The organism is Bacillus sp. BML-BC051 (assembly GCF_019656175.1).
GTDB classification, from domain to species: domain Bacteria; phylum Bacillota; class Bacilli; order Bacillales; family Bacillaceae_G; genus Bacillus_A; species Bacillus_A mobilis.
The window spans coordinates 1-100,902 of record NZ_BPLI01000051.1; the positions used below are offsets into that span (position 1 = coordinate 1).

115 protein-coding genes, 1 pseudogene and 1 riboswitch are annotated in these 100,902 nt (G+C 36.8%); of the genes and pseudogenes, 76 read left to right on the top strand and 40 right to left on the bottom strand.

The annotated features are described in order from the left end of the window. The coding region (locus tag K5S59_RS20055; protein ID WP_220784084.1) for an LPXTG cell wall anchor domain-containing protein at positions 1-336 on the top strand (336 nt) is incomplete at its 5' end. A 30-nt stretch (positions 337-366) separates the two neighbouring features. On the opposite strand, the gene K5S59_RS20060 is transcribed toward K5S59_RS20055, so the two are convergent. Continuing rightward, entirely contained in the window at positions 367-1,125 is a 759-nt protein-coding gene (locus tag K5S59_RS20060; RefSeq protein ID WP_000939467.1) for a TrmB family transcriptional regulator, read from the bottom strand. Positions 1,126-1,313: 188 nt separating this feature from the next. Between K5S59_RS20060 and K5S59_RS20065 the strand changes: the two genes are divergently transcribed. The 4 genes from K5S59_RS20065 to K5S59_RS20080 all read left to right on the top strand — a co-directional run bounded on the left by K5S59_RS20065 (position 1,314) and on the right by K5S59_RS20080 (position 5,217). Then, complete coding sequence (locus K5S59_RS20065; RefSeq protein ID WP_033656234.1) at positions 1,314-3,314, top strand: methyl-accepting chemotaxis protein; 2,001 nt, start codon at positions 1,314-1,316, stop codon at positions 3,312-3,314. Between the two features lie 78 nt (positions 3,315-3,392). Beyond that, the gene (locus K5S59_RS20070; RefSeq protein ID WP_001018860.1) at positions 3,393-3,695 is read left to right on the top strand and encodes an MTH1187 family thiamine-binding protein; all 303 of its coding nucleotides are present in this window, start codon (positions 3,393-3,395) and stop codon (positions 3,693-3,695) included. Positions 3,696-3,743: 48 nt separating this feature from the next. Then, on the top strand, positions 3,744-3,989 hold the full coding sequence (locus K5S59_RS20075; protein WP_001290586.1) for a YusU family protein: 246 nt from the start codon (positions 3,744-3,746) through the stop codon (positions 3,987-3,989). A 310-nt stretch (positions 3,990-4,299) separates the two neighbouring features. Then, positions 4,300-5,217, top strand: coding sequence for a proline dehydrogenase family protein (locus K5S59_RS20080; RefSeq protein ID WP_000436767.1), 918 nt, complete (start codon positions 4,300-4,302; stop codon positions 5,215-5,217). Between the two features lie 22 nt (positions 5,218-5,239). Here K5S59_RS20080 and K5S59_RS20085 read toward each other — a convergent pair whose 3' ends face one another. Both K5S59_RS20085 and K5S59_RS20090 read right to left on the bottom strand, forming a co-directional pair. Continuing rightward, positions 5,240-6,079 (bottom strand): D-alanyl-D-alanine carboxypeptidase family protein, encoded by an 840-nt coding sequence (locus K5S59_RS20085; RefSeq protein ID WP_000831469.1) that lies wholly within the window; start codon positions 6,077-6,079, stop codon positions 5,240-5,242. Between the two features lie 97 nt (positions 6,080-6,176). Continuing rightward, on the bottom strand, positions 6,177-6,323 hold the full coding sequence (locus K5S59_RS20090) for a YuzL family protein (RefSeq protein WP_001096344.1): 147 nt from the start codon (positions 6,321-6,323) through the stop codon (positions 6,177-6,179). Positions 6,324-6,560: 237 nt separating this feature from the next. Here K5S59_RS20090 and K5S59_RS20095 point away from each other — a divergent pair, with 237 nt between their 5' ends. The 9 genes from K5S59_RS20095 (at position 6,561) to K5S59_RS20135 (ending at position 16,520) form a co-directional block, all read left to right on the top strand. Beyond that, the gene (locus K5S59_RS20095) at positions 6,561-8,942 is read left to right on the top strand and encodes a 3-hydroxyacyl-CoA dehydrogenase/enoyl-CoA hydratase family protein (RefSeq protein ID WP_098257774.1); all 2,382 of its coding nucleotides are present in this window, start codon (positions 6,561-6,563) and stop codon (positions 8,940-8,942) included. Between the two features lie 21 nt (positions 8,943-8,963). Then, a complete protein-coding gene (locus K5S59_RS20100; RefSeq protein ID WP_001206340.1) occupies positions 8,964-10,136 on the top strand; it encodes an acetyl-CoA C-acetyltransferase in 1,173 nt (390 codons plus the stop codon). 383 nt (positions 10,137-10,519) lie between these two features. Beyond that, on the top strand, positions 10,520-12,304 hold the full coding sequence (locus K5S59_RS20105; RefSeq protein ID WP_000416298.1) for an acyl-CoA dehydrogenase family protein: 1,785 nt from the start codon (positions 10,520-10,522) through the stop codon (positions 12,302-12,304). A 138-nt stretch (positions 12,305-12,442) separates the two neighbouring features. Beyond that, on the top strand, positions 12,443-13,165 hold the full coding sequence (locus K5S59_RS20110) for an MBL fold metallo-hydrolase (RefSeq protein ID WP_001242346.1): 723 nt from the start codon (positions 12,443-12,445) through the stop codon (positions 13,163-13,165). Positions 13,166-13,168: 3 nt separating this feature from the next. Continuing rightward, positions 13,169-13,726 (top strand): TetR/AcrR family transcriptional regulator, encoded by a 558-nt coding sequence (locus K5S59_RS20115; RefSeq protein ID WP_000074947.1) that lies wholly within the window; start codon positions 13,169-13,171, stop codon positions 13,724-13,726. Between the two features lie 115 nt (positions 13,727-13,841). Further along, on the top strand, positions 13,842-14,027 hold the full coding sequence (locus tag K5S59_RS20120; protein ID WP_001180555.1) for a hypothetical protein: 186 nt from the start codon (positions 13,842-13,844) through the stop codon (positions 14,025-14,027). Positions 14,028-14,040: 13 nt separating this feature from the next. Then, positions 14,041-14,289, top strand: a complete 249-nt coding sequence (locus K5S59_RS20125; protein ID WP_001002985.1) for a spore coat protein — start codon at positions 14,041-14,043, stop codon at positions 14,287-14,289. A 244-nt stretch (positions 14,290-14,533) separates the two neighbouring features. Continuing rightward, complete coding sequence (locus tag K5S59_RS20130; RefSeq protein ID WP_002073437.1) at positions 14,534-15,484, top strand: L-lactate dehydrogenase; 951 nt, start codon at positions 14,534-14,536, stop codon at positions 15,482-15,484. 22 nt (positions 15,485-15,506) lie between these two features. After that, complete coding sequence (locus tag K5S59_RS20135) at positions 15,507-16,520, top strand: PTS sugar transporter subunit IIC (protein WP_000666176.1); 1,014 nt, start codon at positions 15,507-15,509, stop codon at positions 16,518-16,520. Positions 16,521-16,586: 66 nt separating this feature from the next. On the opposite strand, the gene K5S59_RS20140 is transcribed toward K5S59_RS20135, so the two are convergent. After that, positions 16,587-17,234, bottom strand: a complete 648-nt coding sequence (locus tag K5S59_RS20140) for a phosphatase PAP2 family protein (protein ID WP_000713781.1) — start codon at positions 17,232-17,234, stop codon at positions 16,587-16,589. A 143-nt stretch (positions 17,235-17,377) separates the two neighbouring features. Here K5S59_RS20140 and K5S59_RS20145 point away from each other — a divergent pair, with 143 nt between their 5' ends. The 19 genes from K5S59_RS20145 to yunB all read left to right on the top strand — a co-directional run bounded on the left by K5S59_RS20145 (position 17,378) and on the right by yunB (position 33,711). Continuing rightward, positions 17,378-17,905, top strand: coding sequence for a hypothetical protein (locus tag K5S59_RS20145; protein ID WP_000826878.1), 528 nt, complete (start codon positions 17,378-17,380; stop codon positions 17,903-17,905). Between the two features lie 242 nt (positions 17,906-18,147). Continuing rightward, the gene (locus tag K5S59_RS20150; protein WP_000475833.1) at positions 18,148-18,390 is read left to right on the top strand and encodes a DUF3937 family protein; all 243 of its coding nucleotides are present in this window, start codon (positions 18,148-18,150) and stop codon (positions 18,388-18,390) included. Between the two features lie 658 nt (positions 18,391-19,048). Next, on the top strand, positions 19,049-19,414 hold the full coding sequence (locus K5S59_RS20155; RefSeq protein WP_000218969.1) for an arsenate reductase family protein: 366 nt from the start codon (positions 19,049-19,051) through the stop codon (positions 19,412-19,414). A gap of 41 nt (positions 19,415-19,455) precedes the next feature. Beyond that, positions 19,456-19,839 carry a glycine cleavage system protein GcvH gene (gene gcvH, locus K5S59_RS20160; protein WP_000026896.1) on the top strand — a complete coding sequence of 128 codons (384 nt, stop codon included), beginning with the start codon at positions 19,456-19,458 and terminating at the stop codon, positions 19,837-19,839. A 256-nt stretch (positions 19,840-20,095) separates the two neighbouring features. Continuing rightward, positions 20,096-20,440, top strand: coding sequence for a toprim domain-containing protein (locus K5S59_RS20165; RefSeq protein WP_000640866.1), 345 nt, complete (start codon positions 20,096-20,098; stop codon positions 20,438-20,440). A 3-nt stretch (positions 20,441-20,443) separates the two neighbouring features. After that, entirely contained in the window at positions 20,444-20,752 is a 309-nt protein-coding gene (locus tag K5S59_RS20170; protein WP_002008881.1) for a thioredoxin family protein, read from the top strand. A 154-nt stretch (positions 20,753-20,906) separates the two neighbouring features. Next, positions 20,907-21,251, top strand: coding sequence for a hypothetical protein (locus K5S59_RS20175; RefSeq protein ID WP_000781217.1), 345 nt, complete (start codon positions 20,907-20,909; stop codon positions 21,249-21,251). Positions 21,252-21,376: 125 nt separating this feature from the next. Next, positions 21,377-21,484: riboswitch (SAM riboswitch) on the top strand. Positions 21,485-21,663: 179 nt separating this feature from the next. Beyond that, positions 21,664-22,689 (top strand): methionine ABC transporter ATP-binding protein, encoded by a 1,026-nt coding sequence (locus K5S59_RS20180; protein ID WP_120450974.1) that lies wholly within the window; start codon positions 21,664-21,666, stop codon positions 22,687-22,689. After that, the gene (locus K5S59_RS20185; RefSeq protein ID WP_000359546.1) at positions 22,682-23,347 is read left to right on the top strand and encodes a methionine ABC transporter permease; all 666 of its coding nucleotides are present in this window, start codon (positions 22,682-22,684) and stop codon (positions 23,345-23,347) included. The genes K5S59_RS20180 and K5S59_RS20185 overlap by 8 nt, the downstream gene beginning before the upstream one ends. Before the next feature lie 23 nt (positions 23,348-23,370). Next, entirely contained in the window at positions 23,371-24,183 is an 813-nt protein-coding gene (metQ, locus tag K5S59_RS20190) for a methionine ABC transporter substrate-binding lipoprotein MetQ (RefSeq protein ID WP_000735101.1), read from the top strand. Between the two features lie 71 nt (positions 24,184-24,254). After that, complete coding sequence (gene metQ / locus K5S59_RS20195; RefSeq protein ID WP_000722402.1) at positions 24,255-25,061, top strand: methionine ABC transporter substrate-binding lipoprotein MetQ; 807 nt, start codon at positions 24,255-24,257, stop codon at positions 25,059-25,061. A gap of 238 nt (positions 25,062-25,299) precedes the next feature. Beyond that, a complete protein-coding gene (gene sufC / locus K5S59_RS20200; protein WP_000929162.1) occupies positions 25,300-26,085 on the top strand; it encodes a Fe-S cluster assembly ATPase SufC in 786 nt (261 codons plus the stop codon). A gap of 15 nt (positions 26,086-26,100) precedes the next feature. Beyond that, positions 26,101-27,393 (top strand): Fe-S cluster assembly protein SufD, encoded by a 1,293-nt coding sequence (gene sufD, locus K5S59_RS20205; protein ID WP_000152177.1) that lies wholly within the window; start codon positions 26,101-26,103, stop codon positions 27,391-27,393. Then, positions 27,393-28,613: a cysteine desulfurase SufS gene (gene sufS / locus K5S59_RS20210; RefSeq protein ID WP_001020767.1), complete on the top strand. Its 1,221-nt coding sequence runs from the start codon at positions 27,393-27,395 to the stop codon at positions 28,611-28,613. Before sufD ends, sufS begins: the two co-directional genes overlap by 1 nt. Next, positions 28,603-29,034 carry a Fe-S cluster assembly sulfur transfer protein SufU gene (gene sufU / locus K5S59_RS20215; RefSeq protein ID WP_000009521.1) on the top strand — a complete coding sequence of 144 codons (432 nt, stop codon included), beginning with the start codon at positions 28,603-28,605 and terminating at the stop codon, positions 29,032-29,034. Before sufS ends, sufU begins: the two co-directional genes overlap by 11 nt. Before the next feature lie 48 nt (positions 29,035-29,082). Continuing rightward, the gene (gene sufB, locus K5S59_RS20220) at positions 29,083-30,480 is read left to right on the top strand and encodes a Fe-S cluster assembly protein SufB (protein ID WP_001118824.1); all 1,398 of its coding nucleotides are present in this window, start codon (positions 29,083-29,085) and stop codon (positions 30,478-30,480) included. A 685-nt stretch (positions 30,481-31,165) separates the two neighbouring features. Then, the gene (locus K5S59_RS20225; protein WP_080000203.1) at positions 31,166-32,557 is read left to right on the top strand and encodes a bifunctional metallophosphatase/5'-nucleotidase; all 1,392 of its coding nucleotides are present in this window, start codon (positions 31,166-31,168) and stop codon (positions 32,555-32,557) included. Between the two features lie 65 nt (positions 32,558-32,622). Further along, a complete protein-coding gene (locus K5S59_RS20230; protein ID WP_000248463.1) occupies positions 32,623-32,925 on the top strand; it encodes a YunC family protein in 303 nt (100 codons plus the stop codon). A gap of 54 nt (positions 32,926-32,979) precedes the next feature. Then, positions 32,980-33,711 (top strand): sporulation protein YunB, encoded by a 732-nt coding sequence (gene yunB / locus K5S59_RS20235; protein ID WP_000021813.1) that lies wholly within the window; start codon positions 32,980-32,982, stop codon positions 33,709-33,711. Positions 33,712-33,747: 36 nt separating this feature from the next. Here yunB and K5S59_RS20240 read toward each other — a convergent pair whose 3' ends face one another. Continuing rightward, positions 33,748-34,731 carry a M23 family metallopeptidase gene (locus K5S59_RS20240; protein WP_000944676.1) on the bottom strand — a complete coding sequence of 328 codons (984 nt, stop codon included), beginning with the start codon at positions 34,729-34,731 and terminating at the stop codon, positions 33,748-33,750. 189 nt (positions 34,732-34,920) lie between these two features. Here K5S59_RS20240 and lipA point away from each other — a divergent pair, with 189 nt between their 5' ends. Continuing rightward, complete coding sequence (lipA, locus tag K5S59_RS20245) at positions 34,921-35,817, top strand: lipoyl synthase (protein ID WP_000166375.1); 897 nt, start codon at positions 34,921-34,923, stop codon at positions 35,815-35,817. 17 nt (positions 35,818-35,834) lie between these two features. Here the strand turns inward: lipA and K5S59_RS20250 are convergent, their stop codons facing one another. Both K5S59_RS20250 and K5S59_RS20255 read right to left on the bottom strand, forming a co-directional pair. Beyond that, positions 35,835-36,317 (bottom strand): YbaK/EbsC family protein, encoded by a 483-nt coding sequence (locus tag K5S59_RS20250; protein WP_000272728.1) that lies wholly within the window; start codon positions 36,315-36,317, stop codon positions 35,835-35,837. Between the two features lie 74 nt (positions 36,318-36,391). Beyond that, positions 36,392-36,946, bottom strand: coding sequence for a histidine phosphatase family protein (locus K5S59_RS20255; protein WP_000734021.1), 555 nt, complete (start codon positions 36,944-36,946; stop codon positions 36,392-36,394). 140 nt (positions 36,947-37,086) lie between these two features. Here K5S59_RS20255 and K5S59_RS20260 point away from each other — a divergent pair, with 140 nt between their 5' ends. Beyond that, complete coding sequence (locus K5S59_RS20260; RefSeq protein WP_000738556.1) at positions 37,087-37,530, top strand: hypothetical protein; 444 nt, start codon at positions 37,087-37,089, stop codon at positions 37,528-37,530. A gap of 23 nt (positions 37,531-37,553) precedes the next feature. Here K5S59_RS20260 and K5S59_RS20265 read toward each other — a convergent pair whose 3' ends face one another. Continuing rightward, positions 37,554-38,369, bottom strand: coding sequence for a YhfC family intramembrane metalloprotease (locus K5S59_RS20265; protein WP_002073448.1), 816 nt, complete (start codon positions 38,367-38,369; stop codon positions 37,554-37,556). Positions 38,370-38,468: 99 nt separating this feature from the next. On the opposite strand from K5S59_RS20265, the gene K5S59_RS20270 reads away from it, so the two are divergent. Continuing rightward, positions 38,469-39,200: a MerR family transcriptional regulator gene (locus K5S59_RS20270; protein ID WP_000178113.1), complete on the top strand. Its 732-nt coding sequence runs from the start codon at positions 38,469-38,471 to the stop codon at positions 39,198-39,200. Positions 39,201-39,237: 37 nt separating this feature from the next. On the opposite strand, the gene K5S59_RS20275 is transcribed toward K5S59_RS20270, so the two are convergent. After that, the gene (locus K5S59_RS20275) at positions 39,238-39,816 is read right to left on the bottom strand and encodes a YhcN/YlaJ family sporulation lipoprotein (protein WP_000744136.1); all 579 of its coding nucleotides are present in this window, start codon (positions 39,814-39,816) and stop codon (positions 39,238-39,240) included. A 115-nt stretch (positions 39,817-39,931) separates the two neighbouring features. Here K5S59_RS20275 and K5S59_RS20280 point away from each other — a divergent pair, with 115 nt between their 5' ends. Next, entirely contained in the window at positions 39,932-40,243 is a 312-nt protein-coding gene (locus tag K5S59_RS20280) for a YutD family protein (protein ID WP_002073449.1), read from the top strand. A 45-nt stretch (positions 40,244-40,288) separates the two neighbouring features. On the opposite strand, the gene K5S59_RS20285 is transcribed toward K5S59_RS20280, so the two are convergent. The 3 genes from K5S59_RS20285 to glpX all read right to left on the bottom strand — a co-directional run bounded on the left by K5S59_RS20285 (position 40,289) and on the right by glpX (position 42,413). Next, positions 40,289-40,786, bottom strand: coding sequence for a hypothetical protein (locus K5S59_RS20285; RefSeq protein WP_001174581.1), 498 nt, complete (start codon positions 40,784-40,786; stop codon positions 40,289-40,291). 372 nt (positions 40,787-41,158) lie between these two features. Beyond that, positions 41,159-41,425 carry a DUF3055 domain-containing protein gene (locus K5S59_RS20290; protein WP_000392615.1) on the bottom strand — a complete coding sequence of 89 codons (267 nt, stop codon included), beginning with the start codon at positions 41,423-41,425 and terminating at the stop codon, positions 41,159-41,161. A gap of 16 nt (positions 41,426-41,441) precedes the next feature. Further along, complete coding sequence (glpX, locus tag K5S59_RS20295; protein WP_000439090.1) at positions 41,442-42,413, bottom strand: class II fructose-bisphosphatase; 972 nt, start codon at positions 42,411-42,413, stop codon at positions 41,442-41,444. Between the two features lie 147 nt (positions 42,414-42,560). On the opposite strand from glpX, the gene K5S59_RS20300 reads away from it, so the two are divergent. From K5S59_RS20300 to K5S59_RS20315, 4 genes are all read left to right on the top strand, one after another. Further along, complete coding sequence (locus K5S59_RS20300; RefSeq protein WP_000274001.1) at positions 42,561-43,001, top strand: DUF86 domain-containing protein; 441 nt, start codon at positions 42,561-42,563, stop codon at positions 42,999-43,001. Between the two features lie 85 nt (positions 43,002-43,086). Continuing rightward, the gene (locus tag K5S59_RS20305; protein ID WP_000503348.1) at positions 43,087-43,719 is read left to right on the top strand and encodes a helix-turn-helix transcriptional regulator; all 633 of its coding nucleotides are present in this window, start codon (positions 43,087-43,089) and stop codon (positions 43,717-43,719) included. A 108-nt stretch (positions 43,720-43,827) separates the two neighbouring features. Beyond that, on the top strand, positions 43,828-44,592 hold the full coding sequence (locus K5S59_RS20310) for a TIGR01457 family HAD-type hydrolase (RefSeq protein ID WP_000276470.1): 765 nt from the start codon (positions 43,828-43,830) through the stop codon (positions 44,590-44,592). 115 nt (positions 44,593-44,707) lie between these two features. Continuing rightward, positions 44,708-45,238 (top strand): hypothetical protein, encoded by a 531-nt coding sequence (locus K5S59_RS20315; RefSeq protein ID WP_000289905.1) that lies wholly within the window; start codon positions 44,708-44,710, stop codon positions 45,236-45,238. A 33-nt stretch (positions 45,239-45,271) separates the two neighbouring features. Here the strand turns inward: K5S59_RS20315 and K5S59_RS20320 are convergent, their stop codons facing one another. Beyond that, positions 45,272-45,853, bottom strand: a complete 582-nt coding sequence (locus K5S59_RS20320; RefSeq protein WP_000683405.1) for an NAD(P)H-dependent oxidoreductase — start codon at positions 45,851-45,853, stop codon at positions 45,272-45,274. A gap of 197 nt (positions 45,854-46,050) precedes the next feature. On the opposite strand from K5S59_RS20320, the gene K5S59_RS20325 reads away from it, so the two are divergent. The 3 genes from K5S59_RS20325 (at position 46,051) to K5S59_RS20335 (ending at position 50,378) form a co-directional block, all read left to right on the top strand. Continuing rightward, positions 46,051-46,839 (top strand): ABC transporter ATP-binding protein, encoded by a 789-nt coding sequence (locus K5S59_RS20325; protein ID WP_098068396.1) that lies wholly within the window; start codon positions 46,051-46,053, stop codon positions 46,837-46,839. Continuing rightward, on the top strand, positions 46,823-49,396 hold the full coding sequence (locus K5S59_RS20330; protein ID WP_212981855.1) for an FtsX-like permease family protein: 2,574 nt from the start codon (positions 46,823-46,825) through the stop codon (positions 49,394-49,396). Before K5S59_RS20325 ends, K5S59_RS20330 begins: the two co-directional genes overlap by 17 nt. A gap of 502 nt (positions 49,397-49,898) precedes the next feature. Next, positions 49,899-50,378 carry a GNAT family N-acetyltransferase gene (locus K5S59_RS20335; RefSeq protein ID WP_001020822.1) on the top strand — a complete coding sequence of 160 codons (480 nt, stop codon included), beginning with the start codon at positions 49,899-49,901 and terminating at the stop codon, positions 50,376-50,378. Positions 50,379-50,454: 76 nt separating this feature from the next. On the opposite strand, the gene K5S59_RS20340 is transcribed toward K5S59_RS20335, so the two are convergent. Beyond that, positions 50,455-50,946 carry a phosphatidylglycerophosphatase A family protein gene (locus K5S59_RS20340; RefSeq protein ID WP_000665100.1) on the bottom strand — a complete coding sequence of 164 codons (492 nt, stop codon included), beginning with the start codon at positions 50,944-50,946 and terminating at the stop codon, positions 50,455-50,457. Between the two features lie 120 nt (positions 50,947-51,066). Here K5S59_RS20340 and yutH point away from each other — a divergent pair, with 120 nt between their 5' ends. After that, complete coding sequence (yutH, locus tag K5S59_RS20345) at positions 51,067-52,068, top strand: spore coat putative kinase YutH (RefSeq protein ID WP_000581261.1); 1,002 nt, start codon at positions 51,067-51,069, stop codon at positions 52,066-52,068. Between the two features lie 60 nt (positions 52,069-52,128). On the opposite strand, the gene K5S59_RS20350 is transcribed toward yutH, so the two are convergent. Next, positions 52,129-52,344 (bottom strand): hypothetical protein, encoded by a 216-nt coding sequence (locus tag K5S59_RS20350; RefSeq protein WP_001125489.1) that lies wholly within the window; start codon positions 52,342-52,344, stop codon positions 52,129-52,131. A 315-nt stretch (positions 52,345-52,659) separates the two neighbouring features. After that, positions 52,660-52,896, bottom strand: coding sequence for a NifU family protein (locus K5S59_RS20355; protein ID WP_000431158.1), 237 nt, complete (start codon positions 52,894-52,896; stop codon positions 52,660-52,662). Positions 52,897-53,102: 206 nt separating this feature from the next. Here K5S59_RS20355 and K5S59_RS20360 point away from each other — a divergent pair, with 206 nt between their 5' ends. The 5 genes and pseudogenes from K5S59_RS20360 (at position 53,103) to phnA (ending at position 56,672) form a co-directional block, all read left to right on the top strand. Next, entirely contained in the window at positions 53,103-53,411 is a 309-nt protein-coding gene (locus K5S59_RS20360; protein WP_000248590.1) for a YuzD family protein, read from the top strand. Continuing rightward, on the top strand, positions 53,380-54,258 hold the full coding sequence (locus K5S59_RS20365) for a nucleotidyltransferase domain-containing protein (RefSeq protein ID WP_000494424.1): 879 nt from the start codon (positions 53,380-53,382) through the stop codon (positions 54,256-54,258). The genes K5S59_RS20360 and K5S59_RS20365 overlap by 32 nt, the downstream gene beginning before the upstream one ends. A 97-nt stretch (positions 54,259-54,355) precedes the next feature. Beyond that, positions 54,356-55,033 (top strand): CPBP family intramembrane glutamic endopeptidase, encoded by a 678-nt coding sequence (locus tag K5S59_RS20370; protein ID WP_098257804.1) that lies wholly within the window; start codon positions 54,356-54,358, stop codon positions 55,031-55,033. A gap of 313 nt (positions 55,034-55,346) precedes the next feature. Next, positions 55,347-56,095: pseudogene (locus K5S59_RS20375) on the top strand (DUF2628 domain-containing protein). A 235-nt stretch (positions 56,096-56,330) separates the two neighbouring features. Continuing rightward, on the top strand, positions 56,331-56,672 hold the full coding sequence (gene phnA / locus K5S59_RS20380; RefSeq protein ID WP_000212738.1) for an alkylphosphonate utilization operon protein PhnA: 342 nt from the start codon (positions 56,331-56,333) through the stop codon (positions 56,670-56,672). A gap of 113 nt (positions 56,673-56,785) precedes the next feature. On the opposite strand, the gene K5S59_RS20385 is transcribed toward phnA, so the two are convergent. The 4 genes from K5S59_RS20385 to K5S59_RS20400 form a co-directional block, all read right to left on the bottom strand. Beyond that, complete coding sequence (locus K5S59_RS20385) at positions 56,786-57,583, bottom strand: ABC transporter permease (RefSeq protein WP_098257803.1); 798 nt, start codon at positions 57,581-57,583, stop codon at positions 56,786-56,788. Beyond that, a complete protein-coding gene (locus K5S59_RS20390; RefSeq protein ID WP_098257802.1) occupies positions 57,567-58,226 on the bottom strand; it encodes an ABC transporter ATP-binding protein in 660 nt (219 codons plus the stop codon). Before K5S59_RS20390 ends, K5S59_RS20385 begins: the two co-directional genes overlap by 17 nt. 54 nt (positions 58,227-58,280) lie before the next feature. Beyond that, positions 58,281-58,454 carry an aspartyl-phosphate phosphatase Spo0E family protein gene (locus K5S59_RS20395; protein ID WP_001054620.1) on the bottom strand — a complete coding sequence of 58 codons (174 nt, stop codon included), beginning with the start codon at positions 58,452-58,454 and terminating at the stop codon, positions 58,281-58,283. Between the two features lie 230 nt (positions 58,455-58,684). Continuing rightward, positions 58,685-59,755 (bottom strand): NAD(P)/FAD-dependent oxidoreductase, encoded by a 1,071-nt coding sequence (locus K5S59_RS20400; RefSeq protein ID WP_000682069.1) that lies wholly within the window; start codon positions 59,753-59,755, stop codon positions 58,685-58,687. Between the two features lie 500 nt (positions 59,756-60,255). Between K5S59_RS20400 and K5S59_RS20405 the strand changes: the two genes are divergently transcribed. From K5S59_RS20405 to K5S59_RS20415, 3 genes are all read left to right on the top strand, one after another. Further along, the gene (locus K5S59_RS20405) at positions 60,256-60,495 is read left to right on the top strand and encodes a YuzB family protein (protein WP_000595024.1); all 240 of its coding nucleotides are present in this window, start codon (positions 60,256-60,258) and stop codon (positions 60,493-60,495) included. Between the two features lie 244 nt (positions 60,496-60,739). Then, positions 60,740-61,606 (top strand): diaminopimelate epimerase, encoded by an 867-nt coding sequence (dapF, locus tag K5S59_RS20410; RefSeq protein ID WP_000077403.1) that lies wholly within the window; start codon positions 60,740-60,742, stop codon positions 61,604-61,606. 41 nt (positions 61,607-61,647) lie between these two features. Continuing rightward, the gene (locus K5S59_RS20415) at positions 61,648-62,001 is read left to right on the top strand and encodes a HesB/IscA family protein (protein ID WP_000573830.1); all 354 of its coding nucleotides are present in this window, start codon (positions 61,648-61,650) and stop codon (positions 61,999-62,001) included. Between the two features lie 144 nt (positions 62,002-62,145). Here the strand turns inward: K5S59_RS20415 and K5S59_RS20420 are convergent, their stop codons facing one another. After that, positions 62,146-62,709, bottom strand: coding sequence for a GNAT family N-acetyltransferase (locus K5S59_RS20420; protein WP_098872582.1), 564 nt, complete (start codon positions 62,707-62,709; stop codon positions 62,146-62,148). Positions 62,710-62,931: 222 nt separating this feature from the next. Here K5S59_RS20420 and K5S59_RS20425 point away from each other — a divergent pair, with 222 nt between their 5' ends. The 3 genes from K5S59_RS20425 (at position 62,932) to K5S59_RS20435 (ending at position 64,357) form a co-directional block, all read left to right on the top strand. After that, positions 62,932-63,273 carry a hypothetical protein gene (locus K5S59_RS20425; protein WP_001224263.1) on the top strand — a complete coding sequence of 114 codons (342 nt, stop codon included), beginning with the start codon at positions 62,932-62,934 and terminating at the stop codon, positions 63,271-63,273. Beyond that, a complete protein-coding gene (locus K5S59_RS20430; RefSeq protein WP_033656414.1) occupies positions 63,260-63,898 on the top strand; it encodes an O-methyltransferase in 639 nt (212 codons plus the stop codon). Before K5S59_RS20425 ends, K5S59_RS20430 begins: the two co-directional genes overlap by 14 nt. Before the next feature lie 105 nt (positions 63,899-64,003). Next, positions 64,004-64,357: a YxeA family protein gene (locus tag K5S59_RS20435; protein ID WP_000833154.1), complete on the top strand. Its 354-nt coding sequence runs from the start codon at positions 64,004-64,006 to the stop codon at positions 64,355-64,357. A gap of 27 nt (positions 64,358-64,384) precedes the next feature. Here the strand turns inward: K5S59_RS20435 and K5S59_RS20440 are convergent, their stop codons facing one another. Beyond that, a complete protein-coding gene (locus K5S59_RS20440; protein WP_000635507.1) occupies positions 64,385-64,846 on the bottom strand; it encodes a 2-thiouracil desulfurase family protein in 462 nt (153 codons plus the stop codon). 79 nt (positions 64,847-64,925) lie between these two features. Between K5S59_RS20440 and K5S59_RS20445 the strand changes: the two genes are divergently transcribed. Next, positions 64,926-65,807: a helix-turn-helix domain-containing protein gene (locus tag K5S59_RS20445; protein ID WP_000535275.1), complete on the top strand. Its 882-nt coding sequence runs from the start codon at positions 64,926-64,928 to the stop codon at positions 65,805-65,807. 434 nt (positions 65,808-66,241) lie between these two features. On the opposite strand, the gene K5S59_RS20450 is transcribed toward K5S59_RS20445, so the two are convergent. Continuing rightward, positions 66,242-67,429: an MFS transporter gene (locus K5S59_RS20450; RefSeq protein ID WP_002073419.1), complete on the bottom strand. Its 1,188-nt coding sequence runs from the start codon at positions 67,427-67,429 to the stop codon at positions 66,242-66,244. 91 nt (positions 67,430-67,520) lie between these two features. On the opposite strand from K5S59_RS20450, the gene K5S59_RS20455 reads away from it, so the two are divergent. Beyond that, entirely contained in the window at positions 67,521-68,390 is an 870-nt protein-coding gene (locus tag K5S59_RS20455; protein ID WP_220784085.1) for a LysR family transcriptional regulator, read from the top strand. A gap of 584 nt (positions 68,391-68,974) precedes the next feature. Here the strand turns inward: K5S59_RS20455 and K5S59_RS20460 are convergent. The 3 genes from K5S59_RS20460 to K5S59_RS20470 form a co-directional block, all read right to left on the bottom strand. Further along, complete coding sequence (locus K5S59_RS20460) at positions 68,975-70,222, bottom strand: MFS transporter (RefSeq protein WP_000391918.1); 1,248 nt, start codon at positions 70,220-70,222, stop codon at positions 68,975-68,977. A gap of 175 nt (positions 70,223-70,397) precedes the next feature. Beyond that, positions 70,398-70,877, bottom strand: a complete 480-nt coding sequence (locus tag K5S59_RS20465) for a GyrI-like domain-containing protein (RefSeq protein ID WP_000606659.1) — start codon at positions 70,875-70,877, stop codon at positions 70,398-70,400. 123 nt (positions 70,878-71,000) lie between these two features. Further along, a complete protein-coding gene (locus K5S59_RS20470; RefSeq protein WP_000829779.1) occupies positions 71,001-71,990 on the bottom strand; it encodes an NAD(P)/FAD-dependent oxidoreductase in 990 nt (329 codons plus the stop codon). A gap of 462 nt (positions 71,991-72,452) precedes the next feature. Between K5S59_RS20470 and K5S59_RS20475 the strand changes: the two genes are divergently transcribed. The 5 genes from K5S59_RS20475 to pepA all read left to right on the top strand — a co-directional run bounded on the left by K5S59_RS20475 (position 72,453) and on the right by pepA (position 76,949). Continuing rightward, positions 72,453-73,661, top strand: coding sequence for an NAD(P)/FAD-dependent oxidoreductase (locus K5S59_RS20475; RefSeq protein WP_120450971.1), 1,209 nt, complete (start codon positions 72,453-72,455; stop codon positions 73,659-73,661). Positions 73,662-73,785: 124 nt separating this feature from the next. After that, complete coding sequence (locus K5S59_RS20480) at positions 73,786-74,292, top strand: NUDIX hydrolase (RefSeq protein WP_098237994.1); 507 nt, start codon at positions 73,786-73,788, stop codon at positions 74,290-74,292. Further along, positions 74,289-74,606: a YuiB family protein gene (locus tag K5S59_RS20485; protein WP_000027006.1), complete on the top strand. Its 318-nt coding sequence runs from the start codon at positions 74,289-74,291 to the stop codon at positions 74,604-74,606. Before K5S59_RS20480 ends, K5S59_RS20485 begins: the two co-directional genes overlap by 4 nt. Before the next feature lie 86 nt (positions 74,607-74,692). Continuing rightward, positions 74,693-75,319, top strand: coding sequence for a 3D domain-containing protein (locus K5S59_RS20490; RefSeq protein WP_033656415.1), 627 nt, complete (start codon positions 74,693-74,695; stop codon positions 75,317-75,319). 145 nt (positions 75,320-75,464) lie between these two features. After that, a complete protein-coding gene (gene pepA, locus K5S59_RS20495; RefSeq protein ID WP_000487977.1) occupies positions 75,465-76,949 on the top strand; it encodes a cytosol aminopeptidase in 1,485 nt (494 codons plus the stop codon). A gap of 92 nt (positions 76,950-77,041) precedes the next feature. Here the strand turns inward: pepA and cdaS are convergent, their stop codons facing one another. Further along, positions 77,042-77,647 carry a sporulation-specific diadenylate cyclase CdaS gene (gene cdaS, locus K5S59_RS20500; protein WP_001158733.1) on the bottom strand — a complete coding sequence of 202 codons (606 nt, stop codon included), beginning with the start codon at positions 77,645-77,647 and terminating at the stop codon, positions 77,042-77,044. Positions 77,648-77,790: 143 nt separating this feature from the next. Between cdaS and K5S59_RS20505 the strand changes: the two genes are divergently transcribed. Together K5S59_RS20505 and galU are read left to right on the top strand one after the other, a co-directional pair. Further along, the gene (locus K5S59_RS20505; RefSeq protein ID WP_001104195.1) at positions 77,791-79,515 is read left to right on the top strand and encodes a phospho-sugar mutase; all 1,725 of its coding nucleotides are present in this window, start codon (positions 77,791-77,793) and stop codon (positions 79,513-79,515) included. Positions 79,516-79,623: 108 nt separating this feature from the next. Next, on the top strand, positions 79,624-80,511 hold the full coding sequence (gene galU / locus K5S59_RS20510) for a UTP--glucose-1-phosphate uridylyltransferase GalU (protein WP_002073425.1): 888 nt from the start codon (positions 79,624-79,626) through the stop codon (positions 80,509-80,511). A 104-nt stretch (positions 80,512-80,615) separates the two neighbouring features. Here the strand turns inward: galU and K5S59_RS20515 are convergent, their stop codons facing one another. The 3 genes from K5S59_RS20515 to K5S59_RS20525 all read right to left on the bottom strand — a co-directional run bounded on the left by K5S59_RS20515 (position 80,616) and on the right by K5S59_RS20525 (position 82,987). Beyond that, positions 80,616-81,452 (bottom strand): hypothetical protein, encoded by an 837-nt coding sequence (locus tag K5S59_RS20515; RefSeq protein ID WP_098257796.1) that lies wholly within the window; start codon positions 81,450-81,452, stop codon positions 80,616-80,618. A gap of 147 nt (positions 81,453-81,599) precedes the next feature. Beyond that, complete coding sequence (locus K5S59_RS20520; RefSeq protein WP_098257795.1) at positions 81,600-82,193, bottom strand: biotin transporter BioY; 594 nt, start codon at positions 82,191-82,193, stop codon at positions 81,600-81,602. A gap of 50 nt (positions 82,194-82,243) precedes the next feature. Beyond that, a complete protein-coding gene (locus tag K5S59_RS20525) occupies positions 82,244-82,987 on the bottom strand; it encodes a DUF3298 and DUF4163 domain-containing protein (RefSeq protein ID WP_098257794.1) in 744 nt (247 codons plus the stop codon). A 95-nt stretch (positions 82,988-83,082) separates the two neighbouring features. Here K5S59_RS20525 and K5S59_RS20530 point away from each other — a divergent pair, with 95 nt between their 5' ends. Continuing rightward, positions 83,083-83,466 carry a hotdog fold thioesterase gene (locus K5S59_RS20530; protein WP_001140606.1) on the top strand — a complete coding sequence of 128 codons (384 nt, stop codon included), beginning with the start codon at positions 83,083-83,085 and terminating at the stop codon, positions 83,464-83,466. A 39-nt stretch (positions 83,467-83,505) separates the two neighbouring features. Here K5S59_RS20530 and K5S59_RS20535 read toward each other — a convergent pair whose 3' ends face one another. Beyond that, positions 83,506-84,882: a glycine--tRNA ligase gene (locus K5S59_RS20535; protein WP_000287155.1), complete on the bottom strand. Its 1,377-nt coding sequence runs from the start codon at positions 84,880-84,882 to the stop codon at positions 83,506-83,508. A 346-nt stretch (positions 84,883-85,228) separates the two neighbouring features. Next, positions 85,229-85,942, bottom strand: a complete 714-nt coding sequence (locus K5S59_RS20540) for a DNA alkylation repair protein (protein WP_000553338.1) — start codon at positions 85,940-85,942, stop codon at positions 85,229-85,231. A gap of 118 nt (positions 85,943-86,060) precedes the next feature. Between K5S59_RS20540 and K5S59_RS20545 the strand changes: the two genes are divergently transcribed. Continuing rightward, the gene (locus K5S59_RS20545) at positions 86,061-86,528 is read left to right on the top strand and encodes a hypothetical protein (protein ID WP_000390067.1); all 468 of its coding nucleotides are present in this window, start codon (positions 86,061-86,063) and stop codon (positions 86,526-86,528) included. A 110-nt stretch (positions 86,529-86,638) separates the two neighbouring features. On the opposite strand, the gene K5S59_RS20550 is transcribed toward K5S59_RS20545, so the two are convergent. Continuing rightward, positions 86,639-87,964 carry an ArsB/NhaD family transporter gene (locus K5S59_RS20550; protein WP_000545214.1) on the bottom strand — a complete coding sequence of 442 codons (1,326 nt, stop codon included), beginning with the start codon at positions 87,962-87,964 and terminating at the stop codon, positions 86,639-86,641. 289 nt (positions 87,965-88,253) lie between these two features. On the opposite strand from K5S59_RS20550, the gene kapD reads away from it, so the two are divergent. Continuing rightward, positions 88,254-88,877, top strand: a complete 624-nt coding sequence (kapD, locus tag K5S59_RS20555) for a 3'-5' exonuclease KapD (RefSeq protein WP_000344364.1) — start codon at positions 88,254-88,256, stop codon at positions 88,875-88,877. Positions 88,878-88,918: 41 nt separating this feature from the next. Here the strand turns inward: kapD and kapB are convergent, their stop codons facing one another. Continuing rightward, a complete protein-coding gene (gene kapB / locus K5S59_RS20560) occupies positions 88,919-89,302 on the bottom strand; it encodes a kinase-associated lipoprotein KapB (protein WP_120450970.1) in 384 nt (127 codons plus the stop codon). A gap of 164 nt (positions 89,303-89,466) precedes the next feature. On the opposite strand from kapB, the gene K5S59_RS20565 reads away from it, so the two are divergent. After that, positions 89,467-89,643 carry a hypothetical protein gene (locus K5S59_RS20565; RefSeq protein ID WP_000982763.1) on the top strand — a complete coding sequence of 59 codons (177 nt, stop codon included), beginning with the start codon at positions 89,467-89,469 and terminating at the stop codon, positions 89,641-89,643. Between the two features lie 68 nt (positions 89,644-89,711). Next, positions 89,712-90,251, top strand: coding sequence for a superoxide dismutase [Cu-Zn] (gene sodC, locus K5S59_RS20570; protein WP_000746527.1), 540 nt, complete (start codon positions 89,712-89,714; stop codon positions 90,249-90,251). Positions 90,252-90,321: 70 nt separating this feature from the next. Here sodC and K5S59_RS20575 read toward each other — a convergent pair whose 3' ends face one another. After that, the gene (locus tag K5S59_RS20575; protein WP_071725014.1) at positions 90,322-91,476 is read right to left on the bottom strand and encodes a MalY/PatB family protein; all 1,155 of its coding nucleotides are present in this window, start codon (positions 91,474-91,476) and stop codon (positions 90,322-90,324) included. Between the two features lie 117 nt (positions 91,477-91,593). On the opposite strand from K5S59_RS20575, the gene K5S59_RS20580 reads away from it, so the two are divergent. Beyond that, on the top strand, positions 91,594-91,845 hold the full coding sequence (locus K5S59_RS20580) for a YugE family protein (RefSeq protein ID WP_000537644.1): 252 nt from the start codon (positions 91,594-91,596) through the stop codon (positions 91,843-91,845). A 30-nt stretch (positions 91,846-91,875) separates the two neighbouring features. Here the strand turns inward: K5S59_RS20580 and K5S59_RS20585 are convergent, their stop codons facing one another. After that, positions 91,876-92,715: an alpha/beta fold hydrolase gene (locus K5S59_RS20585; RefSeq protein WP_001015206.1), complete on the bottom strand. Its 840-nt coding sequence runs from the start codon at positions 92,713-92,715 to the stop codon at positions 91,876-91,878. A 109-nt stretch (positions 92,716-92,824) separates the two neighbouring features. Further along, positions 92,825-93,829: a 2-hydroxyacid dehydrogenase gene (locus K5S59_RS20590; protein WP_098257793.1), complete on the bottom strand. Its 1,005-nt coding sequence runs from the start codon at positions 93,827-93,829 to the stop codon at positions 92,825-92,827. Positions 93,830-94,083: 254 nt separating this feature from the next. Here K5S59_RS20590 and K5S59_RS20595 point away from each other — a divergent pair, with 254 nt between their 5' ends. The 3 genes from K5S59_RS20595 (at position 94,084) to yugI (ending at position 96,365) form a co-directional block, all read left to right on the top strand. Next, positions 94,084-94,581, top strand: a complete 498-nt coding sequence (locus tag K5S59_RS20595) for an Lrp/AsnC family transcriptional regulator (RefSeq protein ID WP_000255701.1) — start codon at positions 94,084-94,086, stop codon at positions 94,579-94,581. Continuing rightward, entirely contained in the window at positions 94,578-95,768 is a 1,191-nt protein-coding gene (locus tag K5S59_RS20600) for an aminotransferase (protein WP_000808519.1), read from the top strand. Before K5S59_RS20595 ends, K5S59_RS20600 begins: the two co-directional genes overlap by 4 nt. A gap of 252 nt (positions 95,769-96,020) precedes the next feature. Then, positions 96,021-96,365: a S1 domain-containing post-transcriptional regulator GSP13 gene (gene yugI, locus K5S59_RS20605; protein ID WP_000003765.1), complete on the top strand. Its 345-nt coding sequence runs from the start codon at positions 96,021-96,023 to the stop codon at positions 96,363-96,365. Between the two features lie 112 nt (positions 96,366-96,477). Here the strand turns inward: yugI and K5S59_RS20610 are convergent, their stop codons facing one another. After that, positions 96,478-96,711 (bottom strand): DUF378 domain-containing protein, encoded by a 234-nt coding sequence (locus K5S59_RS20610; protein WP_000105787.1) that lies wholly within the window; start codon positions 96,709-96,711, stop codon positions 96,478-96,480. Between the two features lie 275 nt (positions 96,712-96,986). On the opposite strand from K5S59_RS20610, the gene K5S59_RS20615 reads away from it, so the two are divergent. Together K5S59_RS20615 and K5S59_RS20620 are read left to right on the top strand one after the other, a co-directional pair. Beyond that, positions 96,987-98,339, top strand: a complete 1,353-nt coding sequence (locus tag K5S59_RS20615) for a glucose-6-phosphate isomerase (protein WP_000103655.1) — start codon at positions 96,987-96,989, stop codon at positions 98,337-98,339. 107 nt (positions 98,340-98,446) lie between these two features. Further along, on the top strand, positions 98,447-98,860 hold the full coding sequence (locus K5S59_RS20620; RefSeq protein WP_000612338.1) for a YugN-like family protein: 414 nt from the start codon (positions 98,447-98,449) through the stop codon (positions 98,858-98,860). Here K5S59_RS20620 and K5S59_RS20625 read toward each other — a convergent pair. Together K5S59_RS20625 and K5S59_RS20630 are read right to left on the bottom strand one after the other, a co-directional pair. Next, positions 98,847-99,842 carry a potassium channel family protein gene (locus tag K5S59_RS20625; protein WP_000842333.1) on the bottom strand — a complete coding sequence of 332 codons (996 nt, stop codon included), beginning with the start codon at positions 99,840-99,842 and terminating at the stop codon, positions 98,847-98,849. The two genes, K5S59_RS20620 and K5S59_RS20625, sit on opposite strands and share 14 nt — an antisense overlap. 94 nt (positions 99,843-99,936) lie before the next feature. Then, a complete protein-coding gene (locus tag K5S59_RS20630) occupies positions 99,937-100,617 on the bottom strand; it encodes an MgtC/SapB family protein (protein WP_000386675.1) in 681 nt (226 codons plus the stop codon). Positions 100,618-100,902: the final 285 nt, after the last annotated feature.

Below are 100,902 nucleotides of genomic sequence, written 5' to 3' on the forward strand. Positions count from 1 at the left end.
TATAAAGAAACAATAGCACCAAATGGATATGTAATAAATGAAGAGACATTCGCATTTGAAATAAAAGAGGATGGAGAAATTATTAAGCATATTGTGAAAAATAAGAAAGAAGAAAAGGCATCGCTTCCTTCTAAGCCAAATAAGCCAACACCGAATGGAGAAGTGAAACCTTCCACTGATGTGAAGCCAATGCAACAACCTAATACTCATAATGAAGTGCGTTTACCAGCTACTGGCGGCGTCGGCAATGTATTTACCGCTTTATTCGTTTTAGGAATTGGTTTTATTATTGCGGGTGCTTATGTGTTAAGGATGAAAAATAGAAAAGAAATGTAGAAAAAAACGCCTTGTAATAGAGGCGTTTTTTTAGTATCTCAATTTCCTCAACAAACTCTTAATTTCCTCATCTTGCATGAAGAGATCAAGATGCTTCTCTGTAATTTTTGCAAGTGCAACGTCGTGATAGAAAAATTCTGTAAAGAACTTTACGAAAGGTTGTGACATTGTTTTCATCGCTTGCCATGACTCTTGCTCTACACCAGCAAATAAAATCTCGCGGTCGTCAACGATGAGCAGCAAGTAGCGTTCTAATGCGTTAGGTTCTTCTGTTGGGATTAGAAAATGCATGTTTTCTAACTCTGTTTCTACTTTTCCAACTATAAGCGATTCGAGTTTGACGCCTTGTTTTGCTTTTTCTTCTAGTGAAGGAAGATATTCTAAAAGAGTATCATTCCAAGCTGAAATGCGAATTGATTCTTTTGCACTTTCGATAAGTTCTTTACTTTGAACTCGAATAGAAGATTGCATTTTTAAGCTCCACACACGGTCATCTGTAAATGATTTTTTTGATATATTCGTTTCCAATTCTTCAATATTTGATTGAAATTCTGTCGTTAATTTTTCAATTGCTAGCTTGAGTGGCAATGCTGTATACAGCTTTTTCTTTTCTGAAACAGAATCCATTACCATTCCTTTATCGATCAGGCGTGCTAGCACTTCATATATTTTTGCTTTTGGAACACCAGAGTGCTTCACAATTGTTGTAGCATCTAGTGGTTCGTTGCTTGATACGACAACTTCATAAGCTTGGCTTTCATATTGTGAGAAACCGAATTTTTGTAACATAGTTCCCTCCGAACGAATGAGATGATATAGCTTAAGGATAATGAACTATTTGTTTTTGCACAAGTGGTAGTAGGTTTTCTACTCAAATTGAGATGAGAATTAATTTCAATTTTTTAATTTTATCCATTATACTTAATATAATGATTAATACGATTATAATACAACGAGAAGGAGATGCTTGGGGGAAGATGTTGAGAAGTTTACGTTTAAAAATTGCGGTAGTATTTTCGGTACTTATTTCTATGATGTTTGTAATATTAGGTACAGCTATGTATCAATTACAGAAAGAGAAGGAAGTGCGCTCCTTAGACCAGTATTCTCAAAATACGATGGATCTTGTTACAGAGCAACTTACGACATTTGTTCAAAGAACGGATGAAGATATGGGATATTATGCGAACAGTGAGATGGTTCGTAATATGCTTCAAGACGGAGTTACTCCAGAAGAAGAAGCATTTTTGACGAAAGAGTTTTCGGAGTATAAAAAGAATCATCCTGGCATTTTAGACTTATATATTGGTACGAAAGATAAAAAAACATTAAGTGCCAATCTTGCTGAAGGTGGACAAGTGCCAGAAGGATATGATCCAACGACAAGACCATGGTATAAAGACTCAGAAGCTGATGTGAAAAAGGTTCACTGGGGACAACCTATGTATGAAATTGCAACAGGTAAGTTAAGCGTGGGAGTTTCTAAAGCAATTACAGCTCAAGATGGATCTGTATTAGGTGTTGTTGCGATGGATGTATCACTCGGAACAATTCAGAAGTTACTTCATAATATTCAATACAATAATGGCGGAGAAATGTTTATTATAAATGATAAAAGTATGGCTCTTGTTTACCCAGAGAAAATAGGGAAAGATGTTTCGAAAGAGCCACTTGTGAAGAGTTTAAATAAAGAGGTAACAAAATATGCTGTCACTACATTAAAAGGTGAAGATGTAGTTGTTTATAGCCAGTCATTTGATTTGATGAAATGGAAAATAGGAATTTTTTATCCGAAAGACACGATTGATGGGCTATTAAATAGTACGAGAAATACAGTTCTTATAATGGCATGTATTAGCTTATTAGTTGGAATCGCAGCTTCCTACTTGTTCTCAAGAAGATTAGCAAGACCGCTGCAACTATTAACGAATCACGTTCAAAAAGTAGCAGAAGGTGATTTAACGTTGCAAATGAAAGTGACAAGTAAGGATGAAGTTGGAGAGCTGACGAACCATTTTAATCATATGGTTGAGCAAATGAATGAAATGGTAAGCGAAATTAAAAATAGTGTATCAACAGTGCAACAATCAACGAATAATCTACATTATTTAACGAATGAAACTGTAGCCGCTAGTAGAGAAGTGTCAGGCGCAATGGATGATGTGAGCGGAGGAGCGTCCACTCTTGCTAATAGTGTAGATGAAGTTTCAGAACAGCTCGAGAATATGGCGCAGTCAGTGGAACAAATGAATCAATCGGTTGGTGAAATAAAAGGTGTGGCTGGTAAAGCTGAAGAGGCGTCTAAGCAAGGATTAAATACGATGCGTAATTTAGTTCGTACAAGGAGCCAATCATCTTCGATTGTTGTGCATACAGAGGAAGCATCCGGAAAGTTAGAGCAAAGAGTTGGATCGATTCAAAATGTTGTAGAGCTTATAAAAGGTATTTCGGATCAAACGAATTTACTTGCGTTAAATGCTTCAATTGAGGCGGCGCGTGCAGGTGAACAAGGTAAAGGCTTTGCTGTTGTTGCTGAAGAAGTTCGAAAATTAGCGGAACAATCAAAAGATGCAACAGTAGAAATTGCAACGATGATCGGTGATGTACAAGTAGAGGTAAGACGAGTTGTAGAAGTTGTAAGTAAATTGAAAGACATTGCGGATATACAAAATAAAGTTACGACAGAGGCAGAAACGGAATTCCGTACAATTATGTCAGTTGTAAATACGATTAGTACTTCAGTGGAACAAATTGTAGAAGAGGTATATAACATTGGTCATGAGCAAGGAGAAATTACAGCGGTAATGCATACAATTGCTGGTACGAGTCAAGAAAGCGCAGCTGTTTCGGAAGAGGTAAATGCTGCAACTGAATCTCAAGTGAATCATCTAGAAAAGGTAGCTCATACGATGGAAAGCTTGACGGAGCACATGAGAGACTTAGAAAGATTAGTTGAGCAGTTTAAAATAGAGGAATAACAAATTAGTAAAATGATGAGTATTTCGGTAAAATAGACAATGGATATATAAGAAGCAAGTAATAGGAGGAAGACTACTATGGCAATTGTTGACGTATCGATTATTCCAGTAGGAACGGGTAATCCAAGTGTTAGTGAATATGTAGCAGAAGTACAAAAGGTGTTAGAGAAAAATGCAGATCGCGTGAAATATCAATTAACACCAATGAATACAATTATTGAAGGAGATCTTCCTGTCATTCTAGAAGTTATTCAACAAATGCATGAAGTTCCATATACGAAAGGTGCACAGCGTGTTGCAACAACAATTCGTATCGATGATCGTCGTGATAAAGTAAGCACAATGGAGAAGAAATTAAACTCTGTTCGATCAAAATTATAAGGAAAAGCAGCGATTGTCGCTGCTTTTTTCATATAGGAGGTAGATAAGATGAGTGAAAAGTTTAACGAACAATTTGACGGATTGTTAGAGAAATACACTGAGCTATTACTTGGAGAGAGCAATGATGAGAGAAAAGAACAGGTGCAGAAGTGGGCGCTGTATTCTTACATAGCGAAGACGATGCCCGCTTTAGTGAAGCATTGGAATGAGACGTATCCTGATGCGAAAGAAGAGATGGTACAGTTAATTACAGATATTAAAAGGCTGAATGAAGAGAAGAGAAATGAGCAATAAAAAAATTGAGATAAATATAATCTCAATTTTTTTGCATTAATATCCTTATATAATTTACATGGAATATAAAGGTTTTTATAAGCATGTCGAATATTTTCGACATGCTTATTTTGTGCCTAGTAAATTCGTTTTTTCTAAATGTCGAAAAATATTTCCTACATATTTATAAGCGAAAATATAGGGTTTTAAATGTTTTTATAGTATTTTATAAATTATCTAAATAATTATTTGTATCCAATAATTTTAAACAGTGATATAATTTTGAAGAGGGGTAAAAAACAGATAAATCACAGTCATAGGGGTGAATTACATGGAACAATTAATGCGAAATTCGTTTCTTTTCTTGTCAAAAAATAAAGCGCTAACAAAACTGGCTAAAAAGTACGGTTTACGCTTTGGTGCAGGTCGCTTTGTCGCAGGGGAAACGATTGAATTAGCGACAGCTGCAATTAAAGCATTAAATAAGCAAGGTCTTTGTGTAACGATCGATTATTTAGGTGAATTCGTTGATAACGAAGCGGAAGCAAATGAAATGGCTAGCGAATCGATTGAAGCGATTCGTGCAATTGGAAGAGAAGGTCTTAATTCGCAGCTTTCTTTAAAGATGACTTCTATGGGATTAGATATCTCTGATGAAATCGTAATGAATAACATGCGCCGTATTTTAGAAGCTGGAAAAGAAAATGGTGTGTTTATTACAATTGATATGGAAGACTATACGCGCTGCGGGAAAACAATTGAGATCTTTAAACAATTAAAATCTGAATACGATAATATTGGTACAGTTATTCAAGCCTACCTTTATCGTACAGAAAAAGATATGGAAGAATTAAATGCTTATAGTCCGAATTTACGTCTTGTAAAGGGAGCTTATAAAGAACCTGAAGAGGTAGCGTTCCCGGATAAGAAAGATGTAGATGATAACTATAAAAAAATTATAAAAATGCACTTATTAAATGGAAATTATACTGCAATTGCTTCACATGACGAAGCGATTATTGAATATACGAAAAAACTTGCCGAAGAACACAACATTCCAAGAGACCAATTTGAATTCCAGATGTTATATGGTATTCGTAATGAGCGTCAACTTGAGCTAGTAAAAGAAGGTTACAAAATGCGTGTTTACGTACCTTATGGAAACGACTGGTATGGCTACTTCATGCGTCGTCTAGCAGAGCGTCCAGCAAACGTTGCATTCGTATTAAAAGGTATGGTTAAAAAATAACCAAGGAGAAAATACTCCTTGGTTATTTTAATTGCTGAAATGCGTAATGTGCCATTTTTTTCGTATCAGGATATAGTTGCGTGCGAGTAGAAGATAATACAACATTAATGACGCGTTTACCGTCTTTTTCATCCACTGTTACGACCGTATATTTTCCGAGTGCTGATAGACCGCTTTTACTTCCAATTGCATATGGATCGTCATATAGTTCTTCTCGTCCATAGTTTGCGATGTTTGGAGAGCGTTCTGAAGTATGTAGAGTTGTACGTGTTGAATTCATATATTCTAAAACAACTGGGTACTTTAATGCTTCTTTCGTAATCATAGCAATGTCATAAGGTGATACTTTATTTCCGAGTGCATCAGCGCCACTTGCGTTTTTGAAAGTCGCATGCTTTGTACCAAGTTCCTTCGCTCTAGCATTCATCATTTTTACAAATTCATTTTTTGATCCTGCGATATGTTCTGCGATGGATTCGGCTATTGGGTCTGCACTAATGATAAGCATCAGTTTTAATGCCTCATCACGCTTTAACTTTTCCCCAGCACGAAGTTTAATTTTCTTACTTTGACTTTCTGTTTTAATTGCGTTCTCTGTAATTGTAATTTCTTCATCTTCTTTTACATTCTCTAGTAAGAGAAGAGTTGTCATCATTTTGGCTATACTAGCCGGATAAGAGCGTTCGTCTTCTCGTTTTCCATACAAGATTTCACCTGTGTCCGCATCGATTGTAATGGCGTATTGTCCAGTGATGCTAGGTTGATCGGCTCTTACAGCTTGTTGTCTTTGTGCGTAAGAGAAGAAAATCATCCCTGTAAATAGTGTAGCAATCATTACAATCATAACTATTGTTCGTTTCATCATCGTTCCCTCTTTTGTTTTCCATATGTACAAATAAATTGGGCAGAAAAAGCAGCCATTACCCATTATGCCACGTTTTCTGCCCAAAAATATACCGTTATTTTTCGCCCATATTATGCTTCTTATATTGTTGGTTATTACCTTGACGGCCCTTTTCCACACCATGATTATGCGGACCTGCATTTCCAGTTACACTTGCTGCGCTAATTCCAGCTTTTGAAGGGTTCTTCTTAAGTTTTGCCATATATATTCCTCCAGTTTCGTCAGATTATAAAAAGGAAAAGTGTATTTGAGTGAAGAAAATACATACATATAGCATGGGCAAATAAAAGAAAAATATTTATTTCAGAAAATTTTATCAATAAATATATTGCGAAAATTCAAACTGTATCATATATTTATTAGTAGAGGCTCACTCATTGATTGCGACTTATGTCGAAAAATTGAATGAGCATTCATTCAAGAATAGGGGGAGAATTGGATGTTCCAAATTAAAAAGGCTGCTGTTCTAGGTTCAGGCGTAATGGGTTCGGGGATTGCGGCACACTTAGCTAATATTGGTATTCCGACATTATTGCTTGATATTGTACCACCTGCGCTAACAAAAGAAGAGGAAGCGAAGGGACTTACATTAGAACATAAAAGTGTGAGAAATCGTTTTAGTAATACAGCTGTGCAAAAACTATTAAAGCAAAAACCAGCTCCTCTGACAGTGAAAGGAAATCTAGCACTGATTGAAGCAGGTAACTTAGAAGATGATCTTGAGCGTCTAGCTGATGTTGATTGGATTATTGAAGTAGTAGTTGAAAACTTAGATATTAAAAAGAAACTATTTGAAAAAGTAGATGCTGTTCGTAAACCGGGTTCTATCGTAAGCTCGAATACGTCAGGCATTTCAGTAGAAAAAATGGCAGAAGGTCGTTCAAACGACTTCCAGAAGCACTTCTTAGGCACACACTTTTTTAACCCACCACGATATTTAAAACTTCTAGAGGTAATACCGACGAAAGAAACAGATCCACAAGTATTAAGCTTCATGAAACTATTTGGCGAAGACGTTCTTGGAAAAGGCGTTGTTATCGCAAAAGACACACCAAACTTTATTGGAAATCGCATCGGTACGTACGGTTTATTAGTAACTCTTCAAGAGATGATAAAACGCGGCTATAGCATTGGGGAAGTTGATTCTGTAACAGGCCCACTTATTGGTCGTCCGAAGAGCGCAACGTTCCGTACATTAGATGTTGTTGGTTTAGATACATTCGTACACGTTGCAAATAACGTATATGAAAACGTACAAGAAGAAGAGCGTGATGTATTTAAAGTACCAGCTTTCATGCATGACATGCTTGATAAAAAATGGCTTGGAAGTAAAACAGGTCAAGGCTTCTTCTTAAAACAAGGAAAAGAAATTTTAGAACTAAATCCTGAAACGATGGAATATGAAGCACGCAAAAAATTAAAAGCTGCATCTATCGAGTTAAGTAAACAAGAAAAAGGTTTATCGAATAAATTGAAAGCGCTTGTATACGCGAAAGACCGCGCAGGAGAGTTGTTATGGAACATCATCACACCAACTCTTTTATACTCTGCAAAACTTCATAAAGAAATTGCTGACGATATCGTTGCAATTGACCAAGCGATGAAGTGGGGCTTCGGCTGGGAGCAAGGACCATTTGAAGTTTGGGATGCAATTGGCGTTGAAAAGTCTGTTCAAAAGATGGAAGAAAACGGCGCAGTTGTTCCGACTTGGGTGAAAGAAATGGTAGAGAAAGGTTTCACTACTTTCTACAAACATGATAACGGAGATAGCTACTATTATGATAATGGTGAATATAAGCTAATTGAACGTAATAAAAAGGCAATTTCCCTTAAACAATTAAAAGCGAAAAATGGCGTATTAAAGAAAAATAGCGGAGCAAGCTTAATTGATTTAGGTGACGGTATCCTTTGCTTAGAATTCCATTCGAAGAGCAATGCAATTGGTATGGATATTACGCAAATGATTAACTACGCTGTTGATGAAGTAGAAAAGAATTATAAAGGTCTTGTTATCGGTAACCAATCGAAGAACTTCTGCGTTGGTGCGAACTTAGCAATGATCTTAATGGAAGCACAAGATGACAACTACTTTGAAATTGAGTTGGTTGTGAAAAACTTCCAAGATGCAATGACGAAAATTAAATACTCTTCTAAGCCAGTTGTAGCAGCACCATATGGTATGACGCTTGGCGGAGGTACAGAAGTTTGCTTACCAGCAGCGAGCATTCAAGCTTCTAGCGAAACGTATATGGGCTTAGTAGAAGTTGGTGTTGGCTTAATCCCTGGCGGAGGCGGTAATAAAGAGCTATACATTAAACACTTAAACAAAATGCCAAACGGTGTAGAGTTTGATCTGCAAAAAGTTGCGAATAAAGTATTCGAATCTGTAGCGATGGCGAAAGTTTCTACATCAGCACAAGAAGCTGTATCGAACAACTTCTTAGGCGATAAAGACGGTATTAGTGTGAATGGTGATCACTTACTATATGATGCGAAACAAAAAGCACTTGCTTTATATGAAGCTGGCTATAAAGCGCCGATTCGTAAAAAGATACCAGTTGTTGGTGAAACAGGATATGCAACTCTTGTACTTGGTGCAGAAGCAATGCATTTATCAGGTTACATTTCTGAACATGATCTTCACATTGCGAAGAAACTTGCATATGTCATTGCGGGCGGAAAAGTGCCGTACGGAACAGAAGTTGATGAGCAGTATTTATTAGATGTAGAACGTGAAGCATTTATTAGCTTAGTAAGTGAGATGAAATCACAAGCAAGAATGCAGCACATGCTTGTAAAAGGAAAGCCATTACGTAACTAATAACGAGGGGAGATATCGTTCATGAGAGAAGCTGTCATTGTTGCGGGAGCAAGAACACCAATTGGAAAAGCAAAGAGGGGTTCATTAAAAACAGTTCGTCCTGACGATTTAGGGGCGTTAGTAGTAAAGGAAACGTTAAAGCGTGCGAATTATGAAGGACCAATCGATGATTTAATTTTCGGTTGTGCGATGCCAGAAGCAGAGCAAGGTTTAAACATGGCTCGTAATATCGGCGGATTAGCAGGACTTTCTTACGATGTTCCAGCTATTACGATTAACCGTTACTGTTCTTCAGGTTTACAAAGTATTGCTTACGGAGCAGAGCGTATTATGCTTGGTCACTCGGAAGCGGTATTATCAGGCGGAGCGGAATCAATGAGTTTAGTTCCGATGATGGGACACGTTGTTCGTCCAAATAGTCGCCTTGTAGAAGCAGCTCCAGAATATTATATGGGCATGGGACATACAGCAGAGCAAGTTGCTGTGAAATATGGAATTTCTCGTGAAGAGCAAGATGCATTTGCAGTAAGAAGTCATCAACGTGCTGCGAAAGCATTAGCTGCAGGGAACTTTGCTGATGAAACAGTATCTGTAGATGTAACGTTACGAACTGTTGGATCAAATAACAAACTGCAAGAAGAAACAATCATTTTCGCACAAGACGAAGGTGTAAGAGCAGAAACGTCGCTAGACATTTTAGGTAAATTACGTCCAGCATTTAATGTTCGCGGTTCTGTAACAGCTGGTAACTCTTCACAAATGAGTGACGGTGCAGCATCTGTACTATTAATGGATCGTGAAAAAGCAGTGAGTGATGGCATGAAGCCACTTGCGAAATTCCGTTCATTTGCAGTAGCTGGCGTACCACCAGAAGTAATGGGAATCGGCCCAATTGCAGCAATTCCAAAAGCATTAAAATTAGCTGGCTTAGAGCTATCTGATATTGGCCTATTCGAACTAAATGAAGCATTCGCTTCTCAATCAATCCAAGTTATTCGTGAACTTGGTTTAGATGAAGAAAAAGTAAACGTAAACGGCGGTGCAATCGCACTTGGACATCCACTTGGCTGTACAGGAGCAAAACTAACACTATCTCTTATTCACGAAATGAAACGCCGCAACCAACAATTCGGTATCGTAACAATGTGTATCGGTGGCGGAATGGGAGCAGCAGGAGTGTTTGAATTACTATAAAAAGTGGAAGTGGCTTGCTCAGAACAGGAGGGCGTTGGAAGCCCTGACGAAGAGGCGTTTTTTGCCTCACAGGAAGGGGTGAAACGACCGACTGTTCTAGCCACTGGAACTAGATTATAAAAAAAGTGGAAGCGTCTCGTTCAGAATGTGAGGGGGATGGAGCTTCAGACGTAGAGGCGTTCTTTACCTCGCAGGAAGAAGCGAAGCCACCGAACATTCTAGCCGCTGGAACTAGATTATAAAAAGTGGAAGTGGCTCGTTCAGAACGAGATGCCAATGCAAAGAATGGAAGCAACAAAGGTTTATAAAAAATAAAATTGAGAGCTAGCTTCTTTCAAAAAAAGAAAGAAGCGGCTCATGAAAATATGAAGGAGGAAATTTTCATGGAAAAAACAGTAGGAAGTGCGGTTAAAGGCGGTAGCTTTTTAGTTGATGAGATTACGATTGATCAAGTGTTTACGCCAGAAGATTTTTCATCTGAGCATAAAATGATTGCGAAAACGACAGAGGACTTTATCGTAAATGAAGTTCTTCCAGAGCTTGAATATTTAGAGCAACACGAGTTTGATCGTTCTGTTCGTCTTTTAAAAGAAGCTGGGGAACTTGGTTTATTAGGCGCTGACGTACCAGAAGAGTACGGCGGAATTGGCCTTGATAAAGTAAGCTCAGCGTTAATCGCAGAGAAATTCTCGCGCGCTGGTGGTTTTGCAATTACTCACGGTGCTCACGTAGGTATCGGATCTTTACCAATCGTGTTATTCGGTAACGAAGAGCAAAAGAAAAAGTATTTACCATTACTTGCGACTGGTGAAAAATTAGCTGCATACGCATTAACTGAGCCAGGTTCAGGATCTGATGCATTAGGTGCAAAAACGACTGCACGTTTAAATGCAGAAGGTACACATTACGTATTAAATGGTGAAAAGCAATGGATTACAAACTCTGCATTTGCTGACGTATTTATCGTATACGCAAAAATTGATGGAGAGCACTTCTCAGCGTTTATCGTAGAGAAAGAATATGCTGGTGTATCTACAAGCCCAGAAGAAAAGAAAATGGGTATTAAATGTTCTTCAACTCGTACGTTAATTTTAGAAGATGCATTAGTACCGAAGGAAAACTTACTTGGTGAAATCGGTAAAGGTCATATTATCGCGTTCAACATTTTAAATATCGGCCGTTATAAATTAGGTGTTGGTACAGTTGGATCTGCGAAACGTGCAGTAGAAATTTCAGCACAATATGCAAACCAACGTCAACAGTTCAAACAACCAATCGCTCGCTTCCCATTAATTCAAGAGAAACTTGCGAATATGGCAGCGAAAACATATGCGGCTGAAAGCTCTGTATACCGTACAGTAGGTTTATTCGAAAGCCGCATGAGCACATTATCTGAGGAAGAAGTAAAGGACGGTAAAGCAGTAGCAGCTTCTATCGCTGAATATGCAATCGAGTGCTCTTTAAATAAAGTATTCGGTTCTGAAGTATTAGATTATACAGTAGATGAAGGTGTCCAAATTCACGGTGGTTATGGATTTATGGCAGAGTACGAGATTGAAAGAATGTACCGCGATTCTCGTATTAACCGTATTTTCGAAGGAACGAACGAAATTAACCGCCTAATCGTACCAGGTACGTTCTTACGTAAAGCGATGAAAGGTGAATTACCACTTCTTCAAAAAGCACAAAAATTACAAGAAGAGTTAATGATGATGATGCCAGAAGAAGTAGGCGATGAGCCATTAGCACTTCAAAAATATTTAGTAACTAACGCGAAGAAAATCGGCTTAATGGTAGCTGGATTAGCTGCTCAAAAATACGGTAAAGCATTAGATAAAGAGCAAGAAATTCTTGTGAATATCGCTGACATCGTAAGCAACCTATACGCAATGGAGTCAGCTGTTCTTCGTACAGAAAAAGCGATTAAAACAACTGGTCTAGAAAAGAATAAACAAAAAGTGTTATACACTGAAGTATTCTGCCAAGAAGCATTCAACGAAATCGAAGCAGATGCGAAAGAAACACTTATCGCAGTTGAAAACGGCGACATGCTGCGCATGATGTTATCATCATTACGTAAATTAACTCGCCACACACCACTTAACGTAATTCCGAAGAAACGTGAAATCGCTGCGAAAATTTTAGAAGATGAGCGTTACACAGTTTAATAGCTGTAAAGAAAAGTAGTCGTATAAACGGCTACTTTTCTTTTTTTTGTAAAAATGAAATTTTTAGTGGCACAAAACTAATGCCATTAGTATAATAAAACTAATGATATTAGTTTTCGTGAAAAGGGAGATGGAAATATGAGAATGATACATGAAAAAACGGTATATCAATTGTCATTTTTGCCAAGAGTGTTTCCTGTGAATTGTTACTTTGTGGAGGAAGAAGATGGTTTAACCTTAATTGATGCGGCTTTACCATATAGCGCAAAAAGTATTTTACAGGCGGCTGAGAACATAGGGAAACCCATTACTAAGATGGTATTAACACATGCGCATGATGATCACATCGGTGCATTAGACGCATTAAAGGAAGTACTTCCTGATGTTCCAGTTTATATTTCTAAGCGAGACGCAAAGCTGTTAGAAGGAGATACGACGTTACAAAAGGGTGAACCGAATATACCGATAAAAGGCGGTGTACCTAAAAAAGTAAAAACGGTACCTGATGTTTTATTAGAAGATGGCGACCGAGTTGGCTCGCTTCTTGCGATTATGACACCGGGACATACACCAGGATCCATGTCATTTCTTGATGTACGAAATAAAGCTCTGATTGTTGGGGATGCATTCCAAACGAGAGGAGGTATGGCTGTTTCGGGACAAATGAAATTTTGGTTTCCGTTTCCTGCGATGGCAACGTGGAGCAAAGAAATATCATTACAAAGTGCAGAGAAGCTAAGCGAATATGAGCCTTCCTTGCTTGCGGCAGGGCATGGGAAAATGATAAAGGATCCAAGCACTGTCATTAAACTTGCTATTAAGGAAGCTAAGCGGAATATAGAAAGTAGAAAAGAGGGTTAATCTATGTCACCGAGAATCGGACTTACATTACAGAAAATTGTAGAAACAGCGGCAGAAATTGCAGATACGAATGGAATACAAGAAGTAACGTTAGCTTCATTAGCGCAAACATTAGGGGTACGTTCACCCTCGCTATACAATCATGTGAAAGGTTTACAAGATGTACGGAAAAATCTTGGTATTTACGGAATCAAACAGCTGCATAACAGACTGGAAGAAGCTGCTGAGGGTAGATGTATGGACGAAGCGATTCATGCTTTAGGAGAATCGTATGTAGCATTCGTCCGCAAACATCCTGGGCTGTATGAAGCAACCTTTTTACGAGACGAAGAAGTAAGAAAAGCAGGTGACGGAATTGTAACGCTTTGTCTTCATGTTTTACAACAATACGGCTTAGAAGGAGAGAATGCACTTCATGCGACACGTGGATTCAGAAGTATTTGTCATGGATTTGCGTCAATTGAACAGCAAGGTGGATTTGGTTTGCCACTAGATTTAGATAAAAGTTTACATGTATTATTGGAAACGTTTATTAAAGGATTACATGTAATAAAAGATTGAATAAGAAGAGAGACAGTCAGCAACCTTAGGAGAAATTCTAAGGTTTTTTAGTGTATATGATTTCAAAAGAGCAGAATACTAAAAAGGAATGAAAGAAGAAAGGTAGGAATATTCTATGCAAAACTTAACAGAGCTTGAAGTAGAAAACTTACGTCATTTGATCGGTGGACACGCAACAATTATTAACAAGTTGGAGCAGTATGCACAGACGTGTACAGATCCACAACTGAAACAAATGTTACAAAAGGATGCGCAAGATGCACGAAATACGAAACAGCAATTAATGACTTTTCTAGGATAGGAGGAAGCGACAGATGAATGAAAAAGATATGGTAAATGATTATTTAGCAGGATTAAATGCAAGTTTAACAAGTTATGCAAATTATATTGCTCAGTCTGATAATGAACAGTTACATCAAACATTAATCCAAATTCGTAATCAAGATGAGATGCGCCAACGTAATATGTATGAGTACGCAAAGCAAAAAAGCTATTACAAACCAGCTGCACCTGCAAACCCGATGATTGTCCAGCAATTAAAAGGTCAATTAAGTGCTGAATAACAGGAAAAAGAAAACGAGCGAATTTATTCGCTCGTTTTCTTTTTGTATATGTCAATAAATACATAATAAATATTTTTCCAGTTGTAACAAATATGACGAAAATGGAATATAACAATTCACAAAAAGGACAAAAGTTTGTTCAATATTTCACAAAGTATCCATGGTTTCTATCGTGGGAATCTCTATAATTAGGAGTGTAAAGAACAAAAGAAATAGATTATATGATTAATTAGGAGAGATTGCTATGAAAAGAAATACAAGAAAAATTGCAATTATCGGTACTGGATTAGTTGGATCAAGTTGTGCATATTCCATTGTGAATCAAGGCATTTGCGAAGAGCTATTATTAATTGATATAAATCATGAACGTGCAGTTGGGGAAGCAATGGATTTATCACATTGCATTAACTTTACAAATACAAGAACAAAAGTATATGCAGGAAGCTATGAAGACTGCAAAGATATGGACATCGTTATTATTACAGCAGGACCAGCACCAAAGCCTGGGCAAAGTCGCTTAGATACTTTAGGAGCGAGTGCGAAGATTATGGAAAGTGTTGTTGGCGGCGTAATGGAAAGTGGATTTGATGGTATTTTCTTACTTGCATCGAACCCAGTTGATATTATTACATATGAAGTGTGGAAATTATCTGGATTACCTAGAAATCGTGTAATCGGCACTGGTACATCACTAGATTCTTCTCGCTTACGAACAATTTTATCTGAAATGTTACATGTAGATCCTCGTAGTATTCATGGGTATTCATTAGGAGAACATGGTGATTCTCAAATGGTTGCTTGGTCTCACGTAACTGTTGGTGGAAAGCCAATTCTACAAATTTTAGAAGAGAAAAAAGACAAATTTGGTGAAATAGATTTAGATGAAATCGTTGAGAAGACTGCAAAAGCTGGATGGGAAATTTATAAACGTAAAGGAACTACTTATTACGGAATCGGAAATTCTCTAGCATATATTGCGAGCTCAATATTTAACGATGATCACCGTGTCATTGCTGTATCAGCTATTTTAGATGGTGAGTACGGTGAATATGATATTTGCACAGGAGTACCAGCTATTATTACTAGAGACGGTATAAAAGAAATTGTAGAACTAAACTTAACAGAGGATGAAGAATCTCGATTCGCAAAATCAAACGATATTTTACGTGATTATATGAAAACAATTGGTTACTAACTTATAGGAGAAGGTGAAACAAATGAAGGAATATATAATGTCTCGTGTATTTAAAGCATCTGCTGGAATCGCACAAGGTATTTTCGTATCCCTTGGAATTGGTTTACTAATCGAAAATATAGGAAGAATTGTTGATATTCCGTTGCTTATTACAATCGGAGTTGTTGCAAAATCACTTATGGCACCAGCCATTGGTGCCGGAATTGCTTTTATGCTCGGTGCAAATGGTCTTGTAATCTTCTCGGCTATGGTAGCTGGAGCGATTGGTGCTGGATCCATTTCAATTACTGAAGCAGGTCTAATTATTAAAACAGGTGAGCCAATCGGTGCATTATTAACAGCGACTTTAGCTGTATATATTGGTAAACGTTTAAGTGGAAAAACTGCGTTAGATATGATGCTCGTTCCATTTGCGGCCATATTAGGTTCTGGTTTAGTCGGTATTTGGTTATCTCATAATATTACTCCTGTGTTAAATACAGTTGGAGCGTTTATTAAAGATAGCTCAGCTGGTAGCCCGTTTATTGCATCTATCGTCATTGCAGTCGTTTGGGGACTATTACTTATCTCTCCAGCTTCATCAGCTGCGTTAGCGATTGCGCTTAGCTTAGACGGTGTTGCAGGTGGTGCTGCTCTTGCAGGCTGTGTTGCTCAGTTTATCGGATTCTCTGTTATCTCAGCGAAAGAAAATAATTTAGGCGGCATATTAGCTCAAGCACTTTGTACCCCGAAAGTACAGTTGCCAAATATCACTAAAAATCCAATGATTCTCGTCCCAACTGTCGTCGCCAGTGCTATAGTTGGTCCAGTATCCGCATTAATTTTCCAACTGGAAGCAGGAAAAGAAATTGCAGGTCTTGGATTAAGTTCTCTTATCGCACCAATTAATTTAATTTCTAGCGAAGGATGGGAAGTTGTCCCAGCGATGGTAATCACTTATATCATCATCCCAGTAGCTGTTTCTTATATACTTTACATTGCTCTTAAAAAAGCAGGTCGTATTCACTCTGGTGATATGACTGTACCGCAATCTTAAATTGAAAATCTCCTTTTATATAGAGAAAAGCAGACTGTAGAAGCCATAGTCTGCTTTTTTGTTATGTTACATCTTATGATTTTGTTTTACTGGAACACGTACAGTTTCTTTTGCTAATAATAACTGAACGCCGAAGTAAAGTATGCTTGCAAGCGTCATTCCAGAGATGGCGTCTACAAACGCGTGTTGCTTCGTAAATAGCGTTGATAAAATAATAAGCGTACCGAAGAACATAAGGATATAATATTCAAAAGCATGTTGTTCTCTACGTTTAAAGGCAGCTAGCATAATGACGAAGGTAGTAAGTACGTGAATGCTAGGGAAACAGTTTACCGGTTGATCGATACTATAAATATAGCGGACTAGTTCGGAAAATACGTCTGATCCAACGACTGTTGGACGTGGTACAGTTGTCTGCCAAAAATAATAAATAGAAAAACAAGCAAGTTTTCCAAGAATGATACTACTTAAAGTGACATAATATTGTTTTCGATTAGCAAAGCAATAATAAATAAGTGCGCCGTATAAGTAAGGGAACCAAAGTAAATAAGGAATAATAAATGCTTTCACAAATGGAATCCAATCATCTACTACAGTTGTGACATCTACTGCGTGTACAGTAGATTTATTTAATACATCGTAAAGGGGACTTACGAGTACGAGTAGAAGTATATAACTTAACGGAAGAAAAGATGAAAGTTTAAATTTCTTCATGATAATCTCCTATGTTTAGTAATGTAAGTAAATTCAATTGATTATAATATAGAAACGTAATTTGAGCTATCGATTTTACTTACATTTTCTTGAATTAACCTTACGTTTTTGTCACTTGACTGAAAAGAAGGGGAGGGTGCTATATGAAGCGTTTATCGTATTTCTTATTTTTTATATTGATATGCCTAGTCGGTACTGGGTGTGCAAAGGATAAAGAAGGAGAGAAATTAGAATATAACGGAAGAGCACTCGTAATTGGAGTTATTGGAGAAAAGCCGAAAGATACGTTTAGGAATATAAAGTTTGAAAATGTGAAGTTAGAAGAGATGCAGGAAAAAGCAGCAAAAGTTGATGGATTTCTTGTCATGAAAGAATACTTTCAAGAAGCATCAAAGGAGCAGTATACGGACTTATTTTTATCATTAAAGAAGCCGGTATTTTTTATTGGTCTAAAGGATCGGCCATACTTGATTTTTACTGAAAAAGATTTAGATTATGACAATGTCCCAAGGGACGAAGCTATGATGTATACACAAGGATTTGTAAATATGGGGAATCCTGAGGGACAATATTGGGGTATGGGATTATATAATGATACTGTTTCGGATCAAAATATTCATAATATGTATATCATAGTATTTCAAACAATTGCAGATTATTTGAGTCGATGAAGAAGGAGCCTGTAAACGAGGCTTCTCCTTTATTTCACATGCAGGAATCGGTTACATAGTGGGTTCAAATGATGCCATTGTTTATGAGGTTACTAGTCGAAATTATGGAATACTGTCAATACAATATGCAAATGTACATATTGTATTTATTTGGAATTTTTATGTGTTAAAATTAAATATAGGGATTTTTGTATATAATGAACTGAAATTAGAAATATCCAATGAATTTTGAGAGGTGTTATATGTTTAAAAACAAGAAATTAATTCGATTTGGTCTAACATTACTAGTATGTTTATATGTAATTGATTTTACAATTAGTTATTTTCAAACATATCTTGAATCAGCGGCAGGTATTAAATGGGTAGTCTCAGAAACTTGGAGAACTATTTTGTTAGATGCCCCTGAAAGTATACTGGTTATTTTAGGCGCAATTGCTTTATATGATTTCACAAAAGAAACATCGCCAAAAGACGCATCCATTTAAATGCGTCTTTTTTCTTTGCAGTAATTTCTTCAATATCATGGAATACTCTCATTATTACGGCTAAAATCGTTAATTCCTTTCATCCCGCTTTAATGGGCAGTAAGACCCCCACTGATTAAAGTTTCACTTTATCTGTACGCCTTTGGCATGTAAAGTGTTTCCAGGTTTTGTGACTATAGGATGAAATGGTTAAATAAACGTTTGTTTAAGATATATGTTCGGTAGGAAGAAATCAATGCAGATCAAGGGTTAACAAAGAAAAATGGGGAATTAATCAAACGTTTGTTTAAGGTATATGTTCGGTAGGAAGAAATCGATACGGCTCAAGGGTTAACAAAGAAAAATGAGGAGTTAATCAAACGTTTGTTTAAGATGTATGTTCGGTAGGAAGAAGTCGATGCAGATCAAGGGCTAATGAAGAAAAATAGGGAATTAATCAAACGTTTGTTTAAGATATATGTTCGGCGAGTGATAAGAGAAGAATCTAAAGAAATTTATTATTTATTTTTTCTTAACAAATGGCGGAAAAATAAGAAAAATTTGCAGGATTATTAAAAATTATCACGAAATAAGTAAAAGTTTAGCGAATAATCGTTTGAAATAATAAAACGTTTTCTATATGATAAAGGTAAAGGTTAGTAAAAAAGTAGGTGAATTTATGACAGTAACATTTTATTCATATCCAAAGTGTGGCACATGTCAAAAAGCAAAGAAATGGTTTGAGGCAAACGATGTAGCATATGAGATGATTCATATTGTTGAAAATCCACCATCAAAAGAAGATTTACGTAATTTACATGAAAAAAGTGAATTACCATTAAAAAAATTCTTTAATACAAGTGGAATGCGTTACCGTGAACTTGGTCTGAAAGATAAGTTAAAGGATGCAAGTGAAGACGAAATGTACGAGCTTTTAGCATCTGATGGCATGTTGATTAAACGTCCAATCGTAACAAATGGAACGAATGTAACACTTGGTTTTAACGAAGAGCAGTTTGAAAGTGTGTGGAAAAAGTACCAATAAGGTATTTTTACATAATTAATACATTCACTGGAGGTACAGTCATGAGCATTCCAAATAATTTACGTTACTCTGAAGAACACGAATGGGTAAAAACTGAAGGTAATGAAGTTGTTATCGGTATTACTCACTTTGCACAAGGTGAGCTAGGCGATATCGTATTCGTTGAACTTCCTGAAGTAGGTGCAACAATCGAAGCTGACGAGCCATTCGGAAGCGTAGAATCTGTTAAAACAGTTTCTGAGTTATACGCACCTGTAAGTGGTAAAGTTGTAGCAGTAAACGAAGAATTAAGTGACCAACCAGAACTTGTTAACGAATCTCCATACGAGGGTGCATGGATGGTTAAAGTTGAACTTTCTGATGCAAGCCAAGTTGAGAAGTTATTAACTGCAGAAAAATATGCAGAAATGACAAACCAAGACTAATTATAGTCGACTAAAGGACAGCCTTTGTGCTGTCCTTTTTTATTTTGTGTTACATAATACATTTAAAATCGGGTGCAATTGAATAAGCTATTATGGGAATGAATGTTTTTCGGTAAGGTTTCATGGGGCTTCGTAATCTGAGCGAGCCGCTTGCGCTTTTCTTTTGCAAAAATAAACAGGAAACAACATGAAAATAACGAATATAATATATACTAAGTTAAAGGTTGTATAGTATATGGTGATCGGGTGATGACATATGATTTATGTAGAAAAAGTCATTATTGTAGAAGGTAAATCAGATAGAAGAAAGATTGAATCTATTATTCGTGAACCGGTGGAAATTGTTTGTACAAATGGTACAATTGGTTTGTCGAAAATGGATGAGCTCATTGATCAGTTTTTTGATAAGGAAGTGTATGTACTAGTGGATGCTGATGATGCTGGAGAAAAGTTAAGGAAACAGTTTCGAAAAGAATTTCCGCAAGCTGAGCATATTTATATTGATCGCTCGTACCGAGAAGTGGCAACTGCGCCATCTTCACACTTAGCAAATGTATTATGGGGAGCTGACATTGACGTTTATACAGAATATTTACGGTAAGGAATGATAGAAGTGATTGACTGGACAGGAGCCGAAGCAACAGCCCTAATAGAGAACGAAGAAAAAACAGTGTTATATGTATATACTCCAATGTGTGGAACATGCCAATTAGCAAAAAAGATGTTAACAGTTGTTGAGATGACAATTGAAGACCTCAAAATTGGAATGTTAGATTTAAATTATGCTCCGCATTTAGCGAAAGAGTATGGAATCGAAAGTGTACCGTGTTTACTTGTTTTTGAAAATGGGACACTCATGAAGAAGATATATGCATTTCATTCGGTTGAATATTTATATACGGAATTAAAGTAGGCGGCAAAGTTTTTGCCGCCTCGACATATTTCTCGGGAAATATGTCGAGATGCAGGGTGGTTACAGTATTTGTCGAGCGAAAGTAACAGGATTGCTCTTTAGTGAGAGGGAATGGTATGTGTAATAGAAAGTGATATGAAGGATGTGATTTAGGGTGAAATTATATTCTTTGCTACAATCATTTGTAAATTACGCTAATGGTCAATATCATTTAGAGCCGCTTTTAAGACAAGGAGAAAAAACTGTTAATTTCCGTTTTGGAGATGAAAGTTGTTCGCTACAAATTTCAAGGGATTATATAGAGCTGCTACATGAGGAAAGAGGAACGGAACAAATCGTTTGTGTAGATGAAGAAGATGTAAAACAATTGGTGAACGGAAATGTAAGGTTGCAAATGTTAATGAACGATGGACGTGTACAATATTCAGGAACGTATCGAACGATGCTATTAGTTGAATCGATGTTTCATATATGTAAACCGATGTCAGTAGGCGCTTAAAATTCTGAAGGTTCATTTTTTACGAAAATTTCTGTTGACATGGTGTGTGGATATTGATACAATTCAATTCATAAAATATAGACAATTTCATAAATTACAAATCAGACGAAAATGTAATCTGATTTCTCTTATCAAGAGAGGTGGAGGGACTGTGCCCTGTGAAGCCCGGCAACCGTCAACTTATGTTGAAATGGTGCCAATTCCTGCAAAGCAAATGCTTTGAGAGATGAGAGAGAGGGATAATGTTGTTATATACGCATATAAACCTTTCTGCTTCTCTAAAGCGGAAAGGTTTTTTTATTGTTTGAATGTGGAGGACATTCAAATAATAAAAGTGGTGATAACGGTGGACTACACGCATTAAACATAAAAAATTGCGGAGTCGATCCAAATAAAAAAGGGGTGATACACCATGATTCTATTAGAGAATGTAAAGAAAATATATAAAGCAAAAAGCGGTGATGTCACTGCTGTAGATAATGCCAATTTAAAAATAGACAAAGGTGAAATATTTGGTGTTATCGGATATAGTGGCGCTGGGAAAAGTTCGTTAATCAGATTATTCAATCAGCTAGAGAAACCAACTTCAGGCCAAATTACAATTGCAAATCGTGTGATTTCAGCAATTACAGGAAGTGAACTTCGTAAGGCAAGGCAAGAAATCGGAATGATTTTTCAGCATTTCAACTTACTTTGGTCACGAACTGTACGTGAAAATATCGAGTTTCCACTTGAAATCGCAGGTGTTAATAGGGCGGCGAGAAGAAAACGCGTTGATGAGCTAATTCATCTTGTTGGATTAGAAGGAAGAGGAGATGCGTATCCATCTCAGCTGAGCGGAGGACAAAAGCAACGCGTTGGTATTGCAAGAGCATTAGCTAACAACCCGCAAGTGCTTTTATGTGATGAAGCAACATCAGCTCTTGATCCAGAAACGACAGATCAAATTTTAGATTTATTATTAGATATTAATAAGCGTCTCGGTTTAACAATTGTACTCATTACACACGAGATGCACGTGATTCGAAAGATTTGTAATCGAGTAGCGGTAATGGAAAAAGGAAAGATTGTAGAGACGGGTCCAGTACTTGATGTATTCCGCAATCCGCAGAAAGACATTACGAAACGATTTGTACAGCAGTTAACGGATTCTGAAGATACAAATGAAACGATTGAAAGTTTAATTGAAAAGTATCCAGATGGTAAAGTCGTTCGTTTGCAGTTTATCGGTGAGACTGTAGAAAGACCAGTACTTCAAAGATTAATGCAACGCAGTGATATAGAAGTTAGCATTTTGCAAGGAAATATCGCACAAACGAATAACGGCTCTTACGGTACTTTAGTTGTTCATTTAAATGGTGAGGAAACAGCGATCCAGCAAGCGATAGAGGGAATACATCAAGATCAAGTAGAGCTGGAGGTGATTGCACATGGATAAGTTACTCACAAATATTGATTGGAATCAAATGTTAGAAGCAACTGGTGAAACGTTATATATGACGGCAATCGCAGCTCTTGCCACATTTGTTTTAGGACTAATTTTAGGATTGTTACTCTTTATGACAGCGAAAGATAATTTATGGGAAAACAAAGCAGTTAACACGGCGATTGGAGCGTTCGTAAACATTTTCCGCTCGATACCGTTCATCATTTTAATCATTTTATTAATCCCATTCACAAAGATTCTGCTTGGAACAATTCTTGGAGCGAGTGCAGCACTGCCGGCTTTAATTATTGGAGCGGCACCATTCTACGCGAGAATGGTTGAAATTGCACTTCGTGAAATTGATAAAGGTGTAATTGAAGCTTCAAAAGCAATGGGAGCAAAAACAAGCACAATTATTTTGAAAGTATTAATTCCAGAATCGTTACCAGCATTAGTATCTGGTATTACGGTTACGACAATTGCTTTAGTAGGCTATACAGCAATGGCGGGGGTTGTTGGTGCTGGTGGCCTTGGAACACTTGCATATTTAGAAGGATTCCAGCGAGGAAATAACGATGTAACAATCGTTGCGACAATTTGTGTATTACTAGTTGTATTTTTCATTCAGTGGATTGGTGATCGTGTAACGACTCGAATAGATAAACGATAATAAAAAACGGGAGGATGTTTCAAATGAAAAAATTATTACTTACAGCACTTATTTCAACTTCAATTTTTGGTTTAGCTGCTTGTGGCGGGAAAGATAAAGATGAAAAGAAACTAGTTGTGGGGGCTTCTAACGTGCCGCATGCGGTTATTTTAGAAAAGGCTAAACCTTTATTAGAGAAAAAAGGAATTGAGTTAGAAATTAAAAAATTCCAAGACTACGTATTACCAAATAAATCGTTAGCGGATAAGGATTTAGATGCAAACTACTTCCAACACATTCCGTATTTAGAAAAAGAAATGAAAGATAAAAAATATGACTTTGAAATAGCAGGGAAAATTCATTTAGAGCCAATTGGTGTATATTCTCAAAAATATAAGAGCTTAAAAGAACTTCCGGACGGAGCAACAATTATTATGAGTAATTCCGTTACTGACCATGGACGTGGCTTAGCAATTTTACAAAAAGAAGGCATTTTAAAAATTAAAGACGGAGTAGATCCAGTTAGTGCAACTCCAAAAGATATTGCAGATAATCCGAAACACTTAAAATTCAAAACGGATATTGAGCCTGGTTTGTTGCCACAAGTGTATAACAATAAAGAAGGCGACGCTGTTTTAATTAACTCGAACTATGCAATTGATGCGAAATTAAACCCAGAAAAAGATGCAATTGCAATTGAAGGCGATGATTCTCCATACGCAAACGTATTAGTGGTTCGTAAAGGTGATAAAGATAAAAAAGCGATTAAAGAGCTTGTAGAAGTATTGCATTCTAAAGAAATCGAAGACTTTATTACTAAAGAATATAAAGGAGCGGTTGTTCCTGTAAAAGAATAATTGCTGAAAAGGGCTGGTGTATGCCGGCTCTTTTTATAACTACATAACTATAGGGGAGAAGGGGACATCATATGAAAAAGATTCTACTGTCAGTTGTTACAGCACTGTCTGTATTTACATTAGCTGCTTGCGGAGGGAAAGAAGAGAATAAGCTAGTTGTGGGAGCTTCTAACGTGCCGCACGCTGTTATTTTAGAAAAGGCACAGCCGATATTAGAGAAAAAGGGTATTAAATTAGAGATTAAAAAATTCCAAGATTATGTGTTGCCGAATAAAGCGTTAGCGGATAAGGAAATTGATGCGAACTACTTCCAGCACATCCCTTACTTAGATAAAGAAATTCAAGAAAAGGGATATAAAATTGTAAACGCAGGAAAAATCCATTTAGAGCCAATGGGCATTTATTCTAAGAAATATAAAAGTTTAAAAGACTTGCCAGATGGCGGAACAGTTATTATGAGTAATAACGTAGCGGAGCGTGGCCGTATGCTCGCATTATTACAAAAAGGCGGAGTTATTAAATTAAAAGATGGCGTAGATGTTGTTAAGGCAACAGTAAAGGATGTTGTAGAAAACCCGAAAAACTTAAAGTTTAAAACAGATGTAGAGCCTGGATTGTCACCAAAGCTGTATGAAAATAATGAAGGCGATGCTTTATTTATTAATTCAAACTACGCAATTGATGCAAAATTAAATCCAACAAAGGATGCAATTGCCATTGAAGGATCAGACTCTCCGTATGCAAATATTATTGCAGTTCGTAAAGGAGACGAGAAGAAAAAAGAAATTAAAGAATTAGTAGAAGTATTGCATTCAAAAGAAATTCAAGACTTTATTACTAAAGAATATAAAGGTGCTGTACTTCCGGTAAGTGAATAAACACAAGGAAAGGACTGGAAAATTTCCAGTCCTTTTTTCTTTATATAAATAAGAAGAAAGGTGTATCATATAAGGATGCAAGGGAAATACTTATATACATTTGTGAAAAAATTGTTACTTTTTTTCGTCGTTTGCGATATCATTTTATTTGATATAAGATTAGAATGAGAATAAAATGAGAATATGAACGTTTTAGGAATTTTTAAAATGTATATATAGGATTAATGGAGGTATTGAGATGGCTGGTTCTACATTAACGGTTAAAGACTTACACGTATCAATTGATGGCAAAGAAATTTTAAAAGGTGTAAACCTTGAAGTAAAAGGTGGAGAAATCCACGCAATTATGGGACCTAACGGAACAGGTAAATCAACTTTATCTTCTGCGATTATGGGTCACCCAAAGTATGAAGTAACAGAAGGTAGCATCATCATCGACGGTGAAGATGTATTAGAAATGGAAGTAGACGAGCGCGCACAAGCAGGTCTATTCCTAGCAATGCAATATCCAAGTGAAATTAGCGGAGTAACAAACGCTGACTTCTTACGTTCTGCAATTAATGCACGTCGTGAAGAGGGCGATGAAATTTCTCTTATGAAATTTATCCGTACATTAGATAAAAACATGGAATTCCTAGAAATGGATCCAGAAATGGCACAACGTTACTTAAACGAAGGTTTCTCTGGTGGAGAGAAAAAACGTAACGAAATTCTTCAATTAATGATGATTGAGCCAAAAATCGCAATCTTAGACGAAATCGACTCAGGTCTTGATATCGATGCATTAAAAGTTGTATCTAAAGGTATTAACCAAATGCGCGGCGAAGAGTTCGGTTGCCTAATGATTACGCATTACCAACGTCTATTAAACTACATCACTCCAGACTTCGTTCACGTTATGATGAACGGTCGTATCGTTAAATCTGGTGGCCCTGAGCTTGCACAACGTCTAGAAGCTGAAGGTTACGACTGGATTAAAAAAGAATTAGGTATTGAAGACGAAACAGCAGAGCAAGAAGCGTAAGAGAGGAGCATAAACATGACAATCGGTACATTACCTTTCGATCAAGAAACAATCCGTCAGCGCGCAAGCGAAGTAAACGAAGCTGCTTGGTTGACTGAGTTCCGCTTACAAGCTCTTGCACAAGCAACTGAACTTCCAATGCCAACGCCTGATAAAACGAAAATTGAAAAATGGGACTTTATCGGAAAAGGCGACGCTGCTAAGCAAGAGCCTGTAAGTTCTTTAACTGAGCTTCCAGAAGCAGTGAAAAACTTAATCGATGAAAATAACAGCGTATTAGTGCAACGTACTGGTACAACTGCGTTTGTTTCTTTAGCAGACGAAGCAAAAGAAAAAGGTGTTATTTTTACAGACATCGTAACAGCTGCAACAGAGCATGCTGAACTATTACAAAAGTATTTAATGAAAGACGGCGTGAAGGTAGACGAGCATCGTTTAACTGCACTTCATGCTGCATTAATCAACGGCGGTGCATTCGTATATGTTCCGAAAAACGTTGTTCTTGAAACTCCACTTCAAGCTGTATTCTTAGTAGACGGCGAAGAAGCTAACGTATATAACCACGTATTATTCGTAGCTGATGCGAACAGTACTGCAACTTATGTAGAAAACTACGTTGCAAATGAAAATGCTAAAGGTATTGCAAATATCGTAGCAGAAGTAATCGTGGAACAAGGCGCACAAGTGAAATTCGGTGCGGTTGATCTATTAGCAAAAGACGTAACAACTTACGTTAACCGCCGCGGTGTTGTAGGACGCGACGGCCGCATTGATTGGGCTCTAGGCCTTATGAATGACGGAAACACAATTTCAGAGAACGTTACAAACTTAATGGGCGACGGTTCATATGCTGATACGAAAACAGTAACAATTGGCCGTGGTAACCAAACACAAAACTTTACAACTAAAGTTGTTCACTTCGGTAAACACTCTGAAGGTTGGATTTTAAAACACGGTGTACAAAAAGATAGTGCAACATCTATTTTTAACGGAATTGGCAAGATTGAACACGGTGCATCTAAATCAAATGCACAACAATCTTCTCGCGTTCTTATGTTAGATGAGAAAGCTCGTGGGGATGCAAACCCAATTCTTTTAATCGACGAAGATGATGTAATGGCAGGTCACGCAGCTTCAGTAGGCCGCGTAGATCCGTACCAATTATACTACTTGATGAGCCGTGGTATTCCAAAACGCGAAGCAGAACGTTTAGTCATCCATGGATTCTTAGCACCTGTAGTAAATGAGCTTCCAATTGAAGGAGTAAAAGCACAGCTTGTTGAGGTAATTGAAAGGAAAGTTCGCTAATGAATATTCATGAAATACGCAAACAGTTTCCAATTCTTGATCAAAAAGTGAACGGCAAACAACTTGTATATTTCGATAGTGCAGCAACTTCTCAAAAACCAATTCAAGTCATTGAAACGTTAGAACGTTACTATAAAGAATATAACTCTAACGTGCATCGCGGTGTTCATACGCTCGGTACGAAAGCTACTGATGCGTATGAAGGTGCACGCGAGAAAGTTCGCAAGTTTATTAACGCGAAATCAATGGAAGAGATTATTTTCACGCGCGGAACGACAACTGCATTAAATACAGTAGCGGCTAGCTATGGTCTTGAAAATGTAAAAGAAGGCGATGAAATCGTTATTTCTTACATGGAGCACCATAGTAACATCATTCCGTGGCAACAAGTTGCGAAGAAAACTGGTGCAACTTTAAAATACCTTCCGCTTCAACCAGACGGTACAATTTCTTTAGAAGATGTTCGTCAAACAGTTACACCGAATACAAAAATCGTTTCTATTATGCAAGTTTCAAACGTGCTTGGAACGATTAACCCTGTAAAAGAAATCGGAGCAATCGCACACGAAAATGGCGCAATTATGGTCGTTGACGGTGCACAAAGTACACCTCATATGAAAGTGGATGTACAAGATTTAAACTGCGATTTCTACGCATTATCTGCTCATAAGATGTGCGGACCTACAGGTATCGGCGTATTATATGGTAAAAAAGAATTGCTAAACAATATGGAGCCAATTGAATTTGGCGGTGAAATGATTGATTTCGTAGATTTACAAGAATCTACGTGGAAAGAGCTTCCGTGGAAGTTTGAAGCAGGTACGCCGATTATCGGTAATGCAATCGGACTTGGAGCGGCAATTGATTTCCTAGAAGAAATCGGTCTTGATAATATTGAAAAGCATGAACATGAATTAGCGCAATATGCTTTAGAAAGACTATCAGAAGTAGATGGCGTTACAATTTATGGTCCAAAGCATCGCGCTGGTCTTGTTACATTTAATATTGAAGACGTACATCCTCACGATGTAGCGACAGTATTAGATGTAGAAGGCATTGCGGTTCGTGCAGGACACCACTGTGCACAACCGCTTATGAAGTGGCTGAAAGCTTCTTCTACAGCACGTGCGAGCTTCTATTTATATAATACAAAAGAAGAAATTGATACATTTGTTGAATCGCTAATCAAGACAAAGGAGTATTTCACAAATGTCATTTAATAATTTAGATACGTTATATCGTCAAGTTATTATGGATCATTATAAAAATCCTCGTAACCATGGCGTGTTAGAAGATAGTGTTACAGTTAACTTGAACAATCCAACTTGCGGCGATCGTATTCAACTTACGATGAAAGTGGCAGAAGGTATTGTGCAAGAAGCGAAGTTTGAAGGAGAAGGATGTTCTATTTCAATGTCTTCAGCTTCAATGATGACACAAGCAGTAAAAGGTAAGAAAATTGAAGAGGCACTTCAGCTTTCTAAAATTTTCTCTGACATGATGCTAGGAAAAGAGTACGATGACAGCATCGATTTAGGAGATATTGAAGCATTACAAGGCGTATGCAAGTTCCCTGCACGTATTAAATGTGCAACATTAGCGTGGAAAGCGTTAGAAAAGGGCTTAAACGAAGATAAGTAATGTTAAAGGTTCCTAAAAATGAGGTTATTTAAGGAGGGACACACCAACATGGCGAAGCAACTGCCAGATATCGGCGATTATAAATATGGTTTCAAAGACAAAGACGTTTCGATTTTCCGTGCTGGACGCGGTTTAACAAAAGAGATCGTTGAAGAGATTTCACGTATGAAAGAAGAACCACAGTGGATGTTAGACTTCCGTTTAAAATCACTGGATAAGTTCTATGAAATGCCAATGCCACAATGGGGCGGCGACTTAAACGACTTAGATTTTGATGAAATTACGTACTACGTAAAACCATCTGAGAAATCTGAGAAGTCTTGGGATGAAGTACCTGATGAAATTAAAGCAACATTTGATAAATTAGGTATTCCAGAAGCTGAGCAAAAATATTTAGCTGGTGTATCTGCACAGTACGAATCTGAAGTTGTATACCACAACATGAAAGAAGACCTAGAAGCTCTAGGAATCGTCTTCAAAGATACAGATAGCGCATTAAAAGAGAACGAAGATATTTTCCGTGAGCATTTCGGAAAAGTAATCCCACCAACAGACAACAAATTCTCTGCATTAAACTCTGCAGTTTGGTCTGGTGGATCATTCATCTACGTTCCAAAAGGTATTAAAGTGGATACACCACTTCAAGCGTATTTCCGTATTAACTCTGAAAATATGGGACAATTTGAGCGTACGCTTATCATCGTAGACGAAGGCGCACACGTACACTACGTAGAAGGTTGTACAGCACCTGTTTACACGACTAACTCACTTCACAGTGCGGTAGTAGAAATCATCATTAAGAAAGATGCATATTGCCGTTATACAACAATCCAAAACTGGGCGAACAATGTATATAACCTAGTTACAAAACGTGCGGTTTGTGAAGAAAACGCAACGATGGAATGGATTGACGGTAACATCGGATCTAAATTAACGATGAAATACCCAGCAGTTATCTTAAAAGGCGAAGGCGCTCGTGGTTTAACATTATCTATCGCGATTGCTGGTAAAGGCCAACACCAAGATGCTGGTGCGAAAATGATTCACTTAGCACCAAACACGTCTTCAACAATCGTTTCTAAATCGATTGCGAAGCATGGTGGTAAAGTAACTTACCGTGGTATCGTACACTTCGGACCAAAAGCGAAAAACTCTCGCTCTAACATCGAGTGTGACACGTTAATCATGGATAACCAATCTACATCTGATACAATTCCTTATAACGAAATCAAAAACGATTACGTTTCACTTGAGCACGAAGCGAAAGTATCAAAAGTATCAGAAGAACAATTATTCTACCTAATGAGCCGCGGTATTTCTGAGCAAGAAGCTACAGAAATGATCGTAATGGGCTTCATCGAGCCATTCACTCGCGAACTTCCAATGGAATACGCAGTTGAAATGAACCGCCTAATCAAGTTTGAGATGGAAGGTTCTATTGGTTAAATAGAAATGCGGAGCTGGAAAATATTTAAAGTGGAAGCGGCTCGTTCAGAATGTGAGGGGGATGGAGCTTCTGACGTAGAGGCGCTTTTTGCCTCATAGGAAGAAGTGAAGCCACCGAACATTCTAGCCGCTGGAACTGGATAATATATAAAGTGGAAGCGCCCTGCTATGCAGGGCGCTTTTTTATGTTGTGCTGGGATCGATTCAGTTTAGTTCAGGTCAGGCTGAGATACCTAGTCGGGTGTTCAGTTAAATATATCAGCGATTATTTCAATATATCGACGATTCGACAAGGAATATCGACTTATCGACAAAGTAAGACAAAAGAAATTCTTCATATACCACGCAACATTTTATATGAAAAGAGAACGAATGAAGTAAGGAAAAGATACTGACAAACCCACTGGATAATCCAATCGAACACCACTTACCGAACCCTCTGTTAAACTTTTTGACAAATCCCCCAAAACCAACCCAGAATCCACCATCTAAAATCCTTCCACACAATAAAAAAAGTTTTCATACCAAAAAGGGCAATCTTTTGCTTTTTCTCTCAATGCGAGTACAATGTAAAATAGCAAGAAAAGACGAAAAGTATTTACAGGATTATTGCGTACGCATAGCGTAAATGGCAGTAAGGAACTGAGAGGAGGTTTTTTCTCTGAATATAAATAAAGAAACAATCATCCACCTTTATCATACAAACGATATACATAGTCATTTTGAAAATTGGCCGCAAATTTCTCGGTTTGTACAAGGAGAGAAAAAGCGAAGACAGGAAGCGGGAGAGACCGTTTTGACGGTTGATATCGGCGATCATGTGGATCGTTTTCATAGTATTTCGGAAGCGACGAATGGACTTGGCAATACGAAGCTTTTAAATGAGGCGTTATATGATTATGTAACGATCGGAAATAATGAAGGAATTACGTTAGCGAAGGAGCATTTGAATCGTCTATATGATGATGCTGGATTTGAGGTGCTCGTCGCGAATTTATTTGAAAAAGAAGGCGTACGCCCAGAGTGGGCAAAGCCTTATAAATTACATACAACGATAGATGGGATTACGATTGCTTTTATCGGGTTAACAGTTGCGTATCCAGAGTTTTATCATATGCTTGATTGGCATATTGAAGATCCGCTTATCCATTTAGAGTCTATTTTAGAAGAAGTGCGAGATGAGGCTCATATTACAGTTGCCCTTTCTCATCTTGGAAAAAGCATGGATGAGTATATGGCGGAGCATTATGATATAGATGTTATTTTAGGGGCACATACGCACCATTTATTTGAGCGTGGTGTTCTTATGAATAATACGTTACTTTGTTGTTGTGAAAAGTGGGGACGTTACGTTGGGCACGTACAGCTTACTGTGGATAAAGAGACGAAGAAGCTGTTGAAAAAAGACGGTAGAGCGATTAAGACAGAACGTTTAGGAGCTTATAGTAAGCCGTTATCCACAATTGAAATGCTGCAGGAAGAAAGTAAACATATTATGGAAGAGCCTGTCGTTCATTTAAAGGAAGCATTACCGGTCGATTGGTTTCAGGAGACATCATTTTCGCACATGTTAGCAAGTGCGCTGAAAACGTGGTGCAGTGCAGAGATTGGCATGGTGAACGCTGGTGTGCTATTAGAGGGATTAAATGAAGGTGTTGTGACGCGCGGAGATATTCACAGAATTTGTCCACATCCCATTAATCCATGTTTATTAAAAGTACCAGGGAAAACGTTACGAGAAGTTATTTTGAAAGCGCGCCGTCCGAATATGGAGAACCTTGAGGTAAAAGGATTTGGATTTCGCGGGAAAGTGATGGGGAAAATGATTTACGCTGGTGTAGAAGTTATTCCAGATACGATTCCTGGGAATAAAATTTTACTTGAAGATGTATTGATTAACGGGGAATCACTGGAATTAGATCGTATATATACGGTAGGAACGATTGATATGTTTACATTCGGATACTTATACCCAGAGCTATCCACACTTTCTGACAAACAATATTATATGCCAGAACTACTTAGAGATGTGTTAACAGACATGTTGATAACTCATACATTTTCCGTCAAACTATAGGCTAGTTAACTTGTAACACTCATTTTTCTCTTGTCATACAGATAAGAAAGAGAGGAGTGTGAACTATGGTTAATGTGGAGCCAATTATAATTGATAATTATACGTTTATTGCGGTTAGCGTCAAACTTCCAAAGACAAATTTGCTAGCTGTAATGAGCGATAAAGGATATATTATGTGCGGTGCATTAGATGTAGGTCTTTTAAATGAGAAGTTAGGTGATCGAGGTATTATTGCTGGCCGCGCGGTTGGTGTAAGAACGATTGAACAACTTCTTGAAGCACCGCTAGAATCAGTAACGATTGAAGCCGAAGCTTTAGGTATTACGGCTGGCACAATCGGAAAAGAAGCATTATTAAAAATGAGATAAGCATATATCGTCCCTCCTTCTTGCATAGAAATGATATAAGAAGGAGGTTTTTTTATGAGTATATTTCGTTCGAAAAATTCGCGGTTTCGAAGGGGACCTATTTCCTTTCGGTACATACTGCTTATGTCGTTTATTCTTTTTGTTATATTACTCGTGCAAGGATTATGGATTGTGAATAAAAGCATTCAGCCGACATTACTTAAATATGGAGAAGTAGAGACGCATAAAATGGCGACAGCGATTATGACGAAGGCAGTAAAAGATAGAATTAATGAGGGATTCGATGTGGATTCATTAATGAAGGTACAAAATGATAAAAACGGGAAAGTATCCACAATTAATTTAAATACGAAGCAAGTAAATGAAATCGTAACGTCAACGACCACATACATAGAAAAATATTTACAGCAAGTAGAACAAGGTAATTTGAAGGGGCTAGGTATTTCTGAAAAAAATGGGGCAACGATGGCAGTTCCTTTTGGTCGTGTAACGGATAATGCGCTTCTTGGAAATATAGGCCCCGATATTCCAATTGATTTCACGACGATTGGTCATGTGAATACGGATATTAAACAAAAAATTGAACCGCACGGTATCAATACGACAGCGATTCAAATTATTATGGAGATGGAAGTCACGTTACAAGTCATTATTCCATTTCATACGAAAGAAATAAAAGTAAAACAAGACGTTCCGATTGCAACGCGTATTGTTCAAGGGGAAGTGCCTACGTATTATGGAAGCGGGAGTGTTGTTGTACCTGATAAAAAGAAAACGGATAGTTAGTCGAATATAAAAAATAACCGTAGCAATGTGCTACGGTTATCGTTTTGTATTCGCGCGTTCTTTTCGCTCCCAAAGGCTTAAATGCATGTATGGATCGAAAGCCCATTCTGTATAGCCATTGTCTTTATACATGCCGAAATGTAAGTGAGGAGGGAATTTTCCCGCTGTGCCGGGAGGGCCGTAACCGGTGCTACCAACAAATCCGATTACTTTTCCAGGTTCGACAATTTGTCCAAGCTGTATTTCTTTTGAGAATCCGCCTAAATGAGCGTAATAATGGTAATTATTATGAAGGTCACGAATACCGATGCGCCATCCGCCAAGGCGGTTCCAGCCCTTTGTTTCAATGATGCCATAGCAAGTGGATCTGACTGGTACGCCATAGCCTGCAAAAATGTCGGTTCCTTCATGAACTCTTCTTCCCCCAAAACTTCTTCCAGCGCCAAAAGTACTACGGTAGCTATGGTCGCTACGAATTGGAAGTGGGAAAGCATTTCCTTCTAAGTTAATACGTCCATAATGTTTATAAATTTGGGCGTATTCGCTAATTAATTCAACTGTTTTCGCACGTCTATAATATTCCCAAAGCATAATGTGAACACGGTCTTCGGACGTTCCTTGTTTCTTTAAAATTGTTGCTGCTGTATGCAAAAGATCACGGTCGTTATTTGCATTTGCAAATCCATCTTTGTCACCATCTAAACCTAACCCGCCAAATAGAGAAATTGTATGTGGGAGAGTGTCGTTACCATTAACGGGTCCAGCCCATATTTCTGGTTTGAAATAAAGGGAAATGATGGCATCTGGTTTTTTCGGAATATCTTTTCTTACGCTCCGTATATTTCTTTCATATTGATCCATTGCAGCTAAGTAATACCACGGAATGCCTGAAGATTGCTCGGTTTCTTTATATAGTGCCATGCGCTTTTCGTATATGCTTTGCTGATTATCTTCACCGTAAGCGATGTTTTGGTGGAGAAGAAAGCAAATTGAAAGCAAAAGAGAAATTTTTCGAAGCATGAAATAGACTCCTTTCACAACATCACTCTTTTTAGTGTGGGATATACGGAGTATTTCATTATAGGGAACGATTGGAAAAAATCTTAGAATCTTCATTTGAGCAAATCGCTTTCATACGTTAGAATAGATATGTTACATTGAAAGAAGCGAACACGGTAAACTATTTCATATTGTGCGGAGTTGATAACCATGACAAAACAAACAGAATATAAGCGCAAGCCCGAATGGTTGAAAATTAAGTTAAACACGAATGAAAACTATACAGGCTTAAAGAAAATGATGCGTTCTAAGAATCTTCATACAGTTTGTGAGGAAGCGAAATGTCCGAATATTCATGAATGCTGGGCTGTAAGGAAAACAGCAACATTTATGATTTTAGGTGCGGTTTGTACACGTGCTTGTCGTTTTTGTGCGGTTAAAACAGGCTTACCAACTGAGCTTGATTTACAAGAGCCAGAACGCGTAGCAGATTCTGTAGTACAAATGGGCTTAAAGCACGTTGTTATAACAGCGGTTGCACGTGATGATTTAAAGGACGGGGGAGCAGCTGTTTTTGCTGAAACAGTACGCGCTGTACGTCGTAAAAATCCATTTACGTCAATCGAAGTATTACCATCTGATATGGGTGGAGTAGAAGAAAACTTAAAAATGTTAATGGATGCAAAACCAGATATTTTAAACCATAACATTGAAACAGTACGTCGATTATCTAACCGAGTTCGCGCTAGAGCAAAATATGACCGTTCATTAGAGTTTTTACGTCGAGCGAAAGAAATGCAGCCTGATATTCCAACTAAATCGAGCATTATGGTGGGCTTAGGTGAAACGAGAGAAGATTTAATTGAAGCAATGGATGACTTACGTGCAAACAATGTGGATATTTTAACTCTTGGACAATACCTACAACCATCTAAGAAGCATTTACCAGTTCTTAAATATTACCCACCAGCAGAATTTGCAGAGCTTAAAGAAATTGCACTTAGCAAAGGCTTTAGCCACTGTGAAGCTGGCCCACTTGTGCGTTCTTCTTACCATGCGGACGAGCAAGTTCGTTCTGCAAAAGAAAAAACAGCAGAAGCAAAATAATGAAAAAAGAGAGCCGATTACTGGCTCTCTTTTTGTTTATATTCTAAAACAGTATTTGAGCATGTTAATAAAATCTTCTTTAATTCCTCTGTGGATAATTCAATTGTAAATTCAGGTACACCAGGTGTAATTAAAATTTTATCGTACGTATAAATAGCGTTATCCACAATAATGGTTACATCGTGTGAATAACCGAAAGGAGCTACACATCCCGGCGTACAACCGGTTTTGTCTTGCAGTTCATCAGGGGAACAGAGAGATAAGCGTTCTCCAGTTATTTCTTTCATTTCTCCTCGGTTAAGCCTTGTGCCCTCTAACGTAAAAAATACGTAATAATCTCCAGCCTTTGATTTTAAAAATAAGCTTTTACTTGGAGTACCTTGTAAGCCAAGCCTCTCCCGCACGATCCGATCTGTCTCGTAATCGAGTACTGGTTCGTGTTCAAACTTTTCGTAAGAAGCATTTGTTTTATGTAGTAAAGCAAGTACATCTTCGTACATATGGAGTGATACCCCTTTCTATTGTTAGTACAGTTTCTTCTCGTGGCGTCAACTGAATGTGTTGGAAAGAGATATTACTTGGACGATACTTCCCATAATCGTTTTATAGTACATTGTTCATCGATTATAATTTCATAAACATCAGGATTTGTTAAAGCTCTCCATTCATTAAAACCAATCGTATGATCAAAGTGCTTTAAAATGAGCGTAAGTAAGTTTCCATGTGTAACGAGTAGTGTTGTAGTATGGTTTAATTTTAAAACGTCTTGGATAAGCGATATAGCACGGTCTGTTGCTTGTTTTGTTGACTCTCCGCCTGAAAAGGCAATATCTATATTTGTAAAAGTAGATTCTAGTTTTTGCAACCAATCGTCCATTGGAACGTCGCTTAATATGCGTTCAGCTAATCGTTTATCTTCTTGGATAGACAGGTTAGCTTGGAGCGCATAAGGCCGAATAGAATCGATAGCTCGCACAAATGGGCTTGAAATAATATGATCTATTTGTGGTTGGTTTTCTAAGAGGAATGTAGCAAGAATGTTTGCTTGATTTTTTCCTGCAATCGTTAATTCGGCACCACATTCTTGGCCAATTGCTGAACAATGTCGTATTACAATCAATTTCTTCATAATTCATCCCCATCTTTCAAGTTGACGCTATATACTTCGACAAATGTAGAAAAAATTCCTTTTTATTGGAAACGGGAAACGGCATATTGATTTTAATATGTGGAAAAGTAATATGGACAACGAATATTTGAGGTGCACTTATGAAAAAAATGATGTGTATTATATTTAGTCTTTGTTTTTTTATGCACTTGTCCACAACATATGCAGAATCCAATCAAAAGGTAGAGTATCCAAGTAATCGGAATAAGCCATTTGTTAGTGAGGATGTGTTTTACGAACAGCTAGATAAGAAAATGTATAAAGAATACAACAATGCAGCATATAGCGTTCGAAAAAAGATTTTATTTAAAGAAGTGCCTGATGAAGAATTTTCTTTCCTACAAAAAACAGCCGCGGGTTGTCGTGGTAGCGTGGTACTTCAAGATTTTTTTGTTCACCCTGATCGCCAAGTTTATTTTTTTGCTTCCTTTTCTCAAAATGAAGCAGAAGAGGTTCATAAGTACATTGTTATAGATGCAGAAACAAAGAGGGAGTTGCAAGAGGGCAAGAGTTATCATCATTGCGAAAATCGTGGTAAAAAATAACCCACCAGTTGGTGGGTTATTTTTTATTCCGGTACACTCATTAATTTCTCTTTCATTTTACGAATAAGAATGATAGCACCAATTGTGAAGAGAAGGGTAATTCCTTCTGCAACGAAGATGTTGATTGTTTTTGTTTGATAAAGTGCCGCGAAAAAGTCTACAAATGCGTGGAATAATATAGCGTAAACAAGGAAGATATATTTCTTCTGTTTTACTGCGTATAAGACAAGCATTGTAAAGGCAATTTGCAATACAAGAGCCATAATTCTTTCCAAGCTGCCAAGGAAGTATAAATAAGCAGGTTGTTCTATTAACATATCCTTTACAAGATTTAATTGTGGTAGTTTTTCTGCCATTTGAGCGAAGCTACCATTGTTAATAGCATTAGCGAATATAAGTGTCTGCAATGCAGAGAATCCGCCAACTAAAATAGATTCAATCCCGCCGTGACCAATTCCATAAGCGAAGCCATCTTTATATTCTAGGTATTTTTTTAGTAGGAAGAAGAAGGCAACGAAGCGTCCTAATTCTTCAAAAATACCAGCAGTTAGTCCGCCATAAAGTGCAAAGACAAATGGATTTTCTAAAATTGGAGCGATTGCTGGATTACCACGCATAAATAGGTGGAACGGTGTTTCGAGAATTTGGGTAAACCCAATAAAAATAAGAATACCAACGCCGACTACTTTCCAATTAATATGATATTTTTTACGAAAATAAACAAACGCAATAATAGGTACCAGAATCGAAAGCACAAGTTGAATTGTGATACTGGCAATTACCGTACTTGAAACCATACTTTCACCGCTTTCTAATATATGTACATATCTATTATGCATGAAATATAGTGGAGATGAAACTTTTAACAAAAAATGAATGTACTTATTGACTCTAACGTTGCGTCATACTTTATCGTATGTATTAAGGGGGAGATACACATGACAATGAAGGTAAAAGAGGTAGCTAATTTAGTTGGAATTAGTGTGCGCACACTGCATCATTACGATGAAATTGGGTTGTTAACCCCAGATGAGACGACAGAGTCTGGATATCGTCTGTATTCCAATGAAAATTTAGAGACATTGCAGCAAATTTTATTTTTTAAAGAACTAGGCTTCCCTTTGAAGAAGATTAAAGAAATTATCATGAGTCCATCATTTGACCGAGAAGAAGCGCTACAGCTTCATAAGAAAATGCTTATTGAAAAGCGTGCTAGGTTAGATAAAGTGATTGCGACGATTGATAAAACAATTCAGCATACAAAAGGAGAGATTGAAATGACGAACAAAGAGAAATTTGAAGGCTTCGATTTCAGCCAAAATCCGTACGAAGAAGAAGCGCGTGAAAGATGGGGAGACGCAGCTGTAGATAAAGCGAATGAATATGCGAAAGGTATGTCAAAAGACAATCAAGAAGAGTTTAATACCATTTATAGAAATTTAGCGGCACTTAGACACGGCGCACCAGATTCTAAAGAGGCACAGGAAGCAATAGGAGTATGGTACGATTACTTGCAAAACTTCGGTGAGTATTCATTAGATGCTTTTAAAGGACTCGGTCAAATGTATGTTGCTGATGAGCGCTTCACGAAAAATATCGATAAGTTTGGTGAGGGATTAGCGCAGTTTATGTGTGATGCGATGGAGGTTTATGCGGATCGTAAGAAATAGTCAAAAATAAAGAAGGTGGAGGTTTTCTCCACCTTCTTTATTTTTTTATCATATCATTCAAAGTCTGATCCCCCGTATTGTTCAAATGAGGATTTTTGCTCATTTCACGTTTTAACATATCAATGCTTTGCGTATATTCTGTATCATTTAAAGCGCCAGATTGAAGTCCTTGAATTTGAGAAATCAACTTTTGGTCTGTTGATACATATGCTTTATAATAGCGAGGGACGATGGACAAAGCAGCTTTATATACTTGATCTGCTACGAGCTTTGGATCCGTTGTGTTTGCACGGTATACAACAAATACTTCATCATCGGTAACGAGCGTAGCAGCGTTTGTAACGTCAGGAAGTTTGACTGTCATGCTTGTAATCATTTCAGCGACTTTCTCACGGTTAATGGCTCCTACTTGTTTGTTAGATACTTCATGCTTTTGTTTAGATGAATAACCGACTCTCGTTAATCGTGTATTTGTATTTTCCGTATGATACATGTCGTTTTTATTGGAAACAAGAACACGACTTCCTTCTTCACGTTCCATTTCGGCTTTATTCGTTGATTGACAGCCTGCAAATAAGGAAAGAGTGAGGAGAGAGAGTAGAATTTGTTTTTTCACGATGTATCACCTCCTTCTCCATAGCATGCACTAATTTTCAATTTTTTGTATTTGAAATTGTTGGTTGGTATGCTTTGTGATACGATAAAAAGAAGAATGCTTAGAGAGGAAGTTAATGATGGAGCAAAAGCAAGAGCAAGAGATGCATGCTACGGTGAGCATTAATAATGTTCAGTACGAAGTAATTAAAAACTTTCGTGATGGTTTTAGTGAAGAAGCATTTAAAGAGCGTTATGCAGAAATTTTAAATAAATATGATTACATCGTTGGGGACTGGGGTTATGAGCAACTTAGGTTGCGCGGTTTCTTTGATGATAGTAATCAACGTTCGACATATGATACGAAAATTAGTACTTTATCAGAGTATTTATACGAGTACTGTAACTTCGGTTGTGCACACTTCGTATTACGAAAAATGAAGAAATAAAGAAATCCTCTTACGATTGTAAGAGGATTTTTTGCATATTCTCACTTATAAACAAATTGAGATATAATCTCCTTCAGAGAGTATGGCGTTTGGTTTCATTAGTTGTCCGTTTAATTGAATATCCCCATTTTTAATTTTATCCACAATGCGTGTACGGCTCCAGTCGGAAATATATGTGGATAAAGCTTTATCCATTCGATGGGAACCGAAAACGAGGTCTAATACAATCGTAATTTCAGCTATGCCGTTTTCTTTATGTTGCGTAATGGAAATGGTAGTAGTTGTTTCTGTTTGATCTTGCTGCGTCATGTCGACTGTTTCAACGTGATCAGTAAATGCTTTATAAATACGAAGTTTTTGATTCCATGTATGATCTTTCGAACATTTATAAATGGCAAAGCGGTATATATTTTTTCCATTGGCGTTATGCCTACGAATATTCGTGTCAGTAAATAGGGTAGTGCGTCTGCAATTTTTACAATACTTTTCGATTGTGTTTTGCTCATTTTCATATAAGCTCCAAGAAAGTTGTACTTTCTGCATTTTCCTTCACCTCTTATAGGATTGGTAAAGAAACGTAATACAGCTATTTGGATGTCTTGTAGTATGAAGACATGAGAAATAGACAAAAATAAAAGGAGGTTCCCCAAAGAGGAACCTCCGTAAACATCATACTACAGATGCGTTACGTTCCTTTGTAATGGGAATGGGCAGACTACTCCCTTGAAAAAGCACGGTGCTTTTTTGAGAGTAATGCTATCCAATTGCTGGTCCACTACAAAGTAAATGTCGGCATACGTAGATAACGTCCTTTCTATCCAAATAGATTTATTCTTAATTATAATATAAGGTTTGAAAATTCAAAATACTTATAGTGAAAAAACACCAGCTAAAATAGCTGGTGTCTACGATAAATTATATAAGTTCAAATAAAAATGAGCGTAGTTCTTCTGCAATTTCTTCAGTCATAGAAAATGCATGCTCTAAGTAGCCTGGTTCGTTTAAATCGTCAGGACCGATGATTGCAAATTTATTGCGCTGCATATCAAGGACAATTGTTTTACCGTAATGACGATCGGAGTATAAAAGCGCTAAATCATGACGCTCATTTTCTCCCATAAAGCTAACGAAACGAGTTCTTGTAGCGACTGTATCGTCGTACAGAAAGAAACGTTCTTCCATACACATGGCTCCTTTATTAAATATCTAAGTTTAAGTGTGGTTTATGATCTAAATGGTGATGCGTTTTAATGAATCGTACCGTTCTTGTTTTGTAGCGCATAACGATAGAATATGTTTCAGCTAAATCTCCGCCAAGGAATTTAACACCGTCTAATAACTCACCAGCAGATACACCAGTTGCTGAGAAGATTGCATCATCCCCAGATACTAAGTCATCTAACATAAGAAGTTGACGAGGATCTTCTAATCCCATTTCACGACAACGAGCTTCTTCTTCTTCGTTCATTGGAACTAAGCGAGCTTGCATTTCACCTTCAAGGCATTTTAATGCTGCTGCAGAAATAACGCCTTCTGGAGCTCCGCCAATACCTACGAATAAGTCGATACCCGTTCCAGGTAGTGCTGTTGCGATTGACGCACCAACATCACCATCACCAAATAATTTTACGCGTGCACCTTTTGCACGAACACGGTCAATAATATCTTGATGACGTTCACGTTCTTGAACGATAACCGTTAGGTCACGAATCTTTTTATTGTTAGCTTCTGCTACAATTTCAATTGTTTTTTCAATTGGATCATCTAAGCTAATTTTACCAGCTGCTTTTGGACCAACCGCGATTTTTTCCATGTACATATCAGGAGCATGAAGAAGGTTTCCTTTATCTGCGATTGCGATAACTGCCATTGCATTTGCAAGACCTTTTGCAACGATGTTTGTACCTTCTAATGGATCAACGGCGATATCTACTTCTGGACCGTTACCTGTTCCTAGTTCTTCACCAATATATAACATCGGTGCTTCATCAAGTTCTCCTTCACCAATTACAACTGTACCTGCCATGTTTACTGAATCGAACATATCACGCATTGCTGTAGTTGCTGCATCATCTGCTTCATTCTTCTTTCCGCGGCCCATCCACTGTGCGGATGCTAATGCTGCTGCTTCTGTTACACGGACAATTTCTAGTGCGAGTTCACGTTCCAAGATTCCATTCCTCCAATTTCAAAAATCATACAAATATAACTATAACAAATTACGGGGAAAAGGTGAATTCGAAAAATTGTCGATTTTTTCAGAAGAAAGCGTTACAATTAAAATGTAAATGCTTTAATTTCCAGGTAGGTGACATTCATGTATTTTGTAGACAGAAAGAAAATAGAACAAATGCTAGTATGTTTAGAACGAGCAACAAGTACATTTCAAGAGAAAAAGATATATGAAACCGAGTTTGAATTTTACGCATTAGAACGCATAGCGCATCTAATTATTGATTGTGTATTAGATGTAGGAAATGCGATGATTGATGGATTTATTATGCGCGATCCAGGAAGCTATGAAGATATTATTGATATTTTAATGGACGAGCGAGTGATAAGTGCAGAAGATGGACAAGGGATGAAAGAAATTATCCTTCTTCGAAAAATGCTTACGCAAGATTATATTCAAATGAATCATGATGAATTATATAAGACGATTCAAAAACATATTGCAGTGGTAGAGAAATACCCAGCAAATATTCGCAGTTATTTAGAAAAGGAATTAGGGCCTGTATCTGCATTTGTACCAGAATAATTATGCTTATAAGATCCCCAGGACTATCTTTTGGGGATCTTATATTGTATGTGAGAAAGTAAGGGAAAAGGGAGAAGGGTTAAGCATGGGGGAAGCACGTACGACGAAAGATGAAATTGTACAATTGTTGAAAGTAAAGGGAGAGCACACGGTAGCGGAACTAGCTGACGTTTTAGAGATTACAGAAATGGCAATCCGAAGACATTTAAGTAATCTCGAGAAAGATGGTTTAATCTATTCCAAGATGGTAAGGCAACATGTCGGAAGACCAACTTATTTGTATGGATTAAGCGAAAAGGGAGAAGATACATTCCCGAAGGAGTATAAGCAATTTGCGATTGATATGCTAGAAGATTTAGCTCGAATGGGCGATGAAAAAATACTTCGTTACGTTTTAAAAGAGAGAACGAAGCGAATGGAAGAACAGCTACAAAAACGAGTGAGTAATCAAAAGAATTTAGCATATAAAGTGCAAGAGATAGCAGCTATGCAAGAGAAAAATGGTTATATGGTTCAAATAAAGAGAGATGGAGAGAACTCTTTCGTAATTGAAAAACAAAACTGTCCATTAAAGGAAATTGCAGAGAGATTCCCGCAAGTATGTGAAGATGAAAAAGAGATGTATAATCGTTTATTTGCAGGAGCAGATGTAAAGACGCTAGCAAACATGTGCGAGGGCGATTGTAGTTGTTCTTACCAAGTAAAAGAGAAAAAATGAACGTTATGGGGCGCTTTTAGGTAAAGCGTTTTTTTCTTTTTGAAAAGCGGGTAATATAAGAGTGGTATGATAAGGTGAGAACGTTAGCATAGAAGGAGAGACATAATGATGTATAAAGGTTACTTAATTGACTTAGACGGTACAATGTATCGCGGAGAAGAACAAATTGAAGAAGCGAGCGACTTCGTAAAAGCATTAGGAGAGCGCGGCATTCCGTATTTATTTGTTACAAATAACTCAACGCGTAAACCAGAACAGGTGGCAGAAAAACTTGTTCGTTTCGATATTCCAGCGAAAGCAGAGCAAGTATTCACAACGAGTATGGCGACAGCGAACTTTATTTATGAACGTAAACAAGACGCAACTGTATATATGATTGGTGAAGAAGGCTTACATGATGCGCTTGTGGAAAAAGGCTTTGAACTTGTGGATGAAAATCCTGATTTCGTTGTTGTCGGTTTAGATCGTGACATCACATATGAAAAATTAGCAAAAGCTTGTCTTGCTGTGCGTAACGGCGCAACGTTTATTTCTACAAATGGGGACATTGCCATTCCGACTGAGCGCGGATTATTACCAGGTAACGGCTCATTAACATCAGTTGTAGCAGTATCAACAGGTGTGGATCCAATCTTTATCGGAAAACCAGAATCGATCATTATGGAACAAGCGTTAAAAGTGCTTGGTATAGGAAAAGATGAAGCATTAATGGTTGGGGATAACTACGATACAGACATTTTAGCGGGAGTAAATGCTGGCATGCATACGCTTCTTGTCCACACTGGAGTCACAACTGTGGAGAAGTTAACAGAATATGAAGTACAACCAACGCAAGTTGTGCATAACTTGACGGAGTGGATTGAGAAGATGTAATGAAATGCAGGTAACCGAAATAGGTTACCTGTTTTTTTATGCATAATTGCATATGTGTTATTGTCATATAAAATGTAAAATTTATATGTAATGATATTTGAGGGAGGGAATCAGAGTGTACTGGATGTCATGTATTATGTTTGTTTTTACATTATGTGTTTTATTTTTTGTTCTATGGAAGATATATAAAATAAATGAAATGAAAAAAAGCTCAGGAAAACTCATTGCAATGTATCCTCGGGTGAAAAGACGTTGGATTGCATTACTTGGACCAGCATATTTCATTGGGCAATGTATGTATATATATGCTCAGTACGTAAGTGGTGATATTGATACAGTTGAACATTTTCTCATTCAGCTAGGTATTCATGCTGTAGCAAGTTGTTTTATGACTTTAATAGCTATCCATCTTATTAAAAGTGTACAAATATATGAAAAAGGTGTAGTAGACGGATTAAACTTTTATTCATACGAAGAATTAAAAGGCTATAAAACATCAACATGGGAAAATCCAAAAGAAAATATATTTTTATATCGCGGGCGAGAAAAAATGAATGACAATGTAAATTTACTTATTAGACAGGAAGATATGAATGAATTAGAAAGCATTCTTCAAAGATATATTCCGAAATTAATGATGAAATAAAAAAACTCCGGTTTTAACAACCGGAGTTTTTTATTAGAATGCACGATTCACAACATCTTTAACTTCTTCAAGATATTGCTTACGCACACTGTTATCCACAGAAGGAACACTCGTATAGAATGTATGCTCAATTGTTTCAATACCTGTAAATTCAAAAATACCAACATCTGCTGTTTTCTTCATTGCTTCAAACATACCGCCTGCTGTGTATGCTTCTTTCGTATTTCCCATTGTAGATAATAGTAAGCCTTTTTTACCGCTTAATAACTTCTCGATACCATTTTCACCGTAAGCATAAGCGAAGCCGTGGCTAAATACACGGTCAACGTATCCTTTTAAAATAGCAGGAAGACCCGCCCACCAAACTGGGTAAATAAATGTAATGCTATCAGCCCAAGAGATATGCTCTTGTTCTGCTTTAATATCTTCTGGTGTGTTTCCTTGAGAAAATGAGATGAAATCGGAAGCGCCTAATACTGGATCGAAGTTTAATTCGTATAGATCGCGAACGCGTACTTCATGACCTTTTCCTTCTAACTCATGTTTTACAGTTTCTAAAATCGCATGGTTGAAGCTTTCTGTATTTGGGTGTGCATAAACGATTACATGTTTCATTGTTATTCCTCCTATTTGTGGATATGTGAATAGCTTTTATGTATTCGTGTAACTATTATGGTTACTTTTTTTACGAGAGTCAATTTTTCTGACATGAGAAATATTAGTGTGTGACAAAAAAATACAAAATAGTAGGGATTTTGTATTTTTGAATAGAATATATAGATTGGTAAATAGAGAGAGAAGGGGATATGGGGATGAATATTATTGAAATTGAAAGGTTAGAAAAATCGTTTGATATTGGGGATAGTAAAGTAAAGATATTAAAAGGTATTAATCTTCAAATTCAAAAAGGAGATTTCGTTTGTATTATGGGGGCAAGTGGTTCAGGGAAAACAACTTTATTGCAGCTATTAGGTGGATTAGATATTCCATCGGTAGGTAGTATTCGAGTTGACGGTACAGAGATTTCAACGTTAAAAGAAAAAGAGCTCGCTTTATTTAGAAGACATAAAATCGGTTTTATTTTTCAACAGTTTAATTTGATTCCGGTGTTTAGTGCAGAGGAAAATGTAGGATTACCGTTACTGTTGGATAATGTATCGCAAAAGAAGGCAACGGTGACAGCAACTCGTTTATTAGAGCTTGTTGGGTTAAAAGGAAAAGAAAAGCATTTACCAGCGCAGTTATCAGGTGGGCAACAGCAAAGGGTTGCGATAGCAAGAGCTTTTGCAAATGAGCCGGCAATTATATTAGCGGATGAGCCAACAGGGGCATTAGACTCAGAAAACAGCAAAAATATCATCGCGGCACTTCGAAATGCGTGTGATGAGTTAGGACAAACAGCTGTTGTTGTAACGCACGACCCGTTCGTAGCGGCTCATGCGGATAAAGTTGTTTTCTTATTAGATGGTGAAGTGATTCATGAACACGCTGAAAGTAAAGGGTGGAAGTTTCGAAATATCTCGCAACAAGTTACTCACATTCAAGAAATTATGAATCGTCACTTTAAAGTAGGAGGTAAAGGTGATGCGATGGGTAATTAAGTATGCGGTAAAATCGATGAAACAAAATTGGCTGCGAAATATGTTGATTGCCCTCGGTGCAGCTTTAGGTGTTATGTTAGCGACGATGTTATTACTAGGTAATCAATCAGTAGAACAAAGTGTGAAGGAACAAGTAGTAAGCCGGTATGGAGATTATAATTTACAATTTGGCTATATAAAAAATGATATGTATTTAAATAATGAAAGTTTAAAAGGAATAGATGGCTTAGAAAATGCCGAAAAAATATCAAAAGCACTTATACCGTATCCTTTTCCACATTATAAAGAGTTATCGGGAAAGCCATCTTATTGGGGTGTTGAGCAAGATTCTCCAGAAATGCATTCTTATAAAATATTAGAAGGGCGATATCCGAAAGAAGGTGCTGAAGTAGCGCTGACAAAAGGGTATACAGATCGTGAAAATATACGTGTAGGAGATACGATTAAACTGCCATTCCCGCAGTATGGAGAAAAGACTGTGAAAGTCGTCGGTATTTTAAATCCACCGTTAATGGCATCAATGGGGCATAGTGCTTATTTTCCAATCTATTGGCTTCAAAAAGAATTAAATTTACCAAATCAATTCAATCTCATTCAAGTGAAAGTACAAGATGTAAATGTGAAAAAAGCAATTGCTTTTGATGTACATAAAAGGATTGAAAATATAAAGGTGGACCAACGTACTTATGTTGATAAGGCATTTGAACGGCTAAATGTAATGAAGCCGTTAATTTTTAGTTTAGGTGGTATTGCCTTATTTGTAGTAGCCCTTTTAATAATGGGAAGTTTCTTCTTATCTGTTAGAAGTCGGTTTAAGCAGTGGGCATTATTACGTGCACTCGGTAGTAACCCAAATCAAATTATATTAGTCGTTTTATTAGAGGCTTTATGTATCGGAGCAATCGGATCGCTAGCAGGGGTTATTCTTGGGGCAGGTACGCAAACAATTGCAGCATCATTCATTAACAAATGGGTGAATATTGAGGGGGCAGGGAAAGCATCATTCTCGATTTCAGGTGAGATTTTACTCATTACTTTTTTATTAGGGATTGTTATGTCTATCATAGGGGCCATTATACCAGCTTTTATGGTTAGAAAGATTCCACCAGTTCAAGCACTTCGGCCAGGTCTTCCTAGTAATGAGAAAAAAGAAAAAAGATGGAGTACTTTTAGCCTTAGCATTTTAATCATTGGTACTGTTATTGGACTCACGGGCAACATATTAGAGCAGTATATCGGTTTTAATCCAAGTGCGATAGGGGCGCTTTTATTTGCAGTCGGTTTGTTATTTGCGATTCCGTTCTTTATTCGTATGATAGCACCAGTGATTGCAAAACCGTTTCAAATGATATTACGAATTGAAACGACGATTAGTAGCCGGAATGTAATTCGTTATCGGAATAAGGCAGCTGTGTCGGTTGCTATACTAGCATTCGGTTTTATGTTAGCACTTGTTGGAACGATGTATATAAACTCTATTTACGAAGGCATGAAAGATGGGTTACAAAAACATTTACCAGCTGATTTAGTAATAAGAATTCCAATAGAATCGCAAAGTACTGAAGTATTACCATTTAGTTGGATGGAGAAGATTAAAAAAATTGATAGTGTAGAAGAGAGCGTAGCAAATGTTACTGACTTTACAGCGAAGCTTATAAATTATGATTTTAAAAAAGCGGATCAAGAGTGGTATGAAAATGTGAGGAAAGATGATTTTGAATATGATGTGATAGAGGTTGTGGGGAATGATATTGTTGCTTATCAAAAAGTAACAAAAGCGAAAGTGATTACAGGACAAGATTTAAATAAGCCATTAAAAGATGGTGAGGGAGTCGTTACGAAGAGAACTGCTAAAACATTAGGGATTCAGTTGCATGATACGATTGAAGTACAAGGAAAAGGGAAAGAAAAACAAACGATTAAAGTCGTTTCGATTATTGAGCAAGGATTAAGGTTAAGAGGGTTAGATATTTTTGTAAATGAACAATGGGCTCGCGATAAGTTCCACGTACAAGGATATGAAGCGATTCAAATTATGACAAATTCTAATCAATCATTTGAATCGATTAAGAAGCAAGTAAAAGAAATTACAAATAATAAAGAGAATGTAGAAGTTATAAACAGTTATGATTTATTGAAAGAACAAGAGCAGTTATTATCGCAAATGATGATGTTAATTCGCTTGTTAGTTGTAATTGTTTTCATTATTTCTGGTATAGGATTAATGAATGCGATAGTCGCAAGCTTGCATGAAAGACGTGCTGAAATTAGTATGATTCGTGCGGTAGGAGCTATTCCGAAGCAAATGAGACGGATCGTTTTATTAGAGGGAACTTTACTTGGAGCGATAGCTGGTTGTATTGGCATTTTTGGTGGGATTTTGTTTAGCTATATTGTGTTATCAAGTCTTGAGCTAACAGTTATTATCATTCCGTATAATCAAGTCTTCATATTGGCTCTAGCTAGTCTGATGCTTGGGGCAGGGGCAGCATTGATTGCTTCCTTACAATTAAGAAAGTTTAAATTAAGTGATACTTTAAAGGAGTTATCAGCATAAAAGATTGCTATACCCCGCTCATACAAAGAACAAAGAAAACAAATAAAATGATAACAATACCAATGCCGAAGTTAAATACGAGAGTACTATCCATATTATGTAACCTCCTTATTTGAAAGTAAAAAGCACTCTAGCCAAGAGTGCTTTTTTATTTTGAGTCTACTTCACAATTTTTAGAAAGAGATTCATGGGTGTAAAGAATTACATTATTTTATGTGTTTATATTTTGAAATGAGTAAGTCCTCGTGAGATATAAAAAAAAGACACTCTTTAGAGTGTCTTTCATGATGACAAAATATGCCAATTGCTTGAGTTTGAAAAGGTGCTAATATCCGTTTTAACGCCTTTTCTTTGATCAAGAAGTGTAGCAACAGCGATTCAAATAAATTGTACCATTTGATTTATAGGTGTGCGTATGCAATTATGCATATTCCAATTAGAGGGAAATGAGGCGCGAAAAATGAATGAGTATATATAGAATATTTGATTAGGGGAGAGAAGGATGAATATACACAAGTTAACGGTAGCAGAAGCAAATGAGATAAATACGTGGAAGTACGAAGAACCTTATAATTTATATAGTTTTTCAGGAGAGGAAGAAGTAATAGAAGAATTATTAGATGGGACATATTATGGCTGTTGTGACGATAAGGGAGAGTTTATCGGCTATTTTTGTTTTGGGGAAAATGCACAAGTACCAGGTGGAAGAGATGCTCATTTATATGGTGGAGAAGATGTAATTGATATCGGACTTGGCATGAAGCCATCGTTAACAGGGAAAGGGCTGGGAAAAATGTTTTTTCAATCTGGGATAGCGTTTGCTGCGAAAGAATATAAGCCAAAAACGTTCCGACTTAGTGTAGCGACATTTAATACAAGAGCGATTACGCTATATAAAAACATAGGTTTTCAGCAAGGTCCTATTTTTTTGAGTCGCGGAAGAGAATTTATGCTCATGGAATATGAAAGACCGTCAGTATGAAACTGACGGTCTTTCATGTTTTATCCCGCTTTAATGGGCAGTAAGACCCCCACCTCAAAATTAAAGTTTCACTTTATTATTCCGAATGCTCAGCTCTATGTGCTAAGCGGCTTGAAGCAGCGGCAGCGATCCCGCCAACGATATCATCAAGGAATGTATGCACCTTTCCAGATGATTTATCATTTAAGAATTCTAAAATACCAGGTTTTAATTTATCGATATATCCAAAGTTCGTGAAACCGATAGAGCCGTACACATTAACGATAGAAAGTGCGATCACTTCATCAATTCCGTATAAGCCTTCATCACGTTTTACGATATCTTGTAACGGCTCACTTAACATTCCTTTTTCAGCAAGGACATCGAGTTCGATACCAGTAATTAGTGCGTTTTGTACTTCACGTTTTGATAGTACACGCTCAACGTTATAACGGCATTCTGACATCTCTAAATTTGGATGATATTTTTTTTGAAGAAAATGAACAAGCTCAGCAATATCGTCAATTGTTACACCACGTTCTTGTAATAGTTGTAATGCTCTTTCTTGTAGTTGATTTGATTCTTTCATGTTTATCACCTTTTTTTCTTTTTAGTATTTGTATACGTTTCGTTGCTTTATCATGTGCATAGGAATGAAAGGCGAGCACAAGCTCATATATATAAAGAAAAACCATAGGTGGCGACTGCGATGATTCATCATATTTATGAGCATTATCATATGCATGTTAAAGAATTAATCCCCCTTGGCCCCTATAAAAGCTTTTGGATTCGCAACAAAATTTATGTACTTGTTCCAATTGGAGAAATGGAGGAAGAAGTACTTGTAGAGATGAAAAAGCTCAGTGACTATATGAACCAGCAAGGGGATATAACTGTAGCGACTTTCGTTCCGACTATACACGGCTACTATGTATGTGAGATAGAAGAACAAAATTACTGCTTATTAAAAGGTATGCGTACGTTAGAACGACATGCTACGTCATTAGGAAGTGAGCTTTCTATATTCCATAAACGAGGTGCATTCTTTCCAGAAGAAGTTGAGCAATTAAGCCGCATTGGTGAATGGAAAGCGTTATGGGAAAAAAGGCTCGATCAATTAGAAAAGTTTTGGCAATCACAAGTGATGAACCACCCTACAGACGTATTCGATCAATTGTTTATTGAATCCTTCCCGTATTACTTAGGAGTTGCAGAAAATGCAATTCAATATGTTGTTGATACAGAAATGGATGATACGCCGCAACTAACTGATGCAGCAACAATTTGCCAAGAACGATTCACACCTTTATTATGGCATCAAACGAAGCGTCTCAAACTTCCTTTCGATTGGGTGTATGATCACCCAACTCGAGATATGGCAGAATTAATTCGCTATATGATGATAGAAAAAAAGAAAGACTGGGAGCAAACAATCGTTCAATTTGTTACAGATTATGAACGGAATTATTCGCTATCCTCATTTGGTTGGCGCCTATTATTTGCAAGGCTCTTATTCCCGCTTCACTACTTTGAAACAGTCGAACGATATTACCAAACAGGAAACGAAGAACAAAAAAGCATATATAGAGATCGCTTAGAAGCCATTTTACACGATGTGAACCGCTCTGAGCAATTTATGAAGCACTTTTATGGCTCACTTCGTTTACCAGTCGATAAGTTAGGGATTAGGAAATTAGATTGGCTATCTTAAAATATAAAAAAGAGACCGATTGAGGTCTCTTTTTTATATATCACAATTGTATGTAATACATTATGCCCCTACCTGTTGATCTGCACATATATTTAAAATGAATTGATGTCTTTCGATTTTTTCATTTACTTTACTCAATAATTCTTGCTGAATTTCTTTAAATAAAAATTGATAACTTGCATTCCATGTTGGTATAACGGATGAAAGGTCTAATAAATACTCTTTTTTCTTTTCTAGTTCTTGAATTGTTAAGAAAGTGTTCCCCATTTTTGGCATGTGTCGTCCCCCTATGTTTTTTACTTTTATATGTGTGAACGATTCTATAGTATTAATTATCTCACTTTTTGAGAAGGATTTCCAATTTTGTTTTATGATGTTAAAGGAGAAGTGTTTTTTGAATAAAAAAAGAGACCCAAATGGGTCTCTTTCTAGGAAGCGATTCTGAACGAGCCGCTTCCGCTTTTAGATTAATATCCAGCACCAGCGGCTAGAACAGTCGGCCATTTCGCGCCTTCCTGTGAGGCAAAAAGCGCCTCTTCGTCAGGAGCTCCAATGACCTCCTGTTCTGAACGAGCCGCTTCCGCTTTTAGATTAAAATACTTGTTCTACTTCAATAACGCCTGGTACTTCTTCTAGTAATGCGCGTTCGATACCAGCTTTTAGTGTGATTGTAGAACTTGGGCAGCTTCCGCAAGCACCCATAAGGCGTAATTTTACGATACCTTCTTCAATGTCTACTAATTCAACGTCTCCGCCATCGCGAAGTAAGAATGGACGTAATTTATCTAATACTTCTAGTACTTGTTCTTCCATATGTGGGTTTTCCATTTTTATCGACTCCTTTCATCAGTTTTATTATAATCAAGATAGAGGGGAAAATCTATTTTTTCTGTTCTTGTTTTAATGTCGAAATTTTTTATCATGTTTACAACGTGTTTTTTCAGTATAGGGGTATGGAATAAGTTTGTAAAATGATGTGCTTATGTACTAAGACATCTGAATATACTGTTGAAACAAGAAGTGGGGGAGAAGAAATGGTTAATGTGCAAGTGTATGGGACGAAAGTAATTTGTGCGAGCTGCGTTGGAATGCCATCTTCAACAGAAACATTTGAGTGGCTACAAGCGGCGATTGGTCGTAAATATGAAGGACAAGAAAATAAATTTAATTTCGAGTATATTGATTTTCAAGAAGAACAAGAAGATGAAGATAAAAAAGCATTCGCAGAGCGCGTAGTGGAAGAAGATTTATTTTATCCGGTCGTTCTTGTAAATGGGGAAATTGTTGGAGAAGGAAATCCTCGTTTGAAGGATGTTTACGAAGAAATCGAGAAATATTTATAAAACAGGAAGCCTTTGCGAATTTGCGAAGGCTTTTTTTATTGGAGGGATAGATGTGCAAAATGGAGTGAAGCATGCGTTACCAACGGAAGTACAACAGTTAATGGAGCGGTACACAATAGAATTAAAAGAAATTTTTTTAGATGAGAAAATAGTCGGGGTATATATTTACGGATCCATCGCACTCGGTGCATTTCATGGAGAAACGAGCGATGTTGATTTTATTACAGTAATAAGTGATTCCGTGAATGAAGCTGAAAAACAGCAACTTGTCGAACTTCATAAGAAAATTAGTGGTAGTACGTTAGGTAAGAGAATGGATGGTATGTATATCCCGCTTGCTGATTTAGGGAAATACAATGATGAAATGAATGAGTACGTGTATTGTGCAGATGGTAAAGCGAATGTAGGTCATTGGGATATTAATGCGGTCACATGGTGGACGTTAAAAAATCAAGGTATTACAGTTACCGGGAAAGAAGCGGAAGATCTTCCGTTTCAAATAAAGTGGGACGATGTAGTCAATACGATGAAATATAACGTAGAACAGTACTGGAGTGAAAAAGCGAAGCAGCCGTATTTATTTTTCATAGAAGAGTGGGTAGAATCAGCTGTCGTTACGATGGGCCGTATTTTATATACACTAGATCATAAAACAATCGTTTCAAAAGATAGTGGATTGCAATACTTGTTAGAACGTTCAGGAGAAGAATGGGAGCTTTTATTAAAAGAAGTAGCGAGAATACGGCAAAATCCAAAAGAAAAACGAATGCTCTCAAGGTGGAGAAGGGCAGATATGACGAGGAAGTACTTATTGCATTTAATTGAAACATGTAGAGAGAAATGGTAGGGGAAAAACAGACGATACAGTAAATTGTATCGTCTGTTTTCGTGTTAAAAATGGTATATAATGGTTTAAAAGGTTTAATTATACTGGAGGGGATAGGGTGAACACAGAATTAGCTACATATGAAGAAAAGAATGTACAAATGAGTATGATCGAAGTAATCAGTATGATAATAATTATTTTTGGGGTAATGCATGGAATTGGTTTTTTGAACCTTATATATGACTCTTCCTTATATCCATGGTATGTAGATCATCTTATTCCGCCTTTAACATTTTTTACTATTATTTTAATATATGCACCAGCAAGAAATTACTGTGTGCATTTAGTAAAATCAATACAGTTCAATAATTTTAAGCATTATGTAACGATAGTAATGACGATGATCGTACTGCTTATATATCTTGCGGTATTAAATTTAGTTTTACCATATGGGCTTGGTGTGGATGAAGCTAATCTAGTAATAGAGCCTACTAAAAGTGAAATCATTTTATACGTAGTTGTACTCACGATTTTTGCACCGATTTGGGAAGAGCTTCTATTTCGTGGGATATTTTTCACGAAATTATCTCAGCGTTTCTCTACACGTAGTAGTGCCGTTATAAGTGCTTTTATATTTACTTTAGGTCATCCCCTTACAGTAGGGAGTGTTTTATATATTTTTGGTATGGGTGTATGTTTAGCCTACACATATAAGAAAACAAATAATTTACTCGTTCCAATTGGAATTCATGTATTAAACAATTCATTTTATTTATTATTGAATTTTCAACTGTAAAAAGACGCCTTTTTGAAAAGGGCGTCTTTTTGTAGTGTCTTTACACACATTGTGTAGAGACAAGGTAATACAAAATATAAATAGTTTCATGTGAAACATTTTTATTATCAAATATACAAAATGATTAACTTAGTGTATTAAACGTATCATTCATAAGTATTCTAATATATTTAAAAGTAAAATGAAATAATAAACGGGTAATTGTCAGAATATATTCGATTTCCTTTCATTTTTATGAAATATATGTACTTTTTGTTAGATTCCTTCTTTTTATTTCTATAAAATACACGTATGTAGAAATAAGAAAAGGATGATGTACGTGAAGGACACGGTTTTACAAGAAACAATTTCTCCGCAACAGTTAATACAGTCGTTCAAAAAAATACGGTGTATTATGACTTTAAGTGGGGGAAAGTAGAAAATCCAGCGCAAGGGAATACGTGGAATTGGGTAGCCTTTTTCTTCCCGCCTTTTTGGTTAGCTTATCGTAAAATGTATAAGTTATTTATTATACTTATGTTATTATCGGTTCCTAGTATATTTATCCCTCCTTTTATAGACATTCCAGATGGGATTTTTTTATCAATTGGTTTAGTTCTTCAATTAGGAATGATGATATTTACTGGATGGCAAGGAAACCGTTTATATTATAAGCACGCTATTTGTATTTTACATAAGGGAGACAATATGCCTGATCATGAAAAGGCGTATTACTTACAATCAAAGGGTGGCGCTAGTTTTGCTCGCATGATTGGACTTTCCCTTTTACCAACTGAGCCGAATATTAAAAATGTTGTTCGTTCAAGTGATGAAGGTTTTACTTTAGAGATTATGACGGATAATCCAACTTGGAAGTATGTAAAGAAAGAAAAAGATTATGACGTAGTAGAGTTTACTGGTTATGATTATGAAGAGAAGAAAAACGTTAAAATTAAATTCGCTGTTTACTTCGGTGAAGACTATTTTGAATGGCAAGAAGTATATGAGAATAATAAGAAGTTAAGTGAAGAAGAGTTAGAAGAGTATCAATTTTACATTGAAGAAAATGGTTGGGGGTTCTAGTCAGAATTCGTTCATTTTGAAAAGAAGAATCTTGTGAAGGTTCTTCTTTTTGATTTGGAAACACCATACGAATTGAAAATTTGTAAAATACAATAAAAAATGAGAATTCCAGGTAGGCTTGTCAATAACGTAAGACTATGGCACTATAAAGAAATGCTGTACAAATTTTATTTATCGAGATGTAAACATCAATTTTGATTTTTACGTATAAATAATGAACGGAGGAAAGGAATTTATGGCTACTTTACCAAATTGTCCAAAATGTAATTCAGAATATACGTATGAGGATGGCGTTCTTTTCGTATGTCCTGAGTGTGCTCATGAGTGGGGCCAAGAAGCAGAAGTTGAAAATAATGATGGTGCAAAAGTTGTAAAAGATGCGAACGGAAACGTTCTTCAAGACGGCGATGCTGTTACTGTTATTAAAGATTTAAAAGTAAAAGGAACTTCTTCAGTTGTGAAGATCGGTACGAAAGTAAAGAGTATCCGTCTAGTTGATGGCGATCACGATATTGATTGCAAAATCGACGGTTTCGGAGCAATGAAGTTAAAATCACAATTCGTGAAGAAGGCGTAAGGAAAAAGAGGAGGCGAGTAGCCTCCTCTTTTTTATTGTCATTTTTTTTCGGTAAGTCGATATCATTTCATTTACCATGAACAGTGCACCATTTACCGAGTAAGAAGTATCCTTTACCGCCCGACATAGTCAATCTCTTTCAACTGACACCGCTTATTAAAGAATGTTTTGTATCCAAGCTGTAAGAAGATAATAACAGCAAAGGCAGTACTTCCTGAAATACCGAGTATGATAGCAATTTGATATTGAATGGCTGTAAATGGTGATACACCAGATAAGATTTGCCCTGTCATCATGCCCGGTAGGCTTATAATCCCCATTCCGACCATAGAATTAATCGTTGGTAAAATAGCAGAATCAAAAGCGTCGCGTATGAGCGGAGCAGTAGCCTCTTTCGGTGTTGCGCCGAGCATAAGGGCACCTTCGATTTGGCCTCTTTGCGATTTCATATTGTTTAAGAATGTATTTGCACCGAGAGAAACACCTGTCATTGCATTCCCGACTAACATTCCCGTAATCGGAACGATATATTGCGGTGCATACCAAGGGTCGTGACCGATAATAACAAAGATAAATAGTAGGAGTGGCCCGATTGATCCGGCAACCATGGAAAGAGCGGCTACTCGTTTTAATTCTTTAGACATCGGGATATTGACACGTTTATAAATATTAAAAATTGCAAAGGTAGTAATAGAAGTAATGAGAGCAATTGTATAAAATGGATTACTATTTTCAAATACGTATGTAAGGACATATGCAACAAGTACGAGCTGAATCGTCATACGGAATGTTGCGAGCGCAATTTGTTTTTCACGCGGAATCCCTTTTAATTTTACAAGTCCAATTAATATAAGAATAAAAATATATGCGGCGGCAAGTTGCCAAATTTGGAGTTCAATAACGCCCTTCAACTGAGAGCACTTCCTTTCTAGTTGCACCGTTTGTTTTGCTAATTTCAATAATATCGTCTGCAATTTCTTCTGGAAGTTGTTGTGAGTGTGTGATGAAGATAACTGTTTTTTTCTTTTCTTTTGCTAGTATAGTAAATTGTTTCATAACGCGGCGTTCTGTATCGCTATCTAGCGCCGAGGTTGGTTCATCTAATAAATAGACAGGTGGATCCATAAGTACGATACGTGCAAAAGCAAGTCGTTGTTTTTCCCCGCCTGATAAGGAATCAGCGTTGTCTTCTAAATTTTTTTCTAAACTAACAGTCGTTAATGCACTCCGCAGGGCATCATCATTTGGAAATGGTTTTTCAGAAAGACGAAGTCCCATTAATAGATTGTCTTTAATCGTTCCATCAAAAATAGGTGGCGTTTGCCCAAGCATGACTACGTCACGTCGTAATTGAATAGGAGGATAGTCAGAAATTAGCTTTCCGTTATATTCAATTGTACCGGATGTTGGTGATTGCAAATCATTTAGCATGCGGAGCAATGTGCTTTTTCCGCTCCCACTCTCACCGATAATACATGTGATTTTTTCTTTTTGAATCTGTAAATAAGGAATGTGTAGTATATCTTTATATGTAACGTCTTTTAATATAAACATAGATCGCTCCTTTCTGATTCTAGTTCTATCGTATCAAAAAAGGGAGGATAACGGTTATAAAGAGCAACGTTTTTTCTTCGTCTTGAGTTCTATTAATAAGTTAAGTAAACGATCTAATTCTTGGCTGAAAGAAATCACTTTATCATGAGTGAATCCGTACTTTTCAACGAGATAGATCAATTCTTTCTTCTTCGCTTCTATTCGATCGTTTAGTTTCGTTAAGTTCATAAGTGAAATGGAATACCTCCTGTAAAAGTATTTATAACATAAAAAATAAGACCGAATGAATTCGGTCTTAAAGGAAATAAAACAACTTATAAATAGCATACACTGTTTATCAATAGTTTTTAATATAAAAATGAAAAATAAATCATTACCCATATTGAGAAAGATGTGTCTGATAATTATATTGTAACTCATAAAAGGAGCTGCCTACTTAGTAGACAGCATGTAAAGTATTAACCCTTATGATATTTGTACATCCAAAGAAGACCGGATTTTAATAATCTCGGTACACGTCCCATTAATGGCTGGTTTGCGAGTAAACCGAAGCCGTGCTTCTTCCCAAGAGAGCCGAGAACACCTTTCAATTTAATAACAGGTAGTTCGTCAGGAAGGGGTTCATTATTCCAACGTTTTAATAATATTTGGACAATTTGTTCTCCTTGACCTTCAGCAAGTTGGGCAGATGGAGCGTGTGGAAGTGCTGCGCAATCTCCTACAACATAAACGTGCTCGTTATTTGGAATATTGTGATATTTTGTTAAAACAACCCGTCCGCTACCATCTTGTTCAACTGGAAGGTTTCGAACAACTTCATTTGCTTGAATACCAGCTGTCCAGACGATTGCATCACATTCAAGTGGTTCATCGTGGTTGTACACAATATTTGGTTCTACTTTTGTAATGTCAGAGTTTCGTATAATAGTAACTTTATGTTTTACGAACCATTCTTCTACGTATCTACTTAATTTCTCTGGATATGGGAATAGAATTCTATCTTTTCGATCAAATAAGTAAATTTTTAAATCAGAACGGCTTTCGCGAAGTTCACTTGCAACTTCAACGCCACTTAATCCAGCACCAACGACAGCTACTGTTGCATTTGGTTCTAGACTATTTAATTGTTCATATGTCTTACGTGTTTGTTCAATCGATTGTAGGCTATGTGTAAATTCCTTCGCCCCAGGAACGTTATGATATTTATCCTCACAGCCAAGACCGATAATTAAATCATCATATTGGATCGATTCACCGCCATCGAGATGAACAGCTTTTTCTTCGAGATCAATATTTGTTATTGTGCCGTATTGAATATTGAGGCGTGGGTGCTCAGGAAACGGTATACGAATATGCGTTTCTGAAATAGTACCCGCAACTAATGCATAATATTCAGTTTTGAAGCAATGATATGGTACTTTGTCGATTAATGTCACTTGTACATCATCTGGAAGTTGGTTGCTTGGAAGTAGCCGCTGCAGAATTCTCATTCCACCGTAGCCGCCACCTAGTATTACGAGGTGTTTCATGATGGATTACCCCTTTTCTGTTGAAATATCCCCTAATCATACAATTTTATATTAATAAAATATTTTGACTTTACTCAATCAAATTATATCGAATTTGTGAACAAATAACAATGCATGAATGAATACTCTGTTGTACAATAAGAAGAAAAGTAAAGTAAACTGTTTTGCCTTTTTAGTTACCATTTCATTGCAAGTAGCATGTTATATAAAATAAGACTATCTACTTTGAAGTGAAATAGTGAAGTAACTAAATAGTTTAGAATGTATAACGAAAACAACAAGAGACAGCTTAGTTTTCTTCTTATAGATAAAGTGAAACTTTAATCAGTGGGGGGTTCATCCCCACACTGATTATTAGTTGAACCAATCGGGCATTAACGGGCAGTTATCTCCCACCTAACTTCCTTGAGTTCGCCGAGTTTTGAGGTGGGAGTCTTACTGCCCGTTAATGCGGGGTAAAGTCAGAAGGTAATTTGTTTTGTAGTACAGGGGGGAGAATTTTGATTAAACCATTAATTGAATTTTGTGTAGGTAACCTTGCGAGTGGCTCACAAGCAGCTTTAGAAAAACTAGAAAAAGATCCGAATTTAGATGTAATGGAGTATGGTTGTTTAGGATATTGTGGCATTTGTTTTGAAGGACCGTTTGCACTTGTAAATGGTGAAGTAGTACAAGGTGCTACAGTAGAAGAACTTGTCCATAATGTATATGAGTATTTGGATGAAAATCCAATGTTTTAAGGTGTTGCAATCAGCAGCACCTTTTTCTTTTTCTATGAGATAAAATTTTGTTTCGCAGGGGAGGATAATATTGTATGTAAATAAAAAAAGACCCTTTTAGAAGGGCTTTTTTCTTACACAACTTGTGCAAGAATGGCTCATCGCCAAATGTTGTCAAATATGAGAAACGGGGGACATTCATATTGTGTTCTAAAAGCGTGCATTTTATACTTACAATAACAAACTATTTTTGGAGTGAATACAAATGAGCCAATTTTCTTTTACAAAAATGCATGGTCTTGGCAATAGTTATATATATGTAAATATGTTTGAAGAACAAATTCCTGAAGAAGATTTAGCTCTTGTGGCGGAAAAGGTTTCAAATATTAATACTGGTATTGGAGCAGATGGAATGATTTTAATTTGTCCATCTGACGTAGCTCCGGTGAAAATGCGCATGTTTAATAATGATGGATCAGAAGGAAAGAGCTGTGGTAACGGTTTACGCTGCGTAGCGAAATATGCGTATGAGCATAAACTAGTAGAAGAAACAGTTTTCACAATTGAAACGTTAGCTGGCATTGTAACGGCGGAGGTAACGGTAGAAGAAGGGAAAGTTACATTAGCGAAAATCGATATGGGAGCGCCGCGTTTAACACGTGCAGAAATACCGATGCTTGGTGAAGGTGAAACACCATTTATTCGTGAAAACTTCTTATACAATAATCATCGTTACGCATTTACAGCTGTTTCAATGGGGAATCCGCATGCGGTTATTTTTGTGGATGATGTAGAACAAGCACCACTTACAACACTTGGGCCAGTCCTTGAGACACATGAAATGTTTCCAGAGCGAGTAAATGTTGAATTCATCGAGATTTTGAATGAAGAAGAGATGAACTTCCGCGTTTGGGAACGAGGATCTGGTGTAACACAAGCTTGCGGAACAGGGGCGTGTGCTGCAGTTGTAGCCTCTATTTTAAATGGGAAAATGGAACGTGGTAAGGAAATTACAGTTCATTTAGCTGGTGGCGATTTAATGATTGCATGGACAGAAGAAGGCAATGTGTTAATGAAAGGACCAGCGGAAGTAATTTGCCGCGGAGTGTATGAGTACAAGATAGAAGCGTAAAGATGTATAATAGAATGAGAACAGAAAGGATGGTGTATTTCATGATTGAAGTAACAGAACAAGCAGCTTTTCAAATTAAAGATATGTTAAAAGATGCTGAAGATGGAGAGAAGTACGTGCGCCTTGCTGTACATGGCGGCGGATGTACTGGCCTTTCTTACGGCTTAGGATTTGAAGTAGAACCAAAAGAAGACGACACAGTTCTTGAGTTTTTTGGTGTTGAATTTGTTATCGATACAGAAAGTGCTCCAATTGTTAAAGGAGTAAAAATTGATTATAAACAATCGATGCTTGGCGGCGGATTTACAATCGACAATCCAAACGCAATCGCATCATGCGGATGTGGATCATCTTTCCGTACAGCGACGAATGCTGGTAAGCCGGAAGAGTGCTAAGTTTTTAGCAGAAATAGAGAAAGACCTTTTTAGCGATGAAATAAAATCGTTAAGGAGGTCTTTTTTTGTCGTAAAAAATCAAAAATGTCGCCTTCCAAATTTAGAACCCGACCTTAAGATGTGTTGCAAAACGAATATTTAAATCTAATTTATTTTTGCATAGATGCAAGTATCAGTTAGTTGTTTGCCGTCAGCTGTAAGATCTTCATTACGTAATATCCCTTCAAGCTCAAAACCTAGTTTTTCAGGGATTGCACGACTTTTCGTGTTATTGCGTTCACATCGTATTTCAATCCTTCTAAATTTGAATAACTGAAATCCAAGGTTTATTAACGCATTTACTACTTCTGACATATATCCATTGCCACTAAATTGGGTGTTAATCCAGTATCCGATTTCACATTTAAAAACCTTCCAATCAATTCCGTGAAGGCTAGCAGTTCCAATGAAATCATTTGTCTCCTTATGGTAGATAAGATAGCGAAAGCTTTCTCTTTTCAAAAAATCTATATGCGCATTTCTCAGGAGAATTTCCGTTTCTTCAATAGTAGGAATGGACTGGAATAGAGATAACCATTGCTTTAATTCACGAATGGAATCTTTAATAGCTTGTTGTACTATATTCCCTTCACCAGCTTGAAGTGGTGCTCGAAGAATGAGTCTGTCTGTTTCTATTTGTAACGGAACATCTAATAAAATAGGGTTCATATTATTTCTCCTCTCAAAAGCTAGAAAACAATAAATATATATTCCCTTCATCATTTAGAAATCCCTTTCCACATATTGAAACCGAACCGCTAATTAGAAAGGAGTTAAATGGTTCCCTTCTAATTAGCGATTTTTCTTTTGTTTTGACATTTTGTATACAAACGTATACAATTTTGATTAATAAAACAAATGTATACATTTGTATACAAAGGGGGACTTAAAATGAGAAAAGATAAGTTCATGAAAGAAGGACACCACCGTGGTGAGCGCCATAAAGGGAGAGACGGATCTCATCATCGCGGACCGAAAACATTTCGCCGCGGGAGAGCGATTGCCTTTTTAGAAATGATGAATTTGAAACGAGCGACAATTAAACAGCAGTTAAGTGAGCCAGAATTCCAGTCTATTCAGCAAATTTTAATCGGGGAATTAAAGGCAATTGATATGGTTATTAATGAATTTACACAACTATTTGAAATACATGAGAGTGAAACAGAAGAAGCGCCTAAGTTAGATGAGAAGGAAAATCTAGAGCAAGGGACTGGATATGATGAAACAAATTAATCGTTATATCGATTCAGTGTTTTGTGATCAGGATGCACTTTTGGATGAAGTGATTGCTTCCATAAAAGAAAATGAAATGCCACCGATATCGGTATCGCCTTCTTCGGGGAAACTGTTAACGATGTTAGTTTCCATTTCTGGGGCGAAAGATGTTTTAGAAATAGGTGCATTAGGTGGGTATAGCGGCATTTGTCTTGCAAGAGGTTTTGGAGAAGAAGGCACGTTAACTTCACTTGAACTCGAAGAGAAATATGCGGAGGTAGCGCATCGTAATTTACATAAAGCGGGATTTGGAAAACAAGTGTCGTATATGACGGGTGCTGCGTTACAAAGTCTTGAAAAACTAGCCGCTGGTAATAAACGATTTGATTTCTTCTTTATTGATGCTGATAAGGAGAATTATGAAAATTACTTAACATACTGCATCCAGCTTGCTAAGTCAGGTGCGGTAATTGTTACAGATAATGTTTTAGCTGGTGGTAGTGTAGTTGATGAAAGTGCGAAACAAAAACGTTATACAGAAGTTATGAAGAAGTTTAACGAAGTAATAGCAACACATCCAAGTTTAGAATCCGTACTTATTCCAATTGGTGACGGAATGACGGTTTCTAAAGTGAAGAAATAATTATTATCTTACAAAAGTGTAATGTTCATGTCATGTTTTTGAATTTCTTCTTTAAAGCCTAGGCTTTAAGATAACAATATAAGAAAAACACATGAGGTGAAGGAAATGAAAAGATATATTGCACTTTTTAGTATTTTAGTTGTATTTGCAAGCCTATTAGTTGGCTGTGATTTAAATCGTATGGGGAAAGACGAGTATTACGTTCAAATTACAGTAGATGGAAAAGAGTATAATGGTAAGTCTGATAATGGAGCGCCATATAAAGATTACCAATATAAATTAACTGGTTTTGATAAAGAAGGTAAAGAGAAAGAATTAGAATTTACTGCACAAAAAAACTTACGTAAAGATGCATTCCTACGTGTATATCATTCAGATAAAAAAGGTGTAACAGCTTGGGAAGAAGTGAAGAAAGATGAGCTTCCTGCGAAAGTGAAAGAAAAATTAGGTGCGAAATAAGAAAGAAAAAGGAATTGACGAACAGGGTCAATTCCTTTTTTCTTTCTCAAAATCCTCTTCTGAAATGACTTTCAATCCGTGTCTTTTGAATAAAGCAGTTGTTACCCCGTAACCAGTTTGTTTATTCCCGTTAAATTCTCCAGTGTAAATCGTAGAACTACCACAAGATGGACTACGTTCTTTTAAAATAATATATTCTGGATGTAAATTCTTAATTTGTTCTAACGCTTTATAAGCACCGCTCATGAAAGCTTCTGTGACATCTTCACCGTCTTTTGTCATCACTTTTGCTTTTCCATCCAAAACGTCATCGCCATTACCACCAATAATTTCAGCTGAGGGACGAGGTGTTGGCAGTCCTCCTAATACTTCAGGACAAACAAGTAAGGTATCTTCTCTTTGTAATAACTCCTCTATTTTTGAAACGAGATTGTCATTTCCATCATACCGACAAGCGATGCCACCTAAACAAGCACTGATTACAATCATATTTTCATCTCCAATAAAAAATATTAACTATCACGCCAATTTCTCTTCCTGACTCTTACCTATAAATGAGGTGATAAAAATGGGAAGCTTATATAATTTAATGAAACCATATAGTGAATTTCGAAGTAAAGAAGAGTTTAATACATATCAAAAGCAAGTTTTGAAGTACTATCGATTTCAATTAAATAAAACGGATGCTACTATTATTCATTTTCTAGGAAAGTATGCAGTGAATGAGAAACAGAAAACAGTGGGAGTTGCTTGCCCTTTAATGGAGACGATTGCTACAAATGTTGGAAAGAGTATTCGTACAGTACGCCGCTCAATTGCAAAGTTAGAGGAACTAGGAATTATAAAGCGTGTTGCAACAAAAGAAAGACATAAACGCGGCGGATATAGTGCGAACTTATATGTATTTCTTATATCTGCAATTGACCGCATGGATGACCGTATGAAACTGTCCGCATGTGAAAGTGAGGATGATGCAGCTGGCTGTAGTAAAAATGAGCAAAAAAATGAGGGGGAAACAATTTTTTCTAAAAACATCCCACAAATAAAAGAGAATAGAAAAGAAACGTACGAGCTTGATGAGATGTATTGCCGTCATGATATACCGAAGCCTTTTGTATACGCACTTGTGCCGATGACGCGTAATCCGAAAAAGATTAATATACTTTGGAGTAAGGTGGAACTTGCATATAAAAAGAGCGGGTTAATAGAGCAAGGTGTGCTACTGGAGCAAATACTAGCTGATGAAGAAGTGTATGGAAATTTCATTTGGCGAGTAAAGAGTGTTGTGAGAGCGTATAAATACGGGGAAATCCGTAAAAATGTTAAGGCGCTTTTATATAGTACAGTGCGGGATCTATTTTTAGAGGTTGGACTAGAATGGGGAGCAGCTGTGAGAAGAAGTAAGGGGATACCGTTATTTGATCCGTTTAAAAAGGAGTCATGCGTATAATACATGACTCCAAGTGTGGCTTTAAAATAGTGTTTGATCAAAATTACCTTTCAAACTCGTATTTTACGTTAAATAAAAGGAATCCGTTTTGAAAAAAGATTGATCAAAACGGATTCTTCTCTTGTGAATTAGTATAGATCTGTTATAAAAAAGTTTGATTATTTTATGCCTGTGATCTTCCACAATCGCGCACTTTAATGGAATAACTAAAATATTTATCAAATCCTATACTTATTAGTCATACTCTAATGAAAGTTTCCTTGTTCTCTTCTTCAATACAAAAGACGTTAAATGCACAGCGAACTTGATATTCGGTACGTTCGTTCTAATATACATTTCCTCTCCCTTCACAACTGCAAAGGTGGGTGATGATTTCCCATTTCAAAACCTTCAACAAGTTTTTGAAATGCTGGTATTGGAGAGTATTTTTATCCTTAAAATTGGTGACTATTCATAAAATTTCCATTTAAATAGAAAGAATATCTGATAAAAATAAGTGCAAGTATACCGAATAATCCTCCAATCCAGCTTAAATTCACTATATTTGTATACTGAATAATGATTCCTCCTAATGCAGAACCTAGCATCATTCCAACATTCATTAAGGCGGTATTAAAACTGAGTACTGTTTCAGAGGATTGTGGTTTTAGTGAAATCAGATAAAACTGCTTTGCTGGTGTCGTTGTCCAAGTTGCTACTCCCCAACAAGCTAGTGTGACAAATACACCGACTGCCCTATACTGTGTAAATGTTAGTACAAATAAAGAGATGATATGAACACATAAACTTAATGAAATCGTTCGATTAGGTCCCCATCTGTCTACCGCATATCCTCCAAAGCGTGAGCCAATAAAAGCAAAAGTGCCTAAAACAAATAAAGCGATACTTGTCATTTCTATAGAAAAACCAGCAGTATGACTTAATAATGGAGCAATGTAGGCGAACACCATCGTATATCCTAAAATCCAAAAGATCGTTGTCATTAAACCAGTAAGGACTCGTTTATCTTTCATAATTTGTAGCTGTTGTGTAAATGGCAGCGGTTGGTTTCCTTTTATTGATGGTAATAATTTGTAAAGTCCTATTATTAAAAAAAATGTGCCAAGCGCAATAATTAAGAAAATATAATGCCAATCAAAATGTCCAGCTAAAAATGTTCCGATAGGTACTCCAAGTACTAATGAAACAGTGAAACCTGTAATGACTGTTGCCATAGCACTACCTCTTTTTTCTGGAACTGCAATTTGCGCAGCATAATTGGTGGCAACAACAATGTATAACCCTCCACTCATCGCCATAATGACTCTGGATAACATAAGAAAGACAAAATTATAGCTAAAAAATGCAACTAGATTCCCTAGAATAAATATAGAGATAGCATATAAAAGTACTTTTTTACGATCCAATTTAGACGTTAGCATGACCAAGATCAAAGCTCCAATAGCATAAGATAAAGAATAAATCGTAATCAACTGACCAGCCATTGAAATTGAAATATCTAATTCAAAAGAAATCAGTTCTAAAATACCAGAAACAACAAACTCTGCTGTTCCTGTTACAAAAGCCCCTAAAGCTAAAAGTATGATGATTAGTTGATTCATATTATTTTTCAATTTGTACATCTCCTTATATTTGAACTACTGTTTTTATTTTATGTTCCATGTTAACATAAGTAAAATTGATGTTTTTAATAAAGGAGATGAGTAATTACTCATGACTATTGTGCGCTACGAAATCATTGCAAAAGTGGTTGAGCTAGGAAGCTTTACAGAAACTGCTGAAACATTAAATATGACCCAATCTGCCGTGAGTCATGCAGTTGCGAGTTTAGAATCTGAATGGGGAGTTTCTTTATTAATTCGTGATCGAAAAAAAGGAATAACACTTACAGATATAGGACAAAAAATTCTGCCGCATATTAGAGAAATATTGAAAAGAGTGGAAGTCATTAATCAAGAAATTGCGCTTATGACAAGCTTGGAAACAGGTATTATTCGTATCGGCACTTTTGCAAGTGCTTCTTCCTGCTTATTGCCTAAATTACTTGCAAAATTCCGGAAAAAGCATCCTAAAATAGAATTTAAATTTTACGAAGGAACCTATGAAGAGATTACGGAATGGTTAGGTTCAGGCATTATTGACATTGGATTTGTAGTAAAAGGAAAATCAAACCCAAATTTCGATTTGGTTCCTTTGATTAAAGACAAGATGGTAGTCGCTCATCACCCTGATCATCAATTTCATTCTAAAGAAATAGTAGAAATGAATGATTTAATGTATGAATCCTTTATTATGCCAACAGGGATGTACCAATCACATGTTGAGGAATTATTTGCAGAAGCGCAAATTAAACCATCTATTCTTTTTGAAGTACACGACTGTACAACGATCGCTAATATGGTACAGGAAGGACTTGGCGTTACGATAGGTCCAGAATTATTTTTAAAGACACAGCAAAACATAAAAATCAGCAAACTAAATATTGAAAACAGCCGTGAAGTAGCACTTGCTTGTCAATCAATTGCAAATGCTTCTCCTGCGGTTAAGGAATTTCTTCATGTGGCAAAAAATAGAAATTATTAATAAAACACTAAACTACTCCCCATAGTAAGCCAATCCTATTCATGGTTTGCGACGCTTTGAACGCCCAAACCATGGCAGGACTGGCCCTTTAGTTTAATAAGATATCCTACAATTCTTAAAGAATAGAAAACGAGAATACTGAGTAATAAAAAGATTTGAATGATAATTCCCACCACACTACAAATTAAACCGGAAGTAGCTAATCCACTACCACTTTGATTTTTTTCTACAATTTCTTTTGTCGCTTTTCTAGCAACTACAACTCCTAAACCACCAAAAAAACCGATAAATGGTATTAGGATCTAAATAATACCAAGGTTTAAAGAAATTACCGAATTACTGTTTGTTTGAGCATTTATAACCATTTAGATTTCCCCCTTTACAACCCTTTAGTTTAAGGGAAAATCTTCACAATTTTTTTGCTCCATAATTATTTTCATTAAAATGTTACTCAAGAAAATGGCCCGTTTGTGGAACAAGAAAAAATCCTGCATATCAACACAGGATTTTTAATCAAACTTTATTATAAATTATCGATCTTTATTATAAATAATCAGACTTTTTTCAAAAGCTACACCAAGTAGTTAATCAAACTTTCTTACAACTGGAACACGAACCGCTACAAAGAGTACGAAAACGATAACGGCGATTGCACCGCTTTTCATAACAGTTACGATTGGAATTCCTATTGCAAGTGCGATTGATGTGAATGCATAAGAAAGCGGGATAAAGCCCATTGATGATAGCATAAGTAGACTCATTACGCGTCCCATCATTTCTTCTTTTACTGTCGATTGAATCATCGCCATAAGCGGAACGATAGCCATTGCGATTGTAATACCGTAAAACATGCCAGCTAATAACGCTTGCCAAAGTACAGTGCTAAAGTTGATGGATAAGAAGAATACACCAGACAGTAGCATCATGATAATGCAAAATATACCGCGTCTACGATTAATATTTTTTAAACCGACAATGACAGCGCCTATTGCCATTCCGCCACCTACAGATGCTTCTAAGTAACTAAATTGAAGCGAATCACCGTGCAGAACATTTTTAACGAAAAGCGGGAAACCGACTTGCATCGGACCAATTAAAAATAAGTTTAAAAAGGCGCTGCAAAGAAGGAAAGTTGAAAGGAATGGTGATTCCTTCACGTATAAAATGCCTTCTTTAATAGAAGTGAACATGCCTTTGTCTGTATTTTGCTGCTCTGGCATTGTAAATTGTATTTTTTGAACGAGTATGGCTGCGACGATCAGTAATAAAATTGTGATCGAAAAAATCGTTTCATAGTTTGTAAATTTGATAAGAATTCCGCCAAGTACAGGGCCTAAGATGACCGATGCTTGGTTTGTCATTTGTGTAAGTGAGTTTGCTTGTGTTAAACGGCTTTTTTCTACAAGTTCAGGCAAGATAGATCCATCAGCTGACCAGAAAAAAGCATCAGCAAGTCCAAAGAATAAAGCGAATAAAGCAAATGTATATAGTGTTACATCACCTACGATGAACCATGTAAGAATGGTCGCGACGAGAATAGCACGAATAATATTAGAATAAAACATAATGTTTTTTTTCGGGAATTTATCAGCTACAGCGCCGCCGATAATCATAAAAATAAGCCTTGGAACACTAAGAGCTACGAAAACAACACCGAGTGAAGCCTCAAGGTTTAATGTTTTTGCTATGTACCACGTTTGTGAAAAAGTAAAAAAGGCTAAAGCAAAACTTGAAAAGAGTGTAGCTGCCCAAAGAAAAAGGAAATTCGTATTTTTTAATAACGGTTTTCCGCTTCCCTCTAAAGCAGATTTATTTTGTTGTAGTTCCTCCATATTGCTTCCTTTCTATGTGACAAATTTAAACTAAAAAACCTGTTAACAATCGTTTTATACAGTTTCTAATATTTCTATACTGCACTTTTTCATTGTAGACAATAATAATGAATTTGCACAGTGGCTATTTAACGACAAAAAAGAAGATACCAAATGGTATCTTCTTTTTTGTCGTTCAGGCTAATGCAATATAAATATCCAATTGAACGTTGTTTGGATCTAACGCTCTTTCATCATAAAGCTCAAAGTCTGTTGTAAAAGCACGTTTGTTTTCTTTTGACCATTTCCAAATATATTCCCAAGCCTCGCAAATGACTTCAGCAACTGGTCCTTTTCTCGTTGTAAATACCGCATAAGTAGCAGCAGGTATTGTTAAAGTTGTCATATTTTCAGGCACGTCTTCTAATGAAGAAACGGGCATACCGATTGTAAATTGATATGTACCAGTTTCATCTGATTCGTAATTGGAGTAGAAAGCGAGTGTTTCTTTCGTTTGTTGATTTGGGATGTGATGCATAATTTGTTCTTGGAAGTATTGGTTCCAAAGCCCTGGAATTTTTCCTTCAGTAGATGCCTCTATTTCATTTGTCGTCGTAATCGAAACGCCGATTGCTTGGAAAGCTTCTTTTTTTACGATAATAGGTTCGTTTATCATTAAAAATTCCTCCCTTGAATTAGAACGTTTGTTCTCGTTTTATTGTAACATATTTTGGAAGGATACGGTAGCACAATAACAAAAGAACTCCTTCATGTAAAAGGAGTTCTTTTCATTTCTATATTAAAACATACTAGAGCTATGCATCGGTTGAAGTTTTGCGTTTGGATCGAAGTAAGCTTTTGCATTGTTTACTGCTGTTGGTGCTTCACCGAAGCCGCAAGCAATGAGTTTTACTTTTCCTTCATATGTACAAATGTCACCAGCAGCGTAAATGCCAGGAATATTTGTTTCCATTTTTGAGTTCACAAGAATGCTGTTTTTTTGTATATCTAATCCCCAGTTTTTAATTGGGCCAAGAGAGGAAACGAAGCCGTAGTTTACAATTACGTCATCGACATCGATGATAATTTTTTCTTCCGTTTTTACATGCTGAAGAACGACTTGTTCAATTTTGTCATCACCAATGAGTTCTACTGGAACGTATGGTGTGCTTACTTCTGCACGAGAATTCATTAAGCTTTCTACGCTATGTTCATGCGCACGGAATTTATCACGGCGATGAACGATTGTAACTTTGTCAGCGATCGGCTCTAACATCATTGTCCAATCAACAGCTGAGTCACCGCCGCCAAATACTACGACGCGCTTACCAGCAAATTTATTCATATCATCAACGAAATAATGTAAGTTTTTCTTTTCGTACTTTGCTGTCCCTTCTAATTCTAAGCGGCGTGGTTGGAAAGCTCCATTGCCGGCAGTAATAATAACTGATTTAGAATAGTGAGTTTGCTTATTCGTAACAAGTTTAAATATACCGTCAGCTTGTTTCTCAAGCGTATCAACAGCTTCTTCTAAACAAACGGTTGGGTCAAATTTCTTCATTTGCTCTTTTAAGTTATCAACTAATTCTTGTGCGCGCACTTTCGGGAATCCAGCTACATCATAAATGTATTTTTCAGGGTAGAGTGCGGATAATTGTCCTCCAAGTTGAGGTAAGCTTTCAATGATTTTTACACTTGCTTGTCTCATACCGCCATAAAATGCTGTGAACAGTCCTGTTGGACCACCACCAATAATTGTTATGTCGTAAACTTTTTGATTTTCTGCCACTTTCATTCCCCCTATAGATGGAATTTTGATATTGATTTCATATATTGTTCATATGTACACGAAAATCCTGCAAATGATGACACTTTCAAATAAATGATAGCATATTTGAGTTCATAATACTTCTGAAAACGACTGAATTGTGTGTAAGTTTTCGCATAGATGCTTTTTTAATTGTATAAAATATGGTGAAAGGAAAATACATGAAAAAAAGGCTGAAAAACCCTTGAAAACGCTATGTTATTTTAAAATATTGATAATTCTCCAGACGCTTGAATTCTGGAATAAAACCGACTAATATAGGGAAGTATTATGTTAAATTTCTATGACAAAATTCGTACGATTTTTTGACTGCGTTTTGTTATGATATAGAATGTGATAAATTCCACATTCTTGACAAATAGAGTTTTTAGTACTTGGTATTATTTTTCATTACTATTATATAAAGAAAAGGGTTGTGATTTGGTGAAGACTCCAAAAATCGTAGTTTTAGGTGCAGGTTATGGCGGGATGATTACGACTGTTCGTCTGCAAAAAGCATTATCTGTAAATGAGGCTGAAATTACGTTAGTAAACAACAACAGCTATCACTACCAAGCGACTTGGTTACATGAGAGCGCAGCTGGTACATTACAAGATGAAAAAATCTGTCTAGATATTCAAGACGTTATTGATACAAATAAAGTGAACTTTGTACAAGATACAGTAGTAGAAATTAAAGCTGCTGAAAAACGCATTATCTTAAAAGACGGCGAGTTAGAGTATGACTACTTAGTAATCGGTCTTGGTTTCGAGTCAGAAACATTCGGAATTACAGGATTAAAAGAGCATGCATTCTCAATCGCTAACATTAATGCAACTCGTGAAATTCGTGAGCATATGGAAGCTAGTTTCGCTAAATATGCAACTGAACAACGCGATGAGCTAGTAACAATCGTTGTTGGTGGTGCTGGATTTACTGGTATCGAATACGTAGGTGAGCTTGCGAACCGTGTTCCTGAACTTTGCAAAGAGTACAATGTGCCACGTGAAAAAGCACGTATCATCTGTGTAGAAGCTGCTCCAACAGCACTTCCAGGTTTCGATCCGGCATTAGTAGAATACGCTGTGAAACAACTTGAGAAAAAAGGTGTAGAATTCCGCATCGGTACAGCAATTAAAGAAGCAACTGAAGAAGGTATTATCGTTGCAAATGGCGATGATACTGAATTAATTAAGTCTGAAACAGTAGTTTGGGCTGCAGGTGTTCGTGGTAATGGTATTGTAGAAGAGTCTGGCTTTGAAGCAATGCGCGGACGTGTAAAAGTTGATGAGTACATGCACGCTCCAGGATACGAAGAGGTATTCATGGTTGGTGACGCAGCGTTAATCATTAACGAAGAAATTAACCGTCCATACCCACCAACAGCACAAATCGCAATTCAACAAGGTTACAACATTGCACACAACTTAACTGTGTTAGTTCGCGGCAGGGGCGAAATGAAGAAATTCGCATTCGATAATAAAGGATCTGTATGTTCTTTAGGTCATGACGATGCAATGGGCGTTGTTATGGGCAAAAAGTTAACAGGTTGGAAAGCTTCCTTCATGAAGAAAGTAATCGATAACCGTTACCTATTCCTATTAGGTGGACCTTTATTAGTTCTTAAAAAAGGTAAATTAAAGTTCTTTTAATATATAGTAGAAAAAGCAGAAACGGCGAAGAGCTGTTTCTGCTTTTTTCATTTAAAAAATATAGTATAATATATAAAAAAAGAAAGAATATTCTGTCCGTTCCGGTAGAGGAGGGTAATGCATCATGGAGAAACGAGGAAAAGTATGGCTAGCTGTTAGTGGTTTAGTTGCTACAAAAGATGGTAGGTGGCTCTTCGTTAAGAAAAAATACAGTGGATTAAAGGGGAAATGGTCTTTGCCGGCTGGTTTTGTAAATGAAGGTGAGACGGTAGATGAAGCTGTGAAACGTGAAGTGTTAGAAGAGACAGGCATTGTCGCTCATGTGAAGGGGATCATTGGTGTTCGATCGGGCGTGATTCGCAATGAGATTAGTGATAATATGATTATTTTCCTTTTGGAGCCTGAAGGAGAAAACATTATTATACAGGAGAAAGAATTGTCTGAAGTAGCATTTTTACATCCAGATACGATTGCGGATGATCCGAATACGTCTCTACTTATTAAATATTTGTTTGAAGGAAGATCAGAACTACATCTTGAGATGAACAAAACATTAGACCCAGGAGAGCAATTTGGTTATACCGCCTATCACGTATTTACGGCGCATGCGAAGGAGAGGGAGAAAGAGTGAGTATACCAGTACTACTTATTTCAATGATGTTATTTTTCATTTTGTTCTTTGGAATTGGATTTTTACTCAACATGATATTGCGAGCTACGTGGGTAATGGTTATTGTGTATCCGATTGTTTGTATACTTATTATTAATAAGGCGAGTGTGTGGGATTATTTTGCAAAGCCAAAAGAAACATTTTCTTCATTTGGGACAAGTGTATCGCATTTAGGACAAGCAGATATGTTTATTTTATCTACTGGTTTAGTAGGTGCTGCATTAGCAGGAATCGTAATTAAGAAACTTCGGAAAAGCGGATATCAAATGTTTTAATCTCCAATTCATTTGGAGATTATTTTTTTGCATATTCCTTCATCGTATAGGGAATGATTAACGATGAAGGAGTGTGGAATATAAAAATGTTAAAACGATATTGTATTCGCATTATGATGACTTGTTTACTTGTATCCGCATTATGCGTAACATGGAATGCTTTCACAGGAGTTTCTTTATTAGAGATTGTAAAGAAATATGAGGGAACGAGTGCAAAAGAAGTACATGCAGCAGAAATTAAGAGAAATGTTGCTCCGAGTAAAGAAGTGATAAATGCTTTAGAGCAGGCGAAAGACTGGTCTAAATATCGTTCAATTGAAATGACTGCAACAGGTTATACGTCAGGAATTGAGTCAACTGGTAAGAGGCCGGGACATCCGGAGTATGGTATTACATATTCAGGTGTTAAGGTGAAAAGGGATTTATATTCCACAATCGCAGCTGACTTGCGCGTATTCCCAATTGGAACAATTTTATTCGTACCAGGTTATGGATATGGTGTAGTAGCTGATAAGGGCGGTGCAATAAAAGGAAACCGTCTTGATTTGTACTATGATACGGTGAAAGATGTTTATAGCCAATGGGGTAAGAAAAAAGTAAATGTATATGTAGTGAAAGTTGGAGATGGTAAGTTTTCAGAGGAAGAGTTAACGATGTTAAATCAAGACGAAACGATGCAAGTGTTTCGCGGTCAATATTTAAAACAAAGATAGTCTAGTGGTAATTACGCTAGACTTTTTTAATTTTATATAGAAGAAATATGGATTATATAGGATGTAACAGAAGTTAGAATTGTCGCATTTTATCGAAAATAAAGTTATAATAAAGGCAGAGTAGAGAAATTTAGGGGGTCTGAACATGTTTCAAGTACAAAAAGAATTAGCAAGCCATGAAGCGGTAATCGTTGCCTTATTTGAAGAAGAGAAAACGAGTAGTTTTGTACAAGAACTGGACAAAGCGTTTGAAGGACAATTACAAGTTTTATTAGAAGAGAAAGAACTTTCTACGAAGAAGAAAGCTATTTCGAAAGTACATAGTTTAGGGAAAACAAATGTGAAACGTTATTATTTCGTTGGTTTAGGAAAGAAAGAATCGTATACGACGGAAACATTACGTGCGGCTCTTGGTAAGGCGTTCAAAACGTTACAAGCAGCGAAAGTACAAGATGCAGCAATCTTGCTTGATTCTTTCGTAACAGAGAAATTAGACGCGATTGATGTAGCTCACATTGCAGCAGAGGTACAAGGTCTTGGTACATATGAGTTACAAACGTATAAATCAGATAAAAAGGAACGTGTGGAGTTAGAGAAGTTCACGGCTATTACAGCAGAAGATGCACAAGAAATTGAAGCTGCATTAACAGTTGGCTACGTACATGGACGTGCAACAAATTCAGCTCGTACACTTGTAAATATGCCGCCAAACGTATTAACAGCAACAAAGCTTGCTGAGTATGCTGTTGAGTTAGCAGAAAAGTATGATATGGATTATAAAGTTCTTGAGAAAGAAGAGATGGAAGACCTTGGTATGGGTGCGTTACTTGCAGTAAACCAAGGATCTACTGAACCACCAAAAATGATCGCTCTTATTTATAAAGGAAAAGAAGAGTGGACAGATGTCATTGGATTCGTTGGAAAAGGAATCACATACGATACAGGTGGTTATTCATTAAAACCACGTGAAGGCATGGTCGGTATGAAAGGTGATATGGGCGGCGCTGCTGCTGTATTAGGTGCGATGGAAATTATCGGTGAACTTCGCCCAGAGCAAAATGTGATCGCTGTTATTCCATCAACTGATAACGTTGTAAGTGGTACAGCATTTAAGCCAGACGATGTAATCACATCTATGAGCGGAAAAACAATTGAAGTATTAAATACAGATGCAGAAGGTCGCCTAGCGTTAGCTGATGGAATTACGTATGCGAAAAAACTAGGTGCAAACTATCTGATTGATGTTGCGACATTAACAGGTGGTGTAATTGTTGCGCTTGGAAATCATACGACAGGCGCAATGACAAACAATGAAGAGTTGTTTGAGCAAGTGCTAGAGGCATCTATGGAAACAGATGAATCAATTTGGCAATTACCGATTTTTGATCGTGATAAAGAACGCGTGAGAAACAGTAAGTTTGCTGATTTAAATAACTCACCAGGCCGTGAAGGACATGCGGTTATGGCAGGTACATTCCTAGGTGAATTCGCTGAGGATACACCATGGGTACACTTAGACATCGCTGGAACATCTGAAATGTCAGGAGCGCATGATTTAGGGCCAGCTGGAGCAACAGGTGCAATGGTACGTACACTTGCAACACTTGTTGAACGTTTCGGAGAAGAATAAGATCATAAGAGAAGGCTGTTCCGATATTTTGGAACAGCCTTTTTTATTGGTGGGACTATGGTCGGCTTATCCCATATGAACTCGTTTCATTATTATAAAGAAATTGTATATAACGTCCCATTTAAAGCGAATGAAGTGCGACCTGTTTCTTCAGAGACAACTAAAATAAGGGCATCGCTTTTTTCTGATAAGCCAATTGCAGCTCTGTGACGTGTTCCGAGTTCTGGATCAACTTCTGTGCTTTTCGTTAACGGAAGAATATTAGCAGCTGAAACAATATGATTATTTTTAACGAGAACGGCCCCGTCATGAAGAGGGTTACCTGGATAGAAAATGGATTCAAGTAACGGTGAGGTTAAATGAGCATGTAATGTTGTTCCAGTTTGAATGAGAGAGTCAAGTGGCTCGTTTCTTTCCACAATAATAAGAGCCCCGTGTTTTCGGGCGCTTAAATGTTGGACAGTCGCTGTAATAGAATGTGAGCTTTCCGTATAAGGTGATAAATACGCTTGAATATAGTATGTAGCTGCCAATGTTTGTACATTGGCTAACATATGATGAATATCTTCCATTTTGCACAAAATACATTCATCTTCTTTATCAATTGCTTGCCTCATAATGGATAATTCTTTCTCAGCAATTTCAATCATTTGCTTTGTTTGTATTTTGAGCTCTTCTGACAAGCCCCATTCTTGCATAATCCTCATTCCCTTTAGTGGAGTATTTAACCATAGTGTATACAAATATTCCTAGTAAAATCCTGTTAGATTGTAAAAAATATTGAGATACAGGTTGTTTTTTTCATATAATAAAGGTATGACAAGCGAGAGGAGATAGAAGTATGAATTGGAAACAAGAATTTAGTCGCTGGCTTTCATATGCAGAGTTAGACGCAGAACTAAAAGAACAGTTAGAAAACATGAAGCAAGATGAGAAGAAAATTGAGGATAGCTTTTACAAAAATTTAGAGTTCGGCACAGGTGGTATGCGTGGTGAACTTGGTGCTGGTACGAACCGTTTAAATGTATATACAGTTCGTAAAGCGACACAAGGATTAGCGACGTTTATTGAAAAATTAGGTGAAGAAGCGAAGAAGCGCGGTGTTGTTGTAGCGTACGATTCTCGTCATAAATCACCTGAATTTGCAATGGAAGTAGCTGCTACACTTGGTGCACACGGTATCACAACATATGTGTTTGAAAGCTTACGTCCAACGCCAGTACTTTCTTTCGCAGTTCGTCATTTACATACAGTGAGTGGAATCGTTCTTACGGCAAGTCATAATCCGCCTGAATATAACGGTTATAAAGTATACGGTGAAGATGGTGGGCAGTTGCCTCCAAAAGAAGCTGATGAGTTAATTAGCTATGTAGATGCAGTAGAGGATGAGTTAACAGTTGAGGTTGCTAATGTGGAGCAATTAAAAGCTGACGGTTTATTACATATTATTGGACAAGAAGTAGATGATGCATATGCTGCAGAATTGAACAATGTCATCATTAATAAAGAAATGATACAAAATGTTGGGAAAGACTTAAAAATCGTCTTTACACCATTACACGGAACATCAAATATTTCTGTACGCCGTGGCTTAGAAGAAGTTGGATTCACAGATGTAACAGTTGTAAAAGAGCAAGAGTTACCAGATCCGAACTTCTCTACAGTTAAATCACCGAACCCAGAAGAGCATGCAGCATTTGAGTATGCAATTCGTGACGGTGAGAAAGTAGGCGCAGATGTGTTAATCGCAACGGATCCTGACGCAGACCGACTTGGCGTAGCAGTTCGTAATCATGATGGTGAGTTCCAAGTATTAACTGGTAACCAAACAGGTGCATTAATGCTTGATTACTTATTATCTCAAAAGAAAGAAAACGGAACACTTCCAGAGAACGGTGTTGTATTAAAAACAATCGTAACGTCTGAAATTGGCCGTACAATCGCGAAAGCATACGGTTTAGATACAGTTGATACGTTAACTGGATTTAAATTTATTGGTGAAAAAATTAAACAGTATGAAGAAAGCGGACAATACGAATTCCAATTTGGTTATGAGGAAAGCTACGGTTATTTAATCCGTCCATTCTGCCGTGATAAAGATGCAGTACAATCTGTTCTATTCGCATGTGAAGTAGCTGCATACTACAAGTCACAAGGAAAAACGTTATACGATGGCTTATTAGAAGTATTTGAGAAGTATGGTTTCTTCCGTGAAGATCTTGTATCGTTAACGCTAAAAGGAAAAGATGGAGCGGAACAAATCCAAGAAATGATGGCAACATTCCGTGAAAATCCTCCGAAAGAAGTAGCTGGCTTAACAGTTGTAGCAGTTGAAGACTATAAAGCGAGTATCGTTACATCTTTACAAGATGGACATAAAGAAGAGATTCACTTACCGAAATCAAATGTGTTAAAATATCAATTAGAAGATGGTTCTTGGTTCTGCCTACGCCCATCTGGAACTGAACCGAAGATTAAGTTCTACTTCGGAGTTCAAGATAATTCTTTACAAAATAGTGAACAAAAGTTACTTACTATTAAAGAAGATATTATGAATCGTTTATAATATAAAGTAATTTTAAGTAGTGGAGAACAAAAGGGAGTGAAACCTCCCTTTTGATCTATGTAAGGAAATAATCGTTATTGATTCTGACAGAAGAGAGGGTATTTTGTGATGAAAAGAGTAAGAAAAGCGATAATCCCAGCAGCTGGATTAGGAACACGTTTTTTACCAGCTACAAAAGCAATGCCAAAAGAAATGTTACCGATAGTAGATAAACCAACTATCCAATACATTGTAGAAGAAGCAATAAAATCAGGAATCGAAGATATTATTATCGTTACTGGTAAAACGAAGCGCTCTATTGAAGATCATTTTGATAATGCATTTGAGTTAGAACAAAACTTATTAGAAAAGAAAAAGTATGAGTTACTTGAAAAAGTACAGGCTTCTTCAAAAATGGTAGATATTCACTATATCCGTCAAAAAGAACCAAAAGGATTAGGGCATGCTGTTTGGTGTGCACGTAAATTCATCGGTGATGAGCCATTCGCTGTTTTATTAGGTGATGATATCGTTCAAGCTGAAAAACCATGTTTACGTCAATTAATTGAAGAATATGATAAAACGCTTTCTTCTGTTATTGGTGTACAAACGGTTCCAGAAAATGAAACACACCGTTATGGAATTATCGATCCATTAGAGCAAGAAGGACGTCGTTACCAAGTTCGTAATTTCGTTGAGAAACCAGCAGCAGGTACAGCACCTTCAAACTTAGCAATTATGGGACGTTACGTTTTAACACCTGAAATCTTCATGTTCTTAGAACAGCAACATGTTGGTGCTGGTGGTGAAATTCAGTTAACAGATGCAATCCAAAACTTAAACGAAATTCAACGTGTATTCGCTTACGATTTCGAAGGAAAGCGCTACGACGTAGGTGAAAAGTTAGGATTCGTTCAAACGACAATCGAAATGGCCCTGCAACACCCAGAATTACGTGATGAAATGGTTCCAATGATGCAGAAAATTTTAGAAGAACACACGAAGCAACAGTCTTAATATAGTGATATAATCCCCTGTTGGATGAGCGGTAAAGGAACGTATTTACTGCTTAATCTAAAGGGGATTTTTTTGAGAAAAAAGACACTCTGGAGAGAGTGTCTTTATTTTTGATCAGTAGGCTTTAGCTCATCAGCTTTGGATTTTATTTCATCAGTAATAGCGATATTAATATTACCAGCTGCTTTTTTGTATTCCTGAATCAATGCATTAACGTTTTGATTAAATGAAATTAAGCTGCCACTTGGAGATTGGGCCTGTTCGTTAAGCGCAGTGATAATCCCATATATTTTTTTATATTCTTCATAGGTTTCTTTATATTTATTAGGCTGTTCTTTTGCAGCTTCAGAGACTAACTTTAAATCATTTCCCATATTGTTATAAAACGTATCAACGCTTGTAATCATTCCGTCAATTTCTGTTCTCTTAGAACTTAGTGCATTATTGAAGTCCTGTCTTTTATCTATTGCGCTTGACCATGTAGTTGAATACTCGGATAATACGTAAGATGCTGCATATTTAAAGGTGTTTATATTATTATAAAAAGATGCTGCGGCAATTAAGTAATTAGCTTCTTTTTTCTTTTGGGCTTGAAGAGCTTGATACTCCTCTTCCATATTTGTTACTTTTGTTATCGTAAAGAGAAGAACGATGACGGATATAACAGTTGTTAGAAATAGTATTAACGATGTTATTAAAGATTTTTTTACTGGTAATTTTCGTACTTTCTTAATTAACCCAATAACAATAAAGATTAAAGCCGCGCATAAACTAACTATAGTAAGAATTAAAAAGAAAAATGCTAGGCCGTTTCCAAAGGTATATGACATTCCTAACTCACTATTTCCATATAATTTGTAACCGATACTCATACCTAGTATGAAAAATAAAGATAGTACTCCGACACTTACTTTAATAAGTGTATTTTTTGATAGATTCACTGATTTTCCTCCAAAATATTGTTCTAATTAGATGTGCAAAATATCTAATTTGCTGAATTAGCATAACAAAAATCATTTTTAATATGTGTCGTATATTGTCGAAAAACAAAAAAGAGTTATCTTAACATAGTAAGATAACTCTTTTTATTATGAAATCGTCGAATGAGAATGCTGATAAGCGGAACGACGTACAGCATAGTATATGCGAGGTGCGATAATGGCACCGATAATTGTAAATGCAATATCTTTTACTGCGAACCACATCATAATCATCCAAGCAGCTTTATAGCTCATATTGCCACCCATGAAGAGATTAACTGCCCCGTACATATAAGTAGTACCGATAATATAAGTTAAAATGATTCCTGTGAAAGAGGCAATTGCAAAAGTACTGAATGTTGGTTTTTCCTTTTGTTCTACGAGTTTTCCTGATACGTAAGCAACGATAATAAATGCGATAATAAAGCCACCAGTAGGATCTAACAGTGCTCCAAATCCAGCTTTGAAGTTAGCAAAGATTGGCGCACCTGCTACTCCAACAAACATATAAACAGTCATTGATAATGCGCCAAGTCTACTTCCAAGAAGAAGCCCTGCTAAAATTGCGAAAAATGGTTGCATAGATAATGGGATGCCCGCTACTTGTAAGAATGGTGCCCAAGATACAATGTTTGCACCAATGGCCATAAGAGCAACGAACATGGCAGCTAATGCTAAATCTAAAACATGAAATCTTCTCATAATGTTAACCTCCTGTTGTTTTTAGGTTAACATTATCGTAGCGAAAATATTTACTTGTTGTCAATTAAAATATTTTGATAAGAAGGCTTCAAATACTCTCTTAGCAACGTATACGGAATACGAAATTGAGGAATTCCGCTTGAATAAGGAGCAATCTCATATAAAGGGAAATAAATGACGAGGTTGTCCGGTTCTAAAAAGAAGTGAAACTTTTTCGTGCTCATGACCTTTTCAGTTGCATCGGGAAAATAAATGCTTTCATTTTGTTTAAGTTGTCTTACGATCTCAGCGCGGATTACTTCTTTATATTTCTCTTCTTGTTGAAATAAATCGTCTAAGTGTAGTAGCTTTTTTTCGTTTAAATCAAATGTGTTTGCCTTCCATGTATAAAGACCGTGTGCTCCGCCTGTATATTGATAGTAATTCAAATATAGGCTGAGGAGAGGTGGTTTATTTAAGGAGACTTTATAATCAACATTCGCCACGTACGGATGAAATGGTGTGCTAGATCCTTCTGTTTCTTTATAATATTTTTTTGCGTCTTTTTCTAATTTTGTTTTAAATTTTTCAGTAGATTTTTTGTAATAGAAATTGAGCTTATTTTGAAATTTAGAATCTGAAAAATTATGAAACGAAGGTCTGTTAATTTGATATTCTATATAAGGTTTCTTACCTTTTTGTGTTACAGTCTGAACATCGATTGTCAGGTTGGATGCTTTGGCTACTAGTGCACAATTTGGTACAATAGTCAGCAAGGAGAACATAAGCAGTAATATACAAAATTTCTGTTTCATTTAGGTGAAACCTCCTTATATAAGTGTTATAAGTAGTTTGAAAATAAATAGGTAAAATTATACATTCGATTAAAGTAAGAGAAGGGGGAAACGAGATGGCAAAAACTTTAATGGATTCACTTGGAATTGAGTTGTTAGAGATGACAGAAGATAAGGTGGTTGCTACGATGCCTGTAGATGAGCGTACGCATCAGCCGTTTGGATTTTTACATGGTGGTGCATCCCTTGCATTAGCAGAAACAGTAGCAAGTGTCGGTTCATATAATTTAATTGATCAAGAGAAATGTATTTGTTTCGGTCTAGAAATTAATGCAAACCACATTCGCTCAAAGAAAGATGGAATTGTAACAGCGATCGGGACACCGATACATAGAGGACATTCAACAATGGTTTGGGATGTGCGTATCATTGATGAAAATGATGATTTACTATGCATATCACGATGTACAGTAGCAATTAAAGAAAAACGTGAAAAGTAAAAAAGAGGCGCTCTCATGAGCTGCCTCTTTTTCTTATAATTAGAACTGGATTTTCTTCTCTAAGAAACCTTTTAGTTCGCTAATTGGCATACGAACTTGTTCCATTGTGTCACGGTCACGTACTGTAACAGCTTTGTCTTCAACTGAGTCGAAGTCATAAGTGATACAGAATGGTGTACCGATTTCGTCTTGACGACGGTAACGTTTACCGATAGAACCAGTTTCATCAAAGTCTACCATGAAGTCTTTAGCTAATTCTGCGAATACTTCAGTAGCACCTTCAGATAGCTTTTTAGATAATGGTAAAATTGCTGCTTTGTATGGTGCTAAAGCAGGGTGGAAACGAAGAACTGTACGAGAATCGTTTTCTAATTGCTCTTCTTCATATGCATCACATAAGAATGCTAATGTTACGCGGTCAGCACCTAAAGATGGCTCGATGCAGTACGGTACGTAACGCTCATTCGTTTGTGGATCGATATAGTTAAAGTCTTCATTAGAGTGTTCCATGTGACGTTTTAAATCGAAGTCTGTACGAGATGCTACGCCCCATAGTTCGCCCCAACCGAATGGGAATCGGAATTCAATATCAGTTGTTGCGTTACTGTAGTGAGATAACTCTTCTTCACCGTGGTCACGAAGACGCATGCTTTCTTCAGTCATACCAAGTGAAAGTAACCAGTTCTTACAAGTTTCACGCCAGAATGCGAACCACTCTAAATCTTCACCAGGCTTACAGAAGAATTCAAGTTCCATTTGTTCGAATTCACGTGTACGGAATGTGAAGTTACCAGGTGTGATTTCGTTACGGAAGCTCTTACCGATTTGGCCAATACCAAATGGAAGCTTTTTACGCATAGAGCGTTGTACGTTTTTGAAGTTTACGAAAATACCTTGTGCTGTTTCAGGACGAAGGAAGATTTCGTTCGTGCTAGACTCTGTCACACCTTGGAAAGTTTTGAACATTAAGTTGAACTGACGGATTTCAGTGAATTCTTCACTACCACAATCAGGACATTTTACTTCATGTTCTTTCATTAAGTCAGCCATTTGGTCGAAAGTAAGACCATCAACAACCATTTCAATGCCTTTTGCATCTAATGCATCTTCAATTAATTTGTCAGCACGGTGACGCGCTTTACATTTTTTACAGTCGATCATTGGATCGTTGAAGTTACCAACGTGACCAGAAGCGATCCAAGTTTTTGGGTTCATTAAAATAGCTGCGTCTAAACCAACGTTGTATGGAGATTCTTGAATGAATTTTTTCCACCAAGCTTTTTTAACGTTATTTTTTAATTCGATTCCAAGTGGACCGTAATCCCAAGTGTTTGCAAGACCACCGTAAATTTCAGAACCAGGGAAAACAAAACCGCGATGTTTTGCTAAGTTTACAACTTGTTCCATTGAATACATAATAAAATCCTCCTTTTGAAAGTTAACGTATTGGCGATGACGTGCTCTGGTACTTATGAAACGAGCAGTATATGCTTTGAAAAACATAAAAAAACGCTCATCCCAAGGCTTAATTGCCTAGGGACGAGCGTTTGCCCGCGGTTCCACCCTAGTTGATACACAAAAGGTGCATCCACTTTATCACGTATTGCTCGAGACTGCCGTTTCCTTGCAACTTCAGGCTTTCACTATCCCTGAATCGCTTTTTGTGCAAGTACTTATAAGTCCGTCATCGCTACTTATATTAATAATAATGAACATATTCTAACACGTTCTTTTTTAAATCTCAATAGAGGAACGCGTCTATCTATGATAGAGTCTCGCCTAATTTTTCGTTATTTATTCCGTAATTTTGTTTAATGTGCTTAATTGCTTCACGTTTACTAAGCGAGGCAAGCTCGTTATTTTGCACGTATTCCCAAACGACATCGGGCTTTGTTTTTGCATATTCACGAAGGACCCAACCAATCGCTTTTTGAATGAAAAATTCTTTTGAAGAATGTAGTTGTCCAATAATCCAGAAAAGAAGTTCTTCATCCATCTTTTGTTTATATTTTAGCTGGAACAAAATAGCGGCCCGTTGTAACCATATGTTATCTGATGCGATCCATTTTGGAATGTAGGCAGAAATTAATTCAGGATGTTTTAAAAAGATAGTACCTAAAAATGTAGGGACGATGCTATCAACAGTGTCCCACCAAGACTTTGTGACAATGAGTTCTTCTAAGAAGGGAATATGAGTTTCGTTTATATGCTTTTTATATTTTTGCATAATATCAAGTGCTGCTGCCTGAAATTCACGTTCTGGTAAATCCCAAAGCTCACGTACGATAACTTGGAAATCTTTTGGATCTGGGAGAGTATGTATTTGAATAACGTCTTTTAATAACTGTCTTCTCTCGGGAGTTTGAATACCGAGAAATGGGAAGTGATTTTTCATATAACGTGCCATCGGTTCTGCTTTTTCAAGGTTTTTATGAGCTATGAAATGCTCTTGTAATGTTTGTACAAATGGATGCATAAGTCCGTTCTCCTCTCTAATTATCTTGCTCTTATTATTATACAGAGAGTTTGGTTGAATTTTAAAACATAACTTGCAATGCAACGAAATATGTTGAGAGTAGAGAGGAGAGGATAAGATGGAAGATCAAGGCGTACTAGCAGGTTTCTTTGCTCTTAGTTTTGCGTTTATTCTTGTTGTATTGATTTGGGCAATTATTGCGTATTTATTAACGGCTTTTGCACTGTACACGATGGCGAAAAATGATGGTGCCACGGACGGTGCTCTTGCGTTTATTCCTTTTTTAAATAGTAAGATATGGGGGGATTTAGCGAAAGATAAATTACCAGACTTCTTGAAAGAAGAAGCAGGATGGAAAGTATTCGGCATATATGTCGCATGCTTCATTTTTAGCTTCGTACCAATTCTATATTTAATAGCAACAGCTGTATCGATTGTGCTGTCTATTTATCTCATCTACGCTATTTTAGACAGGTACGGAACGAACCCTATATTATTTACAATTATTCATACAATCACATTTTCGGTTTTCTTACCGATTCACTTATTTATTATTCGGAATGAGCCGGTAAGATATAACGAGTAAATATATGCGGGGAGCTGTTTCGAAGATGTTTTGGAACAGCTCTTTGTTGGTAAAGTGATATTTCGTTGACCAAGAAAAAAGGGCTGTCACATAGGACAGCCCTTTTTTTACTACATAAGGTAGCGTAAATAAATATAAATATGAGAAATGATTAATGAAACGATCATAATTGGGAAACCAACTTTTAGGAAGTCCATGTAGCTAAACTTATGTCCTTCGCGGCTTGCGATACCTGCAACAATTACGTTAGCAGAAGCTCCGATTAATGTTCCGTTTCCACCTAGACAAGCACCTAATGCTAATGCCCACCATAATACGTCGATTTGTGCATCAGACGGTGATAAACCTAGCCCAACTGCCATATCGTTAATAAGTGGGATCATTGTTGCAACGAATGGAATGTTATCAATTGTTGCAGAGGCGATACCAGATACCCATAAAATAAGGATAGACGCATAAGAAATATCTCCGCCCGTTATGCCAATTACTTTTTGAGCTAACATTTTGATAAGGCCGATATCAATAAGTCCTCCAACAAGTACGAATAGTCCTGCGAAGAAGAAGATTGTTACCCACTCTACACTTGCGAATACCTCTTCAATTTCATGTTCTTTCACACCGATTAACATAAGTACAGTAGCACCAGTTAAAGCAATGATAGCTGCATCAACATGGAAGATCGAATGAGTCATGAAACCTACGATTGTAAGTCCAAGTACTGTTAAAGATTTTTTCATTAATACTGGATCTTTAATGTATTGTTTTTCATCTAAACTCATTAATTTTTTAACTTGTACAGGATCAGCAATTAATTGTTTACGGTACATGAAGTAAAGTATTACTGCTGTAACTGCAATAATAATGATTACGATAGGTGCTAAGTTGAACAAGAAAGCATTGAAATCTAAATGCTTATTTGCAGAACCAATCATAATGTTAGGTGGATCACCAATTAATGTTGCTGTTCCTCCAATGTTTGAAAAAATAATTTCAGAAAGTAAATAAGGAACAGGATTTACTTGCAGTATGCGCGTAATAGATAAAGTAACTGGAACAACAAGAAGTACAGTTGTAACGTTATCTAAAAATGCGGAACCAAGTGCAGTAAGTAAGGAAAGTGAAATTAAAATTTTAATTGGATTTCCTTGTGCTCCTTTTGCTGCTTTAATGGCAACGTATTGGAAGACACCCGATTTACTCGTAATATTCACCAGAATCATCATACCGATGAGTAGCGTAATCGTCCCCCATTCAATATGTTTCGTAAAGGCGTTGTGTAAATCAACGACCCCCATAATTACCATGAGTGCTGCGCCAAGAAGTGCGATGACAGCGCGATTAATTTTTTCAGAAATAATAATGGCATATGTAATTAAAAAGACTGCGATAGCAAAATAATACTGCCAGTTTGCGAGCTCTTGCGTTGTTTCGTGCAAAACTCTCATCTCCTTTCATTCACTTTTCTTAGTGTGTCAAAAATGTTCTCGAAGAAACACACATAAAGTCATTATAAAGTAGAAAAATGGAGGATGTAAATGAGAGGGGGTATTTTGTCATATTTTCTGCATTGGTCATTTTTTCTTATTTTTAAAAATATTTGTGGGCATTTGACATATATATAAGATACATCCAATCTGAATATTTAAAATGGAATTAGCATTCGAGCTTGTTCGTGTAGGAGTGTCAAAGAGGAAGGAATGACAAAGATGATAAGGAAGGGATCGTATGGATGAACAACGATTTTTATTTTTGGATTTTGAGTTTACGATGCCCCAGCACAGAAAAAAACCAAAAGGATTTTTCCCGGAGATTATTGAGGTAGGACTCGTCTCGGTTGTTGGTTGTAAGGTAGAAGACACGTATTCAGCTCATGTTAGACCGAAAACTTTTCCTTCTTTAACGGATCGATGTAAGAAATTTTTAGGAATTAAACAAGAAGTCGTAGATAAAGGAATTTCGTTTCCAGAACTCGTTGAAAAACTTGCAGAATATGAAAAGAGATGTAAACCGACCATTGTTACGTGGGGAAATATGGATATGAAAGTGTTGAAACATAATTGTGAAATGGCGAGAGTAGACTTTCCGTTCTTAGGACAGTGTCGTGATTTATCACTTGAGTATAAGAAGTTTTTTGGGGAGAGAAATCAAACAGGATTGTGGAAAGCAATTGAGGCGTATGGAAAAGCAGGGACGGGTAAGCATCATTGTGCGCTAGATGATGCGATGACGACGTATAATATTTTTAAATTAGTAGAAAAAGATAAAGAGTATTTAGTGAAACCAGCACCGCCAACATTAGGGGAACTCGTTGATTTTTCAAAAGTGTTAAAGAAAGTGAGTACACAGTAACGACCAAATTGCACAGTATGTAATTTGGTCGTTTTGTTTTTTTAAAGTTTGTAGTCTTTTTTTAACTGCTCTAATGTTTCTAGACTACGAACCGCAAAAGGTGAATTATCTTCAGAAAATGAATTCATTTGAGTTTTTAATGCTAATTTGAGTGACTCTGTATACTCTGGAATTTCTCCTTCATATTTCTTCACCATTTGCTCCGGAATATTTGTTTGTTCACGGAAAGCTAAAGCACGTCTTTCATGGAAAAATGGTACGTCAGCTTGTTTTACGTTATGTAAGTCACCTTGCACCGGATGTTTTAAAACAGCTAATACTTTTACGACGTAACTGCCAGGACGGCTATTTGTAACTTCGCCGATGTATTTTCCAGTTTTATAAATACCAGTAACGATTTCGCCAATTTCAAATGTTTCTCTCATATTTTTCACCTCAAGTTTATAGTAAGGAAAGTCCACGAAGTAGTCAAAGAAATCCTTCTCTTTCGGAACGACCCCTTGAGAATATGAATCGGTTCAACTATAATTTAAAATAATATAACAGAAAATTCTGATGTTTTTCAATCGAATCATAAGGAGTGTTCAATATGATGCCTTTATATTTTCCGGAAGATAAAACAGAATATATTATTCCAGGGATTGTTTGCGTTCTATTTATCATTGGTGCTGTTGCTACGTGGCGTATGTTCATTCGTGTATCAAAGCGAGAAGCGGAGCGGTTACAGAAAGTTGAAGAAAAACTGTTAGCGGAAAAGAAACAGTAACTCATTTTTGTATGTTTCCCTCTATGCTCGGACAATCTAAGGGCAGAATATATTTTGGAGGGAATAGAATGAAGAAACGGCTTTTTTTCAGTTGTTGTGTATTATTTCTGATGGCAGGTTGTGACCAAGGAAAGCCGAAAGAAATTGACGTGAAATTACATAATGCTTCAGGTGATGAAGTGGGGACTGCAAAAGTAGTGCAGCAAACAAGCGGAGTGAAAATTACGGTTAAAGGGGAAGGTTTCGCACCTGGCCCGCACGGCATACATGTACACGAAATTGGTGAGTGTAAAGCACCACGATTTGAATCATCTGGGAATCATTTTAATCCTGATAATAAAAAGCATGGGCTTCTTAATCCGAAAGGTGCAGAAAACGGTGATTTACCGAATGTAATTGCAGACAGTTCTGGAAAGATTAAAGCAGAAATCGATGCACCACATATAACGCTTGAAGAAGGAAAAACGACGATTCATAGAAAAGATGGAGCGTCTATTATTATTACAGAAAACGCTGATGATGGTATGACACAACCAGCAGGTAAATCTGGTGATCGAATTGCTTGTGGTGTCATTGTAAAAAAAGCGTCGGATATGAAGAAAAAGTAAAAGCTACCGTGCATGGTAGCTTTTTTTTTGAAACGTAAGTGAAAATATATCAATTTACCTACAAAAGAGTTTAGGATGAAAACGTATGGCGCAGTCTATTTAAAATTTCTTCTAAAACAGATCTTGGACAGCCGATGTTAATTCGAATATGTTCTTCTCCGCCTAATCCGTATTTCTCACCAGGTTCAACGATGATTTTTCCTTTTTCCTCAAGTAATGTAGTGCGTTCATTTTGAGAAAGTTGTAGGCGAGAGCAATCAATCCACAATAAAAAACTACCTTCTGGTTTCGTTACAGAAAGAGCAGGTATGTGATTTTTAATATATTCACAAGCGAATTGAGCGTTATCTTCTATATATAATCGAATTTCATTTAGCCAATCGTTGCATTCTGTATAGGCACTTTGCATCGCTGTATAGGCGAATATATTTAATCCGTGGAAGCCTTGTCTATATTGGATAGATGTAAAGGCCTGACGGAGTTTTTCGTTTGGAATAATAATAATCGATGCCTGTAATCCGGCAATATTAAATGTTTTACTCGGAGCCATACAAGTAATGGTGCGTGCTGCTAATTCTTCTGATAAGGAAGCGAATGGTGTATGCGTATGATCTGCGTAGATAATATCGGAATGAATTTCATCCGCGACAACGATTACATTATATTTTGTACATAACGTGCCAAGTTGTGTGAGTTCCTCTTTTGACCAAACACGCCCGATAGGATTGTGAGGACTACAAAGAAGCATGAGTTTGACGCCTTGCTGAAATTGCTTTTCTAAATGCTCGAAGTCTATCGCATATGTATCATTTTGTTTCTGTAATGGACTTACGCATAATTGTCTATTGTTTGTTGTAACCATTTCGAAAAATGGTGGATAAATAGGTGGTTGTACGAGAACGGATTCATTTTCTTTTGTGAAGGCCTGTATGCTCGTACTAAGAGCTGGAACGATTCCGGCGCTAAAGACAATCCATTCTTTTTGAATATCCCAGTTATACTGTTTTTTTGTCCAGTTACAAATAATATCTCCAATATTTTCGGGAGGAAGTGTGTAGCCGAAAATAGGATGCTCGATACGTGTCTTTAAAGCAGTTTGAATTGGTTGTGGTACTTCAAAATCCATATCAGCAATCCAAGCATGGATAAGCTCTTCGTTTTTATATGTATCCCATTTTGTACTATGAGTTCCACGTCGATTGACTGTTTTATGAAATAGTTGCATAAGTTTGCCCCCTTCTTCTGTAAAACCGATAAGTTATGAAAGTTCTCTCTCTTCTTATAGAATAGCTGATGTGATAGGATAAAGAAAAGTATTAAAAAGTGAAAAGGCGGGAAGCGAATGGGTACATATGAAAAGATGATAGAGGTTGTGAAGAATTGGGATCCGTTTCAAATGGGACCGGAGTTTTATGAAACAGAAGCGAGCGATGTTGTGAACGTCGTAAGTGTGTTTGATGATTCGAAATACATCGCAAAGAAGATTCAACATATATACTTTATGTCTTTTGAGGAAGTACCTGCGCTTGAAAAATGTGAGAAGTTAGCTGTGGAATTACTTGTAATAAAAGAAGGCGGAAGTTGTTCATTGTAGGCTGTCGGAATTTCCGACAGCCTTTTTACATTACTGCGCAGAAAAAGCGATGATTTCTTCATAAACATGCTCAGGTTTTTCTTCAGGTAGTAAATGTCCTGTGTTTTCGTAAGAAATAAATTTTGAGTTTGGTAAATCTTTGTGTAGTCGATGACCTACATGTACAGGGACGACGCGATCTTTTTCACCCCAAATGAGTAGTGTAGGTGTTTCGATTTTTTGTAATTCAGTTGAGGATAAATCACCTTCACGGTCTCTTATCATACGAGTTAAAGCCGGGAATATACGGTTATCATAAAAAGGAGCGGAGTAACCTTCCTTCATTTCATCGTCAATTAATGAGTGATCATGAACGACATTCATTAAGTTATGAACAATGCCGCGCCGTATAATCCAGTTCTTTACGTATAAATGAAAGAACGGTAAGTAAGAAGAGTACAGTAAAGGTAAGGTTGCGCGTGCTAAATAGCTAGAGCTGCATAGTAAAATCGTCTTGGAGATTAATTCAGGGCGTATACGGTTTACATAGAGAGAAATTTGTCCACCCATAGAATGCCCAACTAACACAATATTTGAGAGAGATAAATGTTCAATTAAATCGATAATAACCGTTGCTAAATTGTGATAAGAATACTTAAACAGATGAGACTTATCGCTTTTTCCGAATGGTGGCAAATCAAGAGCCAGTACTGTTCCTGCTTTCGATAATAAAGGAATGAGGCGGCGGTAACTGAATGAGGAAGATAAAAAGCCGTGAACGAGTACGAAAGTAGGACGTTCCGTTTTATTGTCATGTTCATACAATTCGTAATGAATAGTAGTGCCGCGAGTGGAAAAAGTGAAATAAGGACAAGTATATTCGTGATTCATTTTTTGTCACTCCATTGATTTTTGTTCATATCATCTCCAAGGCAGAAAAAAATATGTTAACAAAAAAAGGCAAGATGACGATGTCATCTTGCCTTTCGCTTATTCATTATTACCCACGAACAATATTAGGCGGTGTTTTTCCTTGTAACGCTGCAACTAAATTTTCAGCGGCTGTCATAGCCATTTGCTGCCTAGTCTTTAATGTTGCAGATCCGATGTGCGGTAAAGTCACAACATTTTGTAAGGATAAGAGCGGATTCTCTTTTTGAATTGGCTCTTGTGTAAACGTATCGATGCCTGCTGCAAAGATTTTCTTTTCGGTTAACGCATGGATTAACGCTTCTTCATCTACTGTTTTCCCGCGAGAAGCATTAATGAAGATTGCTGTTTCTTTCATTAATGAAAATTCCTTGTCTCCGATAAGATGATACGTTTCATCTGTTAATGGCGTAAGAAGGACAATAAAGTCAGATTGCTTTAGTAGCGTCTCCAAATCACAATATGTAGCATCGAATTTTTGCTCTGCTTCTTCTTTACGGCGACGGTTATAATAAAGAACATTCATATCAAATCCGAATTTCGCTCGTTTTGCAACGGCTTCTCCAATTCGGCCCATTCCGATAATACCGATTGTACTATGGTGTACATCCAGTCCGAAGTACTCTTTTCCAATTTCGGCATTCCATTCACCATTTTTTACGTAAGAGTCTAGTTCGCAAACACGGCGACCGGCAGATAGCATAAGAGCGAAAACGAGATCAGCTACTGTATCATCTAGTACGTATGGTGTATTCGTTCCGATGACATTACGCTTTTCCATCGCTTGTAAATCAAAATTATCGTAACCGACAGAAATGTTGCTCACGACTTTTAAGTTAGGAGCTGCAGTCAATAATTCTTCATTAATAGCAGATCCAAAATTTAATAAGCCATCTTTATCTTGTATTTTCTCCAATAGAACATCACGAGGTACCTTCTCATTTTGCTCCCATTTTTCATAATCACAGTGTTCTGATAAATAGTTTTCTACAAATGTTGGAACTGGTTCGGCAATATAAACTTTTGGTTTCACGGTTCCATCCCCTTTCGCTTTATCACGCCTTTTTCCGCTGATTAAAGTTTCACTTTACCCCGCTTTAACGAGCAGTAAGACTCCCACCTAAAAAGACGGTTGAGGCAAAGAAGTGAGGTGGGAGATCAACTGCTCGTAAAAGCCCGATTGGTGTGGGCTGATAATCAGCGGGGTGAGTCTTTCCGCTGATTAAAGTTTCACTTTATTTTGACATAATTCACTAAAAAAATCTTCTTTTCAAACTGGAAGGGGGATTTGTATAATTTAGACACAAAGGAAAAGGAAGGATGATTTATATGGTGACAGAAAAGGAATTAGAATTATTAGCTTGTCTTGAAAAAAGTAGTCGGTTATCTGTAGATACATTAGCGAAGCTGTTAAATATAGAAGTAGAAGAAGTAAAGAAAATGGTTGAAAAATTAGAAGCGGAAAAGATTATTGTGGATTATGTAACACATATCGATTGGACGAAGGTGAAAGAACATACAGGTTTAACGGCGATGATCGATGTGAAAGTTACGCCAAAGCGCGGCGTTGGGTTCGATGCGGTTGCTGAACAAATTTATCGTTATTCAGAAGTAAAGTCTGTGTATTTAATGTCAGGGACATATGATCTTTCTATTACATTAGAAGGAAAGACAATGGGAGAAGTAGCGATGTTTGTTTCTGAGAAATTAGCAACCATTGAATCTGTCGTTTCTACAACAACGCATTTCATTTTGAAGAAGTATAAACATGAGGGAATTATTTATGAAAAAAACGATGATGATAAGCGGATTGTGGTGACACCATGAAGCAATTTGAACTATCTAGAGCAGCAGAATCTTTACAACCATCAGGTATTCGAAAGTTTTTCGATTTAGCAGCGAATATGAAAGGTGTTATTTCTCTTGGAGTAGGAGAGCCTGACTTTGTTACACCTTGGAATGTAAGGCAAGCATGTATCCGTTCTTTAGAACAAGGATATACGTCATATACAGCAAATGCAGGATTATTGGAGCTCCGTCAAGAAATAGCAAAGTATCTAAAAAAACAATTTGCAGTATCTTATGATCCAAACGATGAAATCATTGTTACAGTTGGAGCGAGTCAGGCGTTAGATGTAGCGATGCGTGCCATTATAAATCCTGATGATGAAGTACTCATTATTGAACCAAGTTTCGTTTCTTATGCACCGCTTGTGACATTAGCTGGAGGAGTTCCGGTTCCTGTGGCGACTACTTTAGAAAATGAGTTTAAAGTACAACCAGAACAAATTGAAGTAGCTATTACAGCGAAAACAAAGGCGATTTTACTTTGCTCACCAAATAACCCAACAGGTGCGATGTTAAATAAATCCGAGCTTGAAGAAATAGCAGTGATTGTTGAAAAGTACAATTTAATCGTATTATCTGATGAAATTTATGCAGAGCTTGTATACGACGAAGTATATACAAGTTTCGCGAGTATTAAAAATATGCGTGAGCATACGATTTTAATTTCAGGATTTTCAAAAGGATTTGCGATGACAGGATGGCGCCTCGGTATGATTGCAGCCCCTGTTCATTTTTCAGAATTAATGCTCAAAATCCACCAATATTCCATGATGTGTGCACCGACGATGTCTCAGTTCGCAGCACTCGAAGCGTTACGAGCGGGGAATGATGAAGTAATTCGGATGAGAGATAGTTATAAGAAACGACGTAATTTTATGACGACATCTTTCAATGAAATGGGATTAACATGTCATGTACCGGGCGGAGCATTTTATGTTTTTCCTGCTATTTCTTCAACTGGACTATCTTCAGCTGAATTTGCAGAACAGCTATTATTAGAAGAAAAAGTCGCTGTTGTACCTGGAAGTGTATTTGGTGAAAGCGGTGAAGGATTTATTCGTTGCTCGTATGCAACATCGCTTGAACAACTAATGGAAGCAATGAGGAGAATGGAACGGTTTATAGAAAATAAAAAAAGGACAAAACGTAATACGTTTTGTCCATAAAAGGGGGGGAATACTAGAAAGCCATGTGTTAGTATTCTATCCCAATATTGGAGAATTATACGTACTACAGGAAATTTTTCGTTAATTTTGAATGAGTTCTGTCATAGTGGTATAATTTACTAATATAAGGTATGCGTATCCTGAGTCGCTTTACTTCGGGTACGTACTCACTAATCGGATATTTAACAATAAATCATCTGCTTTGCTATCTACAATTGTAGAGAAAATGGTAAACGTATGGGAGTGTTTCATATGTCAGAACAATATACAACAGGAGTGGTTGTAACAGGGAAAGTGACTGGGATTCAAGATTACGGTGCATTTGTAGCGTTAGATGCAGAAACACAAGGGCTTGTGCATATATCTGAAATTACAAATGGATATGTAAAGGATATTCATGACTTTTTAAAAGTCGGCGATACAGTAGAAGTAAAAGTACTTTCAATTGATGAAGAACACAGAAAAATGAGTTTATCGTTAAAAGCGGCGAAAAGAAAACAAGGACGGATTCTTATACCGAATCCATCTGAGAACGGATTTAATACGCTGCGAGAAAAGCTAACAGAATGGATTGAAGAGTCCGAGTTAACAAAGTAAAAGAGGAACGCATATGAGCGTTCCTCTTTTACTTTGTCTTATGATATATATTTGCAAATATGATTGCATGCAATCATATTCGTATGTCGGAGGTGAAATAAAGACATACTGACTAGTGGATTTCGTTCGTTTCTGGGTGAGTACCAAGATTTTCTGATGGTTTAAAGAGTAAACCAAGATTGATAAGCCCAGAAATACCGACGATGCCGTAAATAATACGTGCGAGAGCAGAGTTTTGTCCACCGAAAATGGCTGCCACTAAGTCAAACTGGAAGAACCCGATCAGTCCCCAGTTCACAGCACCGATTACAGTAAAGACTAATGCGATACGTTGCAGAGTACTCATGAAAAAGCCCCCCCTTAATTGTGAAGCATGAGCAAGCGATGAGTTAATTAACTCCTTTATAGAATGGGGTAGTTATGTTGTTTTTATACATAAAAAATATAAGAAAAAGGATGTATATACATCTATACCGAAAAATGCGAATTTTTATGCAAAAAATGAACTTTTTCTAAAAAATATATATTGGTTACGTTTACAATTGTTGAATCGCTTGATTTACAACTTCAGTTTCGCTAAAGTGAATACAGAAATACATATACATTATTGGAGGGAAAAAGATGAGTACACATGTAACGTTCGACTATTCTAAAGCGTTATCCTTCATCGGTGAACATGAAATCACTTATTTACGTGATGCAGTGAAAGTAACACATCACGCAATCCACGAAAAAACTGGAGCTGGGAACGATTTCCTTGGGTGGGTAGACCTTCCGCTTCAATATGACAAAGAAGAATTTGCTCGCATTCAAAAATGCGCAGAAAAAATTAAAAATGACTCTGACATTTTACTTGTTGTAGGTATCGGTGGTTCTTACTTAGGAGCACGTGCAGCAATCGAAATGTTAAACCATTCTTTCTACAACACGCTTTCTAAAGAACAACGTAAAACTCCACAAGTGCTATTTGTTGGACAAAACATTAGCTCCACTTACATGAAAGATTTAATGGACGTATTAGAAGGTAAAGACTTCTCTATTAACGTTATTTCCAAATCAGGTACAACAACAGAGCCGGCACTAGCGTTCCGTATTTTCCGTAAGTTATTAGAAGAAAAGTATGGAAAAGAAGAGGCTCGCAAACGTATTTATGCAACGACAGATAAAGCACGTGGTGCATTAAAAACATTAGCTGATAACGAAGGTTACGAAACATTTGTTATTCCAGATGATGTTGGAGGACGTTTCTCTGTATTAACGCCAGTTGGTTTATTACCAATCGCAGTAAGTGGCTTAAATATTGAAGAGATGATGAAAGGAGCAGCTGCTGGTCATGGTGACTTCGGTACATCAGAACTAGAAGAAAACCCAGCTTACCAATATGCAGCAGTTCGTAATGCTTTATACAATAAAGGAAAAACAATTGAAATGCTTGTTAACTATGAGCCAGCACTTCAATACTTCTCTGAGTGGTGGAAACAGTTATTTGGTGAAAGTGAAGGAAAAGATCAAAAAGGTATTTTCCCATCTTCAGCAAACTTCTCAACTGACTTACACTCATTAGGTCAATACGTTCAAGAAGGTCGTCGTGACTTATTCGAAACAGTTCTGAAAGTAGGTAAATCTACACATGAACTAACAATCGAATCAGAAGAAAACGATTTAGATGGATTAAACTACCTTGCTGGTGAAACTGTAGACTTCGTAAACACAAAAGCATACGAAGGTACATTACTTGCACATAGCGATGGTGGCGTACCAAACTTAATCGTAAATATCCCTGAATTAAATGAGTACACATTCGGTTATCTTGTATACTTCTTCGAAAAGGCATGTGCGATGAGCGGTTACTTATTAGGCGTAAATCCATTTGACCAACCAGGAGTAGAAGCATACAAGAAAAACATGTTTGCTTTACTTGGTAAACCAGGATTTGAAGAGTTAAAAGCAGAATTAGAAGAGCGTTTAAAATAATAAAAAGCGACCGGATTCCGGTCGCTTTTTATTATTTTATCGAAAAGTCCATCGGTATATTCAAACTAGAGTGGGTATGCTAAAGAAAAAGGTTAGGAGGGATGGGCTTGATTCCGATTCAATCCAATTTAGAAGGACGTACATATGCGTTATATAAGCTAGAAGAGATAATGAAGCCACTCGGATATAGCATTGGTGGCAATTGGGATTATGATAAAGGGTGCTTTGATTATAAAATCGATGAAGAAGAAGGCTATCAATTTTTACGGGTGCCATTTACAGCGGTGAATGGCGAACTAGATGTGCCGGGCGTAATCGTCCGGCTTGAAACGCCATATATTCTTTCGCACGTATATCAAGACGAACTAGATGATCATGTAAATACTCTAGCAGCCGGAACGAGTGGAATGGATCAATTTGCTGAGCCGAAAGATCCAGATGGAGATGTGAAAAGAAAATATATTAATATTGGGAAAGTGCTCATACAAGAACTAGAGCGTCATTTTATTAATGGTGAATAACAATGAGTATGTCGCTTTCAATGAGAACAAAGGAATGGACTGGATTAATCATATATTGTTCGTCGCGCTTTATACCTAGTAAGAGAATGTTTTGCTTTAACAGAGTATAGCTGCAATTTGCGAAAGTTTGTCCGATGCAGGATGGAGAAAGCTCCATCAGTTGTAATTTATTATCAGAGATTTCATCGTAAAGTGAGAATAGTACACCTGAAATGGAAGGGAATAAAAGAGAAGCGGTAAATACATAGCTCGTTAATTTATTTCCTTCTATAATTTCTGATACACCAGCTCTTGTTGCATTTTGTATTTGTTCAGAAGTAAGAAGTTCAGCGATGCAGTGAATGTTTGGGTTGAGACCTTTTGCAGTTAAAATATTTAAAATGGATTGTGTATCTGCTAAGCTTTCATTCTTTTCTTTATCAGCAGTTATTAATATAGTGTGTGCCGTTGTAATATTAGCTTTTAATAAAGTTTGATCGTGATGGGGGCACCCCTTTATAAATTCTAAATGATGAAATGGTTTTGGAAGTAAAGAAAGTGTTTCATCAATTAAAACGATATCAAGGTTCGGTTGTAAGATGTGCATTTGTTTGACAACATGCTTTGCCCGTTCGTTCCAGCCGACAATAATCATATGTCCGTTAGAAGTTGCAGCTTCCTCTCCTTTAATCTTCATATATTGTTTACTAATCATTTCAGTAGCGAACAAAACCATATAATAAGAACAAAATCCGGTACCTAATAAAATAATACCCATACCGACTAGCTTACCCATTGTTGTATGCGGGGCAAAGTCACCATAACCAACGGTGAAGATGGTAACGATTGACCACCAAACTCCATCAAACCATGTGGTGAAGTGCGATGGTTCTAATCTATGTATAAGAAAGCCAGAAAAAGCAGTAAGTAACACAATAAAGCAAATTAAACGAAAAATAATGGAATCACGAAATGTATCTACTAAATTTGGACGGGATTTCAATGTTCTATTCCTCCTTACTTTGCAGGACTACATTCATTGTTACCATTATAGAAAAAAGAAAAACTCTCTAATTTAAAAGAGAGTTTGTTTTACATTACATACTTTCCACTTCAGTTTGTTGAACACTTTCAAGATGCTGGAGGGCGTAGTAAACATCAGCAGTATGTCTTTTTTGATCGATACATAATTTCAAATGTAAATAGTGCGAGCCATTCTCCAATGTTTTGAGCTTCATATTCTTAACTTTTATATCCATTTCTTTTATTTCTTCAATTACAATTGGGATATTGTCCATATTTCGCACAACAAGTTTTACTGCGATATCACGTTGACGAAATGATCTCGGTCCCACAAATTTCATTGCTAATGGTATAAGTTCGACACTAATCATAAGAAAACACATTCCGAAAATCGCTTCGATATAGAAGCCGGCTCCAACAGCAATACCAATACCAGAAGCGCCCCAGATCATAGCAGCAGTCGTTAGCCCTGCAATACTATCATTTCCTCTTCGTAAAATAACACCAGCACCTAAAAAACCAATCCCTGATACAATTTGAGCGGCAAGTCGAAGTGGATCCATATTCATATGATCAGTATGTGGTAAATTGTAAGCCGCTTTAATAGAAACAATCGTTAGGAGGCAACTAATGATAGAAATAACTAAACAAGTTTTTAAACCAAGTGGTTTCCGTTTTAATTCGCGCTCTAAACCGATGGCGAATCCTAAAATAGCCGAGAGACCTAGTTTGATTAATAAATCGGTATAGTCCATATGTATTCCTCCTTGTATGATATGGTATAGGAATAAAACATTTATTATAGAAAGAAATGTTTTTGGGTAGAGTGACTTTATATAGAATATATGTAGGAATCCCTTAGAAATGAAAGAGATATTTCGTTTAAGTATATGATATTCAAAAAGAAATGTAGTTAATTAAAAAAAAGTTTATAAAAGGTGTTGCATTTCATTTTTCGCCATGATATATTAATAACCGTCGCTGATGCGGAAACGCAGAAAACGACAAAAAAGAAATTGAAAAACTTAGTTGACATCGAA

Excerpts from the sequence above, each read along its gene's own strand:
- K5S59_RS20060 (WP_000939467.1), bottom strand. The coding sequence starts at position 1,125 with ATGTTACAAAAATTCGGTTTCTCACAATATGAAAGCCAAGCTTATGAA.
- K5S59_RS20065 (WP_033656234.1), top strand. The coding sequence starts at position 1,314 with ATGTTGAGAAGTTTACGTTTAAAAATTGCGGTAGTATTTTCGGTACTT.
- K5S59_RS20070 (WP_001018860.1), top strand. The coding sequence starts at position 3,393 with ATGGCAATTGTTGACGTATCGATTATTCCAGTAGGAACGGGTAATCCA.
- K5S59_RS20075 (WP_001290586.1), top strand. The coding sequence starts at position 3,744 with ATGAGTGAAAAGTTTAACGAACAATTTGACGGATTGTTAGAGAAATAC.
- K5S59_RS20080 (WP_000436767.1), top strand. The coding sequence starts at position 4,300 with ATGGAACAATTAATGCGAAATTCGTTTCTTTTCTTGTCAAAAAATAAA.
- K5S59_RS20085 (WP_000831469.1), bottom strand. The coding sequence starts at position 6,079 with ATGAAACGAACAATAGTTATGATTGTAATGATTGCTACACTATTTACA.
- K5S59_RS20090 (WP_001096344.1), bottom strand. The coding sequence starts at position 6,323 with ATGGCAAAACTTAAGAAGAACCCTTCAAAAGCTGGAATTAGCGCAGCA.
- K5S59_RS20095 (WP_098257774.1), top strand. The coding sequence starts at position 6,561 with ATGTTCCAAATTAAAAAGGCTGCTGTTCTAGGTTCAGGCGTAATGGGT.
- K5S59_RS20100 (WP_001206340.1), top strand. The coding sequence starts at position 8,964 with ATGAGAGAAGCTGTCATTGTTGCGGGAGCAAGAACACCAATTGGAAAA.
- K5S59_RS20105 (WP_000416298.1), top strand. The coding sequence starts at position 10,520 with ATGGAAAAAACAGTAGGAAGTGCGGTTAAAGGCGGTAGCTTTTTAGTT.
- K5S59_RS20110 (WP_001242346.1), top strand. The coding sequence starts at position 12,443 with ATGAGAATGATACATGAAAAAACGGTATATCAATTGTCATTTTTGCCA.
- K5S59_RS20115 (WP_000074947.1), top strand. The coding sequence starts at position 13,169 with ATGTCACCGAGAATCGGACTTACATTACAGAAAATTGTAGAAACAGCG.
- K5S59_RS20120 (WP_001180555.1), top strand. The coding sequence starts at position 13,842 with ATGCAAAACTTAACAGAGCTTGAAGTAGAAAACTTACGTCATTTGATC.
- K5S59_RS20125 (WP_001002985.1), top strand. The coding sequence starts at position 14,041 with ATGAATGAAAAAGATATGGTAAATGATTATTTAGCAGGATTAAATGCA.
- K5S59_RS20130 (WP_002073437.1), top strand. The coding sequence starts at position 14,534 with ATGAAAAGAAATACAAGAAAAATTGCAATTATCGGTACTGGATTAGTT.
- K5S59_RS20135 (WP_000666176.1), top strand. The coding sequence starts at position 15,507 with ATGAAGGAATATATAATGTCTCGTGTATTTAAAGCATCTGCTGGAATC.
- K5S59_RS20140 (WP_000713781.1), bottom strand. The coding sequence starts at position 17,234 with ATGAAGAAATTTAAACTTTCATCTTTTCTTCCGTTAAGTTATATACTT.
- K5S59_RS20145 (WP_000826878.1), top strand. The coding sequence starts at position 17,378 with ATGAAGCGTTTATCGTATTTCTTATTTTTTATATTGATATGCCTAGTC.
- K5S59_RS20150 (WP_000475833.1), top strand. The coding sequence starts at position 18,148 with ATGTTTAAAAACAAGAAATTAATTCGATTTGGTCTAACATTACTAGTA.
- K5S59_RS20155 (WP_000218969.1), top strand. The coding sequence starts at position 19,049 with ATGACAGTAACATTTTATTCATATCCAAAGTGTGGCACATGTCAAAAA.
- gcvH (WP_000026896.1), top strand. The coding sequence starts at position 19,456 with ATGAGCATTCCAAATAATTTACGTTACTCTGAAGAACACGAATGGGTA.
- K5S59_RS20165 (WP_000640866.1), top strand. The coding sequence starts at position 20,096 with ATGATTTATGTAGAAAAAGTCATTATTGTAGAAGGTAAATCAGATAGA.
- K5S59_RS20170 (WP_002008881.1), top strand. The coding sequence starts at position 20,444 with ATGATAGAAGTGATTGACTGGACAGGAGCCGAAGCAACAGCCCTAATA.
- K5S59_RS20180 (WP_120450974.1), top strand. The coding sequence starts at position 21,664 with ATGATTCTATTAGAGAATGTAAAGAAAATATATAAAGCAAAAAGCGGT.
- K5S59_RS20185 (WP_000359546.1), top strand. The coding sequence starts at position 22,682 with ATGGATAAGTTACTCACAAATATTGATTGGAATCAAATGTTAGAAGCA.
- metQ (WP_000735101.1), top strand. The coding sequence starts at position 23,371 with ATGAAAAAATTATTACTTACAGCACTTATTTCAACTTCAATTTTTGGT.
- metQ (WP_000722402.1), top strand. The coding sequence starts at position 24,255 with ATGAAAAAGATTCTACTGTCAGTTGTTACAGCACTGTCTGTATTTACA.
- sufC (WP_000929162.1), top strand. The coding sequence starts at position 25,300 with ATGGCTGGTTCTACATTAACGGTTAAAGACTTACACGTATCAATTGAT.
- sufD (WP_000152177.1), top strand. The coding sequence starts at position 26,101 with ATGACAATCGGTACATTACCTTTCGATCAAGAAACAATCCGTCAGCGC.
- sufS (WP_001020767.1), top strand. The coding sequence starts at position 27,393 with ATGAATATTCATGAAATACGCAAACAGTTTCCAATTCTTGATCAAAAA.
- sufU (WP_000009521.1), top strand. The coding sequence starts at position 28,603 with ATGTCATTTAATAATTTAGATACGTTATATCGTCAAGTTATTATGGAT.
- sufB (WP_001118824.1), top strand. The coding sequence starts at position 29,083 with ATGGCGAAGCAACTGCCAGATATCGGCGATTATAAATATGGTTTCAAA.
- K5S59_RS20230 (WP_000248463.1), top strand. The coding sequence starts at position 32,623 with ATGGTTAATGTGGAGCCAATTATAATTGATAATTATACGTTTATTGCG.
- yunB (WP_000021813.1), top strand. The coding sequence starts at position 32,980 with ATGAGTATATTTCGTTCGAAAAATTCGCGGTTTCGAAGGGGACCTATT.
- K5S59_RS20240 (WP_000944676.1), bottom strand. The coding sequence starts at position 34,731 with ATGCTTCGAAAAATTTCTCTTTTGCTTTCAATTTGCTTTCTTCTCCAC.
- lipA (WP_000166375.1), top strand. The coding sequence starts at position 34,921 with ATGACAAAACAAACAGAATATAAGCGCAAGCCCGAATGGTTGAAAATT.
- K5S59_RS20250 (WP_000272728.1), bottom strand. The coding sequence starts at position 36,317 with ATGTACGAAGATGTACTTGCTTTACTACATAAAACAAATGCTTCTTAC.
- K5S59_RS20255 (WP_000734021.1), bottom strand. The coding sequence starts at position 36,946 with ATGAAGAAATTGATTGTAATACGACATTGTTCAGCAATTGGCCAAGAA.
- K5S59_RS20260 (WP_000738556.1), top strand. The coding sequence starts at position 37,087 with ATGAAAAAAATGATGTGTATTATATTTAGTCTTTGTTTTTTTATGCAC.
- K5S59_RS20265 (WP_002073448.1), bottom strand. The coding sequence starts at position 38,369 with ATGCATAATAGATATGTACATATATTAGAAAGCGGTGAAAGTATGGTT.
- K5S59_RS20270 (WP_000178113.1), top strand. The coding sequence starts at position 38,469 with ATGACAATGAAGGTAAAAGAGGTAGCTAATTTAGTTGGAATTAGTGTG.
- K5S59_RS20280 (WP_002073449.1), top strand. The coding sequence starts at position 39,932 with ATGATGGAGCAAAAGCAAGAGCAAGAGATGCATGCTACGGTGAGCATT.
- K5S59_RS20285 (WP_001174581.1), bottom strand. The coding sequence starts at position 40,786 with ATGCAGAAAGTACAACTTTCTTGGAGCTTATATGAAAATGAGCAAAAC.
- K5S59_RS20290 (WP_000392615.1), bottom strand. The coding sequence starts at position 41,425 with ATGGAAGAACGTTTCTTTCTGTACGACGATACAGTCGCTACAAGAACT.
- K5S59_RS20300 (WP_000274001.1), top strand. The coding sequence starts at position 42,561 with ATGTATTTTGTAGACAGAAAGAAAATAGAACAAATGCTAGTATGTTTA.
- K5S59_RS20305 (WP_000503348.1), top strand. The coding sequence starts at position 43,087 with ATGGGGGAAGCACGTACGACGAAAGATGAAATTGTACAATTGTTGAAA.
- K5S59_RS20310 (WP_000276470.1), top strand. The coding sequence starts at position 43,828 with ATGTATAAAGGTTACTTAATTGACTTAGACGGTACAATGTATCGCGGA.
- K5S59_RS20320 (WP_000683405.1), bottom strand. The coding sequence starts at position 45,853 with ATGAAACATGTAATCGTTTATGCACACCCAAATACAGAAAGCTTCAAC.
- K5S59_RS20325 (WP_098068396.1), top strand. The coding sequence starts at position 46,051 with ATGAATATTATTGAAATTGAAAGGTTAGAAAAATCGTTTGATATTGGG.
- K5S59_RS20330 (WP_212981855.1), top strand. The coding sequence starts at position 46,823 with ATGCGATGGGTAATTAAGTATGCGGTAAAATCGATGAAACAAAATTGG.
- K5S59_RS20335 (WP_001020822.1), top strand. The coding sequence starts at position 49,899 with ATGAATATACACAAGTTAACGGTAGCAGAAGCAAATGAGATAAATACG.
- K5S59_RS20340 (WP_000665100.1), bottom strand. The coding sequence starts at position 50,946 with ATGAAAGAATCAAATCAACTACAAGAAAGAGCATTACAACTATTACAA.
- yutH (WP_000581261.1), top strand. The coding sequence starts at position 51,067 with ATGATTCATCATATTTATGAGCATTATCATATGCATGTTAAAGAATTA.
- K5S59_RS20350 (WP_001125489.1), bottom strand. The coding sequence starts at position 52,344 with ATGCCAAAAATGGGGAACACTTTCTTAACAATTCAAGAACTAGAAAAG.
- K5S59_RS20355 (WP_000431158.1), bottom strand. The coding sequence starts at position 52,896 with ATGGAAAACCCACATATGGAAGAACAAGTACTAGAAGTATTAGATAAA.
- K5S59_RS20360 (WP_000248590.1), top strand. The coding sequence starts at position 53,103 with ATGGTTAATGTGCAAGTGTATGGGACGAAAGTAATTTGTGCGAGCTGC.
- K5S59_RS20365 (WP_000494424.1), top strand. The coding sequence starts at position 53,380 with ATGTTTACGAAGAAATCGAGAAATATTTATAAAACAGGAAGCCTTTGC.
- phnA (WP_000212738.1), top strand. The coding sequence starts at position 56,331 with ATGGCTACTTTACCAAATTGTCCAAAATGTAATTCAGAATATACGTAT.
- K5S59_RS20390 (WP_098257802.1), bottom strand. The coding sequence starts at position 58,226 with ATGTTTATATTAAAAGACGTTACATATAAAGATATACTACACATTCCT.
- K5S59_RS20395 (WP_001054620.1), bottom strand. The coding sequence starts at position 58,454 with ATGAACTTAACGAAACTAAACGATCGAATAGAAGCGAAGAAGAAAGAA.
- K5S59_RS20400 (WP_000682069.1), bottom strand. The coding sequence starts at position 59,755 with ATGAAACACCTCGTAATACTAGGTGGCGGCTACGGTGGAATGAGAATT.
- dapF (WP_000077403.1), top strand. The coding sequence starts at position 60,740 with ATGAGCCAATTTTCTTTTACAAAAATGCATGGTCTTGGCAATAGTTAT.
- K5S59_RS20415 (WP_000573830.1), top strand. The coding sequence starts at position 61,648 with ATGATTGAAGTAACAGAACAAGCAGCTTTTCAAATTAAAGATATGTTA.
- K5S59_RS20420 (WP_098872582.1), bottom strand. The coding sequence starts at position 62,709 with ATGAACCCTATTTTATTAGATGTTCCGTTACAAATAGAAACAGACAGA.
- K5S59_RS20425 (WP_001224263.1), top strand. The coding sequence starts at position 62,932 with ATGAGAAAAGATAAGTTCATGAAAGAAGGACACCACCGTGGTGAGCGC.
- K5S59_RS20430 (WP_033656414.1), top strand. The coding sequence starts at position 63,260 with ATGAAACAAATTAATCGTTATATCGATTCAGTGTTTTGTGATCAGGAT.
- K5S59_RS20435 (WP_000833154.1), top strand. The coding sequence starts at position 64,004 with ATGAAAAGATATATTGCACTTTTTAGTATTTTAGTTGTATTTGCAAGC.
- K5S59_RS20440 (WP_000635507.1), bottom strand. The coding sequence starts at position 64,846 with ATGATTGTAATCAGTGCTTGTTTAGGTGGCATCGCTTGTCGGTATGAT.
- K5S59_RS20445 (WP_000535275.1), top strand. The coding sequence starts at position 64,926 with ATGGGAAGCTTATATAATTTAATGAAACCATATAGTGAATTTCGAAGT.
- K5S59_RS20450 (WP_002073419.1), bottom strand. The coding sequence starts at position 67,429 with ATGTACAAATTGAAAAATAATATGAATCAACTAATCATCATACTTTTA.
- K5S59_RS20455 (WP_220784085.1), top strand. The coding sequence starts at position 67,521 with ATGACTATTGTGCGCTACGAAATCATTGCAAAAGTGGTTGAGCTAGGA.
- K5S59_RS20460 (WP_000391918.1), bottom strand. The coding sequence starts at position 70,222 with ATGGAGGAACTACAACAAAATAAATCTGCTTTAGAGGGAAGCGGAAAA.
- K5S59_RS20465 (WP_000606659.1), bottom strand. The coding sequence starts at position 70,877 with ATGATAAACGAACCTATTATCGTAAAAAAAGAAGCTTTCCAAGCAATC.
- K5S59_RS20480 (WP_098237994.1), top strand. The coding sequence starts at position 73,786 with ATGGAGAAACGAGGAAAAGTATGGCTAGCTGTTAGTGGTTTAGTTGCT.
- K5S59_RS20490 (WP_033656415.1), top strand. The coding sequence starts at position 74,693 with ATGTTAAAACGATATTGTATTCGCATTATGATGACTTGTTTACTTGTA.
- pepA (WP_000487977.1), top strand. The coding sequence starts at position 75,465 with ATGTTTCAAGTACAAAAAGAATTAGCAAGCCATGAAGCGGTAATCGTT.
- cdaS (WP_001158733.1), bottom strand. The coding sequence starts at position 77,647 with ATGCAAGAATGGGGCTTGTCAGAAGAGCTCAAAATACAAACAAAGCAA.
- K5S59_RS20505 (WP_001104195.1), top strand. The coding sequence starts at position 77,791 with ATGAATTGGAAACAAGAATTTAGTCGCTGGCTTTCATATGCAGAGTTA.
- galU (WP_002073425.1), top strand. The coding sequence starts at position 79,624 with ATGAAAAGAGTAAGAAAAGCGATAATCCCAGCAGCTGGATTAGGAACA.
- K5S59_RS20520 (WP_098257795.1), bottom strand. The coding sequence starts at position 82,193 with ATGAGAAGATTTCATGTTTTAGATTTAGCATTAGCTGCCATGTTCGTT.
- K5S59_RS20525 (WP_098257794.1), bottom strand. The coding sequence starts at position 82,987 with ATGAAACAGAAATTTTGTATATTACTGCTTATGTTCTCCTTGCTGACT.
- K5S59_RS20530 (WP_001140606.1), top strand. The coding sequence starts at position 83,083 with ATGGCAAAAACTTTAATGGATTCACTTGGAATTGAGTTGTTAGAGATG.
- K5S59_RS20535 (WP_000287155.1), bottom strand. The coding sequence starts at position 84,882 with ATGTATTCAATGGAACAAGTTGTAAACTTAGCAAAACATCGCGGTTTT.
- K5S59_RS20540 (WP_000553338.1), bottom strand. The coding sequence starts at position 85,942 with ATGCATCCATTTGTACAAACATTACAAGAGCATTTCATAGCTCATAAA.
- K5S59_RS20545 (WP_000390067.1), top strand. The coding sequence starts at position 86,061 with ATGGAAGATCAAGGCGTACTAGCAGGTTTCTTTGCTCTTAGTTTTGCG.
- kapD (WP_000344364.1), top strand. The coding sequence starts at position 88,254 with ATGGATGAACAACGATTTTTATTTTTGGATTTTGAGTTTACGATGCCC.
- kapB (WP_120450970.1), bottom strand. The coding sequence starts at position 89,302 with ATGAGAGAAACATTTGAAATTGGCGAAATCGTTACTGGTATTTATAAA.
- K5S59_RS20565 (WP_000982763.1), top strand. The coding sequence starts at position 89,467 with ATGATGCCTTTATATTTTCCGGAAGATAAAACAGAATATATTATTCCA.
- sodC (WP_000746527.1), top strand. The coding sequence starts at position 89,712 with ATGAAGAAACGGCTTTTTTTCAGTTGTTGTGTATTATTTCTGATGGCA.
- K5S59_RS20575 (WP_071725014.1), bottom strand. The coding sequence starts at position 91,476 with ATGCAACTATTTCATAAAACAGTCAATCGACGTGGAACTCATAGTACA.
- K5S59_RS20580 (WP_000537644.1), top strand. The coding sequence starts at position 91,594 with ATGGGTACATATGAAAAGATGATAGAGGTTGTGAAGAATTGGGATCCG.
- K5S59_RS20585 (WP_001015206.1), bottom strand. The coding sequence starts at position 92,715 with ATGAATCACGAATATACTTGTCCTTATTTCACTTTTTCCACTCGCGGC.
- K5S59_RS20595 (WP_000255701.1), top strand. The coding sequence starts at position 94,084 with ATGGTGACAGAAAAGGAATTAGAATTATTAGCTTGTCTTGAAAAAAGT.
- K5S59_RS20600 (WP_000808519.1), top strand. The coding sequence starts at position 94,578 with ATGAAGCAATTTGAACTATCTAGAGCAGCAGAATCTTTACAACCATCA.
- yugI (WP_000003765.1), top strand. The coding sequence starts at position 96,021 with ATGTCAGAACAATATACAACAGGAGTGGTTGTAACAGGGAAAGTGACT.
- K5S59_RS20610 (WP_000105787.1), bottom strand. The coding sequence starts at position 96,711 with ATGAGTACTCTGCAACGTATCGCATTAGTCTTTACTGTAATCGGTGCT.
- K5S59_RS20615 (WP_000103655.1), top strand. The coding sequence starts at position 96,987 with ATGAGTACACATGTAACGTTCGACTATTCTAAAGCGTTATCCTTCATC.
- K5S59_RS20630 (WP_000386675.1), bottom strand. The coding sequence starts at position 100,617 with ATGGACTATACCGATTTATTAATCAAACTAGGTCTCTCGGCTATTTTA.